This is a genomic window from Mycobacterium xenopi (genome assembly GCF_009936235.1).
Lineage (GTDB): Bacteria > Actinomycetota > Actinomycetes > Mycobacteriales > Mycobacteriaceae > Mycobacterium > Mycobacterium xenopi.
On sequence record NZ_AP022314.1, the window covers coordinates 1,259,959 to 1,375,301 of the forward strand.

Below are 115,343 nucleotides of genomic sequence, written 5' to 3' on the forward strand. Positions count from 1 at the left end.
CTGGATGCGTTGTTTCCGGTGTGGCGCTATCACCCGTTTGTCACCAACTCCGCGCTGCCGGTCGACCAGGCCGATATCACCCACCGACGCCACGCCATCATCGAAACCACCTTCGCCGATTTAATCGACGGCCCACTGGCACACATCCCGTCGGGGCTGTTCGCGGCCAACTGCGCCTGGCTGGCCTGCGCGGTGATCGCCCATAACCTGCTGCGCGCCGTCGGCACCCTCGCCGGTGGCCACCATGCCGTGGCCCGCGGGGCTACCCTGCGCCGCGACCTGATCAACATCCCGGCCCGCTTCGCCGCCCCGGCCCGCAAACCAATGCTGCACCTACCCGCCCACTGGCATTGGCGAGCCAGATGGAAGGCCCTGTGGCACAACGTCATCGGTTACCCGATCGCGCAACCCCGCGCCGCCTGACCCCACCTTCCAAGCCCTGTCCGCCCCGCCATCCCAGGCCCGACCCAAGGAACCCAAAGGAAAGCTGGTACAGGCCAGCGGATCACCCACGCCCCACCGCGCCACACTCGGCCGCATCCCAAAACAACCGCGTCGACGGCAACACGAAATCACCCATCCACGGATTCAGGCTTAGCCTGGCGGCGATGCGAAGTCGAGAACGCCTACGTTAGCGGGGAGTTTCCGGTGTCGCCGTCGACAACGTGAGGGCAGTGGCTAACGCGTGCCACGAGTCCGTGATCGCGACTGCGCCGGCATCAATCAGTTCTGCACTGCGACAAGGCCGTTCGTCGTCAGGAACGAACATCAGGTTACCGACGGTGACGTAGCCGGCCGCGACCGCGGAGGTGACGCCGGACACCGAGTCTTCAATGGCCAGGCCATGGTGGGCGGCGATGTCCAGTACTTCGCCGGTATGCAGGTAGACGGCGGGGTCTGGCTTGCTGGTCGGCACCGGAAGGGAGTCTTCCGCGCTGAAGCGCGATGGCGCTGGAATGAGTGCGTCGAGGCCGGTGGCGGTGAAACACGCGTCGAGGCGCGGGGAGGCGCTGGAGCTGACCGCCGCCAATGCATACCGCGAGGCGAGGGCCTGCAGCGGAGCGAGCACCTGCGGGTCTGGCCGTAGCGTGGCGGCCAGATGAGCGGTGACGTGGTCGCGTTCCCGGCGGACCCATTCCTCGAGTTCCTCGGCGCCCAGTGCGCGCCCGGCTGCCACGTCGAAGGAGGAAGCTACGACGGCACCGGGACGACCATCCGCCAGTGTCGGTTCCATCGGCACCCCGGACTGCGTGGCCAACTCGATCGCGGTGCTGCGGAAGTTCTTTCCGACGGCCTGTCGGCGCAGTTCCTCGGCGGTGAACGGGGCCGTCACACCGAACCTGGCCAGAAAGTGATTGATTACCTCGACGGAGGCGGCAAATGCCGGCTTTTCGGAAGGAAAGAGGTTGTCGTCAGCGTCACAGAGCAAAGTCGTGATAGGTGTGGGGTCGAATTCGCGCACCACCCGCAGCCCGCGTTGGTTCATCGCAGCACCAGCTCCCGGGCATGGTCGCGCAGCGCTCGACGCAATGTAGGTATCACACCGTGCTCGTCGATGTCCGAGATCATCTCGCCGAGGCGCTCAGCGAAGCCGGGGATGAAACGCAGTTCGGTGAAGATCTCGTGGCGCAGCAGCGCCACTGGGTTGTTGCCCGGCATGGCCGCCAACCTGGTCAGCAACCCTGACTGCGGATCGTCGATAGGGATCTTGCGGCCCTTGAGGTCGTGGCCGCGCAGATACCGGGCCCACCCGGCGACGGCCAACGTCAGCAGGGTGTGCGGTCTGTGCTGTGCGATCGCCTCCTGCAGGGACGGCAGCAGGAACGACGACATCTTCATCGACCCCCGGCGCGCCAATCGCGACAACTGGTCGCTCATCTGCGGATTGCTGAGCCGGGTGAGCAACGTGGTCCGATATTCCGCGGTGTTCATCCCGGCTATCGCCGGCAGCAGTGGCTGGATTTCGTCGCGCATGAGTTGCTCGACATAGCCGGAGATGACCGGGTTTCTCATTGCCTCGGCGGTGCGCTGGTAGCCGGCCAGCGTGGCCAGCGGGGCCATCGCAATATGGGTTCCGTTGAGCAACCGGGTCTTGACGAGCTTGTGGCCGCTGACGTCGGTGACGAACTGGGCGCCGACCTCGTCGAGCGGCGGACGGTCGTCGCTGAACGTGTCTTCGATGATCCATTGCGAATACGGTTCGGTCAGCACCGGCCACTTGTCGGCGATGCCGAACGTGTGCTCAACGAATTCGCGCTCCGTGTCCGAGGTTTGCGGAGTGATTCGGTCGACCATGGTCGACGGAAATGCGACATGGTGATCGATCCAGCGAGCGAGCTCCGGATCCTTCAATTCGGCGAACGACACCAGCGCGGTCCGCGCCACCTGGGTGTCGCCGGGAATGTTGTCGCAGCACAGCACGGTAAACGGGGCGATACCGGCGCGGCGGCGCCGGTCAAGCGCCTCGGCCAGGTACCCCCACGCGGTGACAAAGCAATCCGACGCGACTAGATCGGCACGCACGTCGGGGTGGGCAGCGTCGAACTCGCCGGTGGCCGGGTCGAGGAAGTAGCCGTTGTTGGTGATCGTCAAGCTGACGACGCGGGTCCGGGGATCGACTAGGGCGCGGCGGACCGCGGCGCTGTCGACCGGTGCGTAGTGGTAGGAGCCGATCGAGCCGACCACCCGGGCGGTTTGGCGGTCGTGGCCGCGTTGCACCACCGTGTACAGGCCATCTTGAGCCGAGAGCAGGTCTTTGACGTCGCGGGAGTGAAGACTGACAGCACTAACTCCCCACTGGTCCGAAATGCCCTGGGAGGCAAGCTCATCGAGGTAAACAGCCTGATGGGCACGGTGAAAGTTGCCTGCGCCGATATGAACGACACCCCGCTGAAGTGTCGCTCTGTCATAGGTTGGCACGTCGATCCGCTGCGAATGCAAGGGCAACGTGGCGTCGCTTAGCGGAAGGCCGGTGGGACGGTGCTCGGTGACAAGGCACGGAAGGCTGTCAACGTAGCGCATCGGTCGCCGAAGATACCTCGCGTCAAATCGGGTCGGTCAAGGCTGCAGGTCCCGGCCACGCGAGATATCCCTCGCATTAGCAGGCCTTTAACCCCGATGGTGAAATGCGCCACACCGGTCTGCGGAGCGTAGCTTTAGCAGCATGGATTCGCCGCGTGCTTGGCCTTCTGAGCCGACCGCGCAGCCGCGGGTGAAGCTGACCAACGCCGACAAGGTGCTCTACCCGCCCGCGGGCCGCAGGCGAAAAGCCGTCACGAAGGCCGAGGTGTTCGACTACTACACCAGCATCGCCGAGGTGATGGTGCCACACGTCGCCGGACGCCCCGCCACCCGCAAGCGTTGGCCCAACGGCGTGCAGGCGGCGTCGTTCTTCGAAAAACAACTGGCCTCGTCGGCGCCCGACTGGTTGCCCCGCGCCTCGGTCGTGCACTCGTCCGGAACCACCACCTACCCGATCATCGACACCAGCACCGCGCTGGCCTGGATCGCCCAGCAGGCCGCGCTGGAGGTGCACGTGCCGCAGTGGCGCTTCGTCGCCGAGTGGACGCGCAACGGCGAAGAGCTAAAGCCCGGCCCGGCAACGCGATTGGTGTTCGACCTTGACCCAGGTGAAGGTGTGACGATGCGGCAGCTGACCGACGTAGCACGCATGATCAGGGATTTAATCGCCGACATCGGGCTCACCACCTTCCCCGTCACCAGCGGCAGCAAGGGCATACACATCTATGCTCCGCTGGACAAGCCGGTGAGCAGCAGGGGCGCAGTGGTGTTGGCCAAACGTGTGGCCCAGCAACTAGAGAAGGCGATGCCGAAGCTGGTCACTGCGACGATGACCAAGAGCTTGCGGGCGGGCAAGGTGTTCGTCGACTGGAGCCAGAACAACGGGTCGAAGACGACGATCGCACCGTATTCTCTGCGTGGCCGGGCACAGCCGACCGTGGCCGCGCCGCGCGCCTGGGAAGAACTCGACGACCCCAAGCTTCGGCAACTGCGCTACGACGAGGTGCTGCAGCGGGTGTCCCGAGACGGTGACCTGCTGGCGCCCCTTGATGCCGACATCAATGTGGATCGACTCGCCAAATACCGCAGTATGCGGAACCCGTCGAAAACCCCAGAACCGGTGCCCAACGCTAAACCAGCTGGGGGACAAAACAATACGTTCGTCATTCAAGAGCATCACGCCCGTCGGCTGCACTACGACTTCCGGCTCGAGCGCGACGGTGTGCTGGTGTCGTGGGCGGTTCCGAAAAACCTGCCCGAGACCACGGCGGTCAACCATCTTGCGGTGCACACCGAGGACCATCCCTTGGAGTACGCCATGTTCGAAGGCACCATCCCCAAAGGGGAGTATGGGGCCGGCAAGGTGATCATCTGGGATACCGGCACCTACGACACCGAGAAGTTCCGCGACGACGAGGTCATCGTTAACCTGCACGGCAGCCGGATTTCCGGCCGCTACGCGCTGATCCAGACTTCCGGCGACCAATGGCTGGCACACCGCATGAAAGAGCAGAAAGCCTTCGAGTTCGGCGAGCTCACCCCCATGCTGGCGACCGAGGGCTCGGTGGCCAAGTTGACGGCCGGCCAGTGGGCGTTCGAGGGCAAGTGGGACGGGTACCGGCTGCTCGTCGAGGCCGACCACGGCGGGCTGCGGGTGCGGTCGCGCCGCGGCCGAGACGTCACCGCCGAGTATCCGCAATTGCGCGCGCTGGCCCGCGATCTCGCCGACCACCACGTGGTGCTCGACGGCGAGATCGTGGCCCTCGACGAATCTGGGGTCCCGAGATTTTCCGAGATGCAAAACCGGGTGCGCGCCACCCGCGTCGAATACTGGGCTTTTGATTTGCTCTATCTGGACGGGCGCCCGCTGCTGCGGGCCAAATACCGCGACCGGCGCCGGCTGCTGGAAACCTTGGCCGGCGGGCGGAGTCTCGTTGTCCCCGAATTGATACCGGGCGACGGTGCTGCGGCCCTGAAATACTCGAGCACTCACGGCTGGGAGGGAGTCGTCGCCAAGAAACTCGACTCCACATATCAGCCGGGCCGCCGTTCGATGTCATGGATCAAGGACAAGCATTGGCGCACACAAGAAGTGGTGATCGGCGGCTGGCGTGCCGGCGAGGGTGGCCGCACCAGTGGCATCGGGTCGCTGCTGATGGGCATCCCCGCCGACGGTGGCCTGCACTTCGCCGGCCGGGTAGGCACTGGGTTCACCGAACGCGAGCTCACCCGTCTCAAGAAGACCCTGGCGCCCCTGCAAACCGGCGAATCCCCGTTCAACGCATCCCTTCCCGCTCGTGACGCCAAGGGTGTGACGTTCGTGAAGCCAACGTTGGTCGGCGAAGTGCGCTACAGCGAATGGACGTCGGATGGCCGGCTGCGCCAACCTAGCTGGCGGGGACTGCGGCCGGATAAAGAGCCACACCAGGTAGTGCGAGAGGAGTAGAACCGCATGCGGTGGGTGACCTATCGAGACGACGGTGGCGAGCGCACGGGCGTGCTCTCCGGCGAGGAGGTCCACGCGATGCCGCCGGGCGTAACACTGCTCGACCTGATCGAGCGCGGCGCCGACGGGCTGCGTGTGGCCGGCGAGGAGGCGCTGCGCAGGCCGGCCACGGTGCGTCTCGACGAGGTGTCGCTCGCCGCGCCGATTCCCCGCCCGCCGTCGATTCGCGACTGTTTGTGCTTTTTGGACCACATGCGCAATTGCCAGCAGGCAGCCGGCGGCGGCCGGGTGCTCAAAGACGTCTGGTACCGGATCCCGGCGTTCTACTTCGCTTGTCCCGCAACTGTTCTCGGTCCATACGACGACGCACCGATTGCCCCGGGAAGCGCTTGGCAGGACTTCGAATTGGAGATCGGCGCAGTCATCGGAACAACTGGCAAGGATCTGTCTGTCGAGCAAGCCGAAGACGCGATCATCGGCTACCTGATCTTCAACGACTGGTCCGCGCGGGACCTGCAGCGACTGGAAGGCCAGCTGGGAATCGGCCAGGCCAAGGGCAAAGACGCCGGGGTGACGCTCGGGCCGTATCTGGTCACACCCGACGAACTCGAACCGTACCGCCGCAACGGCAAACTGAGCCTCGAGGTGACCGCGTTGGTCAACGACACCGTGATCGGCTCCGGGTCGACCGGCACGATGGACTGGACTTTCGGTGAAGTCATCTCCTATGCGTCGCGCGGGGTGACGCTGGTTCCAGGCGACGTGTTCGGTTCCGGCACCGTGCCCACCTGCACGCTCGTCGAGCACCTCACCGACCGGGAGACCTTCCCGGGCTGGCTGCACGACGGCGACGTGGTCAGCCTGCGGGTCCAAGGGCTCGGGGAGACACGCCAAACGGTGCGCGCCACAGCCTCGCCGCAACGGTTGGCGGCGCGACCCAACCCGGATGTCAAGCCGGACAAGCCGCGCGTGAACCGGGCACCGGCAAAGGTTCCGTACACCCGTGGGCTGCACGAGGTTGCCGACCGGGTGTGGGCGTGGACCCTGCCGGACGGGGGATACGGCTGGAGCAACGCCGGCCTGGTCGCCGGCGACGGCGCGTCGCTGCTCGTCGACACGCTGTTCGACCTGCCGCTGACCCGCGAAATGCTCTCCGCGATGCGGCTCGTCACCGACCACGCGCCCATCACCGACGCCCTGATCACTCATTCCAACGGTGACCACACCCACGGCAACCAGCTGCTGGACGCATCGGTGCGCATCATTGCGGCCAAAGGCACCGCCGAGGAGATTGCCCACGGCGTGGCGCCGGAGATGCTGGCCATGATCCAGACCGCGGATCTCGGCCCGGTCGCGACCCGCTATGTGCGAGATCGGTTCGGGCCCTTCGATTTTAGTGGGATCACGGTGCGCAACGCCGACCAGACCTTCGACGACGAGCTCACCATCGAGGTCGGCGGCCGGCCCGTGCGGCTGCTGAATCTCGGACCCGCCCACACCGCCGCCGACAGCGTCGTGCACGTGCCCGACGCCGGCGTGTTGTTTGCCGGTGATCTGTTGTTCATCGGGTGCACGCCGATCGTGTGGGCTGGGCCGATCGCCAACTGGATCGCGGCCTGTGACGCGATGCTCGCGCTGGATGCACCCACCGTGGTACCCGGACACGGACCGGTGACCGATCCGGATGGGGTCCGTGCGGTCCGCGGGTATTTCGTGCACGTCGCCGACGCCGCAGAGGCCGCCTACCGCAAGGGTCTGTCGTTCGTCGAGGCCGCCGAGACCATCGACCTCGGCGAGTACGCGACGTGGCTGGACGCCGAACGTGTCGTCGCCAACGTCTATCGGCGCTACCGCGAGCTCGACCCCGACACCCCCCACCTAGAGCCGACGGCGTTGCTGGTCTTGCAGGCCGAGTGGTTGGCCAAGCACGGCTAGACCTTCGTGATCACCTTCTCGGCGAACGTCTCCAGGTTGCGAATCTTGGCGTCGAGCGGCTCGGTGTCGGGTCCCTTGGCGTAGGGTGCGCGAAAACCCACGATCACGTCGGTGACACCCTTGTCCTCCAGTCGTTTAACGCCGTCAACGGTAAAGCCTTCGGGGGAAATCACATGGATTTCGAACGGGCCGGTCTTCCCCTCCTCGTCGCGGAACCGCTTGAGCCGCGCGAGCAGCCGGTCAAGGTCGTCCGGCCCGCCGCCCCCGTGCATCCATCCATCGGCGCGGGCCGCGCGGCGCAGCGCGGCATCGGCATGGCCCCCGACCAAGATCGGGATCGGCTTAGTTGGTGCCGGGGTCATCTTTGCCTTGGGAATGTCGTAGAACTCGCCGTGGAACTCGAAGTAGTCGCCGGTGGTAAGCCCTCGAACGATTTCGATGCATTCGTCAATTCGCCTGCCGCGCTTAGCGAATGGCACGCCCATCAGCTCGTAATCCTCAGGCCAGGGGCTGGTGCCGACGCCCAGGCCAACCCGGTCGCCGATCAAGGCCGCCAGTGAACCGGCCTGCTTGGCCACCAGTGCCGGCGGTCGGACGGGCAGTTTGAGGACGAAGAAGTTGAACCTCAGCGTAATCGTCACCGCGCCCAACGCGGCCGCCAAGACGAACGCCTCGATGAACGGTTTGCCGTCGAGAAATTCCCGGCTGCCGTCGGGAGTGTATGGATACTTCGCGTCGGACTCTAAGGGGTAGGCGAGGCTGTCGGGAATGGTCATGGCGGTATATCCGGCCGCTTCGGCCGCCTTGGCCAACGGGATGTAGAACGCCGGGTCGGTCATGGCCTCCGCGTAGCTGAACCGCACACCGCCTCCTGGACTCGGATGGAAAAACCCGGGCGCCCAAATACTAAGCGCGACGTCAAGGCGCTTCGCGCAGGTTTCAACGCTGGTCCATGCGATAGCGCACGCCTCGCATCAGCGCGGTGCGCTTGCGAACGGCGGCATGCCCACGCCGACGATGGTGTGGGTGTGCTGCGGTGTTTCTTCAACGATGCGCGCGGGCGCGCTGCGCTCGCCGACAGCCAGTGTGACCGTCCGTGTCCGCTGGAGAAGATCCGTCGGCAAGTTATCGAAAAGAGTGCCTTGCCAATGGAATTGGCCGTCGATCGGGTCGACATAGCCGGTCAGTCGGACCCGCACCGGCCGGTCGGTGTCGGCAATCCTGAGGGTGGCCGGGCCGTCGTAGGCATGGTCGTTCAGGTCGATACTCGACGACAGGTCAAATGCCGACGCCACCGGCGGCCACCCCGGACACCGCAGATATACCCGCTCGTTGAACACCTGCTGGCTGCTGCGGCGCACCTCGATGCGGGCGCTGTCCCGCCGAGCCATCAATCGCAGGCAGTCGATGATGTGGCGCTCCTGCGCTTGGTAATCGGGCCCGGTGATTAGGAAATAGTTGGGGAAGCCGTGCACGGCCACACCAAGGTAAGGCTCCATGCCGTCGTGCCAAGCCTGCCGAAGGGTGATTCCGCGAGTGCCGACCAACGAGTCGTCGCGAACGTGATCGGCGATGCGAAAACCGGTGCCGTAGATGATCGCGTCGACGTCATGGTGCTCCCCGTCGCACGTGCGGATGCCGTTGGGGGTCACGGCGTCGATGGGGGCACCCACCAGTTCGGGCCGCCGCTTCGGCGCGGCTTGCTGCACTGGCCATGCGTGGCGGCGCACCCAGCGTTTGGTGCGCGTAGCCGGTCCGGGCAGCATGGGGACGAACCGGCGGGGCGAATACGCGAACACCGCGACTGATGCCGCCGATGCAACCAGCCGCTCGATTTCCCGGCCGCCGGTGCTGTCTGCGCCTATCACCGCGACGCGTTTGCCGGCTGGATCGAAATCACGGCTCGGCGTCGCCGAGTGAAACCACATACCCCGAAAGTCGTGCTGTCCCTGAAGCTTTGGGATCCACGGGACGAACAGCCGACTGTCGGTGGCAATTGCCACGCGGCCACGGCAGGTCTGGCCGCCGCTGGTGGTCAGCGTCCAGGTGTCGGTGTCGTCGTCGAAAACGGCGGTAAGGACACGATCTTGCAGAACAAAACAGGTGAGGCCTGCCTCCGTGAGTGCTGTTCGCGCGCACGCCGCTTCCGCACCGCCCCCGGCGACGACGACGTCGTGACGCGGCTCAGCGGTAGCGGCCGTTTTCGTCACAGAAATCCGCTGCGGGCCCACTGCCGGCGCGCGATCGGGCCCATCAACCCGACTTCGGTCAAAAACGCTGCCAGCGGGGCAAAGCCGGCTCGCTGAGTCTCGTGGCGGTGCGCGCTGTGGAGCGCGGTCAGACGCGCCTGGCGCACGTTTAAGCCGGCGCGAGCGTAAGGGATCGGATTGGTGAACAGGTAGCGGAAAAACAGGCCACCAAGCCCGTTGATGTTGGCCATGAACCACTTGTTGAGCCTGGGCATTTCGGCCACCCGCTTGCGCAGGCCGTCGCGCGCGAACTGGATGTGACGAGCCTCTTCGGTCACGTGAATCCGCATCAGCCGCTGGACCATTGGCTGTAGCTCGGGATCGTCCATCATCTGCCGCTGCAGGGCGTCGAAGATTTCCTCGCCGATCAGTGCGGCCACCCACAGCATCGCGCCGCGGAACACTAACGGCAGCGCGTTGATGATGATCCGGTGATACAGCCGCGGACGTACCGGCTTGGCGCCGACCCGCTCGATGGCCTTGCCGAACATCACCATGTGCCGGGTTTCGTCACCCAGTTCGGTCAGCGCATAGTGCGACTCGGACGCCGTCGGATCCTCATGCATGAGCCTGCGCAACAGGGCCTGGTTGAGGATGTTCTCGAACCAGATTCCCGCCGAGAGCGTGTTGACGAATTCCTGGCGGGACAGTTCGATCCGTTGCGCGCGGGTCATCTGATCCCACATCGGGGTGCCGTACAACGATACGGTCTTGGGCGGCAGGTAGAACTTGTCCGGGTCGAGCGGGGCGTCCCAGTCGATGTCGACGATCGGTGCGTAGGACTTCTTCACCGACCCCTTCAGCAAGCGCTCCGAAAACTCTTCGCGACTGGGGCCGGTGGACTTCACCGGAGTGGTCATGGTGCCGCTCCTTCGTCGGTGTCGTGCCCTCGACGGTAAAAAGCACCCATGAAGATGTCAATACCTATGGTATCGGGTACTTCAGGTCTCGGCTACCGATGACGGCTGGCGGCGCGTAGAAGTTGTGTCGTGGCGGTGGGCAGGTGGTGGCAGCTGGCGCTGCGGCGAACCGGTCACGGACGACGACCCGTGGGGCTACGGCAACTCGCTGGAGTGGGCTGTCACTGGATACATCTGACTACATCTGACCAATTAGCTTGTGGTCGCTGGTGGTGACCAGGTTCTACACCATTTCACCGCGGGAGCGTCGGCGTGGCGGAAACGGCCTGCGCGGGTCAGGGTTTGGGTTGGCTCCGTTTCGATGGCCATGCGGCCGGATTACCCGCGACGGGCGCGCACCAACCCGCACTAAGCTGTGCTGGCAAATGACCAGTCGGCATATCCACGTCATCGGCATCGGGGCCGGCGACCCCGGATACGTGACTGTCCAAGCCATCGAGGCGCTCAACGACACCCAGGTCTTCTTCGCAATGGACAAGGGTGAGGCAAAGCGCGATCTCGTGGCATTGCGTCGTGAGATCTGCGCGCGGTTCATCCGGGAGCCGGGTTACCGATTCGTCGAACTGCCGGACGCGCCGCGCGCGAAGGATGTCCGCTACCTCGAGTCGGTGTGCGACTGGCATGCGGCCCGGGCGCGGGTGTGGGCCAGCGCGATCGCCACCGAACTGGCCCCGGGAAACGTAGGGGCATTTTTGGCGTGGGGCGACCCGTCGCTGTATGACAGCACGCTGCGCATCCTCGCGGCGGTGGCCGCCGAAACCGACATCAGCTATGACGTGATCCCCGGCATCACCGCCGTGCAGGCGCTGACCGCCCGGCATCGCATCCCCCTCAACGACGTCGGTGAGCCCGTCCTGATCACCACCGGCCGACAGCTGCGTGCCCACGGGTTGTCCGGCTCGGCGGTGGTAATGCTCGACGCCGACTGCTCGTTTCGCGTCTGCCCGCCCGATACCCGGATTTGGTGGGGCGCCTATTTGGGCACCGACCACGAGCTGCTGGTGTCCGGCACGGTCGCCGAGGTGGGGGAGCAGATCGCGGCGCTACGCGCCGACGCCCGAGAGCGGCACGGCTGGATCATGGACACCTATCTAGTCCGCGCCTAGTGCGCGTCGCCGCCGAGTGATTCAAGCGCGCGGTAGGCCCGCCACGCCTTGGCGATACCGATTCGGCGACCAGCAAAAGCACCGCGCGGACCTGGGCCATGCCGGCGCCGTGACCCAGTGCCAGATCGACGTGCAGGGCAAACGACTCGTCCAGTGTCCCGTTGAGAACGTCAGTGGCGATGGTGCACAAAGCCCGCTCGCGGACCGTCAGATCCGGTCGCCCCCACCTGTCGGCGTACTGCCGCTGGACGAAGCCGGCGAATTGGGCGTCGAGGCCGTCGATTCGGTGCAGTGTCGTCGCGTCCACCTCAAGACGATCAGCGCGCTGCGGATCAGGCGCGTCGGCGCCATCGATCTCAGCGAGCGCAATCAGTGCCTCAGCCGCGGTCGGGTATCCGACATACGGCGCGAGGTGGTGTACCGCTTCGCGGATCGAAGCGACGGAAACACCTTGGGACCGAGCCATTTCGACGTGGGTTTTGAGCGCAAAGCCGAGGCTGCGGGCGCACAGGTCGGCGGCCACGAAGACAAACACCTTCTCCCGCATCGTCAGATTGGCGATGCCCCAGGCGTGCTGGCCCACCTCGATCGCCATCTGCGCAAAGTCTGCGTATAACGCGGCCACCGTGTCCTGGTTGGTCAATTTCGTCGCAGTACTCGCCGGTTGCGGGGCCGCCGAGCCGTAAGCGCTCGCAGCACGGTGCGCGCGACCACATCGGGATGGCTGCCGTTGCGTTCCCGGGCAAGTGCGTTGCGCGTCATCGACCGATACGTGGTGGCGTAGAGCTGGCGATCGGTGTCGGTCATCTGTTGCAGCACCCGCTCGGCGTCGGCTTCGACCTTGCCGACCGCGTCGGTACGGATGGACGCCGGTTCGATCAGGATGACGTGAATACCCCCGGGCCACAGCTCGCCCGCGAAACTTTCCTCAACTCCTCGTTCGACCTGTTCCGGAAATCCTTGCAGCACACCATGACCAGAGGCGTCGACTTGGACACCTATCTTGAGATCAATCTCGTCGGATCGCCCGATCAGGTGTGCGACAAAGTCGCGGCATACCAGCGGGCCGGCGTTGACCATCTCGCCGCGCTGTTGTTCGTCGGCAATACCGTCAGCGAAATGCGCGAGCAGATGCGGTTGTTCGCGCGCCATGTGGTGCCCAATTTTCCCGCCCACCCGAGGCGCTAGCGGCCGCCTTCATCTGCCCGGCTCGTTGCTCGACCCGTATCATCCCCGGACGTTTGCGTGGCAGGATCTGAACCCATGGGGCTCTTTGTTCTGCGCGCGGCACTGACCGGTTTCGCGCTGTGGGTGGTCACTTTGATCGTGCCCGGGATGAGCTTTGTCGGCGGAGATACCCGGCTGCAGCGGGTCGGCATCATCTTCGTCGTCGCGGTGATCTTCGGGCTGGTCAACGCGTTCGTCAAACCGATCGTGCAGATCCTGTCGATCCCGCTTTACATCCTCACCCTGGGCCTGTTTCACATCGTCGTCAACGCGTTGATGCTCTGGATCACGGCGTGGATCACCCGCCACACCACGCACTGGGGGCTGCACATCGACCACTTCTGGTGGACAGCGATCTGGGCGGCCATCGTGTTGTCGATCGTGAGCTGGGTGCTGTCGCTGGCGGTTCGCGACGTTAGCCGCGCCACCCGCGGGTGACCGGCACACTGAACAGATGCCCGAACTTCCTGAGATCGAGGCGCTAGCCGAGCATCTGCGCCGGCACGCGGTCGGTGAGACAATCGGCCGCGTCGACGTCGCGGCGTTTTCGGTGCTCAAGACCTTTGACCCGCCCATCACAGCGCTGCATGGCCAGACCGTCGCCGCAGCCGAGCGGTGGGGCAAATATCTGGGTCTGCGGGTCGGCGACCTGTTCTTCATAGCCCACCTGTCACGGGCGGGCTGGCTGCGCTGGTCCGACAACCTGCCCGCCACGCCGCTGCGCCCAGGTAAGGGACCGATCGCGCTGCGTGTGCACCTGGGCGCGCCCGGTCAGGGGCCCGGCTTCGACCTCACCGAGGCCGGCACCCAAAAGCGGCTGGCGGTGTGGTTGGTCGACGACCCCGCCCGGGTGCCCGGCATCGCGGCATTGGGCCCCGATGCGCTAGCGATCAGCCCCGACGACCTGGCCGGTCTGCTGGCCGGGCAGAGCGGCCGGGTCAAGACGGTGTTGACCGATCAGAAGGTCATCGCCGGGATCGGCAACGCCTACAGCGACGAGATCTTGCACACCGCACGGATTTCGCCATTCGCCACGGCCGCGAAACTCTCGCGTGAGCAGGTCGCCACGCTGCACGACGCGATGGTGTCGGTGCTCAGCGACGCGGTCACCCGCTCGGTCGGCCAACAGGCCGCGATGCTCAAGGGCGAAAAGCGCTCTGGATTGCGGGTGCACGCCCGTACCGGTTTGCCCTGTCCGGTGTGCGGGGACACCGTGCGTGAGGTGTCGTTCGCCGACAAGTCGTTTCAGTATTGCCCGACCTGCCAGACCGGCGGCAAGGTGTTGGCCGACCGGCGGATGTCGCGGCTGCTGAAGTAGCTGGGCTGATGGCGGCGACCCGCTGCGCCCGGCTTCGCCGCGCTGGCGATCGCCGCTGGGCTGATGGCGGCGACCCGCTGCGCCCGGCTTCGCCGCGCTGGCGATCGCCGCTGGGCTGATGGCGGCGACCCGCTGCGCCCGGCTTCGCCGCGCTGGCGATCGCCGCTGGGCTGATGGCGGCGACCCGCTGCGCCCGGCTTCGCCGCGCTGGCGATCGCCGCTGGGCTGATGGCGGCGACCCGCTGCGCCCGGCTTCGCCGCGCTGGCGATCGCCGCTGGGCTGATGGCGGCGACCCGCTGCGCCCGGCTTCGCCGCGCTGGCGATCGCCGCTATCCTGCCAGGGTGATTCGCCAGAAGATCCTCATCACCGGTGCGAGCTCCGGCCTGGGCGCAGAGATGGCGCGACAGTTCGCCGCCAAAGGCCGCGACCTGGCGCTGTGCGCCCGTCGCACCGACCGGCTCGACGAGCTGAAAACCGAGTTGACGCAGCAACATCCGAATAGCACGGTGGCCGTTGCCGCGCTCGACGTCAACGACCACGAGCAGGTGCCAAAAGTGTTCGCCGAGCTGTCCGACACGCTCGGCGGCATCGACCGGATCATCGTCAACGCCGGCATCGGCAAGGGGGCGCCGCTGGGCTCGGGCAAGCTGTGGGCCAACAAGGCGACCATCGAGACCAACCTGGTGGCCGCCTTGGTTCAGATCGAAACCGCGCTGGAGATGTTCAAACAGGCCGGTTCGGGACACTTGGTGCTCATCTCGTCGGTGCTCGGCGCCAAAGGAGTGCCCGGCGTCAAGGCCGCCTACGCCGCCAGCAAAGCCGGCATCCGCTCGCTGGGGGAATCGCTGCGCGCCGAATACGCGGGTGGTCCGATCAAGGTGTCGGTGATCGAGCCCGGCTACATCGAGTCGGAGATGACCGCCAAATCGGAGTCGACGTTGTTCATGGTGGACAACGAAACCGGTGTGCGGGCCCTGGTCAATGCCATCGAGCGCGAGCCGGGCCGGGCCGCGGTGCCGTGGTGGCCGTGGGCGCCGCTGGTGCAGCTGATGCGGGTGCTGCCGCCGCGGATGACCAAGTACCTCGCGTAGCGCGGCGCGGCACGAGCATGCAATTGCGCCCGCTCGCGGCAACCGGGCTCAGGCCGGACGGCCGCGCTCCACGCGGTATCGGCGCACCAGCGCGTCAGTTGAGCTGTCCGACTGCTGGTCCGGCGGCCCGTCACCGCTGATCACCGGCAGCAGCGCCTTGGCCTGCGTCTTGCCCAGTTCCACACCCCACTGGTCGAACGAGTCGATGCCCCACACCACGCCCTCGGTGAACACCTGGTGCTCGTAGAGCGCGATCAGCTGTCCCAGCACCGATGGCGTCAACCGGGTCGCCAGGATCGACGTGGTGGGCCGGTTGCCGGGCATCACCTTGTGCGGCACCACATCTGGTGGTGTGCCTTCGGCGGCGATCTCCTCGGCGGTCTTGCCGAAGGCCAGCACCTGGGTCTGGGCGAAGAAGTTGCTCATCAGCAGGTCGTGCATGCTGCCCGTGCCGTCGGCGTCCGGCAGGTCGTTGAGCGGTTGGGAAAAACCGATGAAATCGGCCGGTATCAGCCGTGTGCCCTGGTGCAGCAGCTGGTAGAAGGCGTGCTGGCCGTTGGTTCCCGGCTCACCCCAATAGATCTCACCGGTATCAGTGGTGACGGGTGTGCCGTCGGCGCGCACCGACTTGCCGTTGGATTCCATGGTCAATTGCTGCAGATAGGCGGCGAAGCGTGCCATGTCGTTGGAATACGGCAGCACGGCCCGCGATTGCGCGCCAAAGAAATTGGAGTACCACACTCCGATCAGCCCCAGCAGAGCCGGCGCGTTGGACTGCAGCGGTGCGCTCTTGAAGTGCTCGTCGACGATGTGGAAACCGGACAGGAACTCGGCGAACCGTTGTCGGCCGACGGCGGCCATCACCGAAAGCCCAATCGCCGAGTCGACCGAATACCGTCCGCCGACCCAGTCCCAGAATCCGAACATGTTGGCGGTGTCGATGCCGAACTCCTCGACCAGCTTCTTGTTTGTCGAGACCGCGACGAAATGCTTGGCCACCGCGGCGTCGCCGAGTGCCGCGGTCAGCCACCGCCGCGCGGCGGTGGCATTGGTCAGCGTCTCCAGCGTGGAAAACGTCTTCGACGAAACGATGAAAAGTGTTGTGGCAGGGTCTAAGTCAGCCAGCTTCGCGGTCAAATCCGCGGGATCGACGTTAGACACGAAACGCGCCGAGATGCCGGCGTCGGCATAGTGGCGCAGGGCCTGATACACCATCACCGGACCGAGGTCCGAGCCGCCGATGCCGATGTTGACCACGCATGCGATGCGTTTGCCGGTAGCGCCGGTCCACTCGCCGCTGCGCACCCGGTCGGTGAAATCCCCCATCGCGTCGAGCACCGCGTGCACGTCCTCGACGACGTTTTGGCCGTCGACGACCAGCTCGGCGTCGCGCGGCAGGCGCAGCGCGGTATGCAGCACCGCCCGGTTTTCCGAGGTGTTGATGTGCTTGCCGGCGAACATGTCGTCGCGGCGCTGCTCAAGGCCCGCCGCATGCGCCAGGTCGATCAGCAGCCTGAGCGTTTCGCGCGTTACCCGGTGTTTGCTGTAGTCGATGTAGAGGTCGCCGACCGTCACCGTGAAATCGCGACCGCGGTCAGGGTCGTCGGCGAACAGCTGGCGCAGGTGGGTGTCTTTGATCTCGTCGTGATGCCTGCGCAGGGCGTGCCACGCGCTGGTGGCGGAGATGTCAGGAATCTGTTGGACAGAGGCCATGGGTTCGACCCTAGTGCGCTCAGCGTGACCGGAAGCGTCGCGGCAGCCGCAGATAGGAGCGAATCGCGTCGCTGTAGGGCCACGTGCCCGCGGCCAGTTGCTCGTCGAGGTACCGCTCGAACGGTATGGTGCCCACCGCATGCTCGGGTGTTAGGTTGCCGCCGGTGCGGTAGCCGCGAGAGACGCGACCGGGCAGGGGTAGCGACACCACCGGTCGTCGTTTGCCCACCGCCGCCAGATACCGCCGGGCCAGCTCGGCGATCGGTAGCACTTCCGGGCCACCCATCTCGGCGACCCGCCCGGCGGGACCGTCTAACGCGAGTTCGGCCAGGCGTGCGCCCACCTCGCGAACATCGATGGGCTGCGCTCGCCACCCCGCCGGGACCACCAGGATCGGCGGTTTGGCCAGCATCCGCAGCGCCGCGGCGATCAGATCGTGAAATTGCGTGGTGCGCAGCACTGTCCACGGCAACCCGGAGCCCATGATCAGCTGCTCGTCGGCGAGCTTGCGCTGGTAATAGCCGAGCGGTACCCGGTCGACACCGACGATCGAAATGAAAACCAGATGCGGTTTTGCGGCCGCAAGCGCAGCATCGACGACGTGGTGAGCCGGGTCGACGCAGTGCACGATCGTGTCGACGTCCCGCATCGCTTCGGTGAGTCCTTCGCCGGTACGGACATCGCCCACCACATGGGGTGCGCGGCCGATCGAACGCAGACCGCGGCTGAGAACGCGCACCTGCGCTCCGGCATCGAGAAGGCGTTCGCTGACGACGCACCCGACCGTTCCGGTGCCACCGGTGACCAGGATCAGCTCGGCCATGATGCGGTCACCGAGGCGGTTCGACAAGTGCCCAGCACCCGCTGCAGGTCAGGTGTCATGGCCGGCAGTTGCGCACCCCGGTACTCCCAGCCGTGGGTCGACCGACACCATCGGGCAACACCAGGTGTTCGCATGCGTCATCCCCGCCTGGGGCCTAGTGACCGAGCCGACCTCGGCCCATCCGAAGCAAAAGCATGGCCAGATCTTTGCCGTCGGGACCAAGCTCGCTGTAGCGCTCGATGACCTTCATCTCACGGCTGTGCACCAGACGGGTGCCGCCGGAGGCCATCCGCAGCTTGCCGATTTCCCGGGATATCTCGGTGCGGCGTTTGACTGCGGCGAGGATCTCGGCATCGAGGCGGTCGATTTCCTGCCGCAGCTCGTCGATGTCAGGAAGCTGTTCGGTTTCCATGGGTTTGGTCTCCGCGTTCTCGTTGTGTGGGGGTCTTGGTCTCATCCGGTCCGGGGCCTCACACAACAGACGAGCCCCGGATGTGAACCGCGGGGCTCTGGAAAGCAGCTAAGCCACAGGCACCGCTGGCCGGTACCCGTAGAAAAATCGGCGACGCGACTCTTGGGTCGAGCCACGTCTACGAAGCTGCGGTTTGAGCACGGATCGAGTGTGCCACTAACGGTCGCGCCAGCGCAAAAACTGTCGGCGAACGGCGGTAAGTTTGGATCGACATGACCGCCGGTGACGATGCACGGCGAAGCGATGAGGAGGAGCAGCGCATATTGAGCGTGCATGTGACCGATGCCAAGCCCGCCCGTGAAGCAGAGCAACTCCTCGACGGGCTCAACCCCCAGCAGCGACAGGCCGTTTTGCACGAGGGTTCGCCGCTGCTGATCGTCGCCGGCGCAGGCTCGGGCAAGACGGCGGTGCTGACCCGCCGCATCGCCTACCTGATGGCGGCGCGCGACGTCGGCGCGGGGCAGATATTGGCGATCACCTTCACCAACAAGGCGGCCGCCGAGATGCGCGACCGTGTGGTGCAGCTCGTCGGAGCGCGCGCGCGCTCGATGTGGGTATCGACGTTTCACTCGATGTGCGTGCGGATCTTGCGCAATCACGCCTCGCTCATCGCGGGCCTGAATTCCAACTTTTCGATCTATGACGCCGACGATTCCCGACGCCTGCTGCAGATGGTCGGCAGGGATATGGGTCTTGACATCAAGCGGTACTCGCCTCGTCTGCTGGCCAACCGCATTTCCAACCTGAAGAACGAGCTGATCGACCCCGAAAAAGCGGCGGCCAGCGTGTCCGATGGTACCGACGAGCTCGCCCGCACGGTCGCCGCGGTCTACGCCGAATATCAGCGGCGGCTGCGCGCGGCCAATGCGCTGGACTTCGATGACCTGATTTCAGAGACCGTTTGGGTATTGCAGACGTTCCCGCAGATCGCCCAGCATTACCGGCGCCGGTTCCGGCACATTCTGGTCGACGAGTACCAGGACACCAACCACGCCCAGTATGTGCTGGTGCGGGAATTGGTCGGTCGTGATGTGGAAGACGAAGTCCCTCCCGGCGAGTTATGCGTGGTCGGCGACGCCGACCAGTCGATCTATGCGTTTCGTGGCGCCACCATCCGCAACATCGAAGACTTCGAACGCGACTACCCGGACGCCACAACGATTCTGCTGGAACAGAATTACCGCTCCACCCAAAACATTCTGTCTGCGGCCAACTCGGTGATCGCACGCAACTCCGGGCGGCGCGACAAGCGCCTGTGGACCGATGCCGGTGCGGGCGAGCTGATCGTCGGTTATGTCGCCGACAACGAACACGATGAAGCGAGGTTTGTCGCCGAGGAGATCGACGCACTCGTCGAGCGCGGCGAAATCACCTACCAGGATGTGGCCGTCTTCTACCGCACCAACAACTCGTCGCGGTCGTTGGAAGAAGTATTCGTCCGCGCTGGCATCCCCTACAAAGTCGTTGGGGGAGTGCGGTTTTACGAGCGCAAGGAGATCCGCGACGTCGTCGCCTACCTGCGGGTTCTGGACAACCCAGGCGACGCGGTCAGTCTTCGGCGCATCCTCAACACACCGCGGCGCGGCATCGGTGACCGGGCCGAGGCGTGTGTAGCGGTGTACGCCGAGAACATCGGTGCCAGCTTTGCCGACGCGCTGGTCGCCGCGGCCGAAGGCAAGGTTCCGATGTTGAACTCCCGTTCGGCGAAAGCGATCTCGGGCTTCGTCGAACTGCTCGACGATCTGCGGGGCCGTCTCGGCGACGACCTCGGCGAGCTGGTGGAGGCCGTGTTAGACCGGACCGGATACCGCGCCGAACTCGAGCCCTCCAGTGATCCACAGGATTTGGCCCGGCTTGACAATCTCAACGAACTTGTAAGCGTCGCACACGAATTCAGTATTGACCGGGCGAACGCCACCGCCTTCGACGAGTCTTTACACACTCCCGAAGACGAAGACGTGCCCGACACCAGCGTGCTGGCGGAGTTCCTTGAGCGGGTGTCGCTGGTCGCCGAGGCCGACGAGATCCCCGAGCAGAATTCAGGCGTTGTCACCCTGATGACCCTGCACACGGCGAAGGGCTTGGAGTTCCCGGTGGTGTTCGTGACCGGTTGGGAGGACGGGATGTTCCCGCACATGCGGGCGCTGGATGATCCGAGCGAGCTCTCCGAGGAACGCCGGCTGGCCTACGTCGGCATTACCCGGGCCCGCCAACGGCTCTACGTGAGCCGCGCCAAGGTCCGCTCGTCGTGGGGCCAGCCGATGCTGAATCCGGAATCGCGGTTCTTGCGGGAGATCCCGCAAGAGCTCATCGACTGGCGACGCAGCGATCCGGCACCGTCGGTCAGCGCACCGGTGACCGGCGCCGGCCGATTCGGCGCCCCCCGCCCCTCGCCGGCTCGCTCGACGGCGGCCGGCGTCCACTGCTGGTGCTTCAACCCGGCGACAGGGTCTCGCACGACAAGTACGGGCTGGGCCGGGTGGAGGAAGTTTCCGGGGTCGGCGACTCGGCGATGTCACTGATCGATTTCGGCAGCTCCGGCCGGGTCAAGCTGATGCACAACCACGCCCCGCTGACCAAGCTGTAGCCGGTGTTCTAATCGATGAGCCAGCGCTTGGTTCGGGGGTGCAGTGCGAGCACAACGCTGGCCACCGGCAACAGCGGAAGCGTGTGCACGATCCAGGCGACCCGCGCACCGGCGATGAAGATGCCGCCATAGGTAAGCAACGCGACCACCGCCCCGGCCGCGATGAGATAGCGGCCCAGGCTGCGACGCTGCAACAGCAGAATCACGCCCGCCACCGTGGCCAGGGCGAACACCAACGCCAAAAATCCCACCGCGACGCAGAACAGCCGGTCGGATCGCCACCAGCCCGCGATCAGGTCGGTGGCAACCACCGCGGTGGCCCAGCCGCTGACGAAGCTGACGGCGGAGGTGGCGACGGCTGTCGCGGAACCGGTCTGCCCGCTGCCAGCGCCGACCGCGCCGTAGCCGCCGGCCTGGCTCGGCCGCGCCGCACCCTCCCAGGCGGCCGGTCGTCGAGGAATCTGGGTGGTCTGGAACTGCTGGGTGATCGGAGGCAGCGGCGTGGTCGGTGCCCGCCGGATGATGCGCGTCCGTGGTTCGTCTTGCTGCGATGACGCTCCTGCCCCGGCTGAGGCGTTGTCGTCGGCTGGTGCTGTCGTCTCAAAGCCTTTCTGCCGTCGGTCGGTGGGTCGCTATCCAGGTTATCCAGAACTGGTCTTGCCCAACCCAGCCAAGCGGCCCGAGCTAGGCCCCGCCCAGTGCCCGGGATCGGCTTGGCCGCTCGGTTCAGCCCGCGTAATTGCCGACGCTGAGACCCCGCTGGGCCAGCCAGGGCACCGGGTCGACACGCGTGGTGCCGCCGAGAAGCACCTCGAAATGCAGATGCGGGCCGGTGGAGTTACCGCGGTTGCCCATGGTGGCGATCTGATCGCCCGCCATCACCCGCTGGCCGACGCTGACCAGCGTGCTGTTGACGTGACCGTAGAGCGTGACGGTTCCGTCGGCGTGGCGCAGCTTGACCCACATCCCGTAACCGGCGGTCGGGCCGGCATCGATGACCACACCGTCGGACACCGCCAGGATCGGGGTTCCGATCGAATTCGCGATGTCGATGCCGGCGTGCAGCACCCCCCAGCGGTATCCGAAGTTCGACGTGAAAATGCCCTTGGTCGGCATGACGAACAGTGGCTGCTGAAGCCGGGCCTCGCGTTGGGCGCGCTCCTGGGCGAAGGCGACTCCTTTGGCGAGCTCCTCGTTGTGCACCGCGATATTGGCGGCCGGCTTGACGGTGATCATCTGCATGCCGCGTGCCGAGGTCGTCGTCGCCCCGCCGTTGAGGGGCGATGCGTCGGCGGCCAGCACCGTCTCGGTCTTGGCGGCATTGGACGGGTGGGTCGCCGAATGCGCAGCCGCCGCCGCGGCGCCTGCCGCCATCGCCGTGATCAGCACGCGTCCGCGCACCGCACTGCTAGCCGGCTTGCGATGCTGGCCACGTCGCCAGGGGATGGCGGTGGTGTCCACATCGTCATCCAGCTCGTCGAGCTCTTCGGCCACCAGGTACGGATAGGAGTCGTCGGCGCAGCGCTCGATGCCGGGATCGGGCTCGCTTGGAGCGGCCAGCCAGAGCGGGGTCAGATCGTCGGTGTCGTCCAGGTCGTCCAGTTCGGGTGCCCGCAGGACCTGCACCTCGTTGTCGAAAGCGCAGTTGTCGCTGAAGTCCAGATCGTCGAGGCTGCCGAACTCGTTGAACGGGATGATGTCGGTGACCTCGTTGCGGTCGAGGTCTGGCCAGCGGTCAGCGGATCCGCGAGGGGCTCCGGCTGCAGGAGACCGGGCAAAACGATGCTGGGTCAACCTGGAAAGTCCTCGGGTCGTAACCAAAGCGTTATCTGGACCCTGAGACGTTAACCACTTTCGGACATATGTGGCAACCGATGCCGAAAATCCAGCCGGGATTGTGATCTGAATCACTCGAGCTGCCCGGTGACCTGCACCACATCGACGGATGCGGCGTCAGGGCGCTTCAGCCGTGTCGATACAGTTCCCCGCAGGCGTGGTGCGCTACCACAGCCCGACGATGCACAGGCCGATACAGACAGTGAGCCAATGGATCTTTTCGAGTACCAGGCGAAGGAGTTATTCGCCAAACACAACGTGCCCACCACCCCGGGACGGGTGACCGACAGCGCCGATGACGCCAAGGCGATCGCCGAGGAGATCGGCCGCCCGGTGATGGTCAAAGCGCAGGTCAAAACGGGCGGCCGCGGCAAGGCCGGCGGCGTGAAGTACGCCGCCACACCCGAGGACGCCTATAGGCATGCCAACAACATCCTGGGTCTGGATATCAAGGGCCACATCGTGAAGAAATTGCTGGTATCCGAGGCCAGCGACATCGCCGAGGAGTACTACGTCTCCTTCCTGCTCGACCGCGCCAATCGGACTTACCTGGCGATGTGCTCGGTGGAAGGCGGCATGGAGATCGAAGAGGTCGCTGCCACCAAACCCGAGCGGCTGGCCAAGATTCCGGTTAGCGCAGTCAAGGGTGTCGACCTGGAGTTCGCCCGGTCCATCGCCGAGCAGGGTCATCTGCCCAGCGAGGTGCTCGACGCCGCGGCGGTCACGATTCACAAGCTCTGGGAGCTGTTCGTCGCCGAGGACGCCACCCTGGTCGAGGTCAACCCGTTGGTGCGCACTCCCGACGATCAGATCCTGGCGCTGGACGCCAAGATCACCCTCGACGCCAACGCCGCCTTCCGCCAGCCGGGTCACGCCGAGTTCGAGGACCGCGACGCCACCGATCCACTCGAGTTGAAAGCCAAGGAGAACGACCTCAACTACGTCAAGCTTGACGGGCAGGTCGGCATCATCGGCAACGGCGCCGGTTTGGTGATGTCGACCCTGGACGTCGTGGCCTATGCCGGGGAAAAACACGGCGGGGTCAAACCTGCGAACTTCCTCGACATCGGTGGGGGCGCGTCCGCCGAGGTGATGGCCGCCGGCCTCGACGTGGTCCTGGGCGACCAGCAGGTCAAGAGCGTGTTCGTCAACGTGTTCGGCGGCATCACCGCGTGTGACGCGGTCGCGACCGGCATCGTCACGGCGCTGCGGATGCTCGGCGACGCGGCCACCAAGCCGCTGGTGGTGCGCCTCGACGGCAACAACGTCGACGAGGGCCGGCGCATCCTGGCCGAAGCCAACCACCCTCTCGTCACGCTGGTACCCACCATGGACGAGGCCGCCGACAAGGCCGCCGAGTTGGCGAGCGCCTGACGTGGCGATCGCAAGCGCGGCGAAGCCGGGTGCAGCGGGTCGCCACTAAGAGGAAGGACGCGTAACTGATGGCAATCTTTTTGACCAAGGACAACAAGGTCATCGTCCAGGGCATCACCGGCAGCGAGGCCACCATCCACACCGCGCGGATGCTGAAGGCGGGCACGCAGATCGTCGGCGGCGTCAACGCGCGCAAGGCCGGGACCACCGTCACACACGAGGACAAGGGCGGCAGGATGATCAAGCTGCCGGTGTTCGGCAGCGTCGCGGAGGCGATGAAAGAGACCGGCGCCGACGTGTCGATCATCTTCGTGCCGCCGAGGTTCGCCAAAGACGCCATCATCGAAGCAATCGACGCCGAAATCCCGCTGCTGGTGGTGATCACCGAGGGAATCCCGGTGCAGGACACCGCCTATGCGTGGGCTTACAACGTCGAAAAAGGAGGAACGCAGGGCCCGCTGATCCGCATCATCGGGCCGAACTGCCCGGGCATCATCAGCCCCGGTCAGTCGCTGGTGGGCATCACCCCGGCCAACATCACCGGGCCCGGCCCGATCGGTCTGGTGTCCAAGTCGGGCACCTTGACCTATCAAATGATGTACGAGCTGCGGGATCTGGGTTTTTCCACGTCGATCGGCATCGGCGGCGACCCGGTGATCGGCACCACCCACATCGACGCGATCGAGGCGTTCGAGAAGGACCCGGAAACCAAGATCATCGTGATGATCGGTGAAATCGGCGGTGACGCCGAGGAGCGGGCAGCCGACTACATCAAGGCCAACGTGTCCAAACCGGTCATCGGCTACGTCGCCGGATTCACCGCGCCGGAAGGCAAGACCATGGGTCATGCCGGGGCGATCGTGTCGGGCTCGTCGGGCACCGCCGCTGCCAAGAAGGAGGCGCTCGAGGCAGCCGGCGTCAAAGTGGGCAAGACCCCATCGGAGACCGCGGCGCTGGCCCGGAAGGTCATGCAGAGCCTGTGACCCTCGATCCGCACACGCCCGTCGTCGTCGGCGTAGGGCAGGCCGCCGAGCGGATCGATGACCCCTACTACCGCGCGATGTCGGCGGTCGAGCTGGCGGCCGCTGCGGCGCGGGCCACGCTGGAGGACTGCGGCGCCGATGCCGCCAAGGTGGCCGCCGCGATCGACACCGTGGCCGGTGTGCGGCAATTCGAGATCTCCGGGCCGGCGCAGGCGGTTTTAGGCAAGTCCAACAACTATCCGCGGTCGGTGGCGCAGCGGATCGACGCCGATCCCGGCCGCGCCATCCTGGAGATCGTCGGTGGCCAGGGTCCGCAGCACCTGATCAACGAGCTTGCCGGCGAAATCGCCCGGGGGCGTTGCGAAGTCGCGCTGATCTTCGGCTCCGACGCCACCTCGACCACCCGTTATTTCGCCGGCTTGGACAACCGGCCGGACTTTTCCGAGACGGTCGAGGGCTCGCTCGAAGACCGCGGCCACGGGCTGGAAGGGCTCATCAGCCGCTACACGGTCATCCACGGCCTGGTCGACGCCCCAACGCAGTACGGGCTGCTGGAAAATGCCCGCCGGGCGTGGACGGGTCTGGGTCCGGCGGAGTATTTGCGCTCGATGGGCGAGCTGTTCGCGCCGTTTACCAAGGTGGCCGCGGCCAATCCGTTCGCGGCTGCGCCGGTGGAACGCAGCGTCGAGGAACTGATCACCGTCACCGAAAGCAACCGGATGATTGCCGAGCCCTACCCACGGTTGCTGGTTGCCCGGGATCAGGTGAACCAGGGGGCGGCTGCACTGCTGATGTCGGTGGGGGCCGCGCAGCGGCTGGGTGTGCCACCGGAGAACTGGGTGTATCTGCACGGCCACGCCGACCTGGCTGAGCAAAGTCTGCTGGACCGCCCCGACCTGGGGCATGCGCCGTCGGCGGTGATGGCGGTGCGAGAAGCGCTGCGGGTGGCCGGCATCGGCATCGACGACGTGGCCACCTTCGACCTCTACAGCTGTTTCCCGGTGGTGGTATTTAACATCTGCGACGGCATGGGCATCGCGCCGGACGACCCGCGGGGGCTGACCCTCACCGGCGGGCTGCCGTTCTTCGGCGGTGCCGGCAACAACTATTCGATGCATGGTGTGGCCGAGACGGTTGTGCGGATGAGAAGTGCGCCAGGGCAATTCGGACTTGTCGGCGCTAACGGCGGCATCATGAGCAAATACTCGGTCGGCGTGTACTCCACTACTCCCTTGGAGTGGAAGCCGGACCGCAGTGCGCAGCTGCAGGCGGAGATCGACGCGTGGCCTTCGGTGGCGGTGACCGAACATCCCGACGGTGGCGGCGTCGTGGAGACTTACACGGTCCGCCGGGACAACGGGCGGCTGACGGGGATCATCGTCGGCCGGCTCGACGCCGACAACAGCCGGTTTCTTGCCACCACCGAGGACAAGGAGCTGATCGCGCTGCTCACCGACGGCGATCCGCTCGGACAACCGGTTTCAGTGCGCTCCTTCGACTACGGCAACCGCTGTTTACCTCGTTGACCAGACGCAGACTCGCATTGTTCGGGCAACGATCGTGCGATTCTGCGTCTGCTCGCGCTAGGCGGCAGCGGCGAGCTTGCCGGCCAGGCGTTCGACGTAGGCGGCCACTTCCTGCTCGGATCGGTCAGGCAACCCGAAAAGCACTTCGGTGACGCCCAATTCGGCCCAGTGGGCAAGTTTTTCAGGCACCGGCTTGAAGTCCAGGGCCACAATTTGCGGCGCGCCTCTGCGCCCGGCGCTTGCCCAAACGTCCTGCAATAGCTTGACCGGCTCGTCGATGTCCACGTCGCGGGGAGTGGTGATCCAGCCGTCGGCGCTGCGGACAATCCACCTGAAGTTCTTCTCGGTGCCCGCGGCGCCGACCAACACCGGGATGTGTCGCTGCACCGGTTTGGGCCAAGCCCAGCTAGGTCCGAAGTGGACGAATTCTCCCTCATAGGCGGCTTCTTCTTGGGTCCACAAGGCTCTCATCGCCTCGATATATTCGCGCAGCATCGTGCGCCTGCGCCCGGGTGGGACGCCGTGGTCGGCGAGTTCGTCGGTGTTCCAACCGAATCCGACGCCGAGACTCACCCGGCCACCCGACAAATGGTCGAGGGTGGCGATGGATTTCGCCAAGGTAATCGGGTCGTGCTCGACGGGCAGCGCCACCGCGGTGGCCAGGCGCACCCGGGAGGTGACTGCGCACGCCGTGCCCAGGCTCACCCATGGATCCAGGGTGCGCATGTACCGGTCGTCGGGAAGCGACGCGTCACCCGTCGTGGGATGCGCGGCCTGCCGCTTGACCGGAATGTGAGTGTGCTCGGGCACATAGAAGGTGTGGAAGCCATGGTCTTCGGCGAGGCGCGCGGCCGCCGCTGGGGTGATGCCGCGGTCGCTGGTGAAAAGCACAAGCCCGTGATCCATGCCGAGAATTAGAACGTGTTCACCCACCGCGAGCAAGCGGCGCCGGTAGAAGCTGCGATGACACGCCAGTCGCCGCGACACCCCCGCCGCCAGGTGCGCTAGCGTGGATGGTCGAATCGCGTCGCAACGCCTGCCCTGACAAGTCACGGCGTTAATGGAGCGGTCCACGCAGCGTCGCGCGGAAGCGGCGCCCTGGGGATACAGCGTCGCAACACAGTGGCGCCCCAACGGCACTGATGCACAGGAGAAGCCATGACGTACTCGCCCGGTAGCCCCGGATATCCACCCGCGCAGTCCCCCGGTTCCTACGGCGGCTCCCCACAGTCGTTCGCCAAATCCGATGACGGCGCCAGCAAGCTGCAGCTGTATCTGACCGTCGCGGTGGTGGCGCTCGGCCTGGCGGCCTACCTGGCGAGTTTCGGTCCCATGTTCACCATCAGCGCCGACCTGGGGCCATCCGGAAGCGATCTGTCAGGCGGTGGCGGCGGCTTGGCGATCGTTGCGGCCCTGCTGGCGGCGCTGTTAGCGGCGGTGGGTCTGCTACCCAAGGCAAAGAACTACACCGCCGTCGTCGGCGCGGTGGCGGTGGTAGGCGCCTTGCTGGCGATCTCTCAGGCGCTCAGCAGGCCCAGCGGCTTCTCGATCGGCTGGGCGCTGTGGTTTGTGCTGGCTTGCACGGTGGCGCAGGCGATCGTCGCGGTTGGAGCACTTTTGCTGGACGCCGGCGTCGTCACCCCGCCCGCGCCGCGGCCCAGATACGACCAGTACGCGCAGTATGGGCAGTACGGCACCCAGCCCGGCGGATATTACGGCCAGGCCGGCGGGCAGCAACACGCCCCGTTTCAGCATCATGGGCAGCAGCCGTCCCCGCAGCCTTCCGGCTATGGGTCGCAGTACGGCGGTTATTCCGGCCCGTCCACTGGCGGATTCGGCGCGGTCGGTCACCAGCAGGGCGCGCAGACGGGCCCGCAGCAGCAGTCTTCGCAGCAAGGTCCGCCCACTCCGCCGACCGGATTCCCCAGCTATGGCCAGCCGCCGTCTGGGTCTGGCCAGGGTGCTCAAGGTCACGGCCAAGGCAACTCCGGAAACCAGGGGGGAACCGGCCAGGGCCAGCAGCAGAGCCAGGGCCAGCAGCAGGGCCAGGGCCAGCAGCCGCAGTCGCCGTCCTCGCCATCGGGCCCACCGCCGTCCTAGCCAGGCGATTCTGCGCCTAGCCAGCCACCTGCGCGAAGACTGACCACAGGTGCAAAACAGTCGAGCAGCGAGCGCACACCAGGCGCGCGAGCTTCTGCGGGTGGCGTTCGGGCCGGCTGTCGTGGCGCTGGTCGTCATCGCCGCGGTCACGCTGCTGCAGCTGCTGATCGCCAACAGCGACATGACCGGCGCGCTGGGCGCCATCGCCAGCATGTGGCTCGGGGTGCACGATGTGCCGATTTCCATCGGCGGCCGTCAACTAGGGGTGATGCCCCTGCTTCCGGTGCTGCTGATGGTGTGGGCGACAGCGCGAACCACCGCACTGGCCACACCACCGGCGGCGTCTTGGTTCGTCATCCGCTGGATCGTGGCCTCAGCACTGGGTGGGCCGTTGCTTTGTGCGGCGATCTCGCTGGCCGTCATTCACGATGCCGCCTCGGTGATCACCGAGCTTCAAACCCCCAATGCGTTGCGCGCATTTGCCAGCGTGCTGGTGGTGCACGCGATCGGTGCCGCCGTCGGGGTGGGATCGAAAGTCGGGCCCCGGCTGCTGGCGGCCTCGCCGTTGCCGGGGTGGCTGGGCGGTTCGCTGCGCGCGGCAGCGGCGGGAGTGTTGGCGCTGATCGGACTGTCGGGGCTGGTGACGGCGGTATCGCTGGTTGTGCACTGGGCGAGGATGCATGAGCTCTACGCGATCACCGACTCGGTATTCGGCCAATTCAGTCTCACGGTGTTGTCGGTGCTCTATGCGCCGAACGTCATCGTTGGCGCGACCGCGGTCGCGGTGGGGTCCAGCGCCCACGTGGGGTTCGCGACGTTTAGTTCGTTCACCGTTTTCGGCGGCGACATCCCGTCCCTGCCGGTCTTGGCCGCGACCCCGGCACCGCCGCTCGACCCGGTGTGGGTCGGATTGCTGATCATTGGCGCCTCGTCGGGTGTGGCGGTGGGACAGCAATGCGCGCGACACCCGTTGCCGCTGGCGCCCGCGATGGGCAAGCTGCTGTCGGCGGCGGTGCTCGCGGCGCTGACGATGGCGCTGCTCGGTTACGCCGCCGGCGGAGAGCTGGGCAACTTCGGCGGCGTCGGCGTGGACCAGGCAACCTTCGGGATCGCGGTATTCCTCTGGTTCTCGGTTGTCGGCGCGATCACCGTGGCAATGGCCAACGGGATCCAGCGCGAACCCGCCGGACCTAAGTTCCGGCCGCAACCCGCAGAGGAGGTCGCCGCCGAGACACCGACGCCCTCCCAACCGGACCGCGACGACGCCGGCCCTGACATTGCCGATGAAGACACGCTGCTCCCTGTCGACGACGCACAAGACGACACCGGCCCGACGAGCGCCGAACAGTCGCCGAACGATTCAGATTGAGCCGCGATTGTCCGGTTCCTCCTCGCGCCGCGGGCGGCGCGCATCGTCACCGGACTAGGCTCGCCGTGTGCAGCAGCAACCGCTCCGCGTGCCCCCGAGCGCACCGGCACGGCTGGTGGTGCTGGCCTCGGGTACCGGTACGCTGCTCGCTTCACTGCTGGAGGCGGCCGCCGGAGAATACCCGGCGCGGGTGGTCGCCGTCGGCGCCGACCGCGACTGCCGGGCCGTCGAAATCGCCACGGCCGCATCCCTGCCCACCTTCATCGTCCGGCTCGCCGACCACCCCGACCGTGATGCCTGGGACACGGCCCTCACCGCTGCCACCGCAGCGCATACCCCAGACCTGATCGTGTCCGCTGGATTCATGAAAATCCTTGGTCCACAGTTTCTTTCGCATTACTCGGGACGGATCGTCAACAGCCATCCGGCGTTACTGCCCGCGTTCCCGGGTTCGCATGCCGTGGCCGACGCGCTGGCCTACGGAGTGAAGGTCACCGGCTGCACGGTCCACCTGATCGATGCCGGTATCGACACCGGACCGATACTGGCGCAACAGGCCGTTCCCGTCCTCGACGGCGACGACGAAGAGACCCTGCATGAGCGCATCAAAGTAGTGGAACGGCGGTTGTTGGTGGAGGTGGTGGCTGCGGTGGCAACCAGCGGAGTGACGTGGATCGGACGAAAGGCAACCATAGGATGAGCATCGACGACGACGGGCAAGGCACAGCGAGACGGCCGATCCGCCGCGCGTTGATCAGTGTCTACGACAAGACCGGGCTAGTCGACCTTGCCCGTGGTCTGCATCAAGCCGGGGTCGATATTGTCTCCACCGGCTCGACGGCGAAAACCATTGCCGACCGGGGTATCCCAGTCACGCCGGTGGAAGAGCTGACCGGTTTTCCCGAGGTGCTCGACGGCCGGGTCAAGACGCTGCATCCCCGCGTGCATGCCGGACTACTCGCCGACCTGCGGAAACCCCAGCATGCGGCAGCACTGGAGCAACTGGGCATCGCGGCGTTCGAGCTAGTGGTAGTCAACCTGTATCCGTTCACCCAGACTGTGGACTCCGGCGCCGGGATCGACGACTGCGTCGAGCAGATCGACATCGGCGGACCGTCGATGATCCGTGCTGCCGCCAAGAACCATCCCAGTGTGGCGGTGGTAGTCGACCCGTCCGGGTATGACGGTGTGCTGGCTGCGGTCCGCAAGGGCGGGTTCACGCTTTCTGAACGAAAACATCTGGCGGCGATGGCATTTCGACACACCGCCGAGTATGACGTCGCCGTCGCGAGTTGGATGCAGACAGTGCTCGCACCGGAGCAGCCGCCGGTCGCCTTCCCGGTGTGGTTTGCTCGAACATGGCGACGCTCGGCGCTGCTGCGCTACGGCGAAAACCCGCACCAGGAGGCCGCGCTCTACCGCGACACCAGCGCGGGGCCCGGGCTGGCGCAAGCTGAGCAGCTGCACGGAAAAGAGATGTCCTACAACAACTTCACAGACGCCGACGCTGCCTGGCGGGCCGCGTTCGACCACGAGCAGATATGCGTGGCGATCATCAAGCACGCCAACCCGTGCGGAATTGCGATCTCGTCGGTCTCGGTCGCAGACGCCCACCGCAAGGCGCACGAATGCGACCCGCTCAGCGCGTTCGGCGGCGTGATCGCGGCCAACACCGAGGTCAGCGTCGAGATGGCCGAGTATGTGAACACTATCTTCACCGAGGTCATCGTGGCACCGGCCTATGCTCCCGGCGCGGTCGATGTGCTGGCACGCAAGAAAAACATCCGCATACTGGTGGCCCCCCAGCCGACACGCGGCGGGACCGAGCTACGTCAAGTCAGCGGCGGGTTGCTGATCCAGCAACGCGACCGCCTCGACGCGCCCGGCGATAACCCGGCCAACTGGACGCTAGCAGCCGGCTCAGCGGCCGACCCAAATACCATGGCGGACTTGCTTTTTGCGTGGCGGGCTTGCCGCGCGGTGAAATCCAACGCGATCGTGATCGCGGCCGACGGTGCCACGATCGGCGTGGGCATGGGCCAAGTAAACCGAGTCGACGCAGCGCGGTTGGCGGTCGAACGCGGGGGTGAGCGAGTGCGCGGAGCGGTCGCGGCCTCCGACGCGTTCTTCCCATTCCCAGACGGGCTCGAGACGTTGGCGGCGGCGGGGGTTACCGCGATCGTGCATCCCGGTGGCTCGGTACGCGACGACGAGGTGACCGCTGCCGCAGCCAAGGCCGGAGTGACGCTGTATCTCACCGGCGCACGGCATTTTTCGCACTAGGTACATCGTCGCGTGGCTACTTAATCGGCTGCTGAACCTTTAGCCCGCACAATACGATCCGGCGCAAACCCAGCGACACGACATGCCGATGCGCGTCCAGGCCGTCGGACGCGGCACCTCGATGCCCAAACAGGCTGCCCTGCCAGTAGCCGCCCGAAGGGGGCGCACGCCGGCCACGCCGGTCGGCACGGATGTACCGTACCGAGGGTATCGGGCACCGTCAGCGGCCGATGATGAGAGCCAGTCGCGCCATCGTGATGGCAGCCGGCCCACCCAGGCCGGTGACCCGCGTCGCCGTGAAGCGTGATCATCAGTAATCCAGGACACTGTGACGCCGAACGCGGGCCGTCGTAGCGTGGAGTGGTGACTTTACCCACCGATCTGCCCCGCACCGTCGGCCAGCTGCGCGCCGCCGGGCATCGCGAACGTGGTGTCAAACAGGAAATCCGGGAGAATCTGCTCGCGCGCCTCGCCGAGGGCGCGGATGGCGAGGCCATCTGGCCCGGCATCGTGGGCTTCGACGAGACCGTGTTGCCCCAGCTCGAACGGGCGCTGATCGCCGGCCACGACATCGTGCTGCTCGGAGAACGCGGACAAGGCAAGACCCGGCTGCTGCGGGCCCTGGTCGGCCTGCTCGACGAATGGACACCGGTGATCGCGGGGGCCGAGCTGGGCGAACATCCCTACTCGCCGATCACCCCCGAGTCGATCCGGCGGGCCGCCGAGCTCGGCGACGAGTTGCCGGTCGCGTGGAAGCACCGCAGCGAGCGCTACACCGAAAAGCTGGCCACACCCGACACCAGCGTCGCTGACCTGGTCGGTGACGTCGACCCGATCAAGGTTGCTGAGGGTCGCACCCTGGGCGATCCGGAAACCATCGCCTACGGCCTGATCCCGCGGGCGCACCGCGGGATCGTTGCGGTCAACGAGCTGCCCGACCTGGCCGAGCGCATCCAGGTGTCGATGCTCAACGTCATGGAGGAGCGCGACATCCAGGTCCGCGGATACACGCTGCGGTTGCCGTTGGACGTGTTGGTCGTGGCCAGCGCCAACCCCGAGGACTACACCAACCGCGGCCGGATCATCACTCCGCTCAAAGACCGCTTCGGCGCCGAGATCCGCACCCACTACCCGCTCGAGCTGGAAGCCGAGATGGGCGTCGTCGTCCAAGAAGCACACCTGAGCGCGCAGGTGCCCGACCATCTGATCCAGGTGATCGCGCGGTTCGCCCGCTACCTGCGGGAGTCCAAGTCGATCGACCAGCGTTCGGGAGTCTCGGCGCGGTTCGCGATCGCTGCCGCAGAGACTGTCGCGGCCGCTGCCCGGCATCGCGGCGCGGTGCTGGGGGAGACCGATCCGGTCGCCCGGGTCGTCGACCTGGGGACGATCATCGACGTGCTGCGCGGCAAGCTGGAATTCGAATCCGGCGAGGAGGGCCGTGAGCAGGCGGTGCTCGAACACCTGCTGCGCCGTGCCACCGCCGACACCGCGGCCAAAGTGCTGGGCGGCATCGACGTCGGACCGCTGGTCGCGGCGGTGGAGGCCGGTTCGGCGGTGACGACGGGCGAGCGGGTGTCGGCCAAGAATGTGCTGGCCGCGCTGCCGGACTTGCCCGTCATCGATGCGATCGCCAAGCGGCTGGGCGCCGAATCCGAGGGTGAACGCGCGGCCGCGCTGGAACTGGCTTTGGAGGCCCTGTATTTGGCCAAGCGCATCGACAAGGTGTCGACAGAAGGCGAAACCGTTTATGGCTAGACCTGCTAGGGGCCACTCGACGCGGTACTCGGCGTACACCGGCGGGCCCGACCCGCTGGCTCCGCCGGTGGACCTGCGTGAGGCGCTGGAGCAGATCGGCCAGGACGTCATGGCGGGCACCTCGCCGCGGCGGGCACTGTCCGAACTGCTCAGGCGGGGGACGAGGAACATGCCCGGGGCCGACCGGCTGGCAGCCGAGGCGAACCGACGTCGACGTGAGTTGTTGCGGCGCAACAACTTAGATGGGACACTGCAAGAGATCAAGAAGCTGCTCGACGAGGCAGTGCTAGCGGAGCGCAAGGCGTTGGCGCGCGCGCTCGACGACGACGCCCGGTTCGGTGAACTGCAGCTGGATGCGCTCTCGCCGTCGCCGGCGAAGGCCATACAGGAGCTGTCGGACTACAACTGGCGCAGCAGCGAGGCCCGCGAAAAATACGAGCAGATCAGGGATTTGCTGGGGCGCGAAATGCTCGACCAGCGCTTCGCGGGCATGAAGCAGGCGCTTGAAGGTGCCACCGACGAGGATCGTCGCCGTGTCACCGAAATGCTCGACGACCTGAACGAGCTGCTGGACAAGCATGCCAGAGGGCAAGACACCCAGCAAGATTTCGACGACTTCATGAACAAGCACGGCGAGTTCTTCCCGGAGAACCCCCGTAATGTCGAAGAACTGCTGGACTCGTTGGCCAAACGGGCAGCCGCTGCGCAGCGTTTCCGCAATAGTTTGACGCCGGAGCAACGCGCTGAGCTAGATGCCTTGGCGCAGCAGGCTTTTGGATCACCAGCACTGATGCAGGCGTTGGAGCGGCTGGATGCTCACCTGCAGGCCGCGCGTCCGGGCGAGGACTGGTACGGCAGCGCGGAATTCTCCGGCGACAACCCGCTTGGCATGGGCGAGGGAACCCAGGCCCTGTCGGATATCGCGGAGCTGGAGCAACTGGCTGAGCAGCTGTCGCAAAGCTATCCGGGCGCCACCATGGACGATGTCGACCTCGATGCGCTGGCCCGCCAGCTCGGCGACCAAGCCGCCGTCGACGCGCAAACGCTCGCCGAGCTGGAGCGCGCACTGCTCAACCAGGGATTTTTCGACCGCGGTTCCGACGGCCAGTGGCGGCTGTCTCCGAAGGCGATGCGCCGGCTCGGTGAGACGGCGTTACGTGATGTGGCCCAACAGCTTTCCGGACGACGCGGTGAGCGCGATCATCGACGTGCCGGCGCGGCCGGCGAACTGACCGGTGCTACCCGGCCGTGGCAGTTCGGCGACACCGAGCCGTGGAATGTCACCCGGACGCTGACCAACGCCGTGCTGCGGCAAGCCGGAACCGCGACAGCCGAATTGCCGATCCGGATCACCGTTGAAGACGTCGAGGTTTCGGAGACCGAAACACGCACGCAGGCAGCGGTTGCGTTGCTGGTGGATACCTCGTTCTCCATGGTCATGGAGAATCGCTGGATTCCGATGAAACGCACCGCGCTGGCGCTCAACCATTTGGTCAGCACCCGGTTTCGCTCGGATGCCCTGCAGATCATCGCTTTTGGGCGCTATGCGCGTACGGTCACGGCTGCCGAACTGATGGGCTTGGAAGGTGTATACGAGCAGGGCACTAACTTGCACCACGCGCTAGCGCTGGCCGGTCGGCATCTGCGACGACACCCCAATGCTCAGCCGGTTGTGTTGGTGGTCACCGACGGTGAGCCGACCGCGCATCTCGAAGACTTCGACGGCGAGGGCACGGCAGTGTTTTTCGATTACCCACCACACCCGCGGACCATTGCTCACACCGTGCGCGGGTTCGACGACATGGCGCGGCTGGGCGCTCAGGTGACCATCTTCCGACTGGGCAGCGACCCCGGGTTGGCGCGGTTCATCGATCAGGTGGCGCGACGGGTCGAGGGCCGCGTCGTCGTGCCGGATCTCGACGGGCTGGGCGCGGCGGTGGTGGGCGATTATCTGCGGTCTCGGCGGCGGCGTCGCTAGCCCTGCTCGCGACTACTGCTGCGGTTTCCGGTTTTTCCGCTTGATGCCGACCCCGCCCCACAGCGAGAAACCACGAATGGTCACCTTCGGTGCCCCGGGGGTGCCTTCGCCGTTGACGTGCTGGTCGAAGCCGCCCATCACGCCGTGGCCGTGGATCTCGACGTTGACCTCCGGGGGCAGCAAGATGGTCTGCCCACCCATGATCGAATACGCGTGGATGTCGACTTCGGTAGAGGTGAAGTCGGCGTAGCGCAAATCGATGACGCCGCCGCCCCACAACGCGAACGTCGTCAATTTCTTCGGGATCGGCCATCGGCCGCGCCGTTCGAACGCACCCATGATGGCCAACAGCAGGGTAGACGGCGCCGGTTTACAGGCCTCGCCGCGGCGCGGGCTCATCGAGGAACCCGGGAGATCGGCCCGAAGCCGATCCAGTTCTTGATACGTGGTCGCCGCATAGGCCTTGGTAAGCCGCTCCTCGTATTCGCTTAGTTGCAGGCGACCCTGCGCAGCGGCATCGGTGAGCAACTGCGCCACCTGTATGCGATCGGTGTCTGCGGCGCGCGACTCGCCCCGCACCTCGCGCTGCGCTTCTTTGCTCATCACTGCTGAGCCTACGACGAAGAAATTCGGCCGCAAGGCGACTTCGCTAAACTGCGTCGCCACCGTGCTGCGACACCCATCGCGGCGGTCGTTTCTGCAGGAAGGCGAGCATTCCTTCGCGGGCCTCGTCCGAGACGAACAGGCGTGCCGAGTCGACGCTGAGCCGCTCGGCGTCGCGGTCGAAGCCCTCGAGCACCGCGGCCGTGGTCAAGGCCTTCGACGCGGCCAACCCCTGCGGCGACCCCAGTTCCATCTCCGCGACCAACGTCGCCACCGCGGCGTCGACATCGTCTGCCGCCAGGGTTACCAACCCGATAGCCGCGGCTTGCTGCGCGTCAAATTTCTCACCGGTCAGGTAGTAGCGCGCCGCCGCGCGGGCTGACATCTTTGGCAGCAAGGTCAGTGAGATGATCGCCGGCGCCACCCCGATCCGCGCTTCGGTCAGCGCGAAGCTGCTGCGTGGACCGGCCACCGCGATATCACAGGCGCCGACCAGCCCCAGGCCGCCCGCACGGACGTGACCGTCGATGGCGGCAATCACCGGCAGCGGCGACTCGACGATCGCGCGCAGCAGCGAGGCCAACTCCCTGGCGCGTTCGGCCGCGGTGTCGAAGGGGTCGCCGCCCGATGCCTCCGAGAGGTCCGCACCCGCGCAGAACGTGCCGCCGGTGTGGCCGAGCACCACCATGCGCACCGCTGTGTCGGCAGCTGCGTCCCGCAGCCCCTGGTGCAGTTGGCTCACCAGTGCGCTCGACAGCGCGTTGCGGTTGTTCGGAGAATTCAGTGTCAGCCGAGCGACGTTTCCGTCGACCGCGTATTCGACCAGGGTATCCATCAGTAGGAGCGCGGCAGACCCAGCGACGTCTGGGCGATGAAATTGAGCACCATCTCCCGGCTCACCGGTGCGATCCGCGACAGCCGTGACGCCGTCAACGCCGCGGCGATCCCGTATTCCTTGGTCAGCCCGTTACCGCCCAGCGACTGCACGGCCTGGTCGACGGCCCGCGCAGATGCTTCGCCCGCAGCGTATTTCGCCATGTTGGCCGCTTCGGCGGCACCCATGTCGTCGCCGGTGTCGTACAGCGTGGCGGCTTTCTGCATCATCAATTTCGCAAGTTCGATCTCAACGTAGTTCTGCGCCAGCGGATGCGACAGCCCCTGGTGGGCACCGATCGGGGTGTCCCACACCTTGCGTGTCTTGACGTAGTCGGTGGCCTTACCGAGCGCGAAGCGTCCCATACCGACAGCGCTGGCCGCACCCATGATCCGCTCCGGGTTTAAACCGGCGAACAGTTGGGCGATCGCGGCGTCCTCCGAACCGACCAGCGCGTCGGCGGGCAGCCGCACGTCGTCGATGAAGACTGTGAATTGCCGCTCGGGACTTATCAATTCCATCTCGATTGGGGTGTAGGTAAAGCCGGGCGCGTCGGTGGGCACCACGAACAGCGCCGGCCGCAGTTTACCGGTCTTGCTCTCTTCGGTGCGGCCCACCACGAGTACCGCTTGGGCTTGGTCGACGCCGGAAATGAAAACCTTTTGGCCCGAAAGGATCCAGTCGCTGCCGTCACGGCGGGCAGTGGTGGTGATCCGGTGCGAGTTGGAGCCCGCGTCGGGTTCGGTGATGGCGAACGCCATCGTGATCGAGCCGTCGGCGATGCCGGGCAGCCAGCGTTGTTTCTGCTCGTCGGTGCCGAACTTGGAGATGATGGTGCCGTTGATGGCCGGTGACACCACCATCATCAGCAGTCCGCAGCCATGCGCCGACATTTCTTCCATCACCAGTGACAGTTCGTACATGCCAGCGCCACCGCCGCCGTATTTTTCGGGGAGGTTCACCCCGAGGAAGCCCAGTTTGCCTGCCTCGTTCCACAATTCGTCGGTATGCTGATGCGCTCGCGCTTTCTGCAGGTAGTAGTCCGGACCGTAGTTGGATACCAGGGCGGCGACCGCCTTGCGCAGGGCCTGGCGTTCCTCGTTTTCGATAAAGCTGGTGTCGGTCACGGTTGCGAGTCTCCTTCTGGTTGTTGGGGGGATGCATCGACGCGAGCCAACACCGCGCCCACTTCGACTTGTGCGCCGGGGCTGACGTCGAGTTGGGCCAGCACCCCGTCGGTCGGCGCGGTGATTGTGTGCTCCATCTTCATCGCTTCCAGCCACACCAGCGGCTGGCCGGCGGTCACCGTGTCGCCGACCTGAGCGCCGACCCGGATGACGTTGCCGGGCATCGGCGCCACCAGTGAACCCTGTTCGACGGCCGAACCCGGTTCCGGGAAGCGGGGCAGCGCCACCAGGTGAACCGGTCCGTGCGGTGAGTCGACGTAGATGTCGTCTCCGTAACGGGCGGTCTCGAACCGGCACGCCACGCCGTCGCCGTCAGCTAGCACCACCTCGTCGGCGGTGCAGGACATCAGGTGCACCGATTCATCATCGGGAAGCTCCAAACCCTTTCTAGTGAACCGATATTGGACACGATGGTCCTGGCCGCTGTCGTCGCGGAAGTTCTTGACCTGATACCCCGACGCCAGGTTGCGCCAGCCGCTGGGTATCGACCCGAACACGGCTGCCGTTGCACGGTTGTGTGCGGCGTCGGCGAGGGCGGCCGCGATCGCGGATAACCGGACCGCCGCCGCGTCGCACGGCGGTGCCGCCAGCTTCGACAGCCCGTGGGTGTCGAAGAACGCAGTGTCGGTGGCGCCGTCGAGAAAAGCGGGATGCCGCAGCACGTTGACCAGCAGATCGCGGTTGGTGCGAAGGCCATGCAGGCGGGCGCGGGCCAGGGCATCGGCGAGCACCCGCGCCGCCTGCAGGCGGGTGGGAGCATAAGAGATCACCTTGGCCAGCATCGGGTCGTAGTGGATCGACACCACCGAGCCGTCCGCAATGCCGGAGTCCAGCCTGATCCCGGTACGCCGGCCCAGGGTTTCGAACTTCGCGCGCACCCCGGGCACGTCGATGGTGTGCACCACACCGGCCTGCGGCTGCCAGCCGCGCGCCGGATCTTCGGCGTAGACCCGAGCTTCGATCGAATACCCTTGTGCCGCTGGAGATTCGGAATCCAATCGAGCGCCGTCGGCCACAGCCAGCTGCAGCTCGACCAGGTCCGTTCCGGTCGTCTCCTCGGTGACGGGATGCTCCACCTGCAGGCGGGTGTTCATCTCCAAGAAGTAGAAGTCGCCATCGTCGTCGGCCAGGAACTCCACGGTGCCCGCACCGGTGTAGCCGATCGCGCTGGCGGCCAGCCGGGCGGCGTCGAACAGCTTGGTTCGCATGCCCGGCGTGCGTTCCACGAGCGGGGAGGGTGCTTCTTCGATGATCTTCTGGTGCCGGCGCTGGATCGAGCATTCTCGTTCTCCGACAGCCCATATCGTGCCGTGGGTGTCGGCGATCATCTGGACTTCGACGTGATGGCCGGTGGCCAGGTAGCGCTCGCAGAACACCGTCGGGTCGCCGAACGCGGACTGCGCTTCGCGCCGGGCGGCGGCAACCTCGTGTGGCAGAGCCGATAACTCGTGCACCACCCGCATCCCGCGGCCACCGCCACCCGCTGAAGCCTTGACCAATACCGGCAGTTGCTCGGCGGTGACGGCGTCGGGGTCGAGTTCGGCAAGCACTGGCACTCCGGCCGCGGCCATCAGTTTCTTGGCTTCGATCTTCGAGCCCATCGCCCGCACCGCCGCCACCGGCGGGCCGATCCACGTCAACCCCGCGTCGAGTACTGCCGCTGCGAAATCAGCGTTCTCGGAAAGGAACCCGTAACCTGGATGCACGGCGTCCGCTTTGGCGGCGCGGGCTGCTGCGATCAGCGCCTCGGGATCGAGGTAGTCGTTGACCCGCCCTAGCCGCACCCGCAGGTCCGCCTCGGCGACGTGCGGCGCTTCCGCGTCTGGGTCGGTGTAGACCGCGACCGTGCTCAAGCCCAGCCGCCGGCAGGTCACGAAGACCCGGCGGGCGATCTCGCCGCGGTTGGCCACCAGAACCCGAGTGATTCCCATACCCATCACATCCGAAAGACGCCGAAGTTCGATGTGCCTTTAATCGGTGCATTAGCGACGGCGGACAAGCACATTCCCAGCACGGTCCGGGTGTCGCGCGGATCGATCACGCCGTCGTCGTAAAGCCTCCCGGAGAGGAACATCGGCAACGACTCCGCTTCGATCTGTGCCTCGATCGCCGCCCGCAGCGCAGCGTCGGCGTCTTCGTCGAATGCCTGACCCCGCGCTTGCGCGGCAGCGCGGTTGACGATGGAGATGACGCCCGCCAGCTGCGCGCCGCCCATGACCGCGGCCTTCGCGCTGGGCCAGGCGAACAAGAACCGCGGGTCGTAGGCCCGCCCACACATGCCGTAATGCCCGGCCCCGTAAGACGCTCCGATCAGCAGCGAGATGTGCGGCACGGTCGAATTGGAGACCGCGTTGATCATCATCGAGCCGTGCTTGATCATCCCGCGTTCCTCGTAGTCCTTGCCGACCATGTAGCCGGTGGTGTTGTGCAAGAACAACAGCGGGGTATCCGAGCGGTTCGCTAACTGGATGAACTGGGTAGCTTTCTGGGATTCCTCGCTGAACAGGATGCCGCGGGCGTTGGCCAAAATGCCCAGCGGATAGCCGTGCAGCCGGGCCCACCCGGTGACCAGCGACGAGCCGTACAACGGTTTGAACTCGTCGAATTCCGAGCCGTCGACAATGCGGGCGATGACCTCCCGCGGGTCGAACGGGATACGCAGATCAGACGGCACGATGCCCAACAGTTCCTCGGCGTCGTAGCGCGGTTCGACCACCGGCCCGGGCGCCGGCCCCAGTTTCTTCCAGTTCAGCCTGGCCACGATCTGGCGGCCGATGCGCAGCGCGTCGAGCTCGTCGAGGGCGAAGTAGTCGGCCAAACCCGAGATCCGGGCATGCATTTCGGCGCCGCCCAGGGATTCGTCGTCCGATTCTTCGCCGGTCGCCATTTTCACCAGCGGCGGGCCGGCCAAAAACACCTTGGAGCGTTCCTTGATCATCACCACGTGATCGGACATCCCGGGCACATAGGCGCCACCTGCCGTGGAGTTGCCGAACACCAGGGCAATGGTCGGAATCCCGGCCGCCGACAGCCTGGTCAGGTCGCGGAACATCTGGCCGCCGGGGATGAAAACCTCTTTTTGCGTGGGCAAGTCGGCGCCACCGGACTCCACCAGTGAGATCACCGGCAGCCGGTTCTGGAAGGCGATCTGGTTGGCCCGCAGTATCTTCCGCAGCGTCCACGGATTGCTGGTGCCGCCTTTGACTGTGGGGTCGTTGGCGACGATCATGCATTCCACGCCCGATACCGCGCCGATGCCCACGACGACACTGGCGCCCACCTGGAATTCGCTGCCCCACGCGGCGAGCGGGCACAATTCCAGGAACGGGGAATCGGGGTCGACCAACAGCTCGATGCGTTCTCGTGCGGTGAGCTTGCCGCGGGAATGATGGCGCTCGACGTACTTGGGGCCGCCACCCGCAAGCGCCTTGGCCAGCTCGCGGTCGATCTCGGCGAGCTTGGCGGTCAGTGCAGTAGCTGCCTCGGTGTAGGTGGGCGAGGCCGGATCGAGGGTCGATTGCAGGACTGTCATCGCTACCGCCGACGATGCAGAGCGAAGTGATGCGCAAGAGGCAAAGTGATCATGATCGATATCCGAGAGTCTTGGCGGCCAGCGCAGTCAGGATCTCCGTTGTTCCCCCACCGATGCCCAGGATTCGCATGTCGCGGTATTGGCGCTCGACTTCGGATTCGGCCATGTAGCCCATCCCGCCGAACAGCTGAACGGCGTGATGGGCCACCCATTCGCCGGCCTCTACTGCGGTGTTCTTGGCGAAGCACACCTGCGCGACCAGGTTGGTGTCGCCCGCGAGTTGGCGCTCCACCACATGGTGAGCGTAGACCCGGGCGACGTCGATGCGCCTGGCCATCTCGGCAAGGGTGTTTTGCACGGCCTGTCGGGAGATCAGCGGTCGGCCGAAGGTTTCCCGGTCGCGGCACCACTGCCCCGTGATGTCCAGGCAGCGTTGTGCACTCGAATACGCTTGCGCGGCAAGGCCGATACGTTCTGCCAGGAAAGCCTGTGCGATCTGGGCGAAGCCGCTGTTTTCGGCGCCGACAAGATTAGCCGCCGGCACCCGCGCGTCGGTGTAGGACAGCTCGGCGGTATCCGAGGAGCGCCAACCCATCTTGTCGAGCTTGCGGGTGACCTCGAACCCCGGTGTGCCCTTTTCCACCACCAGCAGCGACACGCCAGCGGCACCCGGGCCGCCGGTGCGGACCGCGGTGACCACGTAGTCGGCCCGGACCCCGGAGGTGATGTAGGTTTTGGCGCCGTTGACGATGTAGTGGTCGCCGTCGCGGACCGCGGTGGTGCGTAGATGACCGACGTCGGAGCCGCCACCGGGCTCGGTGATCGCCAGCGCACCGATCTTCTCCCCGGCCAAGGTGGGCCGCACAAACGTCTGGATGAGCCGCTCGTCGCCCGAAGCGATCATGTGCGGCACCGCAATACCGCAGGTGAACAGCGACGCATACACTCCGCCCGGCACGCCGGCTTCGTGCAGCTCTTCGCAGATGATCACCGAGTCGGCGCCGTCGCCGCCGCCACCACCGACTGCCTCCGGAAAGCCTGCGCCCAGCAGCCCCGCTGCGCCGGCGCGCCGATGCAACTCCCGCGGCAATTCCCCGATGCGTTCCCACTCGTCGACGTGCGGCAGGATCTCCCGTTCGGCGAAGGAGCGCACCGTCTTTCGCAGCTGGTCACGCTCCGGGGTGGTCCAAATGGTCACGGCAGCAGCCTTTCCGGGATGTCGACGTACCGGCTGCGCAGCCATTCTCCCAGCCCTTTGGCTTGCGGGTCGAAGCGCGCCTGGTAGGCCACGCCCTGGCCGAGGATGCCGTCGATGACGAAGTTCACCGCCCGAAGGTTGGGCAGCAGATGCCGGGTCACCGGCAGGTCGGCGGTCTCCGGCAGCAGTTGCCTCAGCAGGTCGACGGTTAGCGTGTGAGCCAGCCAGCGCCACTGCTCATCGGTGCGCACCCAGACCCCGACATTGGCCGAACCGCCCTTGTCACCGCTGCGCGCACCGGCCACAACGCCCAGCGGCGCCCGGCGGGTGGGGCCGGCCGGCAGCGGCTCGGGCGGCGGCGGCTCGTCGGCCGGGGCGAGAACCAGGGTTTCGCTGGCACAAGGGATATCGACCCGTGTGCCGTCGGCGTGCACGGCGACGTGCGGCACCTCGCCGGCGTCGACGTAGCCGGCGGTGAACACGCCGTAGACCTGGCCCTCGCCGGGCGGCGCGGTGACGGTAAAGCCCGGATAACTCGCTAGCGCCAGTTCTACTGCCGCAGAGGAGAATTGACGGCCCACGTTGGCGGGGTCAGGGTCACGGACCACGCAGTGCAACAGCGCGCTGGCCGCTTCTTCGGTATCGGCGTCGACGTGATCGGTGCGCGCCAGCGTCCACTGCAGCTCGGCCGGTTTGGCCGTCAAGCTGGATTCGAGCTGCCGGCGCACCAGCTGGGCCTTGGCTTCGATGTCCAGCCCGGTCAGCACGAACGTCATCGAGTTGCGAAACCCGCCGATGCTGTTCAGCGACACCTTGTACGTCGGCGGCGGCGGTTCGCCGAGCACCCCGCTGATGCGCACCCGGTCGGTGCCGTCGTCCGAGAGCGCGATGCTGTCCATCCGCGCGGTGACATCCGGGTTGGCGTAGCGCGCGCCGGTGATCTCGTAGAGCAGCTGCGCGGTCACCGTGTCGACGCTGACCTGCCCACCGGTGCCGGGGTGCTTGGTGATCACCGAGGAACCGTCGGCATAGATCTCGGCCAGCGGGAACCCGGCGTAGGTCAAATCGGGGATCTCGGTGAAAAACGCGTAGTTGCCGCCGGTGGCCTGGACTCCGCACTCGATGACGTGGCCGGCGACCACCGCGCCGGCGAGCCGGTCGTAATCGGTGCGGTCCCAGCCGAAGTGGGCGGCCGCCGGCCCGACGATCACCGAGGCGTCGGTCACCCGCCCGGTGACGACGACGTCGGCGCCGGACTTGAGGCAGTCGACGATGCCCCACGCACCCAGGTACGCGTTAGCGGTCAGCGGGTTGCCCAGCCCGAGCTCTTCGGCGCGCGGCAACAGATCGTCGCCTTCGACATGCGCCACCTGTACCGGTACGCCCAGACGCTGGGCCAATCCGCGCACCGCGTCGGCCAAGCCGCCGGGTTGAGCCCGCCGGCGTTGGCGACGATCCGCACCCCGCGGTCGTGGGCCAGCCCGAGGCATTCTTCTAGTTGGGTCAAAAACGTCTTGGCGTAACCGCGCTCCGGGTGCTTCATCTTGTCGCGGCCCAGGATCAACATGGTCAGCTCGGCCAGGTAGTCCCCGGTGACGTAGTCCAGCTCGCCGCCGGCGATCATCTCGCGCATCGCCGACAGCCGGTCGCCGTAGAAACCTGAACAGTTGCCGATGCGGACCGCCGAGCTCATTGGCGCCGCTCCCTCTCGTCGCCTCGCTTAACCATCGCCACCGGCGCGCCCCACGCGCATCCCTCCTCCAGCCGCACCAACCAACCGGTAGGTTAGCGGGTACCGCGGGTGCCACGTCAAGGATGCCTGTTTGTCGGTGGTTTTGGTCACGTGCCGGCCAACGACTATCCTGAACAGCAATCGCCGCCGCCAATGCGGCCCGAGCCTGTAGTTAACGAGCAAAAGTGCGAGTGGGGTACGCGCTAACAACAGGCTCGGCATTACCTACGAGGAGTAAGGCCCGATCATGGCTGTGCCCAAGCGCAGGACGTCGCGCGCGAACACCCGCAGCCGGCGCGCGCAGTGGAAAGCTGCCCGCCCCGAGCTTGTCAACGTCACCGTGGCCGGCCGGCAGCACAAGGTGCCCCGCCGCCTGCTCAAGGCCGCTCGCCTCGGGCTGCTCGATCTCGAGCGGCGCTAGGTGCACCGCCCGCGTCGAACGTGCCACCACGGCGATATTGCCGCCGAGTTTGCGACGTAGCTCCACGTTCGGCGCACGAGGCGCCGAACGCTTCTCAGGTCGCTCTCAGGCGATTGGATGACACTGGTGGCCGTGCGGATTCTTGTCGTTGATGACGATCGCGCCGTGCGCGAGTCGCTGCGCCGGTCGCTGTCGTTCAACGGCTACTCGGTGGCGTTGGCGGCGACGGTGTCGAGGCGCTCGACATGATCGCCAGCGATCGCCCCGACGCGGTGGTATTGGACGTCATGATGCCGCGGCTGGACGGCCTGGAAGTCTGCCGTCAGCTGCGCAGCACCGGCGACGACCTGCCGATCCTGGTGCTGACTGCACGTGATTCGATCTCGGAGCGGGTGGCCGGTCTCGACGCCGGCGCCGACGACTACCTACCCAAGCCGTTTGCACTGGAAGAACTGCTGGCCCGCATGCGCGCCCTGTTGCGCCGCACCAAGCCCGACGACTCCGCGGAGTCGGCCGCGATGACGTTCTCCGACCTGACGCTGGACCCGGTCACTCGCGAAGTCACCCGCGGGGAACGTCAGATCAGTTTGACGCGAACCGAATTCGCGTTGCTGGAGATGCTGATTGCCAATCCGCGACGGGTCTTGACCCGCAGCCGCATCCTCGAGGAGGTGTGGGGATTCGACTTCCCCACCTCGGGCAACGCGCTGGAGGTCTATGTCGGGTATCTGCGTCGCAAGACCGAAGCCGGAGGAGAGCCGCGGCTGATCCACACCGTGCGCGGCGTGGGTTACGTGCTGCGCGAAACGCCACCCTGATGTCACTGTTTCGCCGACGGCGCCGAGTTCCGCTGCGACCCACCACCTCGTTGTCGTTGCGGTGGCGGGTGATGCTGTTGGCGATGTCGATGGTGGCGATGGTGGTGGTGCTGATGGCAGCCGCCGTCTACGCGGTGATTTCGGCGGCGGCCTACAAGGAGATCGACAACCAGCTGCAGAGCCGGGCGCAGATGCTGATCGCGAGCGGGTCGCTGGCGGCGGACCCCGCGAAAGCCATTGAGGGTACCGCTTATTCAGACGTCAATGCGATGCTGGTGAACCCGGGCCGATCGGTATACACCGCACATCAGGAAGGCCAGACACTTCCGGTAGGTGGGCCAGAGAAGGCGGTCATCCGCGGCGACCTGTTCATGTCGCGGCGCACGGCCGGCGATCAGCGGGTGCTGGCGATCCATCTGCCGAACGGCAGTTCGCTGTTGATCTCCAAGAGCCTGGCGCCGACCGACGCGGTCATGACGAAACTGCGCTGGGTGCTGCTGATTGTGGGTGGTGTCGGCGTCGCGGTCGCCGCGGTGGCCGGGGCGATGGTCATCCGGGCCGGGCTGCGCCCGGTGGCGCGGCTGACCGAAGCCGCCGAACGGGTGGCCCGCACCGACGACCTGCGGCCGATACCGGTGTTCGGCAGTGACGAATTAGCAAGGCTTACAGAGGCATTCAATTTGATGCTGCGAGCGTTGGCCGAGTCTCGGGAACGGCAGGCGCGGCTGGTCACCGACGCCGGTCACGAGCTGCGGACCCCGCTGACGTCGCTGCGCACCAACGTCGAACTGTTGATGGCCTCCATGGAGCCCGGTGCACCACCGCTGCCCGAGCAAGAAATGGTCGGCCTGCGTGCCGACGTACTCGCCCAGATCGAGGAATTGTCAACTTTGGTCGGCGATTTGGTGGACCTCACCCGATACGACGCGGGCGAGGTGGTGCACGAACCGGTCGACATGTCCGACGTCATCGACCGCAGCCTTGAGCGAGTTCGCAGGCGCCGCAACGATATCCAATTCGATGTGCACGTCATCCCGTGGCAGGTCCACGGCGACTCCGGCGGTTTGACGCGCGCCGTGCTGAACCTTTTGGACAACGCCGCAAAGTGGAGCCCGCCCGGTGGGCGGGTCGGCGTGACATTAAGACAGCTCGATCCCGCATACGCCGAGCTGGTGGTGGCCGACAACGGTCCGGGGATCCCGCCGCATGAGCGCAGCCTGGTATTCGAGCGGTTCTTCCGCTCGGCGTCCGCGCGGGCGATGCCCGGATCAGGCCTGGGGCTCGCGATCGTCAAGCAGGTGGTGCTCAAACACGGTGGCGCGCTGCGGGTGGAAGATACCGTGCCGGGCGGTCAGCCCCCAGGCACGTCGATCTATGTGTTGCTTCCCGGGCGTCCGCTACCGGTTGCGCCCCACCCCGTTGACGGCGCCGGCCGCACCGCAGACTCGGGAAACTCTCTGAGTCCCGCGAACGTTGTCTCAGCGGATTCTCAGTCCACCCAGGCAGGGTAGTTGCGGTTACTGTTGAATCCGAAGCCCCATCCAAGAAAGAGCGACCCAGCGACATGACGAATCACCCGAGGTATTCGCCACCGCCGCAGCAGCCCGGATACCGTCCAGCGCCAAATCAGCCGACGGGCCCCGGCTATGTCGGCCCGGGCCCGCAGTACGACTGGCGCTTCGGCCAGCAGCCCCCTACCGCCAGCCATATGCTCCGTTCGGCGGAGCTGGGCAAGGCGCCCCGGTCGGGGCGCCTTCGCCGCTTTTCGGTGGTGTGGACCAAAAGCGTTCACGCACAGGGTTATTGGCGGTCGGTGCGTTGGCGATCGCGGTGGTATCGGCCAGCATCGGCGGGGGAGTGGCGTCGGTGGTCGAGCACGGGCAGCAGCCGGCGAGCAGTGCAGCCGGTGCGACGGTGGGCAGTGCGGCGCCTAGCGTGCCCGCGGCTAATGCGCCGGCGGGGTCGGTGGAGCAGGTCGCCGCCAAGGTGGTGCCCAGCGTGGTCATGCTGGAGACCGACCTGGGCCGGCAGTCCGAGGAGGGCTCGGGCATCATATTGTCGCCCGACGGGACAATCCTGACCAACAACCACGTCGTAGCCGCCGCCGCCAAAAACAGTCACGACATCGGCGCCAGCCCGCTGAAAACCACGGTGACTTTCTCCGACGGTCGCACCGCGCCGTTCACGGTGGTCGGCGCCGATCCGACTAGCGACATCGCGGTGGTGCGCGTTCAGGGCATGTCCGGGCTCAAACCGATCACGCTCGGTTCGTCGGCCAACCTGCGGGTGGGCCAACCCGTGGTGGCGGTCGGGTCGCCGCTGGGCTTGGAGGGCACCGTCACCACCGGCATCGTCAGCGCGCTCAACCGGCCGGTGTCCACGACGGGCGAGTCGGGTAACCAGAACACCGTGCTTGACGCCATCCAGACCGACGCCGCGATCAACCCCGGGAACTCTGGCGGCGCGCTGGTCAACATGAACGGCGATTTGATCGGCGTGAACTCGGCGATCGCGACCCTTGGCGCTGATTCTGCCGATGCGCAAAGCGGCTCGATCGGTCTGGGCTTCGCCATTCCGATCGACCAGGCCAAGCGCATCGCCGACGAACTGATCAGCACCGGCACGGCGTCACATGCCTCGCTGGGTGTGCAGGTGACCAGTGACAAGGACACGCCGGGCGCCAAGGTGGTCGACGTGGTGCCCGACGGTGCGGCGGCTCGCGCGGGGCTGCCCAAGGACGTGACCATCACCAAGGTCGACGACCGTCGGGTCAACGGCGCCGACGCCCTCGTCGCCGCGATCCGGTCGAAGGCTCCCGGCGACAAGGTCACGTTGACTTACCAGGATCCGGGCGGTGGCAGCCGGACCGTGCAGGTCACCCTCGGTAAGGCGGGCCAGTGATGAGAGTCGGCGCGCCGTGGTCAGACTCCAGATATACGGTGGCAGCTATGGAACAGCGTGCGGGCATCGTCGGCAGGGCACTGGTTGTCGTGGTCGACGACCGCACCGCGCACGGCGACGAGGACCACAGCGGTCCGCTGGTCACTGAACTGCTCACCGAAGCCGGTTACGTGGTCGACGGTGTGGTCGCGGTCGCCGCCGACGAAGTGGAGATCCGCAACGCGTTGAACACCGCGGTAATCGGCGGGGTGGACCTGGTGGTGTCGGTCGGCGGCACCGGTGTGACGCCCCGCGACGTCACCCCGGAAGCCACCCGCGACATTCTGGACCGGGAAATCCTCGGGATCTCCGAAGCCATCCGGGCATCGGCGCTGTCCGCCGGCATCGTCGACGCCGGGTTGTCACGCGGGCTTGCCGGGATATCAGGTAGCACGCTGGTTGTCAACCTCGCCGGCTCGCGCTATGCCGTGCGGGACGGAATGGCCACGCTGAATCCGCTGGCGGCGCAGATCATCGGCCAGCTGTCGAGTTTGGAGATTTAACTCCGGCTGTCGGGCCTTTTCAGCACCGGGTTGATACGCAATCGCGGTGAACACGCGCAACCGCGTGCCTGGGGGCATACCGTTCTTCGCGGCGGCATCATGTCGCCTCGCCATTCGCTGACGGGAGGTGGCTCGCGTGTTCAAGGGATTCAAAGATTTTCTGATGCGCGGTGACGTGATCACCGTGGCTGTCGGTCTGGTGGTGGCCCTGGCCTTTTCGAACCTGGTGAAAGCGTTCACCGACAGTGTGATCAATCCGCTTGTCGCGGCCGCGCAGCCTCATCACCCCCTCGGGTTGGGTTGGCAACTCGGCGACGCGGGCAACAAGACCACCTTCTTGGACATCGGGGCATTCATCTCGGCGATCATCTACTTCGTCGTCTTCACGGCGGTGGTGTACTTGGTGATCGTGGTGCCCTACCGGCATATCCAAAAACGCCGTGGAGTGACCGTATTCGGCGAGGAGCCTGCGACCAAGGCCTGCCCAGCATGTTTGTCCGACATTCCCGAGGCCGCCCAAAAGTGCAAGTACTGTGCCACCGAGCAACCCAAGACCAGCGAGGCGGTCAGTGCAGGGTAAGGGTCACCGTGTGAACCAGGGCGGCGCCGGCCACCGCGTGCGCGGTGCGCGCCGGCAACGCGACGAGCACGACTCGGTCATCGTCGGTGGTGCCCGCCTTCGGTTTGGCCGAGACCAAAACCACGACGGCGTCCGTTGCCACGACGCGGGGAGCCTCCTTCGAGTCCGTGTCGGACGCCGCCAAGATGTCGACGACATCACCGGGGCGAACCAGGTCGATCAGCGCGGGATCCGCCGGGTGCAGTGGCACGATCCGCGCACCGGGACCTGCCGTCGATTCGGCCAGCCGACTGCCTAGCAAGCGGACGTCGGTGAGCACCTCGCCCCGCCGGGTCGGTCCGGCCAGCGTCGAACCGACCACTCGCGCTACATCAGCGTGCGATCCGTCGGGAATTGTCGTCGTCAACCGTCTTTCGAGGCGCACATCCTCCGCTGACAAGGCAACGCCGGGGCTGAGGTCACGCGCTGCGACCACGACGTCTGCCCGGTCGCCCTCGGGGTTGGAGCGCATCGCCGCGACACCTGCCAAGACGACCAGGACGGCGGCCGCAACGCGGCGAGCCAGCACGGTCCTGGTCCAGTCGGGACGCAGTGCCTGTGTGAGCTGGCTCAGCAGCGACGGGTTCAGCGACTCGCGCACGCCGCAACGCTAGGCGCGACGCCATGGCCGTGGTGCCCGGTCGCGGCACCGGGCTGTGGATAACCTCCTACGCTGCCGCCGTGCTCGAGGACGCGCTCGACTTCTCGGTCGAGCTGTTCTTTTCGCTTGCGGTCGATTCACTCGAACTCTTCTCGCCCGAACCGTTGGTCGAGCTCTTCGCCGACTCGCGGCTGTCGGTGCGGTAAAAGCCGCTGCCCTTGAACACCACACCGACGGAGTTGAAAATCTTGCGCAGCCGGCCGGAGCAACGCTGGCAGGTAGTCAGCGCGTCATCAGTGAAGGCCTGCACGACGTCGAAGCGGTTGTCGCATTCGGTGCACGCGTAGCTGTAGGTCGGCACGGAAACCTCCGAGTGTCTGAGCCTGGTTAGCACTCTAGCGTCTTAAGTGCTAGAACCGCTACATTGGCCGCCTCATTCCTGCGGTGTGCAGGGCGACCATCCCGCGGCCGGGTGTCAGGGCATGGGTCATCGGCACGTCGTGCGCTTCGCTGGGCAGCTCGTCGACCAGCTCCGCGTCACGCACCACCGCAACCAGCTGCGCGCGCGGGTCACAACAGACCAGGGAGCGATCGTAAAAACCGAGGCCACGGCCCAGGCGCATCCCGCGGCGATCGACCGCCAGGGCAGGCACCAGCACCAGGCCGGCTTCGGTCAACGCCGACGCCGGCAGCCACGGCTCAGCGGGTTCGAGCAGGCCAAACCGCCCGGCCACCAGGCCGCCGGGACGGTATTCGCCCCACCGCAGCGGCAGCGGGGTGTCGTCGGCCCTCGTGCGCGCGACTGGCAGCAGCACCCGTCGCACCCGCCGCCGTAACACGTCGAGCATCTCCAGCGATCCCGGCTCGGCGCCCACCGGTACATAGGCGCAGACGGTGTCGCCGTTGGTCGCCAGCCGCGTCAGCTGCTCGGCCAGCGAATGAGCCTCGGCGGCGCGCACCTCGTCGGCGACCGACCGCCGCGCGGCGAGCAGCCGCTGCCGCAATGTGGCCTTGCCGGCGGTGCCCATGCCCCAACGATGACAGCAACGGCTTTGGCATGGCCACACCGGCGCCACCTGCTGCAGTTAGGGTGTGATTCATGGCACCCCCACATGTTCCCCGTACGGCGGTCGTGCCCGCGGCCGGCCTGGGTACCCGGTTTTTGCCCACGACCAAAACGGTGCCCAAAGAGCTGCTACCGGTCGTCGACACGCCCGGCATCGAGCTGGTGGCCGCCGAGGCGGCCGAGGCCGGCGCTGAACGCCTGGTGATCGTCACCTCGCAAGGCAAAGACAGCGTGGTCGCGCACTTCGTCGAAGACCTGGTGCTGGAAGGAACGCTCGAAGCTCGCGGCAAGAAGGACATGCTCGACAAGGTGCGTCGCGCCCCCCGGCTGATCAAGGTCGAGTCTGTGGTGCAGGACGAGCCGCTGGGGTTGGGCCACGCCATCAGTTGCGTGGAGCCGGTGCTGTCGGCCGACGACGACGCGATCGCCGTGCTGCTGCCCGACGACCTGGTGCTGCCGACCGGTGTGCTGGAGACCATGTCGAACGTGCGGGCCCAGCGGGGCGGCACGGTGCTGTGCGCGATCGAGGTCAGCTCCGCGGAGATCAGCGCCTACGGCGTCTTCGACGTCGAGCCGGTTGCCGACGCGGGTAAGGACGTCCTCAAGGTCAACGGGATGGTGGAAAAGCCCAAGCCGCAGGACGCGCCGTCGAATTATGCGGCCGCGGGCCGCTACGTGCTCGACCGCGCCATCTTCGACGCGCTACGCCAGACCGAACGCGGCGCGGGCGGGGAGGTGCAGCTCACCGACGCGATCGCGCTGCTGATCAAGGAAGGCCATCCGGTGCACGTGGTGGTGCATCGCGGGTCTCGACACGACTTGGGAAATCCCGGCGGCTACCTCAAGGCTGCGGTTGACTTTGCACTGGACCGTGACGACTACGGCCCGGATTTGCGGGAATGGTTGGTGGCGCGGTTAGGCCTGGCCGGGCGCTAGCGACGGGTCGGGCCTGAGCTTGTCCCGGCTTGACGGCAGGAGGGCGCGCTGTGCGTTCGGTGGAAGAACAGCAAGCCCGGGTGTCGGCCGCCGCGGTGGCGCCTAGGCCGGTGCGGGTCGCGATCGCCGAGGCGCAAGGCCTGATGTGCGCCGAAGAAGTGGTCACCGAACGCCCGCTGCCCGGCTTCGACCAAGCCGCCATCGACGGCTACGCGGTACGCAGCGTCGACGTGCTCGGTGTCGGTAACTCCGATCACGCCGAGGACGAGGCTGCTGCCGAGGTCAGCCTGCCGGTCATGGGCTCGATCGAAGCCGGTGCCCGCACCGCCGGAAGGTTGCAGCCACGGCAAGCCGTTCGGGTGCAGACCGGTGCGCCGTTGCCCACGTTGGCCGACGCGGTGTTGCCGGTGCCCTGGACCGACGGCGGGCAGTCGCGGGTGCGGGTGCTGCGGGCGGTGCGCTCGGGTGCTTATGTGCGACGCACCGGTGACGATGTGCAGCCAGGCGACGTGGCCGTGCGGGCCGGGACGATCATCGGGCCCGCCCAGGTGGGGCTGCTGGCGGCGGTGGGCCGCGAGCGGGTCCTGGTGCATCCCCGTCCGCGGCTGTCGGTGATGGCGGTCGGTGGCGAGCTGGTCGACGTCTCACGCACGCCAGGCCCCGGGCAGGTGTACGACGTCAACTCCTATGCCCTGGCGGCCGCGGGCCGCGACGCCGGCGCGGAGGTGAACCGCATCGGCATCGTCAGCGGCGATCCCAGGCAGCTGCGCGATGTCGTGGAGGGCCAGCTCAACCGGGCTGAGATCGTCGTCATCGCGGGCGCCGTGGGGGGAGCAGCGGCCGACGCGGTGTGCGCGGTGCTGTCCGAACTCGGCGAGATGGAGGTCACTCGCGTCGCCATGCACCCGGGGTCCGTCCAAGGCTTCGGGCAACTGGGAAGTGAGGGTGTGCCGACGTTTCTGTTGCCGGCCAACCCGGTAAGCGCACTGGTGGTCTTCGAGGTGATGGTGCGTCCGCTGATCCGTCTCTCGCTGGGCAAACGCCAACCGATGCGCCGGGTGGTTCAGGCCCGAACGCTGTCCCCGATCAGCTCGGTGCCCGGTCGCAAGGGCTATCTGCGTGGGCAGTTGATGCGCGACCAGGACAGCGGTGAATACCTGGTACAGGCTCTCGGCGGTGCCCCGGGCGCCTCATCGCATTTGCTGGCGACGCTCGCTGAGGCAAACTGTCTGGTGATGGTTCCCAGCGAGGCTGAACAGATCCGAACCGGCGAGATCGTCGACGTCGCCTTCCTGGCTCAGCGTGGCTGAGTGGCACGATCGCGCACTGCAGTGAACCTGTGGCGCTCCAGCTTCCGGCATCCAGGGTGGCCGATGGTGGTCGGGCCGCTACGGGTTCCTGCGGGCGTCATCCGGCTGCGCCCGGTGCGGATGCGCGACGGCGTCCAGTGGAGCCGGATCCGGTTGGCCGACCGGGCCCACCTCGAGCCGTGGGAGCCCAGCACGGGTGCGGATTGGACTGTGCGCCATACGGTTTCGTCCTGGCCAGCGGTGTGCTCGAGTCTGCGCGCGGAGGCCCGCAGGGGCCGGATGCTGCCATATGCGATCGAGCTGGACGGGGAATTCTGCGGTCAGCTGACCATCGGCAACGTCATCCACGGCGCGCTGCGGTCGGCATGGATCGGGTATTGGGTGTCGAGTGCGGCGACGGGTGGCGGAGTTGCGACCGGCGCCCTGGCGTTGGGTCTCGACCACTGTTTCGGCCCGGTGACGTTGCATCGCGTGGAAGCCACCGTGCGCCCAGAAAATGTGGCCAGCCGTGCGGTCCTGGCAAAAGTCGGATTCCGGGAGGAAGGCCTGCTGCGACGCTACCTCGAGGTCGACGGGGCCTGGCGCGACCACTTGTTGATGGGGCTCACCGTCGAAGAGGTGTACGGGTCGGTGACCTCGACGCTGGTGCGCGAAGGGCACGCCAGTTGGGTCTAAAGGCTCGGGGGCATGCGCTAATCACCCCGGCCCGGGCGCGCTCGACGTCGCGGTACCGCGTTGCGTCGGGCAAGTCGGCCGCGCGCGATGTTACAGAAGTGACATTTGTGGTTTGCGGTGCTTGTCATGGGCAAATTACAGGTGTGTAATTGTCCTCACCGGCTGGGTTTGATCGCCGGGAAAGGAGCAGGTCGCCATGCCAAGCATCCCGCAATCGCTGCTGTGGGTCTCCTTGGTGGTGCTATGGCTGTTCGTGCTGGTTCCGATGCTGGTCAGCAAGCGGGATGCGGTTCGGCGCACCAGTGATGTGGCACTGGCGACCCGGGTGCTCAATAGCGCCGCTGGCGCGCGGCTGCTGAGGCGCAGTGGACCCGCGGCGGGGCATCGCAGCGATCCCGATTGGCAGCCGCAGGACAGCGACGACGTCGATGATGAAGACGACGGTGACGAGTCGGCCTCGACTCGGCCGGATTCCGATGACGTTGACGCGGTGGCATGCGACGAGGCCGAATCGGTTGACGAGGAGCCGATAGCAGCCGCTGATCCGGGAAGCAACGAAGCCGAACTCGACGACGCCTACAGCGACGAGCCTGACGCCGACGGGCCTGAGGAGGACGCCGCTCCATACGAGTATGTCGAGGACACGTCCGGTATCGAGGTCGCGGCTGACCCGCCAACGGCGGCCACCCCAGTGGCGGCGCGTTACCGATACGACTCCAAGACGGCCGCGGCAGTCAGTGCCCGCAAATACCGGTTCCGCAAGCGGATGCTGATGACGATGGCGCTGAGCATGCTCGCTTCGGCAATGGTGGCATACCTGGCGACGCCAAGCGCATGGTGGGTCTGCGGCGGTGTCGGTGGCCTGACGCTGCTGTATCTGGCCTATCTGCGTCGGCAGACCCGAATCGAGCAGCGGCTGCGGCGGCGGCGGATGCAGCGGATGGCGCGGTCGCGGCTCGGCGTGGAAAACACCCACGACCGCGAGCTGGACCTGGTGCCGGCGCGGCTGCGACGCCCGGGTGCGGTGGTGCTGGAGATCGACGACGAAGATCCGATCTTCGAGCACCTGGAATACGCGCCGTTCGCCCCCCACTACGACCTGCCGCGAGCGGCCGGCCAGTAGCGCTGCGGGTTTCAGCTGCCGGCGCCGTGACTGGTAACCTGCTAGCGGCTAGGGGCTATGGCGCAGTTGGTAGCGCGACTCGTTCGCATCGAGTAGGTCAGGGGTTCGAATCCCCTTAGCTCCACAGGTGAAATCAGCACCGACGCGGCCAAACTAGTCGGGCTGGTTCAACTCGAGCAGGTTGCCGAACGGGTCGTGCAAAAAGGCCTGACGTCCCGCGCCGGGAACGAACGGGACCCGGTGCACCTCCACGCCTCGTTGCTGTAAGTCGGCGACTGCGGCGTCGAGGTCGTCGACCCTGATCGCGAAGTGGTTGGCACCGTGGGGCTGGTTATCGGACTCGAGCAGATGCACTTGCTGACCGCCGGCGTCGAGCCAGTACCCCGGGCCTAGGTCGGGACGCGGCAGCTGCATCATGCCGAGCACGTCGCGATAGAAGGCCAGACCCTGCTGCGCGTCCGCGACGCAGATAGCAACATGGTGGACACCGGATGGCTTCATCGCTCAATTCTGCCTCGTAGCGTGGAGGGAACATGACCGCTGCACAACGGGAACGTGCCGCACTGGTCGAGACCATGCGCAGTATCGGACCCGACGCGCCCACCCTGTGCGAGGGTTGGACCACTCGTGACCTCGCCGCGCATCTGGTGATCCGGGAACGTCGGCCGGACGCCGCTCCCGGTATCGTCATCCCGGCGCTTGCGTCCTATACGGCCAAGGTGCAAAAAGAGGTCGCGGAATCGAGCGACTGGGCGGAGCTGCTGGACAAGATCGCCTCTGGACCGCCGGCCTTCTCGCCGCTCAGGCTGATCGATCCGCTGGTGAACCTCAACGAGATGTTCATTCACCACGAAGACGTCCGGCGCGCCCAACCGGGTTGGGAACCGCGAACTCTCGATGCCAGGACCGTCAGGGCTCTGGCACGCCCCCTGCCATTGATGGCCCGGATGACGATGGCGAAAGTGCCGGCCCGGGTAGCGCTTCGCACACCGGAAGGCAAGACCGTGGTGACCGTCGGGCGGGGACCGGCGGTCACGGTCACCGGCGCACCGGAGGAATTGCTGCTTTTCGCTGTCGGCCGCGACGCCCGGGTCAGCTTCGACGGTGCCGACGACGCCATCCAAGCGGTCCGCAACGCACGACGAGGCCTGTAAGCCGACAAGTCCGCGCACACCGGGCCCGGCGAATCCTTGCCGCACGCACAGGCGACGCCATAGCCTAGGCCACATTGGACCGCGGCCGAGCGCCGATGGGAGTGCGGTCGTGGCGGGTCCCCAACGAGTGGTGGATGTCACGGTGAGCCAACCGACCGGGCTGCGCGCCGACGAGCTCGCCACCATGGACGTCTTCCAAGGATGTCCCGCCGAGGACTTGACATCGTTGGCCGCGAGCCTGCAGCCGCTGCAGGCGGCCGCCGGCCAAGTGCTCATGCGGCAAGGCGAGCAGGCCGTTTCTTTCCTTCTCATCAGGTCCGGCACTGCCGAAGTCAAACACGTCGGCGACGACGACAGCGTGATCGTCGAGCACGTCTCTGCCGGCATGATCGTCGGGGAGATCGCTCTGCTGCGCGACACCCCGCGCACCGCAACCGTCACCACGACCGAACCGCTGACCGGCTGGATCGGCGGCCGCGACGCCTTCGCGCAGATGGTCTACCTCCCCGGCGTCATGCAGCGGCTCGTTCGCACCGCCCGCCAGCGTCTGGCCGCATTTGTCCGGCCGATCCCGATCCGTGTCCGCGACGGAACCGAACTGCTGCTTCGCCCGGTGCTGCCGGGCGACGTCGAAAAAACCACACAGGGCCACGTCCAATTCTCGAACGAGACCCTGTACCGGCGATTCATGTCCCCGCGAGTCCCCAGCCCAGCGCTGATGGAGTATTTGTTCGAGGTCGACTATGTCGACCATTTCGTATGGGTGGTCACTGACGCCGACGGATATCCGGTTGCGGACGCCCGCTTCGTGCGCGACGAACACGACCCGACACTCGCCGAGATCGCGTTCATCGTCGCCGACCCGTATCAGCATCGTGGGATCGGCAGCTTCCTCATCGGTGCCCTAGCTGTGGCGGCCCGGGTGGCAGGAGTTGAAAAGTTCTGTGGGCGAATGCTTTCCGATAACCTACCGATGCGCACGATCATGGACCACTATGGCGCGGTGTGGGAGCGTGACGACGTGGGCGTCGTCACCACGGTCATCGAGGTACCCGATCTGCGGCACCTGCCGTTCGGGCGCGACATGGCTGACCAGATCAAACGTGTTGCGCGCCAAGTGATCCAGGCTGTCAGCTGACGGCGTGTCAGCAGACAGGCGTGGCCATCACGTGGTATCAACGGGCATGCGGCGCGCGATGGCTGCGATAACGGTCATGCTGGCAGCGGCATGCGCTCACCCGGATGGCTCTGCTCGCAGTAACTGGCCCACCCCGTCGGCCGCCAGCGACATGCGGATCACCCCCGCCAACATTAGAAGGGTTGCCCGCGACCTGCCCGGCGGTTACGAGGTGACTGGCCTGGCCGCGGCGACGACGCCCGCAGCGATCTGGGGTGTGGGGCCGAACTGGGCGGCACATCCGGCTCAATGCGCGACGCTGGCCGACCCGCTGCGCGGCCGTGGCGAATCCGCGCAGGGGGTGTCGGGGTCTGGTTCCGGTGGAATCGTCTACGCGGTGGTCACGACGCTGCCAGGAAAGTCTGCGCCGGCAGACCACGCAACAATGTCCGAATGCCGGCAGTGGAGCATGGCGACGCGCCAGGCGGCAACTAGGGTGCGACTCGTCGACCCACCACACATCGATGGCATCCAAACCGTGGGGATGGCAAGCGAGACCACCACCTCAGTCGAAAACGGCACCCAAATCGCTTCTCACGCTCAAACATTCGCTGCTTATCTGGGTGACTATTACGTGTTCACCATCCTTGTCACCGACCCTGGCTCGGCGCACTCGCCCCTGCCGCCGCAATTCGTCGCCGACTTGTTGGTCAAAACGGTGGCCGCGTTACGCGGCTGATCGCCGCTGGTTGGGTAGATTCACCATGGTGACCAGAGCGGTGCTCGCGCTCGGATGTGTGTGTTGGCTCGCCGCCTGCGCATCCGCCGAATCGGCCGATTCCGCATCGGCCGACATCGCCAAAGTCGCCCAGGTGAGATCGAGTTTCGGGCCAGAATTTCACGTCACCACCATCGCGCCGACCGGTATCGACCCGAAGTTGTTGGCGGCGCAGAAGCTACCGGACGGCCTGAAGTTCGAACCCGCGGAGTGCGCCAGGGTCGCGACAGCGCCACCGGTGCCGCCCGGCCTGCAAGGCAATATGGCCGCCGTCTCTGCCGAGGGCGACGGCAACCGATTCATCGCCATCGCGCTCGAAACTTCCCGGCCGGTGCCGGTCAACGATCCCGGAACCCGCTGTCAGAAGGTGGGTTTCGCTGGCGGCTCAGTCCGTGGCGTCATCGAGGTGGTCGACGCTCCGCATATTGCGGGCGCACAGACGCTTGGCGTGCACCGAATCCTGCAGACCGTCATCGGCGGACAAACCCGCACCGGCGAGGTCTACAACTACTCCGCCCATTTCGGCAACTATCAGGTGATTGTCACGGCCAACCCGCTGGTGCTTCCGGACAAGCCGGTGGTCGCCGTCGATACCCGACGCGCGTGCGAGTTGCTGACCACCGCGGTGGCCGCGGTCAAAAACTCGCATTAGCGCACATCGCGTGGACGGAACTGGATGCTGATGCGCGGACCCGTCGGCGCGGACGTCTTGGGAACCGAATGCTCCCAAGTACGTTGACATGATCCGCCCATCACCAGCAAATCACCATGCCCCTGCGGCAGCCGCACCGACGCGCCACCGCCGCGGGGCCGCAACGCGAACGTGCGGGTCGCGCCGAGGCTGACGATCGCCACCATGGTGTCCTCGCGGCTGCTGCGGCCGATGGTGTCGCCGTGCCAGGCGACACTGTCGGCGCCGTCGCGGTACAGACACAGCCCCGCCGTGGTGAACGGCTCACCCAGCTCGCCGGCGTAGATGTCGTTGAGCCGCCGGCGCAGCCGCACAAGCTCTGGGTGCGGCGGCTCGTCGACCGTCAGGTCGTAAAAGCTCACCAGTCGCGGCACGTCGACTATGTGGTCGTACATGTGGCGGCGCTCGGCGCGCCACGGCACGGTCGTCAGCAGCGCCTCGAACAGCTCGTCGGCGCCGGCCAGCCAGCCGGAGCGGATGTCGATCCACGCGCCGTCACCGAGGTAGCGGCGCTGTTGAAGGTCGAACAGCGAACCCTGCACCGCGAGCGACATGGCGCACAGTCTATCGCACGCCCGTTCGAACGCCGGCGAGGTGTCGCGGGCGTTACCGTGCTAGATGTGACTGTCACCGAACTGGGGACCAATTCCGAAGTGGGACGGCTGCGCGTGGCCATCCTGCACCGGCCCGGAGCGGAGTTGCGGCGACTCACGCCCCGCAACAACGACCAGCTGCTGTTCGACGGATTGCCATGGGTCGCTCGCGCGCAGGAGGAACACGATGCGTTCGCGGAGTTGCTTCGCTCCCGCGGTGTCGAAGTGTTGCTGCTATCCGATTTGCTGACCGAAGCGCTCAACAGCGGGGCAGCCCGGATGCAGGGTATCGCCGCCGCGGTGGATGATCGTCGGCTGGGATTGCCTTTGGCACAAGAACTTTCGGCTTACCTGCGGAGTCTGGATCCGGCCAGCCTGGCGCGTGTGCTGACGGCCGGTATGACGTTCACCGAGTTGCCGTCAAGCACGCAGGCCGACGTGTCGCTGGTCCGCCGCATGCACCACGCGGCCGATTTCGTCATCGAGCCGCTGCCCAACCTGGTGTTCACCCGAGATTCGTCGATATGGATCGGGCCCCGAGTGATCATCCCGTCGCTGGCGCTACCGGCGAGGGCGCGTGAGGCGTCGTTGACCGACCTGATCTATGCCCATCACCCGCGGTTCACCGGTGTGCGGCGCGCATACGAATCGCACACCGCGCCGGTGGAGGGAGGCGACGTGCTGCTGCTCGCGCCGGGCGTGGTCGCGGTGGGGGTCGGGGAACGCACCACACCGGCCGGCGCGGAAGCCTTGGCGCGCAGCCTATTCGACGACGATCTGGCCCACACGGTGCTAGCCGTGCCGATCGAGCAGAAACGCGCCCAGATGCACCTGGACACGGTATGCACGATGGTCGACACCGACGCGGTAGTGATGTACGCGAACGTGGTGGACACGCTGTCCGCGTTCACCCTTGAACGCACCCCTGACGGTGTCAAGATCAGCGACGAGGCGCCGTTCGTCGAGGCCGCGGCGAACGCGATGGGCATCGACAAGTTGCGGGTTATCGACACCGGGCTGGACCCGGTGATCGCCGAACGCGAACAATGGGACGACGGCAACAACACGCTGGCGTTGGCGCCCGGTGTCGTCGTCGCCTACGAGCGCAATGCGCGGACCAATGCGCGTTTGCAGGACGCTGGCATCGAGGTGCTCACCATCGCCGCCTCCGAGCTGGGCACGGGCCGCGGCGGTCCGCGGTGCATGTCGTGCCCGGTGGCCCGCGACCCGCTGTAGGTCCGATTGCCGCGAAACAGAAGCCACGGCTGTGGTTTCAGGCGGCCGCGCGACCCTGGCTTCTGTTTCGCGACGGCGGGCAGCCGCGGCGGGCCAACGCATTGCGCGCCCGCCACACCACGTCGCTGGCCGGATCCTCCTTGATCACCGTGATCACATGCCAACCAAGCCGTGCCACCATCTCCGCTCGCCGGATGTCTTTCACGTATTGTCGCCGATCGGTGCGATGGTGCTCGCCGTCGTACTCAACCGCCACCATCGGCTCTTTCCAACCCATGTCGAGGTATGCGACGAGGTGGCCATCGCTGACCCGAATCTGTGTGGTCGGTCTGGGAAGCCCGGCGTCGATCAGGACCAAGCGCAACCAGGTCTCCCTGGGTGACTCCGCACCAGCGTCCATTAGGTCGATGGCAGCCCGCGCGCGCTTGTTACCGCGGGCCCCGCGATAGCGGTCCACCAGGCACATGAGGTCTTCTTGCGTGATACCTGTAGCGCGGGCCAGCGCATCGAGGTGGGCGATCGCCATACTGCGCGGAAGGTGTCGAGCAAGATCGAATCCTGCTCTCGCAGGCGTGGCTACCGGTATGCCGTGAACCGTTGTGACCTCGCTGACGTCCCACTGTTCGTTTCGAACGATGGTGCCGGGAGGGTAGTGGTTGTTTTGCCAGAGCAGTTCGATAGGCGCGCATTCGTCGACCCATTTCGCGCCGTGCAAGGCGGCCGCCGCGCGTCCGGTGATCACTGCGCGACGGCGCGACCACAACCATGCCCCGACGGTCATCATCGCCAGCGACGGAGGCACCTCCTTGCGGATATAGACATCGCGGAAGATGCGCCGGTAGTTCCACCGCAGCTGGCTGCGTGTTAGTGAGCCCGCTGCTAGCGCCTCGCTGCCGACGATCACCTCGTTCATGCCGGTGATCATCGCCGTCGGCACTGACACCCCGCGAACTTCGCGAGACAGAAGCCATGGTCGTGATTCGTTGCGTAATCGCAGCCGTGGCTTCTGTTTCGCGGAAAGACTTACCGCCAGCTGGGTAACCAGATCTCCATGTTCCAGGTGGACGGCGAGATCGGCTGACCGGTAAGCACCGGGAACAACCACGCGAAGTTGGTCAACACCAGCGCGACGTAACAGGACACCACGATCAGCCCGAGGGTTCGTCGCTCCGGGTTCTGCCCGGGCTGATACAAGATGTCCCCGAGAATCAGCGCGATCGCCATCACCAGAAACGGCGCCATCGTGGCCGCATAGAAGAAATACATCTGCCGGTCGATGTCGGCAAACCACGGCAGCCACCCCGCGCAGTAGCCGACCAGGACCGCGGCGTAGCGCCAGTCGCGACGCACTAACGTCCGCCAACCGGCATACAACAGCACCGGCACCGACAGCCACCACATGGCCGGGGTGCCGACCAGCATCACCGCTTTGACGCACGATTGCGCGCCGCAACCGGGAATGTTCTGCTGGTCGATCGCGTAAAGCACCGGGCGCAGCGACATCGGCCAGGCCCACGGTTTGGATTCCCACGGATGGTGGTTGCCCGCCGAATTCGTCAGGCCCGCATGGAATTTGTAGGCGTTGTAGGTGTAATGCCACAGCGAGCGGATGGCATCGGGCAGCGGGAACGACGTTTGCGCGCCGATTGACTGGCCGACCTCGTGGCGGTTGATCGCCGTCTCGGAAGCAAACCACGGCGCGTAGGTGGCCAAATACACCGCCGATGGGATCAGCAGCAGCGCATAGGCGGTGGGCCCCAAGTCACGGCGAAGCACCCCCAGCCAGGGCCGGGGCACCCGGTAGGCGCGGCGCGCGGCCACGTCAAACCCCAGCGACATCACTGCGAAGAACAACACGAAGTACAGCCCTGACCACTTTGTGGCGCAAGCCAATCCGAGCAGCACGCCGGCGCCGAACCGCCACCAGCGCACTCCCAGCCGGGGACCCCACGCGGTCTCGGCGCTGCGGCCCTCCAGCAGCACGGTGTGCATGCGTTCGCGTACCTGGTCGCGGTCGACGACCAGCGCGCCGAACGCCGCCACCACAAAGAAGCTGAGGTAGCCGTCGAGCAACGCGGTGCGTGAGGTCACGAAGCTCACGCCGTCGCCGATGAGCAGCAGTCCCGCGATGCCGCCGACCAGCGTCGAGCGGCTGATTCGCCGCACGATCCGGGCCACCAGCCCCACCATGATGACGCCGAGCAGCGCACCGGTGAACCGCCAGCCCACACCGGTGTAGCCGAAGATCGCCTCGCCGATCGCGATCAGCTGCTTGCCCACCGGGGGGTGAACGACCAGGCCGAAGCCGGGGTTGTCCTCCACGCCATGGTTGTGCAGCATTTGCCAGGCTTGCGGCGCGTAATGCTTCTCGTCGAAGACCGGGGTGCCGGCGTCGGTCGGTGAGCCGAGGTTCGCGAACCGGGTCACCGCCGCCAGCGCGGTGATCACCGCGGTCATCGCCCAGCCCCGCAAGCGGTCGAGGGGCCCGAAGTCTGGGACGGGCACCAGCGGCCCGGGGCTGATGACGGGCGCTACCCGCTCGGCGACGGCGACGGGGCTTTCGCTGGTCGGGGCTGTCATCACCACGATCGTAGGCTTTGCCCCATGAGCGGTGGTCGACTGTTGCTGGGCGCAACCCCGTTGGGACAGCCTTGCGATGCATCACCGCGGCTGGTCGCCGCGCTGGCTTCCGCCGACGTGGTCGCCGCCGAAGACACCAGGCGGCTGCACAAGTTGGCCAACGCTCTCGACGTCGAGATCGCCGGCCGCGTGGTCAGCCTGTTCGACCATGTCGAGGCTGCCCGCGTGCCCGCGCTGGTGGCCGAGATCACCGCTGGCGCGACGGTGCTGGTGGTCAGCGACGCCGGGATGCCGCTCATCAGCGACCCGGGGTATCGGCTGGTCGTGGCCTGTATCGACGCCGGCGTGCCGGTGACATGCCTGCCCGGGCCTTCCGCGGTGATCACCGCCCTGGCGGTGTCCGGGTTGCCTTCGGAGAAGTTCTGTTTCGAGGGTTTCGCCCCGCGCAGGCAGGCGGCCCGCAGGGCGTGGCTGGCGTCGTTGGCCGACGAGCGACGCACCTGTGTGTTCTTCGAGTCGCCGCGCCGGCTGGCCGCGTGCCTGCGCGACGCGGTCGAGCAGCTCGGCGGCGCGCGTCGCGCGGCGGTATGCCGGGAACTGACCAAGGTGCACGAGGAAGTGGTGCGCGGATCGTTGAACGAGCTGGTGAAGTGGGCGGAGGGAGGTGTGCTCGGCGAGATCACGGTGGTGTTGGCCGGCGCGACCGCGCAAACTGACCTGTCGGCCCTGGTGACGGCGGTAAACGCGCTGACACGCAAAGGGATTGGGCTCAAGGAAGCCTGCGGCCAGGTGGCCGCCGCCCATCCGGAACTGCGATCGCGACGCGAGCTCTATGACGCGGTCGTGCGCTCGCGCGCCTAACCCGCGCGGGCCGCGGCGGCGACCTCAGATGTGAGACCGAGAATTGGCGCCGCCTTGTGCAGGCACTCGTCCCACTCGGCGTCGGGATTCGAGTCGGCTGTGATCCCTCCACCCGAGCCCAGCACGGCGTTTCCGGCGGCGTCGAACTCGACGGTCCGGATGGCCACGTTCAGCTCACAGCCAGCTGCCGGTGACGCTAAACCTACTGTGCCGCAATATATCCCGCGGCGAGCCTGCTCCCACCGCGAAATCAGTTGGCGTGCACGTAGTTTAGGTGTGCCGGTCACCGACGCGGGGGGAAAGACGGCGTCGAGCAGCGCCGAAGCCGGCAGGTCGACCGGCACCCGGGCCGACACCGTTGACACCAGATGCCACACGCCTGGAGCACGCTGCACCGCCAACAGCTCCGGCACGGTCACCGTGCCGGTAACCGCAACCCGGCCCAGGTCGTTGCGGACCAGGTCCACGATCATGATGTTCTCGGCGACATCCTTGACCGAGGTTCGCAGCGCCGAAGGAGATGCCTGCAGCGGCAACGTGCCCTTGATCGGGCTGGACGTCACGACATCACCGCAGCGCCGCAGGAAAAGCTCCGGTGACAGCGACGCCACCGCCCCCCACGGTCCTGCCACATAGGCCGCCCGAGCCGGAGCGGTGGCCGCGACCGCGTCGACAAAGAAGTCCAGCGGCGTCCCCGCGAGCTTCCCGCTGAACTGCGTGCACACGCACGCCTGATACACCTCCCCTGCAGCGATGGCCTCCAGGCAGGCCAGCACCCCGGCGCGGTGTTCCGCGCGGTCGGCGACGGCCCAGTCGATGCTCCAAGCATGCACCGGTGCCGGCGTCGCGAGCGCGCCCGCCAGCCAATCCGGCATGCGGGCACCGGACAGGCTCTCATACCACCACTGGCCGCGCCGGTCGCGGCGCAGCACGCGATCGGTCCAGCCCCCGGCGGCCCGGGCAAGCCGCCCGGGTGCGCCGTCTCGGCCGGGGTCGGGGTAGGAGAGGTAGCCGATCCAGCCGCCACCCACCGCGGTGGTGTCGCAGCCTGGCCGAACCGCGAATGCCTCGTCGGGATCCGCAGGTTGCGCCGACACACTCGGCGCGATGACGGCTTGCGCGCCGAACCAGTCACCGATCAGCGCGGCCGGCGGCGGCAGGCCGAGCCGGCTGGCGGCGTCGCCCACGGCGCGCAACACCTGCGGTGCCCCACCCAGGTCGCCAAGCCGCTCGATTCGCACTGCACCAGCTTGGTGTGTTGCGCCAGCAGACGCAAAAGCTCCCGTCACCGCGCGGCAGTCAGGGGCTCAGCCGCGGCTGACGTGGTGGGTGGTCGCCAAGGCGGCCAGCTTGTCGGGGTTGCGGATCGCGTAGAAGTTGGTGATCTTGCCGTCGACGATTTCGGCGGTGAACACTCCCTCGAGGCGGTCGCCGCGGTAGAACAGCACGGCTGGTGCGGAATTGCACAGCGCCATTTCCAGCCGAACGTCGGGCATCCGTTTGCCGACGCGCATAATCCCCATGACCGCGTTGGCGACCTTTCGCGCACCAACGATCGGTCGGCGGGCCGCGGTGGCCTTGCCGCCACCGTCGGCGGTCCACACCACATCCGGTGCCAGCATCGACATCACGGTCGCCACGTCGCCATTGGACGCGGCCGCCAAAAACTCGGCCGTGATACGTGCGTTCTGTTCCGGGTCGACGGGGCCGAAACGACGACGCCGCGCCTGCACGTGTTCCCGCGCCCGGTGCGCGATCTGGCGCACTGCTGGCACGGATTTGTCTACCGCAGAGGCGATTTCGTCGTAATCGAACCCGAACACCTCCCGCAGCACGAACACTGCGCGTTCGTCGGGACTGAGGGTCTCCAACAAAACCAGCATCGCCATCGAGACCGATTCGGCGAGAACGACATCCGCCGACGGGTCTTGGTCTTCCAGCAGCAGCGGCTCGGGCAGCCACGGCCCGACGTAGTCTTCGCGGCGGCGGGCGTCGGCGCGCAGCGTGTTGAGCGCTTGTCGGGTGACCAGCTGGGCCAGATACGACTTGGTGTCGCGCACTGTCGACAAGTCGACCTGCGACCAACGCAGATAGCTGTCCTGCAGCACGTCGTCGGATTCGGTGGCCGAACCCAGGATTTCGTAGGCGATGGTAAACAGCAGCGGCCGCAGCAGCGTGAACCGTTCGGCGTGCTCGGACCTGCCCGGTGAGGCGGTCACGGCACCGTGACCGCCTCACGCGCAAGCCGCTCGGACCGCTTGCCGCCCTTGAGCCAACGGTTCGAGCCGGGTTTGGCCGCCTCGCGGCGGATGCCCCACACTGTGCCCCTGCAGACCGTCTCCTTGATCGCAGCGGCGATCCGGCCACCGATGACGGCGTTGATGGGGGTGTCGTCGAGCCGGGCAAGCTGGAACGTGGCGTGCTTGCGGCCCAGGCTGACGCACTGGCCCACGAATGCCTGGTTCAGCACTTTCGGCTCGGTCCCCGCGATGCGGGCCAGCACGGTGTTGGCAGCCTGCACGCCCAGCGGTCCGGCCGCCTGGCAGCTCATCCGCAGCGGCTGGCCCGACGGGGCGGCGGCGTCGCCAGCCGCCACGATGCGGGGGTCGTCAATGCTGGTCAGGGTTTCGTCGGTGAGCAGCCGGCCGAGGGCGTCGGTGCTTAAACCACTGCGGGCAGCCAAGTCCGGCACACCAAAGCCTGCGGTCCACACGGTCACCGCGCTGTTAAGGACGGTGCCGTCGACGAGCCGCACCGCCCCGGGCGCTACTGCTTCGACGACCGCGGTTTCGCGCACATCGACACCCAGTTTGCGCAGCCACTTGGCCACCGAGCGTCGACCGGCTGCGCTCAACGACGGACCGAGCACCCCGCCGCAGACCAACGTCACGCGGCGACCCTGCTCGGCAAGCTCGGAGGCGGTTTCGATGCCGGTTAACCCGGCGCCGACCACCACGACGGGTGCGTCTGGATGCAGTTCGTCGAGTGCGTGCTGCAGCCGCTCGGCGTGTTCGAATTCGGCTATGGGGTAGGCGAATTCCACTGCGCCAGGCACCGCTGCTGGCGGTGTGCCGGTGCTGCCGACGGCGTAGATCAGGTAGTCGTAGCCCACCACCGCACCAGAGGCCAATACCACCTTGCAGTCGGACATGTCGATCCGTTCGGCGGTGTCAACGACCAGCTGGATGCCTTCGCCAAGAAGCGTGCCGTAGTCGACGGTGGCAGAACCGGTCCCGGCGACGAACTGGTGTAAGCGAATCCGCTCGACGAACATCGGACGTGGGTTCACCAACGTGATGTCGAGATCTGCGCGCAGCCGCAGATGGTTGGCGGCCACAGTGCCGGCGTATCCGCCGCCGACGACCACGACGCGCAGGCGTTGGTCAATCATGATGGCTCCTAGTTTCTCGCGGGCTGGTGCCATGGAGACACCGCGGCACCCGCCGATGTGACACCGTGTGACCGACGTCACTGACGGGCGTCGGCGGCACCTAACTCTCCCGCGTCCCAGCGGCCCCGTGGAATCCGGCCGTCGGGAAAGTTCCGCGACGGTTTGTAACTTCCTGGTCCACCAACTCGTCCTTAGCTGATGTGGCCTTCCCCGGCCGTTATATCGAGGAAGAGGAGTCAGTCATGACGATTGTCGTCACCGGAGCGACCGGCAATGTCGGCCGGCCGCTTGTTACCCAACTCGTCAACGCCGGCGCGAAGGTGCGCGCGGTGAGCCGCAACTTGCAGTCAGCTGGATTTGCCGCCGATGTCGATGTGGTGGAGTCGGCCGCCGCGGCCATTCCCGGAGCATCAGCGGTCTTCCTGAATTCGCGTGCGCTGGGCCAAGAGTTGACCGCGGTGGTCGACCAAGCCAGGCGCGAGGGGGTCCGCCGGCTGGTCGCGCTATCGGCCATCAACGCCGACGACGCCTTCTCGCGCCAACCATCGCGGTATCGCGGCGACCGCAATAAAGAAGTCGAACAACTCGCAGTCGACTCTGGACTGGAATGGGTCAGCTTGCGGCCCTCGGTGTTTGTCACCAACTTCGTCGGCATGTGGTCCGCCCAGATCCGGGCTGGCGACATCGTCCGCGGCCCCTACCCCGCCGCGTCCAGTGCCCCGATCGTCGAAAACGATATCGCTGCCGTCGCCGCCAAAGCTCTGCTTACCGATGACCTTGTGGGGCAAAAGATTCCGTTGACAGGCCCGCAGGCGCTGACCAACGCCGAGATGGTCGACATCATCGGCGCTGTCCTGTGCCGGCCGCTGCGGTATGAGCAAGTGCCCGACGAGCTGGTGCGTCAGCGGTTCGTTGGGCTTGGCTTTCCGCCCGAGTTCGGTGACGCCTACATCGCGATGCTGGCCACCACCCTCGAGGAGCCGGCCCTCGTGACCGACGAGGTGCCCAAGATTTTGGGAAGGCCAGCGCAATCGTTCGAGCAATGGGTCGCCGAACACCGCGACATCTTCACGAACTAAGGATGAGGGATACACCATGACCAATCCCACGCCACCGCGCTGGCTAAAACCGGTAAACAAGTTCATGATCGCGGTGCAAAAGCTCGGCATCCCAACCGGACCACCGATGGTGCTGACGGTCCCGGGTCGCAAGACCGGCCGACCGCGCAGTACACCGATGACCCCGTTCACCTTCGGCGGGCATCTCTATGTGGTGGCGGGATTTCCCGGTGCCGATTGGGCGCGCAACGCCCGCGCCGCCGGTGTTGGGACTCTTAGCAGGGGCCGCAAGAAACGGCAAGTGAAAATGGTGGAGCTGTCGGCCGCGGACGCCCGCCCGATCCTGCGAGCGTATCCGACTGAGGTGCCGGTCGGCGTCGGCTTCCTGAAGCGCTCCGGTCTGGTGTGCCAGGGAACCCCGGAGGAAGTCGAGGCCCTTGCCGGCCGAATAGCTGTGTTTCGATTCGATCCCCTTCCAGCGAGCTGAGGCCACCCATGCACACCGCCTACCTTGTTCTGACCCTGATCGCGATTGCGGTCAACGGATTTTCCGGCGTGAGCGCCCTGGTTCACTTCGCACCGATCATTCCCGGTATGCAAGCCGCAGGAGTTCCCCTGTCGTGGCTGACATTTCCGATCGGCACCCTCAAGACCCTGGGTGCGCTGGGACTCGTTGCGGGGCTTTGGATTCCGGCCGTTGGCCTCGCTGCAGCAGCCGGCCTGGTCATCTTTTTTGTCTGCGCGATGTACACCCACGTGCTCGCCAATGACATCTCCCCGCAATTCGGGCTGGCCTCGGTCCTGCTCGCCCTTAACAGCGCAACCTTCGCGCTCACGCTCATCACGTATCCGATCCCATAGATCCGCTGTGCGGCTAAGCCACAGCACCAGGGACATTCCGACTCGACGGGGTGAACCATCCCGGGTTTGATGCACACCTCGTTTCGTGTGACCGGTGTGCTTCCTGATCTGGTGGTGAGCGTAGTACGCGGCCGTAGACGCTAGGTTCGGTTCGACGAGTTGGTGTCGTACCAAGCAGTCCAGATCTCGGGGCGGAGCCGCCGCGGTCGGGTACCGGTAAGCCGGTGCCGCGAGCCCAGGCGCGGACTTCGGCGGTGGATGGCGTCGGCGCTGCGGGTGCCTGGTCGAGGTGGGCGATGTCGACTCTGATCGGTGAGATACGTTGCATGGCAGCGTGTTCGGTGGTCGCCCAGGCGTTGGCGGCGGCGAGGAACCGGTAGGTGTATTCCTCGGCGAGCTGGCGGGTCTCGCAGAACACGACGGGCACGTTCGGCCAGCGGATCTGCAACTCGGCGAGCCCGTCGGCGACCACCGCGGGCCGGATGCGGTCAAGCTTGAACAGCTGCGAGTAGCGATCCTCGATGACCACCGCCGCGCGCGGGAGCGCGGCTAGGTCGCCGACCTGGTAGCGCAGCTTGCCGCCGGTGAGGCTGGCTACCAGATCGACCAGTGACTTGCGTTCCACGCTGGCGACAAGCTGACCATCAACGACGATTCCGTAGTCCCCGCACGGCAGCGCCCGCTTGACCGTGGTGACCTGCTGGGTTGCGAACCGGTAGGCGTACTGCTCGTGGCTGTCGACCACGATCTGCAGCTCCTCGATGCCGTGCGCGCGGGCGGTCGGGGTGCGCACGTTCGGGCGTGCCTGTTTGCGGGTGCGCGGCGACTGCCAAAACACCACGTCGCGGCCCCGAGCCTGGGTGAACACGAGCTGGGAGCGGTTGTGCCGGGACCGGTCGGCGATCACGTCGATCGCTGCGCCGCGCCGACGACACGACCGCAACCGCACTCGTTCGACGATTACCGGATCGTCGGGCCACTCGTCCAGCGGTACCGGGTAGGCGAACAAAGCTTTTTCCCGCGGCCAGGTTCCCGACGTGCGGAACAGCAGGTCACCGCCACCGAGCGGGACCCTCAGCAACAACGGCAGCCTGGAGTCTTCATCCGGGTTGACCGCGATCAACAACTCCGCCACAAGTCCCGAGTCTGCCATCGGTGTTGGGTGACACCCCCGTCGCGACCCGAGCCTACGGACTGCTGATGGGGTCGCCGGCTTGCAGCCGGGCGTAGTACTCGGCCTCGGCTTCGGCTGGCGGGCGGCGGCCAAGGCGGTGCATGAGCCTGGCGGTGTTATACCAGTGCACCCACGCCGAGGTGATGTTCTCCAGGTCGGCGAGGGTGCGGATCGGTCCGGTGCGGAACGGGGAGCCCGCGCGCACGCACTCGGTTTTGTAGAGCCCGATCGTGGTTTCGGCCAACGCGTTATCGAGGGCGTCCCCGACAGTCCCGATCGACGGGACGAGTCCGGCCAGCATCAGTGTCTCAGTGAAATGTGTTGCGGTGTATTGTGATCCGGCATCGCTGTGATGAATCGTGTCACCGGTGAGCGGATGTCCCTGCCGCGCCCGGTATGCCGTGGCTTGGCGGATCGCCCGCTCGACGAAGGCGGTGTTCTTCGTCAACGAGCACTCCCAGCCCGCGATCAGCCCGGCATAGGCGTCGATTACGAATGCGGTGTAGCCGAACCCGCCGCCATCGAGCGGCACGTAGGTGAAGTCCGCCACGTCCAGCTCGTTGGGCCGCGATGCATGGAAGCGCCGCCGCACCAGGTCCGGCGCTCTCGCGGCGGCCGGATCGCGCTCGGTAGTGCGTATCGTCCGGGCGCGCGTGGCCCCGCGCCAGCCGTGCTTGCGCATGATCCGTTCGACCGTGCAGCGCGCCACCGGGATGCCCTGGCGCTGCAGGTGCGCCCACATCTTCAGGCTGCCGTACAGGCACTCCGGTGGGCGTTTGCCGTGCTCGTCAGGCTCATAGACGCCGGCGAGGATCTCGGTGATCGTGGTGTCCCACAGGGCCCGTTTTGACGGCGCCGACGACCGGTGTGCCCAGTAGGTGCGTGGGGCGATCGCCACGCCCTGGACACCCAGGGCGCGGCACATCGGTACGACCCCGAACCGGTCCTTGTGTTCGTCGATGAACTCGCAGATCAGCGGTGTAGCGGGTCGCACTCCCGCGCGAAGAAAGTTGTTGCGGCCTTTAGTATTTCGATCGTTTGCTCAAGTTCCTTGGTTTTGCGGCGCAGCTCCCGCAGCTCGCGTGCGGTCTCAGTCGGCACACCCGCAGCCTCACCGTCGTCCACCTCGGCCTGGCGCACCCATTTGCGCAGCGTCTCCGCGCTCATCCCCAACCGCGCCGAGATCGCGCGCATCGCCGCCCACTCGGTCTCGTAGTCATCGCGATGCTCTCGGACCAGCCGCACCGCCTTGGCCTTGGTGTTCTCATCGTACTTGCTCGGCATCGTGCCATCCTTCCCTCAAAAGAAGGTGTGCACGAAACCCGGGACGGTTCAGGGGAGGTTTGACGGCCCCGGCTGTGACCTGACTTCGTTACGTCACGCCCTGCGGTCCCAGCCGACGGCGGATTAGATCGATGGCGGCGCTGGCGGCGCCGAGATAGCGAGGGTCTTGGCGCAGGGCATTTTCGCGCATGGCGGCCTCGCAGAGCTTGATCGCATGCTCGTCGCCGAGTTCGAGCGCCTCGCCCGCGAGGTCAGAGAACGTGTGGTCGGTGTCCAGCTCGACAGGCTTGCGGGCCAAGCGCTGGCCGCCGAACGCCGAGAACACTTCACGGTTGACTTCCGTTATCGTGCGCAATGACGCCGCGTGCAGCTCGGCCGGTACGTCGGCCAACAGCAGACGCATCGCGGCCGGTGCGGTGATGGTGTGAATCAATGGGACTGGGAACGAGGGCATCGTCGCGGTGTAGTGGCCCGCGTATTCGGCTGTCAGCTCGCTGAGCGCCCGGTCCACGGCAGCGTCGTCGAGATCGCCGTCCCCGCCAGGCTCGTTTTGCAGCGGCTGAAATGATGTCGCCCAAAAGCCCAGAGCGCGGGCGAGTTCGTCGATCTGAAGCTTGCTCGGCCGCGCTGCTTCCCGCACGGACCGCACCGCATGGGCGGTGCGGATCAAGCCGTGCGTGAGCGAGCCCATGCAACCCGGCAGTAGCCTTGGCCACCAGTCCTGCAGCACTTCTCGCCACGGGGCTTCGGCGAGTTCGCGGCGGAACAGCTCCACCCAATCGCCGCCACGTTCGCGATCGCCCAGTGCCGCTTGCCAATTAGTGATCGGCTCCGTCGGCGTCGGCAGCGGGGGATAGTTGCGGTGCTGGATGTTGTTCTCGACCCAGCCGTCGACCTCCTCGCAGAACCCGAGCTTGGCCAGCGCCTCGGCGGCCATCGGCCCGTGGTTGGCGAAGAAGTGATCGAGGTAGAAGCCGGTGGCACGCAAGCGGTCCAGTGCGCTGTTTACGGCGTCGGTGTAGTCCCGCGATCCCATCGCTGCCTCCTGTTGCTCGCACCGTGCTCGCCACGGTAGTCACTCCGGTTGGTAGCGGGGGAACACCGCGGTCGGGGGCGGCAAGACCGTGCCTGGGGTGAGCCGAGTTCCCACCGCGGCGAACGTCCGCTGGTCCGCGGGCTGACCGAGCAGGTCCAGCAGCTTGCTCGCCGACTCGGGTAGCACGGGCTGGATCAGCAGCGCCGCGATACGCAGCACTTCGCAGGTCACGTAGAGCACGGTGCGGAACCGGGTCTGATCGGACTCCGATTCGCTTTTGCGCAACACCCAGGGCTGCTGCGCCGAGAAGTATTTGTTGGCCGCGCCCAGCATCAGCCAGATCGCCTCCAGGGCCAGATGCATGGCCTGGGCGTCGAAATGGGTCCGCACCTGCTCGAGCAGGCCGTCCGCGATCGCCAGCAACTCCGTGTCGTCGGCGCTGAATTCGCCTGGGGTGGGGACGATTCCGTTGAGGTTCTTCGCGACCATCGACAGCGACCGCTGCGCCAAGTTACCCAGCTCGTTGGCCAGGTCGGTGTTGATCCGGGTGATGATCGCCTCGTCGCTGTAGCTGCCGTCCTGGCCGAACGGCACCTCCCGCAACAGGAAGTAGCGGACCTGATCCACGCCGAAGGTATCCACCAGCGCCACCGGGTCGATGACGTTGCCCACCGACTTGCTCATCTTCTCGCCGCGGTTGAGCAGGAACCCGTGTGCGAAAACCCTTCGCGGCAACTCGATCCCAGCCGACATCAGAAACGCCGGGCCAGTACACGGCGTGAAACCGAATGATGTCCTTGCCGATCATGTGCAGATCGGCCGGGCCAATAGCGGCGGAACAACTCCGAGTCGGTGTCGGGATAGCCGACGCCGGTCAAATAGTTGGTCAGCGCGTCGACCCACACATACATGACATGGTCGGGATGATCGGGCACCGGTATCCCCCAGTCGAACGACGTCCGGGAGATCGACAGGTCGCGCAGGCCGCCCGAGACGAAACTGACCACCTCGTTGCGTCGCACCTCGGGGCCGATGAAATCGGGGTTGGCCTCGTAGTGCGCCAGCAGCTTGTCGGTGTAGGCAGACAGCCGGAAGAAATACGTCTGTTCCTCTGTCCAGGTCAGCGGCGCCCCGGTCTCGGTGGCGATCCGAGTGCCGTCGTCGAGCACCCGGGTCTCCGATTCGACGAAGAACCGCTCGTCGCGCACCGAATACCAGCCCGAGTAGGTGTCGAGGTAGATATCGCCGGCATCGGCCATCCGCTTCCAGATCGCCTTGGACGCCTCGTGGTGGTCGGGGTCGGTGGTGCGGATGAACCGGTCGAACGAGATGTTGAGCCGCTCTTGCAGCCGCTGAAACACATCGGAGTTGCGCCGGGCCAGCTCGGCGGTCGGCAGCCCCTCGGCCGCTGCCGCCTCGGCCATCTTCAGCCCGTGTTCATCGGTCCCGGTCAAGAACCGCACGTCGAAGCCGTCGAGCCGCTTGAACCGGGCAATCGCGTCGGTTGCGATGTACTCGTACACATGCCCCAAGTGCGGCGCAGCATTGGGATACGTGATCGCGGTGGTGACGTAGTAGGGCCTCATCGACAATCCACCCTATTGTGTGCGGGTGAGCACCAACCGGCCCGGTAAACGCGAGGCGCCGCCCGCCCCGGAGCCGTTGGCCCCGTTGGTCGACGCGCACACCCACCTCGACGCGTGCGGCGCCGCCGACGTCGAGGGAGTGCACGCGATCGTCGACCGCGCCGCCGCCGTCGGCGTCGAGGCGGTCGTGACCGTCGCCGACGACCTGGACTCGGCGCGCTGGGTGACCCGGGCCGCCGAATGGGATCCGCGGGTCTATGCCGCCGTGGCTTTGCACCCGACCCGCGCCGATGCGCTGACCGAGTCCGCTCGCGCCGAACTCGAGCGACTCGCCGCGCATCCACGAGTGGTGGCGATCGGCGAGACCGGGATGGACCTGTACTGGCCGGGCCGCCTCGACGGCTGCGCGCAGCCGCCGCCCAGCGCGAGGCGTTCGCCTGGCACATCGACCTCGCCAAGCGGACCGGCAAACCGCTGATGATTCACAACCGGCAGGCGGATACCGAGGTGCTCGACGTGCTGCGCGCTGAGGGCGCACCCGAGACCGTGATCTTGCACTGCTTCTCGTCCGGTCCGGCGATGGCCCGCAGTTGCGTCGACGTCGGCTGGTGGCTGAGCCTCGCCGGGACGGTCAGCTTCCGCAACGCCGGTGAGCTGCGGGACGCCGTCGTGCTGGTGCCGACCGACCAGTTGCTGGTGGAGACCGACGCGCCCTATCTGACCCCGCACCCCTACCGTGGCGCCGCCAACGAGCCGTACTGCCTGCCTTACACTGTGCGGGCGTTGGCCGAACTCCTGCAGCGACCCGCGCAGGACCTGGCGCAAGCCACCACGGCCAACGCTCACCGGGCCTACCGGCTCGTCGCCGGCTCTTAAGAATCCGTTAAGAGCATCGCGTCGGAGTTGCCCTATCTAGGCCGGTTCGTTACCGTCTTGTGATCGAACGGTGGGGCCTGTTGGGCCCCATTCGTTTGTGGCTGCTGCTGACGGTGTCGTTGAAGTGCTGCTGAGGTCGGGGAAAACGCGCGTTGAACGTACTCACGAGGCTTCACCAGACCCCATCACCGATCCTGCGGATCCTGGTCGCCGCGTTGTTGCTGGTGCTGACGTTCGCGGGCGGGTATGCGGTCGCCGCGCGCAAGACTGTGACGCTGAGCGTCGACGGCACCCGGTTGACGGTGACCACGATGAAGTCTCGGGTTATCGACGTGCTCAAGGAGAACGGGTTCGACGTCGGCGAACGCGACGACTTGTACCCGACCGGCAACGAGCGGGTTCACGACGACGACGAGATAATCCTTCGGCGCAGCCGGCCCCTGCAGATCTCCTTAGATGGTCACGGCACCAAGCAGGTGTGGACGACGGCATCCACCGTTGACGAGGCCCTGGCCCAACTGGCCATGACCGACACCGCGCCCGCCGCGGCCTCCCGCGGCAGCCGGGTGCCATTGGCCGGGATGGCCCTTCCGGTGGTCACCGCGAAGACCGTGCGGATCAACGACGGCGGGACCGTGCGCACCGTGCACCTGGCCGCGCCGAACGTCGGCGAGCTACTGGACGCCGCCGGCGCGCCGTTAGAGCAAAGCGACAAAGTGATGCCGGGCGCTTCGACGCCGGTCACCGACGGAATGCAGATTGAGGTCACCCGCATCCGCATGGAGAAGGTCACCGAGCGGGTGCCGCTACCGCCGACCCCGCATCGCATCGAAGACCCGGAGATGAACATCAGCCGCCAGGTCGTCGAAGACCCGGGCAGCCCGGGCACTCAGGACGTGACCTTCGCCGTGGCCAAGGTCAATGGAGTAGAGACCGGCCGCTTGCCCGTCGCCAACACGGTGATCACACCGGCTCGTGACGCCGTGCTGCGGGTCGGCACCAAGCCCGGCACCGAGGTGCCGCCGATACCCGATGCCACCGTGTGGGACGCGATTGCGCGCTGCGAAGCGGGTGGCAACTGGGCGATCAACACCGGGAACGGGTATTACGGCGGTGTGCAGTTCGACCAAAGCACCTGGGAACGCAGCGGCGGTTTGCGGTATGCCCCCCGCGCTGATCTGGCCACCCGTGAGGAGCAGATCGCCGTCGCCGAGACGGTGCTACAACGACAGGGCTGGGGCGCGTGGCCGGTGTGCAGCGGAAGAGCAGGTGCGCGCTGACCATACGGCTATTGGGCCGGACCGAAATACGGCGGCTGGCTAGAGAACTCGAATTCCGGCCACGGAAGGCGTTGGGGCAGAACTTCGTCCACGACGCCAACACGGTGCGCCGGGTGGTGTCCGCGTCCGGTGTGAGCCGGTCCGACCACGTGCTCGAGGTGGGGCCGGGTCTGGGGTCGCTGACGCTGGCATTGCTCGACCGTGGCGCCACGGTCACCGCCGTCGAGATCGACCCTGCGCTGGCCGGCCGGCTGCGCAAAACCGTTGCCGAGCACTCCCACAGCGAAATCCACCGACTGACAGTGCTCAACCGCGATGTCTTGTCGATCCGCCGCACCGACCTGGCTGCCGAACCGACAGCCGTCGTCGCCAACCTGCCCTACAACGTCGCCGTTCCTGCGCTGTTGCACCTGCTCGCCGAGTTCCCCTCGGTGCGCACGGTAATGGTGATGGTGCAGGCCGAGGTCGCCGAACGGCTCGCCGCTGAACCCGGAAGCAAGGACTACGGCGTGCCCAGTGTCAAGGTGCGCTTCTTCGGACGGGTCCGCCGCTTTGGCATGGTGTCGCCGACGGTGTTCTGGCCGATCCCGCGGGTCTACTCCGGGTTGGTGCGCATCGACCGCTACGAGGTGTCGCCGTGGCCCACCGACGAGCTGTTCCGCCAGCGTGTCTTTGAACTGGTCGACACCGCATTTGCACAGCGGCGCAAGACATCTCGCAACGCCTTCGCCGAATGGGCGGGCTCGGGCAATGAATCCGCGAAGCGCCTGCTCGCCGCCAGCATCGACCCTGCCCGCCGTGGCGAGACGCTGTCGATCGAGGACTTCGTGCGCTTGCTGCAGCGCTCCGGTGAGTGGAACGACGACAGCGCTGCCGGTCAGGAGGCGTCCTAACCGGCGGCTCAGCGCAGTACTCGGGTGAGGTGGTCGACGAATTCGGCGCAAGATTGGTAGCGCAGTTCGGGATCCCTGGCCATCGCCTTGGCGATGACGGCGTCGAACGCTCGCGGCAGCCACGCGGCTTTACGCGAAATCCGCGGGGGGATACCACGTAGATGAGCGTCGACCAGCTCGGCGGCGGTGTCGGCGGTGAACGGCGGTGCGCCGGTGATCAGTTCGACCGCTGAACAAGCCAGCGCGTATTGGTCGGTGGCCGCTGTGGGCGCGTGCCCGCGCAGCACCTCTGGGGCGGCGTACGACAGCGAGGCCTGCAGGTTCTTCGGTCGCCGAAATACGTCCTCGACGACCGCGTGCGCCACCCCGAAGTCGACCAGCACCGCGCCTGTTCCCGAAAAGTATTTTGCCACAAGAATATTAGCTGGTTTGACGTCGGCGTGCACCACACCACAACGGTGGATGTAATCCAGGGCGTCGGAAATCTGGGCAAGGGCGGCTAGGCGTTGTTCCAGCCGTTGCAGCCGCGTCGATTTGCCCCCGTCGATGAATTGCATTGCCAGCCAATGCGGCCCGTGTGCGTAGACCTCGACGATGTGAGGATGGCCGAGTCGATGCGCGAACTCGAATTCGCGGACTAGGCGAGCGCGCTCCGGCGCAGTCCGGTGCTCCTCGGTAAGGATTTTCAGGGCCACCACATGGTCGGGACGTTCGCGGTCATGCGCCCGGTAGACGATGGCCGAGCCGCCGCGGCCAACCTCTTCATCCACGACGTAGCCGTCGAAGGTCTCGCCGGCGTCGACCATGCCCTCAGGGTAGGTTGCGGCGGGGTTTGATGGCCCGGATCCTCGGTGAGCGGTGGCAGCATCGTCGCCGGAACCCCTGTGGTTTGCCCAGCACCGGCGATACTCTCGGGCGGTGCCAATGGACGGAAACACCGCTGCTCAGTGGGTGCCCACCGGATCGGTCACGGTCCGGGTGCCCGGAAAGGTCAACCTCTACCTTGCCGTTGGCGATCGCCGCGCCGATGGCTATCACGAGCTGACGACGGTGTTTCACGCGGTCTCGCTGGTCGACGAGGTCACTGTCCGCAACGCTGACGTGCTGTCACTCAAGGTCATTGGCGAAGGCGCCGACGAGGTGCCCACGGACGAACGCAACCTGGCTTGGCAGGCCGCCGAGCTGATGGCCGAGCATGTCGGTCGGGCACCGGACGTGTCGATCACGATCGACAAGTCCATTCCCGTTGCCGGTGGGATGGCGGGCGGAAGCGCCGACGCGGCCGCAGTCTTGGTCGGCATGAATGCGCTGTGGGAGCTCGGCGTGCCACGCCGCGACCTGCACGCCCTCGCAGCACGGCTGGGCAGCGATGTGCCGTTCGCGCTGCACGGCGGCACCGCGCTGGGAACCGGCCGCGGCGAGGAGCTGGCCACCGTGCTGTCGCGTAACACCTTCCACTGGGTGCTGGCGTTCGCCAATAGCGGCCTGTCCACCACGGCAGTGTTCGCCGAGCTCGACCGGCTGCGGAAGGCCGGGGCGCCGCCGCGACTCGGTGAGCCCGGCCCTGTGCTGGCGGCGCTCGCCGCCGGTAATCCGCAGCAGTTGGCGCCGCTGCTGGGCAACGAGCTGCAAGCCGCCGCGGTGAGTTTGGACCCCTCGCTGCGCCGCGCGCTGCGTGCCGGCGTGGAGGCGGGCGCCCTGGCCGGAATCGTGTCCGGATCCGGGCCGACGTGCGCGTTTTTGTGCTCGTCGGCGACGTCGGCGATCGACGTCGGCACTCAGCTGTCTGGTGCCGGCGTCTGCCGCACGGTCCGCGTCGCCAGCGGGCCGGTGCACGGTGCCCGAGTCGTGCCAGCGCCCGTGACCGAAGTGTGACCTGAGGCTCAAAGCAACCAAAAGCAACCAATTGTTTGGTGGTTACTTAAGAGGAGCTTAAGATGTTCGGCGGTGATGACTAGCGGTCGAACAATGCGCCCCCCCGCACCGCCCACCGGCACGTCCGGTGGGCGGTCGACCAGGCACCACAGCGGCCGTTCCTTCGCTGACCGTCGAACCTCTCGCGAGGTCGCTCACGCATCACCGATTCGAGACATAACCGCTCCTCAATCGTGTGCGCGCCGCTACTGCGCATCACGCACTAGCGCGGGGAGCATGAAATTTCGGGCCCGGGAAGCGCCGGTGCCGGAAGCCAGGAGGGTGTGGTGAGCAGGTTTACCGAGAAGATGTTCCGCAACGCCCACACCAGCCCGCGCGGCATGGTCACCGGCGAGCCGCACCACCCGGTCCGGCATACCTGGCGTGAGGTCCATGAGCGGGCCCGCCGGGTAGCCGGTGGACTGGCGGCTAACGGCGTGGGGCACGGCGACGCGGTCGGTGTACTTGTCGGCGCGCCGGTGGAGATCGCGCCGACCGCGCAGGGGCTATGGATGCGCGGCGCCAGCCTGACCATGCTGCATCAGCCCACTCCGCGCACCGATCTGGCGGTCTGGGCGCAGGACACGACGACGGTCGTCGACATGATCGAGGCCAAAGCGGTCGTCGTTTCCGACCCGTTCATGGCGGCGGCGCCGGTGCTCGAGCAGCGCGGTGTCAAGGTGCTGACCGTTGAGCAGTTGCTGGCCGCCGACCCGATCGACCCGATCGACACCGACGAGGACGATCTGGCGTTGATGCAGTTGACGTCCGGCTCGACCGGCTCGCCCAAGGCCGTGCAGATCACCCACCGCAACGTGTACTCCAACGTCGAGGCCATGTTCGTCGGCGTCAAGTACGACCTTGAGAAAGACGTGATGATCAGCTGGCTGCCGTGTTTCCACGACATGGGCATGATCGGCTTTTTGACCGTGCCGATGTACTTCGGCGCCGAGCTGGTCAAGGTCACCCCGATGGACTTTTTGCGCGACACGCTGCTGTGGGCCAAGCTGATCGACAAGTACAAGGGCACGTTCATCTGCGGGCCGAACTTCGCCTACTCGCTGTTCGCCAAGCGGTTGCGCAAGCAGGCCAAGCCCGGGCAGTTCGACCTGTCGACCCTGCGGATTGCGATGTCGGGCGCCGAACCGGTGGACCCCGCCGACGTCGAAGACCTGATCGACGCGGGCCGGCCGTTCGGCCTGCGACCCGAGGCCATCCTGCCCGCCTACGGCATGGCGGAAACCACGCTGGCGGTGTCGTTCTCCCCGGTGGAACAGGGCCTGATCGTCGACGAGGTGGACGCCGACCTGCTGGCTGCGCTGCGTCGCGCGGTGCCGGCCACCAAGGGCAACGTGCGCCGACTGGCGTCGCTCGGGCCGGTGCTCGACGGGATCGAGGCCCGCGTCGTCGACGAGGACGGCAACGTGTTGCCGCCCCGGGGCGTCGGGGTGATCGAGTTGCGCGGTGAACCAATCACGCCCGGCTATATCACGATGGGCGGATTCATCCCGGCGCAGGACGAGCACGGCTGGTACGACACCGGCGACCTCGGCTACATCACCGAAAACGGTCACATCGTGGTGTGCGGGCGGGTCAAGGACGTCATCATCATGGCCGGCCGCAACATCTATCCCACCGACATCGAACGCGCAGCCTGCCGGGTTCCCGGGGTGCGCCCGGGCTGTGCGGTGGCCGTGCGCCTCGACGCCGGGCACTCGCGGGAGACGTTCGCCGTCGCGGTCGAGTCCAACGCCTACGACGATCCGGCCGAAGTGCGTCGCATCGAGCATCAGGTGGCCCACGAAGTTGTCACCGAGGTCGACGTGCGGCCCCGCAACGTCGTGGTGCTGGGCCCCGGCACCATTCCCAAAACGCCGTCGGGCAAACTGCGCCGGGCCAATTCCGTCACGCTGGTCACCTAACTGCAGCCGAGCAGACGCAGAATCGCACCAATCAGCCCGCGCCAGCGCGATTCTGCGTCTGCTCGCGCCACCCTCGCTCCACCCTCGCGGCACCCTCGCGGTGGATTACCAGGCGTGCACGACGTTCTGTGCCGCCTCCAGCCCCAGCTCGATGAGCAGCTCCGTGGCGTCGGCGGCCTGCTCGCAGATTGTGGGCACCTCGGCGCGCTCAGCGGCGGTGAAGTTCTCCAACACGAACGCGGCCGGATCTTTGCGGCCCGGTGGACGCCCGATGCCGATGCGAACCCGCTGAAAGTCCTTGGTGCCCAACGCTGCAGCTACGGATCGCAGCCCGTTGTGGCCGCCTTCGCCGCCGCCGAGCTTGAGCCGGATGCGACCGAAATCGAGGTCGAGATCGTCGTGGATGACGATGATGTCCGCGGGCGGCACCGAGTAGAACTTGGCCAGCGGTGCGACTTGGCGACCGGATTCGTTCATGTAGCTGCGCGGTTTGGCCAGCACCACCGAACGCCCCCCGAGCTGACCGGTGACAATCTCGCAGCCAGACTTCTTGTGCGCCTTGAACGTTGACCCCAGTCGCGCGGCAAGCCGATCGGCGACCATGTATCCGAGGTTGTGCCGGGTCCGGGCATAGTTCGGTCCCGGGTTGCCAAGGCCGACCACCAACAGGGGTTCGGCCATGTGTTACTCGGACTCGGGTGGGGCGGCTTCGGCTTCTTCGGCGACCTCTTCCGCGGCTTCTTCGCGTTCCGCGACCTCGCCGGCACCTTCGGCCTCCAGCTCCTCGGCGGTCGGTGCGTTGACGACGTTGACGACCAGCAGGTCGGGATCCGACACCAGGGTGACGCCCCGCGGGAGCGCCACCTGTCCCGCGGTGAACTGCGTGCCCGGCTGGGCATCCTGGACGGAGACGGTCAACTGCTCGGGAATAGACAGCGCCTCGGCCTCGATCTCGATCGTGTTGGTTTCCTGAGTGACCAAAGTGCCCGGCGCGGGCTCACCCTCGACCTCGACCGTCACCTCGACGACAACCTTCTCGCCGCGGCGCACCAACAGCAGGTCAGCGTGCTGGATGGTGTGCCGGATCGGGTGCACGTCAATCGCCTTGGTCAACGCCAGCTGTTCCTTACCGTCAATGTTGAGGGTCAGCACCGCGTTGGTACCGGAATGGCGCAGCACCGCGGCGAATTCGTGTCCGGGCAGCTCCAGATGCTGTGGATCGCTGCCGTGACCGTAGAGCACCGCCGGGATCTTGCCGGCCCGTCGCGCCCGGCGAGATGCGCCTTTGCCGGTCTGGCTTCGCACCGAGGCGGTCAGCTGATTGGTTGTCGATCCCGCGGATTTAGCCATGGTGTCGCTCCTGTGATGGTCGGGCACGGCCAGCATCGCGACAACCAGAAGGTCCCCGTCGATAACGGCGGCCGGCCGAATTGGCGGCCACCCTCGCCGTGACGCCCGACAGGGTAGCGCATCGGCGGGTCAGAGCGGAAATTTCACGCCGGTGAGCTGCTCAGACAGCTCCCAGAGCGCGACGGCGGTGCTGTCTTGGCGCGCTCGCCGGCTGCGGCCGACAGGCTGGGTGCGGCCGACCATGCCGAACCGCGGCCCGACGAACGTATCGCCCGGCAAATCCTGCGACGCGGCATAGAGGATCTGGCGGGCACCGAATTCGGGGTCGGTCGCGAAGAATCGGTTGCCGATCGCCATCAACGCGTCTTCCACCCGCTGGCCTGAGTGTCCCTGCAGATTGGTGTGCGAATACCCGGGATGGGCAGCCAGCGCGCGCAGCGGTGAACCGACCGAATCCAGGCGCCGCTGCAGTTCCCGGGTGAACAGCAGGTTGGCGAGTTTCGACTGGCCGTAGGCCAGCCACCGCGAGTACTGCCGGGACTGCCAGTTGAGGTCGGTCAGGCTGATGCGGCCGATCCGGTGGAACACGGACGACACGGTCACCACCCGGTCGGTGAGCACGGGCAGCAGCAGATTCGTCAGCGCGAAGTGGCCGAGGTGATTGGTGCCGATCTGGCTTTCGAAGCCATCCACGGTCCTGGCCTCCGGGGTGGCCATGATGCCGGCGTTGTTGATCAGCACGTCGACGTTGTCGACGGTGTCGGCGAAGTTCCGCACCGAGGCCAAGTCCTGCAGGTCGAGCTGGCGCACCTCGACCTGGCCGGTCATCTGCCGCGCAGCGGCCTCGCCTTTGTCGGTGTTGCGCACGGCAAGGACGACGCGGGCGCCGACCCGGGCCAATTCGCGGGCCGTGATCGCACCCAGGCCACTGTTGGCGCCGGTGACGACGACTGTGCGTCCGGCGAATGACGGCAGGTCTGCGGCAGTCCACCTCACGGCAGATACGGTAACGCGACCAAGCAACGCGGTGCTGCCGGCTATTTGGCCGCGACGGTGAATCCCGCGATGATCGTCTCGATGTCCGAAGCCTGCGGGAAGGCCTGGTCGGCCAGGCTGGTGATCGTGAGCTGAACGAGATACGGCTGTTTGGCCGGGGCAGAGCCGGTGGCGATGACGACCCGGTTCCAGCCGTGCAACCGTTTGCCGTTGAGGTCGTAGCTGCCCTCGATCATCGACGACGGAAAGCCGTGGAAGTCTGCTGTGGACGCGTTTAGTTTCCTGAAATTCTCTGACCGCTCGGCATCGGCGTTGGCGTGCTTGATCACATCAGCGGCGTCGAAATCCCCGCGCAACTTGAACACCATCAGCATCGCGATCGGATAGCTGCCGTTTTTGGCGATGGCCTGTGTGGCTGGCGTGATGCTGGGATTGCTGAATTTCTCCCAGCCCGGCGGGGTGGGGATCGACACCGCCAAATCGGTTAGCGTGTCGGGGGCCACCTGCTGGCCGGTGACGCCGACGCTCTCCAGGTATTTCCCGAGCGGCTCCGGCGTTGCAGTCGTCGTCGGGGTCGTGGTGGTCGTCGTGGTTGTCGTCCAAATCGACTGGTAGTCAGGCTCTTTGGTACTACAGCCGACCGCGGCCAGCACGAAAATCAGGACGGCGGTCCCGCACCGGCTAGGGACCGTCACAGAATCTCGTGCACCGCGTCGATCGGACGAGCCAGCCGGGTGCCCTTAACCGTCACGACGAACGGCCGCTGGATCAGGATGGGATGCTCGACCATCGCGTCGAGCAGCTCGTCGTCGGTGGCCTCGGCAAGGTTGAGCTCGGTGTAGATCGGCTCACGCGTGCGCACCGCGGCGCGCACATCGATGCCGGCGTCACGGATCATTTTCACCAGCTGCTCCCGCGACGGAGGCGTCTTCAAATACTCGACGATGGTCGGCTCGATGCCGTTGTCGCGCAACAACTCCAGTGTCTTGCGCGACGTGCTGCACTTGGGGTTGTGGTAGATGACGGTATCGGTCGAAGCGCGGGACATTTACGCGTCTCCATCGAACAGCCCTGTCACTGAACCGTTTTCGAACACCGCACGGATGGTGCTGGCCAGCAGGGGAGCGATCGACAACACCGTCAGTTGCGGGAACCGCTTGGCCTCGTCGATCGGCAACGTGTTGGTGACGATTACCTCACGGGCTCCGCACTCCGCCAGCAGCTTCGGCGCAGGATCGGACAGCACGCCGTGGGTGGCGGCGACGATCACGTCTCCGGCGCCGTCCTCCTTCAGCAGCGGCACCGCCGCGGCGATCGTGCCGCCGGTGTCGATCATGTCGTCGATCAGGATGCAGGTCTTGCCGGCGACTTCGCCGACCACCCGGTTGGACTTCACCTGGTTGGGCACCCGCGGGTCGCGGGTCTTGTGGATGAAGGCCAATGGCACGCCGCCCAGCGAGTCGGCCCACTTCTCGGCGATGCGCACCCGGCCGGAGTCCGGGGAGACGACCACCATGTCGTGGCCGCTGTAGTTGTCCTTGATGTAGCCGGTCAGAAGATTCTGCGCGCGCATGTGATCCACCGGGCCGTCGAAGAAGCCCTGGATCTGGTCGGTGTGCAGGTCGACGGTCACGATCCGGTCGGCCCCGGCGGTCTTGAGCAGGTCGGCGACCAGCCGCGCCGAGATCGGTTCGCGGCCGCGGTGTTTTTTGTCCTGCCGGGCGTAGGGGTAGAACGGCACGACGGCCGTGATCCGCTTGGCGCTGCCGCGCTTGAGCGCATCGAGCATGATGAGCTGCTCCATCAGCCACTTGTTCAGCGGCGCCGGATGCGACTGCAGGACGAAGGCGTCGCAGCCGCGCACCGACTCGTGGTAGCGGACGAAGATCTCGCCGTTGGCGAAGTCCCGGGCAGTCTGCGCGGTCACGTGGACGTCGAGTTCCTTGGCCACCTGCTCGGCCAGTTCGGGGTGCGCACGACCCGCGAACAACATCAGATTTTTGCGGTTGTCGGTCCAGTCGTGGCTCACGTGCTGCCCCCGCTGTTGGGATCAAGTGGTGGCCTAATACTAAGGAGAGAACTGTCAAGATGTCTGATCGGGCTGACGTTGTGCCCTTTCTGCCGCCTCCGCGGCGGCGCTGCCCGGCCGTTTGCGTTGCACCCAGCCCTCGATGTTGCGTTGGGGTCCTGCCGACACGGCCAACGCCCCGGGTGGGACGTCGTGGCGCACCACCGTGCCGGCACCGGTGTAGGCGCCGTCACCGACGGTGACCGGTGCGACGAACATGGTGTCGGAGCCGGTGCGCACGTGGGAGCCGATCCTGGTGCGCTGCTTGGTCTCGCCGTCGTAGTTGACGAAGACGCTGGATGCGCCGATATTGCTGTGCTCGCCGATGTCGGCGTCACCGACGTAGGTCAGGTGGGGCACCTTGGTGCCGGTGCCGATCGTGCAGTTCTTGGCCTCGACGAACGCGCCCAGTTTGCCGTCGGCGCCTAACACGGTGCCGGGCCGCAGGTAGGCGAATGGTCCGACCACCGCGCCGTCGCCGATCGACGCCGAAGTGCCGTGCGTGCGGATTACCGACGCGGCGTCGCCGACGGTGACGTCGGCCAAGGTGGTGTCGGGGCCGACGGTGCAATGTCCGCCGATGCGGGTGCGGCCGAGCAGCTGGGTTCCGGGCAGGATCACGGTGTCGCGGCCAATGCTCACGTCGACGTCGATCCAGGTGGTCGCGGGGTCGACAACCGTGACGCCGGCCAGCTGGTGTGTGGCCACGATGCGGCGGTTGAGCTCCGCGGAAAGTTCGGCCAACTGAACCCGGTCGTTGACCCCGGCGACCAGCGCGCTGTCGTCGACGTGGCGGGCGTGCACGGCATGGCCGTCTCGGCGAACGATGGAGATCACGTCGGTCAGGTAGAGCTCGCGTTGGGCGTTGTCGGCGGACAGCCGGCCCAGCGCGGAGCGCAGCGCCGCAATATCGAAGGCGTAGACCCCGGCGTTGACTTCGCGGATCTGTTTTTGGGACGGTGTCGCATCGGCTTGCTCGACGATCGCAATCACTTCGTTGTCCTGGGTGCGCAGAATGCGGCCATAGCCGGTGGGATCGGCCAGCGTGGTGGTCAACACGGTGACCGCTGCCGGGTGGGCGCGATGGGCGGCGATCAGGTCAGCCAGCGTGTCGGCGTCCAGCAGGGGAATGTCGGCCGAGGTGACCACGACGACCCCGCTGTAGTCAGCAGGCAGCGCCGAGAGTCCACACAGCACGGCGTGTCCGGTTCCCAGCTGCCGGTCCTGCAGCGCCACGTCGATGCGGCGACCCAAGCTGTCGGCCAGTTCGGCGACGACGGGTGCAATCCGGTCGTGGTCGTGGCCCAACACGACGACCAGATGTTGCGGTGCGACCTTGGCGATCGAATACAGGCAATGCGCAAGCATGCTGCGCCCGGCGATCGTGTGCAGCACCTTGGGAGTGTCCGAGCGCATCCGGGTTCCGGCCCCCGCCGCCAAAACCAGGACCGCCGATTCGCCGTGTGTTGTCATGAACACCTCTTTTGCCGCGAGTGTGGATGTTCGTACGCCGACACGCCGTCCAGCCTGTCATTTCGCGCACGCTCGCGGCAAAAAACCGCGGCATCACGGCCGGCTCCGTCGCCAGGACTCGAACCTGAACTCTCAGAACCAAAATCTGATGTGCTGCCGATTACACCACGACGGAAGGTAGGGCGACGGGGACCTGTCACGGTGCAGGACCGCGTCCACTCTAATGCAAGCCGATACGCTGGGAGGCGTGGCTGCGCTGGATAGGGGGCCAGACAAGGACGTGCGGGAGCCGCGCGCCAGGATGACCGGCAGCGAGAGGCGGCATCAGCTCATCGATATCGCACGTTCGCTCTTTGCCGAACGTGGCTACGAGGGCACGTCGATCGAGGAGATCGCGCAGCGGGCCAACGTGTCCAAGCCGGTGGTATACGAACATTTCGGCGGCAAGGAAGGCCTGTACGCGGTGGTCGTCGACCGCGAGATGTCGGCGCTGCTCGATGGCATCACGTCGTCGCTGACCAGGTCGACCAACAACCGGTCGCGGCTGCGCATCGAACGGGTGGCGCTGGCGCTGCTCACCTACGTCGAGGAGCGCACCGACGGCTTCCGGATCCTGATCCGTGATTCGCCGGCATCGATCAGCTCGGGCACCTATTCCACCCTGCTCAACGACGCGGTCAGCCAGGTGTCGTCCATCCTTGCCGGTGACTTTGCCCGCCGCGGTCTTGACCCCGAAACGGCGCCGCTGTATGCCCAGGCACTGGTCGGTTCGGTGTCGATGACCGCCCAGTGGTGGCTCGACGCCCGCGAGCCCAAGAAGGAGGTGGTCGCCGCGCACCTGGTCAACCTGTGCTGGAACGGCCTGACCCACCTGGAAGCCGACCCCACCCTGCTCGACGAATAGCGGCGTGGCCGGGCGCACCGGCCCTGCGGGTCGCTGCAATCAACCCCGGTCGCGGGCCAGCAGGTCGGCGGTGGTTTCCCGGCGGATCAATTCGCGGGCCCGGCCGTCCTTGACCGCCACCAGCGGCGGCCGGCCGACGATGGTGTAGTTGCACGCCATGCTGTGGTGGTAGGCACCGGTGCACGCCACGGCCAGCAGGTCACCGGGATGCACGTCGACGGGTAGCTCGACGTCGCGGGCAATCTCGTTGGCGCCGTGTCGTCCCGTCACCGCGACTCGCTGTCTGCGTTCAAGCGAATGCCGGTTAGTCAGCGCCACGGTGTATTTCGCGCGACACGGCGCCATCCGCGGGCTGTCGCTTAGTCCGCCGTCCACGGCGACGAAAGTCCGCCCGCGCGGCTGTGTCGTCACCGAGCACACCCGATACAGCGTGATACCGGCGCGCCCGCTGATGCCCCGGCCCGGTTGCACCACCACGACCGGGCGGGGGAAACGCTCGGCGGCACAGGCAGCGTCCAGTGCCTCGTCGATGACGTGGGCCAGCTCGTGGATATCGAGCTCGCGATCACCGTGAACATATGGAATGCCTTGGCCCCCACCGAGATTGAGTTCGGTGAGGATTACGCCATGGTTGGCGCGGATGTTGGCCATGGCGGTGACCGTCCGGTGACTCGCTGCGCCGTAGCACCCCGGATCGGTGACCTGCGAGCCGGCGTGGCAGGACAGGCCGATCAGGTCGAGGTTGGGTTGGGCCAGCACACGCGCCACCGTCTCGGCGAGGCTGTGCCCGTAGAGCTCGCGTTCCGCGGCCACCCGGATGAGCACCCGTTGGCGTCGGGCTGCCAACCCCGCGAGGTAGGCGATCTCGATGCACGAGTCCACCACGATGCGGCCTACCCCGACACGCACGGCGGCGCGCAACTCCTCGACCGATTTCGCGTCGCCGTGCATGACGATGCGGGCCGGGTCAACGCCGCCGACGATCGCGGTGGTCAGCTACCCGGACGAATGGACCGCCAGACCTAACCGCTCCTCGCGAGTCCAGCGCGCCACGGCGATGCTCAGCAACGACTTGCCGGCACAGAGCACCTCGGCGCCGGGCAGGGCAACCCCCGGCGGAAGCGACGAGCGCGATGCCTGAAGTTCGCTTCGTCGATCACGTAAACCGGAGTGCGGAACTCGTCGGCGATGTCGGTCACCGGCACCTCGCCGACGCACAGCCGGCCGTCGTCGTCGGCGCGTGCCGTGACCGGTCAGATGGCGGGGTCGAACCACGGGGCAGCGCCATAAGCGATGGACGGCAAGACATCGGCCAACGTTGTGGTCATGCTTCCACGGTCGGTGGGGCTGTTGTCGGATTCCGCTGCCCTAACGGATCCTTGACGGCACCGAGCCCGAAATTGACAGGTTTTGCCTCCCGGCGCGCAGAGCCACGAGCTAGGCAGGTCCATGCGGTTTTGTACGCATCATGATGCGTTTTGGCTAGCATGGTGATTGTGCGGACAACCGTGGTGATCGATAGCGATGTGGCGGCCGCGATCGAGCGTCTTCGCCGGCAAGGAATGGGTGTGAGCGAGGCCCTGAACCTGCTCGCGCGCCGCGGCATGGCCAAGGAAGCGGCCGAGAAGGTCACGTATCGGCACCGCACCGCGAAGATCGGCCTCAAAGTCGATGTCACCAACGTCGGCGACGTGCTTGATCTGCTCGATGATCGTTGACGCCAACCTGCTGCTGTTCGCAGTTGACGAGAACAGCAGCCATAACGCCGCCGCTGCTGCCTGGCTGGAACAGACATTGAACGGCGATACTCGCGTCGGCCTGCCCTGGCAGACCATCGGGGCGTTTCTGCGGATCGTCACCCATCCGCGGGTCACAGAAAACCCACTGTCAGGCACTGACGCTTGGAGATATGTAGAGCAGTGGCTGGCGGTCCCGGTGGTGTGGGTGCCCCCCGCAACGGAGAACACCGCCCGCGTTTACGCAAGGCTGTGCGCGCAGGTGGCGATCACCGGAAATCTGGTACCCGACGCGCAACTGGCCGCGCTGGCGATCGAACATGGAGTCGAAGTCGCCTCTGCGGATACAGATTTCATGCGATTTCCAGGTCTGCGCTGGACCAATCCGTTGAGCACGAATCCCAACCGGTCCTGAAAGCTTCAGCCTCGAGCGCCCGATCGCCAGCGTGCTGGTGACGCGCCGATGATGTGGTGGCGATCACCCGAGTTGGCCGGGGCCGCAACGTGAATCAGTCGAAGCATAGAATGGCTGCATCATGACCGCACCGGGGTTTGCCCGACCAGATACCCCGATCGCGGGGCTCGTCGACCTGGCGCTGAGCGCGCCGACCTTTCAGCAACTCATCGACCGGGCAGCCGATCGACCCGACGAATTGAACCTGGTCGGTCCGGCCAGCGCACGTGTCTTCGTCACCAGCGCCCTGGCCCGGCACGGCCCGTTGCTGGTGGTCACCGCCACCAACCGGGCAGCCGACGATCTGACCGCCGAGCTGCGTGGTGTGCACGGCGACGCGGTCGCGTTGTTCCCGTCCTGGGAAACCCTGCCACACGAACGGCTCTCGCCAGGTGTCGACACCGTGGGCGCCCGCCTCATGGTGCTGCGTCGGCTGGCCCACCCCGACGACGCGTGGCTGGGACCGCCGCTGCGGGTGGTGGTGACGTCGGCGCGCTCGCTTTTGCAGCCGATGACACCGCGACTGGGCGACATCGAGCCGCTCACCCTGGCTGTCGGCGACGAGGTCGCGTTCGAAGAGGTGATCACCCGGCTGGTCGAATTGGCCTACACCCGGGCCGACATGGTCGGTCGGCGCGGGGAGTTCGCGGTGCGCGGGGGAATACTCGACGTGTTTCCGCCGACCGCCGAACACCCGGTGCGCATCGAGTTCTGGGGCGACGAGGTCACCGAGATGCGCATGTTCTCGGTCGCCGATCAGCGCTCCATCCCCGAGCTGACCGTGACCACCCTGGTCGCCGTGGCCTGCCGGGAGCTGTTGCTGAGCGACGACGTGCGGGAACGGGCCGCCAGGCTGGCTGGTAAACATCCCGCCGCCGAGCATGCGATCGTCGGCAGCTTCACCGACATGCTGGCCAAGCTGGCCGAGGGCATCCCCGTCGACGGCATGGAGGCGCTGCTGCCCGTCTTGCGTCCCGACGAGCTGACGCTGCTGACCGACCAACTGGCCGAGGGCACCCCGGTGCTGGTCTGCGATCCGGAAAAGGTCCGCGCCCGCGCCGCCGATCTGATCAAGAGCGGCCGGGAGTTCCTCGAGGCGTCGTGGTCGGTAGCTGGCTTCGGCGGTAGCCAGGAAAACCGAGCCCCGGTCGACGTCGAACAGCTCGGCGGGTCCGGCTTCGTCGAATTCGACGAGGTCCGCGCCGCCGCTCGCAAGACCGGTCACCCGTGGTGGACGCTGAGCCAGCTCTCCGACGAGTCGGCGATCGAACTCGAGCTGCGGGCCGCGCCGTCAGCGCGCGGCCATCAGCGCGACATCGACGAGATCTTCGCGATGCTGCGCGCGCACGTGTCCACCGGCGGGTGCGCCGCGGTCGTCGCACCCGGCACCGGCACCGCGCAGCGCGTGGTCGAGCGGTTGACCGAATCCGACACTCCCGCAACGTTATTGGAGTCCGGAGCGACGCCCAAACCTGGCGTGGTCGGGGTGCTCAAAGGTCCGCTGCACGACGGCGTGGTGGTTCCGGGCGCCAATCTCGTGGTGATCACCGAGACCGACCTAACCGGCAACCGGGTGAACGCCACCGACGGCAAGCGGTTGGCGGCCAAACGCCGCAACGTCGTCGACCCGCTGGCGCTCACGCCCGGCGACCTGGTGGTGCACGACCAGCACGGCATCGGCCGGTTCGTGGAGATGACCGAACGCACCGTGGGCGGGGCACGACGCGAATATCTGGTGCTGGAGTACGCGTCGAGTCGGCGGGGCCAAAACGACACCGACAAGCTCTACGTGCCGATGGACTCGCTGGATCAGCTGTCGCGCTACGTCGGTGGGCAAGCTCCGGCTTTAAGCAGGCTCGGCGGCAGCGACTGGGCCAACACCAAGACCAAGGCGCGCCGCGCGGTGCGTGAGATCGCCGGTGAGCTCGTGGCGCTCTACGCCAAGCGGCAGGCCACCCGCGGGCACGCGTTCGGGCCGGATACGCCGTGGCAAGCCGAAATGGAGGACGCGTTCGGGTTCACCGAGACCGTCGATCAGCTCACCGCGATCACCGAAGTCAAAGCCGACATGGAAAAGCCCGTCCCGATGGACCGGGTGATCTGCGGCGACGTCGGCTACGGCAAGACCGAGATCGCGGTGCGGGCAGCGTTCAAGGCGGTGCAGGACGGCAAGCAGGTCGCGGTGCTGGTGCCCACCACGCTGCTGGCCGACCAGCATCTGCAGACCTTCACCGAACGAATGTCGGAGTTCCCGGTCACCATCAAGGGGCTCTCACGGTTCACCGGGCCGGCCGAGTCGCGCGCCGTGCTCGACGGCATGGCCGACGGCAGTGTCGACATCGTGATCGGCACGCACCGGCTGCTGCAGACCGGGGTGCGGTGGAAGGACCTCGGGCTGGTCGTCGTTGACGAGGAGCACCGCTTCGGCGTCGAACACAAGGAGCACATCAAGAGCCTGCGCACCCATGTCGACGTGCTGACCATGAGCGCCACCCCCATCCCGCGGACACTGGAGATGAGCCTGGCGGGGATCAGGGAGATGTCGACGATCCTCACCCCGCCCGAAGACCGTCTTCCGGTGCTGACCTACGTCGGGCCGCATGACGACAAGCAGATCGCGGCCGCGTTACGGCGCGAGTTGCTGCGCGACGGTCAGGCCTTCTACGTGCACAACCGGGTCAGCTCGATCGAACAGGCGGCCGCGCGGGTGCGTGAGCTGGTGCCCGAGGCGCGGGTCGTCGTCGCGCACGGCCAGATGAACGAGGACGTGCTGGAACGCACCGTCCAGGGATTCTGGAACCGGGAATACGACATCCTGGTGTGCACCACGGTCGTCGAGGCGGGCCTGGACATCTCCAACGCCAACACCTTGATCGTCGAGCGCGCCGACACGTTCGGGTTGTCCCAGCTGCATCAGCTGCGCGGCCGGGTCGGGCGAAGCCGGGAACGCGGGTACGCCTATTTCCTGTATCCGCCGCACGCTCCGCTTACCGAGACCGCCTACGACCGGCTTGCCACGATCGCGCAAAACAACGAGTTGGGCGCGGGCATGGCGGTGGCCATGAAAGACCTGGAGATCCGCGGTGCCGGCAACGTGTTGGGGGTGGAACAGTCCGGCCACGTCGCCGGCGTGGGATTCGACCTGTACGTGCGGCTGGTGGGCGAGGCGGTCGAGGCCTATCGGGCGGCCGCCGACGGCAAAACCGTCACGACCGCCGAGGAGCCCAAGGACGTGCGCATCGACCTGCCGGTGGACGCGCACCTGCCAGCGGACTACATCGCCAGCGACCGGCTACGCCTGGAGGCCTATCGGCGGCTTGCCGCCGCGTCGTCCGACGACGAGGTCGCCGCCGTTGTCGAGGAACTCACCGACCGCTACGGCGCCCTCCCGGAACCGGCTCAGCGGCTGGTGGCCGTCGCCCGGCTGCGTTTGCTGTGCCGTCGATACGGCGTCACCGAAGTGTCCGCGCCGTCGGAGGCGACGGTGCGGCTATCGCCCATGACCCTGCCGGACTCCGCGCAGGTGCGCCTGGTGCGGCTGCATCCGGGCGCGCGCTACCGCGCCACCACCTCGACCGTGCAGGTGCCGATTCCACGCGCCGGCGGTGTGGGCGCGCCGCGAATTCGTGACCTCGAATTGGTGCAGATGGTGGCCGATCTGCTATCCGCGCTCGATGGAAAGCCGCAGGCAGAAATTGGTATAACGAAACCCGGGCCCACGAACGGAGCCGCGGCGGTGAGTGAGGAGCGACAAGCGCGATGACCCGCGCCAACGACGATAACGCCGGCGTAGCCGCGATCGCAGGGCGGCGCCCATGACAGTCGTTTTGGTCGACCCCCGCCGCCCGTCGCTGGTTCCCGTCGAAGCGATCGAATTGCTCACCGGCGAAGTCCAATACACCGAGGAGATGCCGGTGGCGGTGCCGTGGTCGCTGCCGTCGGCGCGTCCGGCGCACACCGGAGAAGACGCCCCGGTGCTGCTGTCGTCCGACCCCGAGCATCCGGCGGTGACAGCGCGACTGGCGGCGGGGGACCGGTTGATTTCGGCGCCCGAGCAGCAACGCGGCGAAAGACTTGTCGATGCGGTGGCGATGATGGACAAACTGCGCACCGCCGGCCCGTGGGAAAGCGAACAGACGCACGACTCGTTGCGCCGCTACTTGCTGGAGGAGACCTACGAGCTGTTCGACGCGGTGCGCAGCGGTAATGCCGACGAGTTGCGCGAGGAACTCGGCGATGTGCTGCTGCAGGTCTTGTTTCATGCGCGCATCGCCGAGGACGCGCCACAACACCCCTTCACCATCGACGATGTCGCCGACACGCTGATGCGGAAGCTGGGCAACCGGGTGCCGGGAGTGCTTGCCGGCGAGGAGATCTCACTCGACGATCAGCTGGCTCAGTGGGAAGAGCGCAAAGCGGCGGAGAAGCCACGGGACTCGGTGCTCGACGACGTTCCTACCGCCCAGCCGGCATTGTCTTTGGCGCAGAAGGTAATCCAACGAGTGCACAAAGCCGGACTCCCGGAGGACCTGATTCCACAATCCATCACCTCGGTCGCTGTGACAGCCGACGGCGATGCCGAAAACACCTTACGCACAGCTGTTTTAGAGTTTATGGATACCGTCCGCGAAACCGAGAAGGCGATTGCGGCCGGACGCCGCGGCGATGACGTTCCCGAGGAGCTCGATGCCACGCCGCTGGGTGTCGTGACCGAAGAAGAGTGGCGGGCCTATTGGCCGCAGGACATTGCCCAGCCGGCCGCGGAGAAGGTGGCGGCTTGGCCGACGACCCGGGGCGGGTTGAGACAAATGGCGATCAGTCCGACACCGCGCCACAGTAGGCGTTTGTGCACGGCAGGTTGGGGAAAGGCAGCGACTGTCGCAATGGTTGCTAGCGCGCCGGCTACCGGGATCCACGACCAGCGAAGCGACTGTGCCCGCTTGCTATGAATTGCCGTGGTTAACCGATAGGCAGCTGTAAACCGGCGATGTTTGCACGAATTGGCGTGAGGTAACGCTCTGGGACGCCACGTCTCATGGGACGATGGTGGGGACCGAGAGTGGTTGAGGGAGTTCTGTGTCGCCGGTGCGTTGGCTGCGGGCGGCCGCCGTGGTGGGGGCGGCGGCATTGCTCTTGGCGTCGAGTTGTACGTGGCAGCTCGGCAGCTACATCCCCAAGGGGGTGCCGCCGCCGGCGGGGGATCCGGTTCCGCCGGTGGACACCCATGCCAAGGGCCGGCCCGCCGATCAGTTGCACAGCTGGGCGGTCGAGCGCAGTGCGGCACTGCAAATTCCGGTTATTGCGCTGGAAGCCTATGCCTACGCGGCCCGGGTCGCTGAGGTCGAAAACCCGAACTGCCGTATATCGTGGACGACTTTGGCCGGTATCGGTGAAGTGGAAAGTCACCACGGCACCTACCATCATGCGTCGATTGCCCCCAATGGCGATGTGCACCCGCCGATTCGGGGCGTGCGCCTGGACGGAAGTGGCGGCACGTTGCACATAGTCGACACCGATGCCGGCGGCCTTGCCGACGATGACGGCACGGTTCGGGCAATGGGGCCAATGCAGTTCATCCCGGAGACGTGGCGGCTGTACGGAGTCGACGCCAATAATGACGGCGTCGTCAGCGTCGACAACATCGACGACGCCGCGCTCTCGGCTGCTGGCTATTTATGTTGGCGTGGAAAGAATCTCGCGACACCACGAGGGTGGATCACTGCGCTGCGGGCCTACAACGACTCCGACGTGTATGCGCGCGCGGTACGGGATTGGGCTACCGCCTACGCGGCGGGCCACCCGCTGTGAGCCTTCCCGCCCAAGCAGGCTCTAGGCTACAGCGGGTAGTCACAAACCACGTGCTCACCTGACGACGCAAGGAGAAGTCAGTGCCGATTATCGAGCAGGTCGGGGCCCGCGAGATCCTCGATTCTCGCGGCAACCCGACGGTCGAGGTCGAGGTCGCTCTCATCGACGGGACATTCGCGCGGGCAGCGGTGCCCTCCGGTGCGTCGACCGGCGAGCACGAAGCCGTCGAGCTGCGCGACGGTGGCGATCGCTACGGCGGCAAAGGTGTCAAGAAGGCTGTGCAGGCGGTGCTCGACGAGATCGCACCCGCTGTGATCGGGCTCAACGCCGACGAGCAGCGGCTGGTCGATCAGGCGCTGGTGGATCTCGACGGCACCCCTGACAAGTCCCGGCTGGGCGCCAACGCGATGCTCGGCGTCTCGCTGGCCGTCGCCAAGGCCGCGGCGGATGCCGCTGAGCTGCCGCTGTTTCGCTACATCGGCGGCCCGAACGCGCACATCCTGCCGGTACCGCTGATGAACATCCTCAACGGCGGCGCCCACGCCGACACCGCCGTCGACGTCCAGGAGTTCATGGTGGCCCCGATCGGGGCGCCCAGCTTCGCCGAGGCTCTGCGCTGGGGTGCCGAGGTATACCACGCGCTCAAGTCGGTGCTCAAAAAGCAGGGGCTCAGCACAGGATTGGGCGACGAGGGCGGCTTCGCGCCGGACGTGCCAGGTACCAAGGCCGCGCTTGATTTGATCAGCCTGGCCATCGAGTCGACAGGTCTGAAATACGGTGCCGACGTGGCGTTGGCGCTCGATGCCGCAGCCACCGAGTTCTTCGCCGAGAAGACGGGCTACAACTTCGAAAAGCAGACACGCACCGCGGCGCAGATGACCGAGTTTTACACCGAGCTGCTCGACACATACCCGCTGGTATCCATCGAAGACCCACTCGCCGAAGATGATTGGGACGGATGGGCAGCTCTCACGGCATCCATCGGCGATCGGGTGCAAATCGTGGGCGACGACATCTTCGTCACCAACCCCGAACGGATTGAAGAAGGCATCGAGAAGAACGTCGCAAATGCTCTGCTGGTCAAGGTAAATCAGATCGGTACGTTAACCGAAACACTGGACGCTGTGGCGTTGGCGCACCACAGCGGATACCGCACGATGATGAGCCACCGCAGCGGGGAAACCGAGGACACCACCATCGCCGACCTGGCGGTGGCGGTCGGTTGCGGGCAGATCAAAACTGGCGCACCGGCGCGCAGCGAGCGTGTCGCCAAATACAACCAGCTGCTACGGATCGAGGAGACGCTCGGCGATGCCGCCCGCTACGCCGGCGATCTGGCGTTCCCCCGGTACGTGCCAGAAATCAAGTAGCGGGCTTCAACCCCGATGTCCGAAGGAAAGCGGCACGATTCCAAGCGGCGGTCACCGGCCTCGCGGCCGGGCCGACCCCGCGACACGGCTGCCGACCGTCGGCGCAAAGCGCCGGGCTCTCCTCGAGGCCGCGCTGAGTCCCGGACGCAGCCCGAGGCCGTGCCACAACCCGTCAAACATTCGATCACCGCGTCGGCCGAGCAGCGCTCCGAGCAGCGGCTGGGCTTTACCGCGCGGCGGGCGGCGGTGCTGGCTGCTGTGGTCTGCGTGTTGACGCTGACGATCGCCGGTCCGGTACGCACCTACTTTGCACAGCGCACGGAGATGAACCAGCTGGCCGCTACCGAAGCCGCGTTGCGCCGACAGATCGCCGACCTCGAGCAGCAAAAAGTCAAACTGGCAGACCCGGCCTACATCGCGGCACAAGCTCGTGAGCGGCTTGGCTTCGTGAAGCCCGGCGACATTCCCTATCAGGTCCAGCTTCCGCCGACGGCGGCATCACCCAACGAGCCGGGCTCGCAGGCGGTACCCACCGCCGCCAACGGGCCCTGGTACACGTCGCTGTGGCACACGATCGCCGACACGCCGCACGGTCCGCCGGCACCACCCCCGCCGCCGGGCCCGGCCCCACCCCCGGCCCCCGCGCCGACGAATCCGGTACCGCCCGGTGGTTGATCGTGCCGACCTGGAAACGATTGCGCGGCAGCTTGGCCGTGAGCCTCGCGGAGTGCTCGCGATCGCCTATCGCTGCCCCAACGGTGAGCCGGGCGTGGTGAAGACGGCGCCGAAACTTCCTGACGGCACACCATTCCCGACGCTGTACTACTTGACGCACCCCGTGCTGACGGCCGCCACCAGTCGGCTGGAGTCAGCGGGGCTGATGCGGCAGATGACCGACCGGCTGCGGCAAGACCCCGACCTGGCCGCCGCCTATCGGCAAGCTCACGAGTCGTACCTGGCCGAGCGTGATGCGATCGAACCGCTGGGCACGACGGTTTCGGCTGGCGGTATGCCCGACCGGGTGAAGTGCCTACACGTGCTCGTGGCGCATTCGTTGGCCAAGGGCCGCGGGGTGAATCCGATCGGGGACGAGGTCCTGGCGATCCTGTCCACCGACCCGCACCTTGAGTTGACGAAGGTCGGCATCTTGGCACCGGGACAATGGGAATGAAACGCGTTGCGGCAATTGACTGCGGCACCAACTCGATTCGGTTGTTGATTGCCGACGTGGTCAACGGGCATCTGCGCGACGTGCACCGCGAGATGCGTATCGTACGGCTCGGTCAAGGCGTCGACGCGACCGGTGAATTCCTGCCCGAGGCGCTGGAGCGCACCCGGGCCGCGCTCGTCGACTACACCGCGCTGCTACGGGTCCACGACGTCGAGCGGGTGCGCATGGTTGCCACGTCGGCCGCCCGTGACGCCGCCAATCGTGAGGTGTTCTTTGCGATGACCGCCGAGGTGTTGGGTGCTGCGGTGCCGGGGGCGGTCGCTGAAGTGATCACCGGTGCCGAAGAGGCAGAACTGTCTTTTCACGGAGCGGTCAACGAATTCGATTACACTGCGGGGCCTTTCGTGGTCGTGGACTTGGGTGGCGGGTCCACAGAGATCGTGGTGGGCCACGATAGGGTTTCCGCGAGTTTCTCGGCCGACATCGGGTGTGTCCGGCTGACCGAGCGATGTTTGCATTCCGATCCGCCGACCCGCGCCGAGGTCGCAGACGCCCGCGGCGTGGTCCGCGAGCGGCTTGGGGTGGCGCTGCGGGCGGTGTCGGTGCAAGATGCCCAGACCTGGGTCGGTGTGGCCGGGACGATGACGACGCTGGCGGCGCTGGCCCAGGACATGGCGACGTATGATGCTGCCGCCATTCATCTTTCACGTGTCGGCCGCGACAAGCTAATGGCGGTATGCGACCGGTTGATCGGTATGACGCGTGCGCAGCGTGCCGCGCTGGGCCCGATGCACGCCGGTCGGGCCGACGTGATCGTCGCGGGCGCGATCATTGTCGAAGAGCTGGCCGACGCGCTGCGCGAACGCGCTGGCATCGAGGAACTCGTGGTCAGCGAGCACGACATTCTCGACGGGATTGCGCTCTCGATCGCCGGCTGATTTGCACTTCGACGCCGAATAACTCAGCGCCCGAGCAGCCGCTTTTTCTGCTCGCTGAACTCTTCGTCGGTCAAGCGTCCCTCGTCGCGCAGCTTGGCGATCTCGCGTATCCTCGCCGCGACTCCCGTCACCACGGGCCGCGGATTACTTTGCGATGCTTGACCTTTGCTATCTGTCGATGCATTGTCGCCGGGCGTCGCCGCCCGTCCGGCACGAGCAGCCACCCGGTGCCCCGGTGTCGCTTTGCCGTCTTCTCGGCCGCTGCCGGCGCCCAGGGTTGCACCCATGGCGCTTCCGGCCATACCCGCCAGAGCCATATCGCTCAATGGGTTTACCGAGTTACCTGCCAGGCCCGCCGCGGGTGCGCCCACGCCGGTCCTGGGCAATGCCAGCGCCACCGGTCGTACGGCCGGCGTCGCGACCGTCCAGGTCGGCGGCACCGACAACGCCCCGATTTTGTTTGCCTCACCCAGTCCCGCCGACACCGACGACGCCGACGACCCCGCCAGCGGGCCCGGGTGTGTGATGATCGCCGGGAATTCCGTCGGCGGCACCGATCCCGTGCCCGGCCAGGGCTCGACGCCTGCCCAGCCGCTGATGATCTGATCTTCGTGAAGCCCCGACAAAGCACCTTCGACAACGTAGGGAAACCCCGCCAACCCCAGCGGGGCGACGGGTGTGAGGGCACCGAGCGCCGCGATGCCACTTGGTCCGTTGATAAAGATCGAAATCAGGCTGGCCAAAGTGCTCAGCGGGTCCGGGGGATCGGCCGCGGCCGCCGGAGCCGCTGCGAAGCTCGACAACGCGCTGGGCACCGCGGAAAAGGCGTGCTGTGCCGACGAGACGGTGCGCTGCGCGTTCCCGGCGGCGGTGCCGGTGGCATGATCGACCGCCGTTGCTTGGATCGCCGCACCGTCCGGGTTGACGCTCGCAAGTGGTGACGTGAAGGGCCTGAGCGCTGTGGCAGATGCCGACGAACTCGCATAGCCGTACATCGCGGCGGCGTCCTGGGCCCACATCTCCGCGTACTGGGCCTCGATGGCAGCGATCGCGGGCGTGTTCTGCCCCAGGAGGTTCGTGGCCACTAGCGCCGTCAACTGAGCGCGATTGGCCGCGATCAGCGGCGGCGGCACTGTCGACGCCAACGCCTCCTCATATGCTGCCGCTCCCGCTTTGGCTTGGCTGGCCGCCTCCTCGGCTTGCCCGGCGGTGACGCTCAGCCACGCGACATAAGATGCGGCCGCGGTCGCCATCGACGCCGACGACGGGCCCAACCACAGCCCGGCGGTCAGTCCCGAGATCACCGACTGGTACGCGTTCGCCGCCGAATGTAGCTCGGCCGCCAGCCCGTCCCAGGCTTCGGCAGCCGCCACCAGTGGCCCCGACCCAGGACCGGCATAGATCCGACCGGAGTTGATCTCCGGCGGCAGCATCGCGAAATCCATTGAAGCCCATCCTCATCGGTGCTCGTGTCAACGGGCGTGTGTTTCAGCGCCCGAGTAGGCGGTTCTTCTGTTCGGCGAACTCCTCTTCGGTCAAAATGCCCTCGTCGCGTAGCCTGGCGAACTCACGCAGCTCAGCCGCGACACCCGTCACCACGGTTCGCGGCTTGCTCTCCGACGCGTCATCTTCGCGGTCATCTGCCGCACGGTCACCGGCGGTCGCCGCGCGTTCACCGGTGGGCTTCTGGCGTTCAGCGGGACTCGCCCGTCCGCGATCCCGGCCGCCGGTGCCGAGGGTTCCGGCCATGGCGCGCCCGGCCATACCCGCCAGAGCCATGTCGCTGAACGTGCTCCCCGCGGCACCTGTCGCTCCCTGTGCGGCGGCTTCTGCCGCTGCACCAACACCGGTTCCCGGTAGTGCCGGTAGCGTCACCGCGACGGGACGCACCGCCGGTGTCGAGATGGTCCACGTCGGCGGCACGGACAACCCCCCGACCGTATGCGCTTGGCCCGCGCTGGCTGAGACGGCCGGCGCGGACGGCACTATCGGGCCGGTGATGATCGCGGGGAACTCGGTCGGAGGCACTGTGCCGGTGCCCGGCCAGGGCTCTACGCCTGCCCAGCCGCTGACGATCTCATCGGTGTGGAAACCCGTCAGCGCACCGACAACGTCGAAGGGAAGCGAAACTGCGGTCAAGGGGGCCAGCGGAGTATCGACGCCAAGGGTCGCGAGGCCGCTTGGCGCGTCGATGAACACGGTGACCAGGTTTGCCAGCGTGGCCAGCGGATCCGGGGGGTCGGCCGCGGCGGCGGGTGTCACCGCGGCGAGGTTTTGCAGCGCGTTGGGCACCGCCGAAAAGGCTTGCTGGGTCGATGCGACCGTGCTTTTCGAGTTGCCGGCGGCGGTGCCCGCGGCTTTGCCGACGGCGCTGGCTTGAATCGCCGCGGCGTCCGCACTGGTGCTCGGTTGCGGTGGCGTGAACGGCGTCAGGGCGGTTGCCGATGCCGAGGATCCCGCGTAGCCGTACATCGCTGCCACGTCTTGGGCCCACATCTGGGCGTACTGTGCTTCGGTCGCCGCAATCGCCGAGGCGTTCTGCCCGAGCAGATTTGTCGCCACCAGCTCCATCAACAGAGTGCGATTGGCCGCGATCACCGACGGCGGCACCGTAGCGGCAAAGGCCACCTCGTAGGCCGCGGCCGCCGCCCTGGCATGCGCGGCGGTCTGCTCGGCCTGTGCGGAGGCGCTGCTCAACCACGTCACGTAGGGGACTGCCGCGGCCGCCATCGACGCCGATGCGGGACCCAGCCACGGGCCACTGGCTAACGCCGCAACCACCGACTGATAAGAGTTCGCCGCCGAAGACAGTTCGGCGGCGAGTCCATCCCAGGCCGCTGCGGCGGCCACCAGCGACCCTGAACCCGGACCTGTGTACATTCGACCGGAATTGATCTCCGGCGGTAACATCGCGAAATCCATTGCGGCCTAACTCCTTAGCGGCTTACAGAGCTTGGGCTCGGTGGCCGCATAAGCTTTGCTACCTCACCAGCGGTCACAAAGGGGCTGCCCATTGTCACGGCAACCATGTCCGGCGCGACTACTGGGAAATACATGGGCTTCCTCTGCTCGGTGACTTCTGGGCAACGTGGAATTCGCAGATTACGTTATGGCTAGGTTGCCCACCAAAGACCGCTTTGACCGCCAGGCAAACCCATTATGGATTGTTGATGTAATCCGCGCGAATTCATTAACGACTTCTTAACGACGGTGTCGTGTCGGCGCGCAACTAAATCACAGGTCAAAAGCCTGTGGAAAATGGCGTGGAGACATCGGCAATGCTTGACGCGAATCTTCGGTGAACGACCAATTTCTTTACTCGGTCTGATGAGCCTGACGTTCCGCATCAGGCCTGACTTGGTTCGCGGTTCGCCGTTTGCGGTGGACGCGGGTTGACCTGGTGTTTGTCGGTTTAGCTTGCCTACCGATGTGGGCAGCCGAGTTTTGTCAGACCCGGCTGTGATGATGACGGTATGTCGTCGACCGCTGCGCCTGCTGCCACCGGGTTGAGTCCTGCCGAGCGTCTTGAGGTGTTGTTCGAGGAGTTGGCGGAGTTGGCCGGTCAGCGCAACGCGATTGATGGGCGCATTGTGCAGATCGTCGCCGAGCTGGATCGCGACGGGCTGTGGGGTGGCACGGGGGCGCGTTCGGTGGCGGCGCTGGTGGCCTGGAAGTTGGGCGCCTCGTCGGCCACTGCCCACACCATCGCCGCGGTGGCGCGCCGGCTAGAAGAGTTTCCCCGCTGCGCGGCGGGCCTGGTCGAGGTCGGCTGTCGCTGGATCAGGTCGGGGTGATCGCCGCGGGGGCCGCTGCGGGCTCTGACGAGCACTATGCGCAGTTGGCGGCGGTGGCCACGGTCAACCAGTTGCGCACCGCGGTGCGGCTCGAACCGCGACCCGACCCCGAGCCGCAGCGGCCAGCGCCGCGTTCGATCACCAAGACCAGCGATGAGCGGTCCAGTTGTTGGCGGATCAGACTGCCTCATGATGAGGCGGCGACGTTCGACGCGGCGCTGGCCTCGCATCTGGAGGCGCTGGTCACCGAGTGGAAACACGAACGGGGCGGATCGGAGAACGCGCCGCCGATGCCGAGCACCGCTGATGCGTTCATGCGGCTGGTCGAGTCCGGCTGGGACGCCGAAGCGACACGGCGCCCGCACGGGGCGCGCACCACGGTGGTGGTGCATCTCGACATCGCCCAGCGCGCCGCGGCGCTGCATCTGGGTCCACTGCTATCTGAGGCCGACCGGAAATATTTGACCTGTGATGCCACCTGCGAAGTGTGGTTTCAACGCCACGGGCAGCCCCTCGGCGCCGGGCGCGCCACCCGGGTCGTCGGCGGCGGCTGCGCCGTGCCCTCGAGCACCGCCACCCCACGTGCGCGGTTCCCGGCTGCGGGGCCACCCGCGGGCTGCACGCCCACCACATCGTCCACTGGGAAGACGGCGGCGCCACCGAATTGGCCAACCTGGTGCTGGTCTGCCCGTACCACCATCGGCTACACCACCGCGGGGTGATCACCATCACCGGATCCGCCGACAAGCTCATCGTCACCGACAGCACCGGCCGACGGCTTCGCGCCGGATCGCTGGCCCGACCACCCAACCGTCCCCCGCCCGCCGTCCCACCCTGCCCAGGGCCCACCGGCGAACGCGCCAACTGGTGGTGGTACCAACCCTTCCAACCACAACCCCCACCCACCAACAACTAAGCCGCCACCCCAGCCGGTCACTGCAGGCACCGTAGCCAGATTCCTGCATGCGAGAGCGGCGCCAGCGCCGAACAGTTCAGGCAGGCTGTCCCTTGCGCAGCGTGTCCAGCAGTTCGCGGTAAGGACCGATGAGGTATACGGTGTCGCCGCCTCGCAGCAGGGCATCGCGGCGTGGGTGCAGCTTGACCGGCTCGTCTGGCCTGGTGATCGCGATGACCCGGGTTCGGGTGGACAGGTCGAGCATCTGCAGCCCGTCGAGTTCACTGCCGGGCTCGACGTGCATTCCGCCGACCACGAACGAGCTCTGTCCCACCGAAAACGTTCCCAGCACCTGCAGCCCCATCGCGGCCCCAATGAACCAAGGCGCGGCCAACTCGACGGTCGACCGAACATTCTGGAAATCGAATCGCTCCGCCACCGCGAAGCCGAGTGCGCGGTCGTAGACGCGCAGCACGATGGGAACGTCAAGCCACCGATTGACCTCGGGCCACACCCGGGGCCCCAACAACTCGCGTAACACGATGCCGGTCTCGATATTGACCATGTCATCGCGGGTCAACACCGCCACCGCCCGGGCGCGGTCGACGCGGGCCGATTCCAGCGTCTGGGGCAACGTGGCGTCTCCGAAGATCACTGGCACGTCGAGTTCGGCCGCCGACAACAGGAAGCGGTTGTTCTCGTCGCGCTCAATCACCGCGACGTCGTGGCCGGCGCTAACCAGATCGCGCACGACGCGGATCCCGAGCACGCTCAGCCCCACGACGATGATGTGGTCACGCAAATGGCGCACCCGCGGGCGCCCAGCCGTGTAGATAAAGCGGCGCGACAACAGCACATCAGCAATAAACGAGACCAGTAGAGCCACGGTGGTCACGCCGCCGAACATCAGCATCGCGGCGAAAAGTCGCAACCAGGTGGGCTGGTGGCTGAAGCTGAAGTCGCCGTAGCCCGTCGTCGTGATTGTCTCGGTGGTGAAGTAGAACGCGTCGATCCACGTCATCCCGGGGCGGCTGGTGTAGGTGAAACGCAACACGGCAGTCGCCCCGATCAGCAGGATCAGCACTGCGGCTATCACGGGATAAAACGCCGGGTTGACGTCGTCGCGCAGGGTGCGTGCAGCGTCGAGCATTCGGCGCAGCCGGGACTGTCGTGAGCGTGTTGCGCTGGGGCGCGGGACCTTGATGCCCCGGCCGGTCAGCTCGTCGGCGGTACCAATCATCGTCGTCCAGTCACCGGTGTGCACCTGCAGATCGCGGCCTGGGCACACCACCATCTCGCCGGGGGTGGAGGAGTTTTCGCCGTGAATCACTGCCACCGGGGCCAGGTCGCCGTAGATCTCACGCAGCGTCGCATCACGCGGTGCCGCGGTGCCCCAGACGACGAAATTGATGCCAGCCGCCTCGAACGGGTGCGTGGTGTAAGCCAGGCATGCCTCGACAATCGCCGGCGCAGCAAGATCGGCGACGTTGAGGATCGCGCCGGGACCGTTATCTGCGGCCACTGCTTCTCGCAGCACGTCATTAGCGAGTCGCGCGACCACCCGCACGTCCGGATTGGCTTTCCTTGCCAGCAGGGCGATTTCGAGGTTCCCGGCGTCGTCATCGCCGGCGCATACGACGGCCACAGCTTGGGCGATTCCGGCCGAGGCGAGCTCCGCCTTGACATTGGTATCGAAATGCTCACCGGTGGTGAGCTTTGCAACACTCACCCCGGCGGTTTTCAGCTCCTCGACGATCGTCGTCGCCAGCGCGTCCTCACCGCTGACAATGACGTGGCGGTGCATGGTCTGGTCCTGTCACCGGGGCGGGCAGTCGATGTGCCCGATGTCGTTGTCGTGGCGGTTACGCCACGGCTTGAGGTTTTCCGGCATAGCGGCCCGCTTTGCTGACACTGCGCTTTATCGGGCCACTATAAGGCGACCAGTGCGGCCTGCGGGGGTAAAAGTACCGGAATTACCCTCAGCTCTCGAAGCGATAACCCATCCCCGCCTCGGTCAGCAGGTGCTTGGGGTGCGACGGGTCGTCTTCGAGTTTGCGTCGCAGTTGCGCCAAATACACACGCAGGTAATGGGTTTCGGTGGCGTAGGCCGGCCCCCACACCTCTTTGAGGAGTTCCTCGCGGCCCACCAGCTTGCCGCGGTTGCGGGCAAGCATCTCCAGCATTCCCCATTCGGTCGGTGTCAGATGCACTTCGGCGCCATTCTTGATGACCTTCTTAGCAGCGAGATCGATTGTAAACGACGAGGTTTCGATGACAGGCTGGTCGACTTCTGTCGCTGCGGCGTTGCGGCGCACGGCGGCGCGCAACCGGGCCAAAAACTCGTCCATCCCGAACGGTTTCGTGACGTAGTCGTCGGCACCGGCGTCGAGGGCTTCGACTTTGTCCGACGAGTCGGTTCGCGCCGACAACACGATGACCGGCGCGTTGAGCCAGCCGCGCAGCCCCGCCAGCACCTCGATTCCAGAGATGTCGGGCAGCCCCAGATCGAGGATCACCACATCCGGGCGGTGTTCGGCGGCGGCGCGCAGCGCAGCGGCGCCGGTTGCGGCGGTTGTGACTTCATAGCCCCGCACCGACAGGTTGATCCGTAGCGCCCGCAGAATGTGCGGTTCGTCGTCGATCACCAAAACTCGTGTCAAATTGCGCCGCTCCTCCTCATCGCTGCGCTCTGCATCGTCGCTGGCGCGTCAAATTGCGCCGCTCCTCCTCATCGCTGCGCTCTGCATCGTCGCTGGCGCGTCAAATTGCGCCGCTCCTCCTCATCGCTGCGCTCTGCATCGTCGCTGGCGCGTCAAATTGTGCCGTTCCTCCTCATCGCTGCCCCGCTGGGGCCGCCAGATCCACCACGACGGTCAGTCCCCCGCCGGGCGTGTCGGTCGCCTGGATCGTGCCGCCCATCGCTTCGACGAAGCCACGGGCCACCGACAATCCCAAGCCCGCCCCGGTGGTGTTGTCGTGATCTCCCAGCTGCTGAAAGGCCTCGAAGATCTGTTCCTCGCTTCCGCGCGGGATGCCGCGGCCCTCGTCGATGACGTTGATCAGCACACGGTCGCCGACCCGGCCGGCGTTGACGCGCACCAGGCAGTTGGGCGCGTATCGCAGCGCGTTGTCGATGAGATTGGCCAAAACCCGTTCCAGCAGTCCGGCATCGGCCATCGCGACCGCGCCGTCGACGTCGACCTTGACCCGGTCGATGCCGGGCCGGAAGAAACCGGTGGCACCCTTGCCGATGCTGACCAGGGCGCGCTGCACGGCTTCTTCGAGGTACACCTCCCGCAGTTCAGGGCGAATCGCGCCCGCCGCCAACCGCGACGAGTCGAGCAAATTGCCCACCAGCGCGGTGAGTTGGTCGATCGATTCCTCGATGGTGGCGAGCAATTCGGCCGTGTCTTCGGCAGAAAAGTCGACGTCTTGGGCGCGCAAGCTCGACACCGCGACCTTGGCCGCCGCCAGCGGTGTGCGCAGATCGTGGCTGACCGCCGACAGCAAGGAGCGGCGCAGCGCGTCGGCCTGCCCGATGGCCTCGGCCCGGCTGGCTTCCTCGGCGAGTTCGCGTTGTTTGACCAGACTCGCGGCTTGCTTGGCCACCGCGCTCAGCACACGGCGATCACGCGCGGCGAGTTTCTTGCCCGCCAAGAGCATCCAAAACTCGTCGTCACCGACTTCTATCGCGGTATCGGCGGAATCGACTGTGGCGCAGGGCTCTTTGCCTACCGATGCCACCACGTATCGGCGACCATCGCCGCAGTCCCGAAGCATGCTGACCGCACGCTGCGAATAGGTCTCGCGGACCCGCTCGAGCAGGGTCTCCAGATCCGCGCCGCGCAGCACCGAGCCGGCGAACATTGTCAGCAGCTCGGCCTCCTGGGATGCGCGTCCGGCTTCGCGGGTGCGTTTGGCCGCGCCGTCGACGAGAACCGCCACCGCCACCGCCACCATCAACAGCACCAGTTCGGTGACCGCAGCGTCGGGCTCGGCGATGGTGAAGCTGTGCAGGGGAGGGGTCAGGTAATAGTTGAGCAGCAGACCGGACAGCACCGCCGAAAGCGCCGCTGGGGCAACGCCTCCCAGTAAGCCAACCACGAGGACTCCGATGAAGAACAGCGCGCTGGCTCCGCTGGTGGTCAAAAACCGGTGCAGCCAAGACACCGTCACCGCGCAGATGACGGAGGGGACGATCAGCGCCGCCAGCCACGACGCGGCGCGCCGTTCACGCGGCGAGATCGACGCCGCCCGAAAGCCCCGCTTGGATTCCTCGTGGGTGACGATGTGAACGTCGATCTTGCCGGACCGCTGCACCACCGTCGCGCCGATGCCTTCGTCGAAGATGCGTGCCCACCGCGAGCGCCGCGACGTGCCGATCACCAGCTGGGTGGCGTTCATCTCGCGGGCGAAATCCAGCAGCGCGGTCGGCACGTCGTCACCGACCACGGTATGCAGCGACGCGTCGAGGCTGGCGGCTAGTTCGCGGATCTTGCCCATCCGCGACGCCGATACACCCGTGAGGCCGTCGCCGCGTAAGACATGCACGACCATGAGCTCGGCGCTGGCTTTGGAGGCGATTCGGGATGCGCGGCGCACCAAGGTTTCCGATTCGGGTCCACCGGTGACGGCGACGACCACGCGTTCGCGGGCTTCCCAGGTGTCGGTGATCTTCTTGTCGGCGCGATACTTGGCCAGCGCGGCATCGACCTGGTCGGCCAGCCACAGCAGCGCCAATTCCCGCAACGCGGTGAGGTTTCCGCTGCGGAAATAATTGGACAGCGCCGCGTCGATCTTATCCGGTGCATACACGTTGCCGTGGGATAGCCTGCGCCGCAAGGCTTCCGGCGTGATATCGATGAGTTCGATCTGGGATGCCTGGCGCACCACCGAATCCGGTATGGTTTCCTGCTGCTCGATGCCGGTTATCTGGGCGACCACGTCGTTAAGGCTCTCCAGATGCTGGATGTTGACCGTGGAGATCACCGTGATACCGGCGTCCAGCAGCTCCTCGACGTCCTGCCATCGCTTGGGGTTCTTGCTGCCGGGGACGTTGGTGTGGGCGAGCTCGTCGACCAGAACCACTTGCGGATTGCGGGCCAGCACGGCCGGCACGTCCAGTTCGGTGAAGTGGCTACCGCGATACTCGATGCGGCGGCGCGGAACGACCTCGATGCCCTTGAGCAGCTCTTCGACTTTGCGGCGGCCGTGGGTCTCCACCACGCCAGCCACCAAGTCCGTGCCGCGTTCCAGCCGTCGATGCGCCTCGGACAACATCGCGTACGTCTTGCCGACACCGGGCGCCGCACCCAAGTAGATGCGCAGCTCCCCGCGTTTGCGGCGATGGTCGACGACGCTCACGTGACCATCATCCACCTGTGACATCAGCCTGGGAGCGGATACTTATGGTCCAACGCCAGGTTGAGCTGTACGACGTTGACCCGCGGCTCGCCGAAGAACCCCAGATCACGGCCATGCTGGTTCTCCCGTACCAGCTCGCGTATTTGATCCGTGCTGACATGGCGCGTCCGGGCCACCCGGGCCGCCTGAATGTCGGCGTAGGCCGGTGAAATGTCTGGGTCCAGGCCGCTGCCGCTGGCCGTCACCGCGTCGGCCGGGACTGGTGGATTGCCGGGCGCGCTGCCGCGGACCGGAACGATACGCCCGGTCGAGTAGTTTTCGCCGGGCTTCGCGCACTCGACCCGAACGCCGGCAAAGCTGTCCACGAACGGCCGAGCCGTGGTCGTGCACGGTTCGTTCACGCTGACCACCCGGGTCGGGTGGATAACATTGCCGCGCGCGTCGCGCGCGCCGAGGACCGACAACACGGCTCCCACACCGCCGCCAGTGCAGAACGGCCGTGATCCATCGACGTGTTCGAGCTCGCCCACGGCTTTGCTGCGCTCACACACCAGCGTCAACAGGCTCTTGCGGGCCGGCGTGTCGACGATGTCCTCGGGCCCCAGATTGCTCGCGCCGCTGGCGGTGGGGTCATAGCCGTTGCCGGCCGCTGACGGGCGGCTCTGGAAATACTGCGGCAACGCGTGGCCGGCGGCGTCGGTGAACGACTGGCCGATCAGCCGGCTGCCGGCGGCCTTGCCGTTGACCTCGATGATCGAGCCCTCTGCCTGATCGTGCAGCCCGGGAAGCTGTGCGACCAACCAGACCGCCACCGGGTAGCCCAGACCCAGCACCACGGTCAACACAAGCAGTGCACGCAGCGCCGCCCAATGCAGGCGAACCAGGATGGTGAATTTCATCTCAGCTCATCCCCGGCATGAGTTGAACCGCAAGGTCGATCAGCTTGATCCCGATGAATGGTGTGACGATCCCGCCTAACCCATACAGGTAAAGGTTGCGACTGAGCAGTCCAGACGCGCTGCTCGGCGTATAGCGAACACCGCGCAGCGACAACGGAATCAGGGCGGCAATGATGATCGCGTTGAAGATCACCGCCGACAAGATCGCGGACTGCGGACTGTGCAGGCGCATCACGTTGAGCAGATCCATGCCAGGAAACAGCGCGACGAACATCGCTGGAATGATCGCGAAATACTTGGCGATGTCGTTGGCGATCGAAAATGTGGTCAGCGCGCCGCGAGTGATCAACAGCTGCTTGCCGATCTCGACGATCTCGATCAGCTTGGTCGGGTCGGAGTCCAAATCCACCATGTTGCCGGCTTCTTTGGCCGCGGTGGTGCCGGTGTTCATCGCGACGCCGACATCGGCCTGGGCCAGCGCCGGGGCGTCGTTGGTGCCGTCTCCGGTCATGGCGACCAGCCGCCCGCCCTCCTGTTCGCGCTTGATCAGCATCAACTTGTCTTCGGGGGTGGCTTCGGCCAAGAAGTCGTCGACACCGGCTTCATCGGCAATTGCCTTGGCGGTCAATGGGTTATCACCGGTGATCATCACGGTGCGGATGCCCATGCGGCGCATCGCCTCGAACCGGTGTCGCATGCCTTGCTTCACCACATCCCTGAGGTGGATCACGCCGAGAACCTTTGCCTGCTTGCCGGACTCGCCGCTGGTCACCTCGCCCACCACCAGCGGGGTCCCGCCCGCGGCGGAAATTCCGTCGACGATCCGGCCGAGTTCGCGCGCGACCGCGCCGCCGTGACCGCGCACCCAATCGGTGATGGCGCTGGCCGCGCCCTTACGCAACTGGCGTCCGTCGACGTCGACTCCCGACATCCTGGTGGCCGCGCTGAACGGCACCCACCGCGCGCCGGCCAATTCACCGGGTGTGCGTGCGCGCAGCCCGTGGGCCTCTTTGACGTAGACCACCACTGACCGGCCCTCGGGCGTCTCGTCGGCGATACTGGCTAGCTGCGCCGCGTCGGCGAGCGCGTGGGCGCTGACCCCGCCGACCGGAATCAATTCGGCCGCTTGACGGTTGCCCAGCGTGACCGTTCCGGTCTTGTCCAGCAGCAACGTGTTGACGTCACCGGCCGCCTCCACCGCACGTCCGGACATGGCCAGCACGTTGCGCTGCACCAACCGGTCCATGCCCGCGATACCGATCGCCGAAAGCAGCGCGCCAATTGTGGTGGGAATCAAGCACACCAGCAACGCCACCAACACGATGCCGGTGACGCCGTCGCCGTTGAGCGCGGCGGTGTCGGGTACCCCGGGGTTGTTGGCCTTGGAATAGATCGCCAGCGGCTGCAGCGTCGCCACCGCGAACACGAAGATGATGGTCAACGCCGCCAACAGGATGTTCAGTGCGATCTCGTTGGGCGTCTTCTGCCTGTTGGCGCCCTCGACCAGTGCGATCATCCGGTCCACGAAGCTTTCCCCGGGTTTTTGGGTGATCCGCACCACGATGCGGTCGGAGAGCACCTTCGTGCCACCGGTCACCGCCGAACGGTCGCCGCCGGACTCACGGATGACCGGCGCGGACTCGCCCGTGATCGCCGATTCGTCCACCGACGCAATGCCTTCCACGACGTCGCCGTCGCCGGGGATGAGCTGGCCGGCTTCGACGACGACGATATCGCCTTGCTGCAACAGCGGCGCGGGGACGAGCTCCTCGACGCCGGTAACGCCGGGCGCCCAGCCTCGCAGGCGGCGAGCGATGGTGTCGGCCTTGGATTTGCGCAGAGTGTCGGCCTGCGCTTTGCCGCGTCCCTCGGCGACCGCCTCGGCCAGGTTGGCGAACAGCACTGTCAGCCAAAGCCAGAACACGATGAGCCCACCGAACCAACTCGGTTGGGACAGTGTCAGCACCGTTGACCACACCGCACCGATTTCGACGACGAACATCACCGGATTGCGCCACAGGGTGCCGGGATTGAGCTTGCCAAACGCGTCGGGCAGCGATCTCAGCAGCAGGGCCGGGTCTAGCCGACCACCCCGGACTCGCTGGCCAGATACCAGCGGTGCCGCGCCACGATCGCTTGTCTGCGAGGGCATTTCAGTGGATTCCTTCGGCGATGGGCCCGAGGGCCAATGCTGGCAGAAAGGTCAGGGCGACCAGAATGACCGTCACGCCCACCACCAGGCCGACGAACTGGGGCTTGTGCGTGGGCAAGGTCCCAGCGGACTCCGGAATGCGGCGCTGACGGGCCAGAGAACCGGCCAGCGCCAGCAGGAGCACCATCGGGACGAACCGCCCGAGCAGCATCGCAACACCGAGCGCGGTGTTGTACCACGCGGTGTTGGCGGCCAGGCCGGCGAATGCCGAGCCGTTGTTGTTGGCTGCGGAGGTGAACGCGTAGAGCACCTCGGACAGGCCGTGCGGGCCGGTGTTGGCCATTCCGGCGCGCGGCCCCGGCAGCGCCATCGCCACCGCGGTGCCGAGCAGCACGATCAGCGGAGTGACCAGGAAATAGCTTGCTGCTAGCTTGATTTCACGTGCGCTGATCTTCTTGCCGAGGTATTCCGGGGTCCGGCCGACCATCAAGCCGGCCACGAAAACCGTGATGATCGCCAGGACCAGCATGCCGTAGAGGCCCGAGCCGACACCGCCGGGCGCGACCTCGCCGAGCTGCATGTTGAACAGCGCCATCATGCCGCCCAGGCTGGTGTAGGAGTCATGCGCCGAGTCGACCGCGCCGGTGGAGGTAAGCGTGGTCGCATCGGCCCATATTGCGGAGTCGGGCACCCCGAAACGCTGTTCGACGCCTTCCATGGCGGCCCCGGCTGCGGTGGGAACGGTGCCGTGGTGCTGCACCTGAAACAGCATCATCGCGGTGACGCTCATAGTGGCGATGACAGCCATCACCGCGACAATGGCGTAGCCCTGTTTGGTGTTGCCCACCATGCGGCCGAAAGTGCGGGGCAGCGAAAAGGCGATGACCAACAGCAGGAAGATCTCGATCCAGTTGGTCCAGCTGGTCGGGTTCTCGAATGGATGCGCGGAGTTGGCGTTATAGAACCCGCCACCGTTGGTGCCGAGCTCCTTGATCGCCTCCTGGCTGGCGACCGGACCGCCGGTGATGGTCTGCGGCGAACCGGCCAGCGTGGTGACCACCTGGTCGTGCAGGTGAAAGTTCTGGATCACCCCTCCGGCGACCAATGCGACGGCACCGAAGACGGCGATCGGCAACAGGATTCGCAGGGTGCCGCGCACCAGATCGACCCAAAAATTGCCGAGTTCACCGGTGCGCCCGCGGACAAACCCGCGGACGAACGCGACGGCCACCGCCATGCCCACGGCAGCTGACACGAAGTTCTGCACCGCCAAGCCCGCCATCTGCAACAGATCACCTTGGGTCGATTCGCCGGAGTAGGCCTGCCAGTTGGTGTTGGTGACGAAGCTGACAGCGGTGTTCCACGCCAGCGCCGGGGTCATTTGTGTTGCCGGGTTCTTCAGGTGCAGCGGCAGTTTGTTCTGCGCCAGCTGGA

The 115,343-nt window shown here is 66.4% G+C and carries 95 protein-coding genes, 2 tRNA genes and 12 pseudogenes (2 of these 109 only partly in view); 55 read left to right on the forward strand and 54 right to left on the reverse strand.

Going from position 1 to position 115,343, the window contains the following annotated elements:
* Positions 1 to 423 carry the end of an IS1380 family transposase gene (locus MYXE_RS05885; RefSeq protein ID WP_085193969.1) on the forward strand. The gene continues 981 nt to the left of window position 1, outside the view, so 423 of the gene's 1,404 nt are visible here — the last part of the coding sequence; its start codon lies off the left edge, out of view; it ends in the stop codon at positions 421 to 423.
* Between the two features lie 208 nt (positions 424 to 631).
* On the opposite strand, the gene MYXE_RS05890 is transcribed toward MYXE_RS05885, so the two are convergent.
* The gene (locus MYXE_RS05890) at positions 632 to 1,486 is read right to left on the reverse strand and encodes an HAD hydrolase-like protein (protein WP_085193616.1); all 855 of its coding nucleotides are present in this window, start codon (positions 1,484 to 1,486) and stop codon (positions 632 to 634) included.
* The gene (locus MYXE_RS05895) at positions 1,483 to 3,021 is read right to left on the reverse strand and encodes a mannitol dehydrogenase family protein (protein ID WP_085193618.1); all 1,539 of its coding nucleotides are present in this window, start codon (positions 3,019 to 3,021) and stop codon (positions 1,483 to 1,485) included. The genes MYXE_RS05890 and MYXE_RS05895 overlap by 4 nt, the downstream gene beginning before the upstream one ends.
* Before the next feature lie 142 nt (positions 3,022 to 3,163).
* Here MYXE_RS05895 and MYXE_RS05900 point away from each other — a divergent pair, with 142 nt between their 5' ends.
* Positions 3,164 to 5,467: an ATP-dependent DNA ligase gene (locus MYXE_RS05900; protein WP_085193620.1), complete on the forward strand. Its 2,304-nt coding sequence runs from the start codon at positions 3,164 to 3,166 to the stop codon at positions 5,465 to 5,467.
* A 6-nt stretch (positions 5,468 to 5,473) separates the two neighbouring features.
* Positions 5,474 to 7,402 (forward strand): fumarylacetoacetate hydrolase family protein, encoded by a 1,929-nt coding sequence (locus MYXE_RS05905; protein WP_085193622.1) that lies wholly within the window; start codon positions 5,474 to 5,476, stop codon positions 7,400 to 7,402.
* On the opposite strand, the gene MYXE_RS05910 is transcribed toward MYXE_RS05905, so the two are convergent.
* From MYXE_RS05910 to MYXE_RS05920, 3 genes are all read right to left on the reverse strand, one after another.
* A complete protein-coding gene (locus MYXE_RS05910) occupies positions 7,399 to 8,265 on the reverse strand; it encodes an LLM class flavin-dependent oxidoreductase (RefSeq protein WP_085193624.1) in 867 nt (288 codons plus the stop codon). The two genes, MYXE_RS05905 and MYXE_RS05910, sit on opposite strands and share 4 nt — an antisense overlap.
* A 111-nt stretch (positions 8,266 to 8,376) precedes the next feature.
* Positions 8,377 to 9,612, reverse strand: coding sequence for a DUF4873 domain-containing protein (locus MYXE_RS05915; RefSeq protein ID WP_232061749.1), 1,236 nt, complete (start codon positions 9,610 to 9,612; stop codon positions 8,377 to 8,379).
* Positions 9,609 to 10,511: an AurF N-oxygenase family protein gene (locus MYXE_RS05920; protein WP_085193628.1), complete on the reverse strand. Its 903-nt coding sequence runs from the start codon at positions 10,509 to 10,511 to the stop codon at positions 9,609 to 9,611. The genes MYXE_RS05915 and MYXE_RS05920 overlap by 4 nt, the downstream gene beginning before the upstream one ends.
* Positions 10,512 to 10,656: 145 nt before the next feature.
* Between MYXE_RS05920 and MYXE_RS25225 the strand changes: the two are divergent.
* Both MYXE_RS25225 and cobF read left to right on the forward strand, forming a co-directional pair.
* Positions 10,657 to 10,737, forward strand: a pseudogene (locus MYXE_RS25225) (hypothetical protein); the annotation flags it as partial.
* A gap of 199 nt (positions 10,738 to 10,936) precedes the next feature.
* A complete protein-coding gene (gene cobF / locus MYXE_RS05925; RefSeq protein WP_085193630.1) occupies positions 10,937 to 11,677 on the forward strand; it encodes a precorrin-6A synthase (deacetylating) in 741 nt (246 codons plus the stop codon).
* On the opposite strand, the gene MYXE_RS05930 is transcribed toward cobF, so the two are convergent.
* Together MYXE_RS05930 and MYXE_RS05935 are read right to left on the reverse strand one after the other, a co-directional pair.
* A complete protein-coding gene (locus MYXE_RS05930; protein ID WP_232061750.1) occupies positions 11,649 to 12,320 on the reverse strand; it encodes a carboxymuconolactone decarboxylase family protein in 672 nt (223 codons plus the stop codon). The genes cobF and MYXE_RS05930 overlap by 29 nt on opposite strands.
* Positions 12,317 to 12,829 carry a Rossmann-fold NAD(P)-binding domain-containing protein gene (locus MYXE_RS05935; RefSeq protein WP_085193632.1) on the reverse strand — a complete coding sequence of 171 codons (513 nt, stop codon included), beginning with the start codon at positions 12,827 to 12,829 and terminating at the stop codon, positions 12,317 to 12,319. Before MYXE_RS05935 ends, MYXE_RS05930 begins: the two co-directional genes overlap by 4 nt.
* Before the next feature lie 111 nt (positions 12,830 to 12,940).
* Between MYXE_RS05935 and MYXE_RS05940 the strand changes: the two genes are divergently transcribed.
* The 4 genes and pseudogenes from MYXE_RS05940 to MYXE_RS05955 all read left to right on the forward strand — a co-directional run bounded on the left by MYXE_RS05940 (position 12,941) and on the right by MYXE_RS05955 (position 15,315).
* The gene (locus tag MYXE_RS05940; RefSeq protein ID WP_085193635.1) at positions 12,941 to 13,342 is read left to right on the forward strand and encodes a phage holin family protein; all 402 of its coding nucleotides are present in this window, start codon (positions 12,941 to 12,943) and stop codon (positions 13,340 to 13,342) included.
* A 16-nt stretch (positions 13,343 to 13,358) separates the two neighbouring features.
* Positions 13,359 to 13,547, forward strand: a pseudogene (locus tag MYXE_RS24265) (DNA-formamidopyrimidine glycosylase family protein); the annotation flags it as partial.
* A gap of 207 nt (positions 13,548 to 13,754) precedes the next feature.
* On the forward strand, positions 13,755 to 14,222 hold the full coding sequence (locus MYXE_RS24270; RefSeq protein ID WP_232061810.1) for a zinc finger domain-containing protein: 468 nt from the start codon (positions 13,755 to 13,757) through the stop codon (positions 14,220 to 14,222).
* 343 nt (positions 14,223 to 14,565) lie between these two features.
* Positions 14,566 to 15,315: an SDR family oxidoreductase gene (locus MYXE_RS05955; RefSeq protein ID WP_085193694.1), complete on the forward strand. Its 750-nt coding sequence runs from the start codon at positions 14,566 to 14,568 to the stop codon at positions 15,313 to 15,315.
* A 48-nt stretch (positions 15,316 to 15,363) separates the two neighbouring features.
* Here MYXE_RS05955 and pgi read toward each other — a convergent pair whose 3' ends face one another.
* From pgi to MYXE_RS05970, 3 genes are all read right to left on the reverse strand, one after another.
* Positions 15,364 to 17,028, reverse strand: coding sequence for a glucose-6-phosphate isomerase (pgi, locus tag MYXE_RS05960; protein ID WP_085193639.1), 1,665 nt, complete (start codon positions 17,026 to 17,028; stop codon positions 15,364 to 15,366).
* Positions 17,029 to 17,047: 19 nt separating this feature from the next.
* Positions 17,048 to 17,851: an SDR family oxidoreductase gene (locus tag MYXE_RS05965; protein WP_085193641.1), complete on the reverse strand. Its 804-nt coding sequence runs from the start codon at positions 17,849 to 17,851 to the stop codon at positions 17,048 to 17,050.
* A 154-nt stretch (positions 17,852 to 18,005) separates the two neighbouring features.
* Positions 18,006 to 18,308 (reverse strand): chorismate mutase, encoded by a 303-nt coding sequence (locus MYXE_RS05970; protein WP_050947790.1) that lies wholly within the window; start codon positions 18,306 to 18,308, stop codon positions 18,006 to 18,008.
* Positions 18,309 to 18,586: 278 nt separating this feature from the next.
* Here MYXE_RS05970 and pcrA point away from each other — a divergent pair.
* Positions 18,587 to 20,910: pseudogene (pcrA, locus tag MYXE_RS05975) on the forward strand (DNA helicase PcrA).
* A gap of 8 nt (positions 20,911 to 20,918) precedes the next feature.
* Here the strand turns inward: pcrA and MYXE_RS25065 are convergent.
* Positions 20,919 to 21,434, reverse strand: coding sequence for a hypothetical protein (locus MYXE_RS25065; protein WP_332102236.1), 516 nt, complete (start codon positions 21,432 to 21,434; stop codon positions 20,919 to 20,921).
* Between the two features lie 202 nt (positions 21,435 to 21,636).
* Positions 21,637 to 22,704: a M23 family metallopeptidase gene (locus MYXE_RS05985; protein WP_003922821.1), complete on the reverse strand. Its 1,068-nt coding sequence runs from the start codon at positions 22,702 to 22,704 to the stop codon at positions 21,637 to 21,639.
* A 252-nt stretch (positions 22,705 to 22,956) separates the two neighbouring features.
* Between MYXE_RS05985 and sucC the strand changes: the two genes are divergently transcribed.
* The 3 genes from sucC to MYXE_RS06000 all read left to right on the forward strand — a co-directional run bounded on the left by sucC (position 22,957) and on the right by MYXE_RS06000 (position 26,629).
* Positions 22,957 to 24,120, forward strand: a complete 1,164-nt coding sequence (gene sucC / locus MYXE_RS05990) for an ADP-forming succinate--CoA ligase subunit beta (protein ID WP_003922822.1) — start codon at positions 22,957 to 22,959, stop codon at positions 24,118 to 24,120.
* Positions 24,121 to 24,188: 68 nt separating this feature from the next.
* Positions 24,189 to 25,103: a succinate--CoA ligase subunit alpha gene (gene sucD, locus MYXE_RS05995; RefSeq protein ID WP_085193645.1), complete on the forward strand. Its 915-nt coding sequence runs from the start codon at positions 24,189 to 24,191 to the stop codon at positions 25,101 to 25,103.
* Positions 25,100 to 26,629 carry an acetyl-CoA acetyltransferase gene (locus MYXE_RS06000; protein ID WP_085193647.1) on the forward strand — a complete coding sequence of 510 codons (1,530 nt, stop codon included), beginning with the start codon at positions 25,100 to 25,102 and terminating at the stop codon, positions 26,627 to 26,629. The genes sucD and MYXE_RS06000 overlap by 4 nt, the downstream gene beginning before the upstream one ends.
* A 57-nt stretch (positions 26,630 to 26,686) precedes the next feature.
* On the opposite strand, the gene MYXE_RS06005 is transcribed toward MYXE_RS06000, so the two are convergent.
* A complete protein-coding gene (locus tag MYXE_RS06005) occupies positions 26,687 to 27,535 on the reverse strand; it encodes an LLM class F420-dependent oxidoreductase (protein WP_085193698.1) in 849 nt (282 codons plus the stop codon).
* A 252-nt stretch (positions 27,536 to 27,787) separates the two neighbouring features.
* On the opposite strand from MYXE_RS06005, the gene MYXE_RS06010 reads away from it, so the two are divergent.
* The 6 genes from MYXE_RS06010 to MYXE_RS06035 all read left to right on the forward strand — a co-directional run bounded on the left by MYXE_RS06010 (position 27,788) and on the right by MYXE_RS06035 (position 36,114).
* Positions 27,788 to 28,729, forward strand: coding sequence for a DUF5336 domain-containing protein (locus MYXE_RS06010; RefSeq protein WP_003922826.1), 942 nt, complete (start codon positions 27,788 to 27,790; stop codon positions 28,727 to 28,729).
* Positions 28,730 to 28,778: 49 nt separating this feature from the next.
* A complete protein-coding gene (locus MYXE_RS06015) occupies positions 28,779 to 30,098 on the forward strand; it encodes a cell division protein PerM (protein ID WP_003922827.1) in 1,320 nt (439 codons plus the stop codon).
* A gap of 67 nt (positions 30,099 to 30,165) precedes the next feature.
* The gene (gene purN, locus MYXE_RS06020; protein ID WP_085193650.1) at positions 30,166 to 30,798 is read left to right on the forward strand and encodes a phosphoribosylglycinamide formyltransferase; all 633 of its coding nucleotides are present in this window, start codon (positions 30,166 to 30,168) and stop codon (positions 30,796 to 30,798) included.
* Positions 30,795 to 32,381, forward strand: a complete 1,587-nt coding sequence (purH, locus tag MYXE_RS06025; protein WP_085193653.1) for a bifunctional phosphoribosylaminoimidazolecarboxamide formyltransferase/IMP cyclohydrolase — start codon at positions 30,795 to 30,797, stop codon at positions 32,379 to 32,381. Before purN ends, purH begins: the two co-directional genes overlap by 4 nt.
* A gap of 360 nt (positions 32,382 to 32,741) precedes the next feature.
* The gene (locus MYXE_RS06030; RefSeq protein WP_003922830.1) at positions 32,742 to 34,136 is read left to right on the forward strand and encodes a sigma 54-interacting transcriptional regulator; all 1,395 of its coding nucleotides are present in this window, start codon (positions 32,742 to 32,744) and stop codon (positions 34,134 to 34,136) included.
* Complete coding sequence (locus tag MYXE_RS06035) at positions 34,129 to 36,114, forward strand: vWA domain-containing protein (protein WP_085193655.1); 1,986 nt, start codon at positions 34,129 to 34,131, stop codon at positions 36,112 to 36,114. Before MYXE_RS06030 ends, MYXE_RS06035 begins: the two co-directional genes overlap by 8 nt.
* Positions 36,115 to 36,126: 12 nt before the next feature.
* Here MYXE_RS06035 and MYXE_RS06040 read toward each other — a convergent pair whose 3' ends face one another.
* From MYXE_RS06040 to MYXE_RS06070, 8 genes and pseudogenes are all read right to left on the reverse strand, one after another.
* On the reverse strand, positions 36,127 to 36,717 hold the full coding sequence (locus MYXE_RS06040) for a DUF1707 SHOCT-like domain-containing protein (protein WP_085193701.1): 591 nt from the start codon (positions 36,715 to 36,717) through the stop codon (positions 36,127 to 36,129).
* Positions 36,718 to 36,763: 46 nt separating this feature from the next.
* Positions 36,764 to 37,552, reverse strand: coding sequence for an enoyl-CoA hydratase family protein (locus MYXE_RS06045; protein WP_085193657.1), 789 nt, complete (start codon positions 37,550 to 37,552; stop codon positions 36,764 to 36,766).
* Complete coding sequence (locus MYXE_RS06050; RefSeq protein WP_003922834.1) at positions 37,552 to 38,718, reverse strand: acyl-CoA dehydrogenase family protein; 1,167 nt, start codon at positions 38,716 to 38,718, stop codon at positions 37,552 to 37,554. The genes MYXE_RS06045 and MYXE_RS06050 overlap by 1 nt, the downstream gene beginning before the upstream one ends.
* Complete coding sequence (locus tag MYXE_RS06055; protein ID WP_085193659.1) at positions 38,715 to 40,709, reverse strand: acetyl/propionyl/methylcrotonyl-CoA carboxylase subunit alpha; 1,995 nt, start codon at positions 40,707 to 40,709, stop codon at positions 38,715 to 38,717. The genes MYXE_RS06050 and MYXE_RS06055 overlap by 4 nt, the downstream gene beginning before the upstream one ends.
* Before the next feature lie 5 nt (positions 40,710 to 40,714).
* Positions 40,715 to 42,310 (reverse strand): acyl-CoA carboxylase subunit beta, encoded by a 1,596-nt coding sequence (locus MYXE_RS06060; protein WP_085193661.1) that lies wholly within the window; start codon positions 42,308 to 42,310, stop codon positions 40,715 to 40,717.
* A gap of 49 nt (positions 42,311 to 42,359) precedes the next feature.
* Positions 42,360 to 43,508, reverse strand: a complete 1,149-nt coding sequence (locus MYXE_RS06065) for an acyl-CoA dehydrogenase family protein (protein WP_085193663.1) — start codon at positions 43,506 to 43,508, stop codon at positions 42,360 to 42,362.
* Entirely contained in the window at positions 43,505 to 43,990 is a 486-nt protein-coding gene (locus tag MYXE_RS25430) for an AtuA-related protein (RefSeq protein WP_462931603.1), read from the reverse strand. Before MYXE_RS25430 ends, MYXE_RS06065 begins: the two co-directional genes overlap by 4 nt.
* Positions 43,991 to 44,002: 12 nt before the next feature.
* Positions 44,003 to 45,201 (reverse strand): annotated as a pseudogene (locus MYXE_RS06070) (acyclic terpene utilization AtuA family protein); the annotation flags it as partial.
* A 286-nt stretch (positions 45,202 to 45,487) separates the two neighbouring features.
* Here MYXE_RS06070 and rpmF point away from each other — a divergent pair.
* From rpmF to MYXE_RS06100, 6 genes and pseudogenes are all read left to right on the forward strand, one after another.
* Positions 45,488 to 45,661 (forward strand): 50S ribosomal protein L32, encoded by a 174-nt coding sequence (gene rpmF, locus MYXE_RS06075; RefSeq protein WP_003922839.1) that lies wholly within the window; start codon positions 45,488 to 45,490, stop codon positions 45,659 to 45,661.
* Positions 45,662 to 45,793: 132 nt separating this feature from the next.
* Positions 45,794 to 46,479, forward strand: a pseudogene (locus MYXE_RS06080) (response regulator transcription factor).
* Entirely contained in the window at positions 46,479 to 47,990 is a 1,512-nt protein-coding gene (locus MYXE_RS06085) for a HAMP domain-containing sensor histidine kinase (protein WP_085193666.1), read from the forward strand. Before MYXE_RS06080 ends, MYXE_RS06085 begins: the two are co-directional and overlap by 1 nt.
* Before the next feature lie 53 nt (positions 47,991 to 48,043).
* Positions 48,044 to 49,380: pseudogene (locus MYXE_RS06090) on the forward strand (S1C family serine protease).
* The gene (locus tag MYXE_RS06095) at positions 49,380 to 49,922 is read left to right on the forward strand and encodes a MogA/MoaB family molybdenum cofactor biosynthesis protein (protein ID WP_003922843.1); all 543 of its coding nucleotides are present in this window, start codon (positions 49,380 to 49,382) and stop codon (positions 49,920 to 49,922) included. Before MYXE_RS06090 ends, MYXE_RS06095 begins: the two are co-directional and overlap by 1 nt.
* 136 nt (positions 49,923 to 50,058) lie before the next feature.
* On the forward strand, positions 50,059 to 50,502 hold the full coding sequence (locus MYXE_RS06100; RefSeq protein WP_071700151.1) for a large conductance mechanosensitive channel protein MscL: 444 nt from the start codon (positions 50,059 to 50,061) through the stop codon (positions 50,500 to 50,502).
* On the opposite strand, the gene MYXE_RS06105 is transcribed toward MYXE_RS06100, so the two are convergent.
* From MYXE_RS06105 to MYXE_RS06115, 3 genes are all read right to left on the reverse strand, one after another.
* A complete protein-coding gene (locus MYXE_RS06105) occupies positions 50,489 to 51,142 on the reverse strand; it encodes an SAF domain-containing protein (RefSeq protein WP_071700152.1) in 654 nt (217 codons plus the stop codon). The genes MYXE_RS06100 and MYXE_RS06105 overlap by 14 nt on opposite strands.
* A gap of 67 nt (positions 51,143 to 51,209) precedes the next feature.
* Positions 51,210 to 51,503, reverse strand: coding sequence for an FmdB family zinc ribbon protein (locus MYXE_RS06110; protein ID WP_085193671.1), 294 nt, complete (start codon positions 51,501 to 51,503; stop codon positions 51,210 to 51,212).
* A 58-nt stretch (positions 51,504 to 51,561) separates the two neighbouring features.
* Entirely contained in the window at positions 51,562 to 52,170 is a 609-nt protein-coding gene (locus tag MYXE_RS06115; protein WP_085193673.1) for a 5-formyltetrahydrofolate cyclo-ligase, read from the reverse strand.
* A 71-nt stretch (positions 52,171 to 52,241) separates the two neighbouring features.
* Between MYXE_RS06115 and MYXE_RS06120 the strand changes: the two genes are divergently transcribed.
* From MYXE_RS06120 to MYXE_RS06140, 5 genes are all read left to right on the forward strand, one after another.
* Entirely contained in the window at positions 52,242 to 53,144 is a 903-nt protein-coding gene (locus tag MYXE_RS06120; protein ID WP_085193675.1) for a UTP--glucose-1-phosphate uridylyltransferase, read from the forward strand.
* A 50-nt stretch (positions 53,145 to 53,194) separates the two neighbouring features.
* A complete protein-coding gene (gene glp, locus MYXE_RS06125; RefSeq protein ID WP_071700155.1) occupies positions 53,195 to 54,454 on the forward strand; it encodes a molybdotransferase-like divisome protein Glp in 1,260 nt (419 codons plus the stop codon).
* A 21-nt stretch (positions 54,455 to 54,475) separates the two neighbouring features.
* On the forward strand, positions 54,476 to 55,129 hold the full coding sequence (locus MYXE_RS06130) for a GNAT family N-acetyltransferase (protein WP_039891253.1): 654 nt from the start codon (positions 54,476 to 54,478) through the stop codon (positions 55,127 to 55,129).
* A gap of 196 nt (positions 55,130 to 55,325) precedes the next feature.
* Positions 55,326 to 56,252, forward strand: coding sequence for a divisome protein SepX/GlpR (gene sepX / locus MYXE_RS06135; RefSeq protein WP_085193677.1), 927 nt, complete (start codon positions 55,326 to 55,328; stop codon positions 56,250 to 56,252).
* A 51-nt stretch (positions 56,253 to 56,303) separates the two neighbouring features.
* Positions 56,304 to 56,376 (forward strand) — tRNA-Ala (locus MYXE_RS06140).
* A gap of 29 nt (positions 56,377 to 56,405) precedes the next feature.
* Here the strand turns inward: MYXE_RS06140 and MYXE_RS06145 are convergent.
* Positions 56,406 to 56,753 (reverse strand): VOC family protein, encoded by a 348-nt coding sequence (locus MYXE_RS06145; RefSeq protein WP_003922852.1) that lies wholly within the window; start codon positions 56,751 to 56,753, stop codon positions 56,406 to 56,408.
* A 32-nt stretch (positions 56,754 to 56,785) separates the two neighbouring features.
* Here MYXE_RS06145 and MYXE_RS06150 point away from each other — a divergent pair, with 32 nt between their 5' ends.
* The 4 genes from MYXE_RS06150 (at position 56,786) to MYXE_RS06165 (ending at position 59,953) form a co-directional block, all read left to right on the forward strand.
* Entirely contained in the window at positions 56,786 to 57,406 is a 621-nt protein-coding gene (locus MYXE_RS06150; RefSeq protein ID WP_085193679.1) for a TIGR03085 family metal-binding protein, read from the forward strand.
* 184 nt (positions 57,407 to 57,590) lie between these two features.
* Positions 57,591 to 58,544, forward strand: a complete 954-nt coding sequence (locus tag MYXE_RS06155) for a GNAT family N-acetyltransferase (RefSeq protein ID WP_161552155.1) — start codon at positions 57,591 to 57,593, stop codon at positions 58,542 to 58,544.
* Between the two features lie 58 nt (positions 58,545 to 58,602).
* Positions 58,603 to 59,262: a DUF5642 family protein gene (locus tag MYXE_RS06160; RefSeq protein WP_086009250.1), complete on the forward strand. Its 660-nt coding sequence runs from the start codon at positions 58,603 to 58,605 to the stop codon at positions 59,260 to 59,262.
* A gap of 25 nt (positions 59,263 to 59,287) precedes the next feature.
* Positions 59,288 to 59,953: a DUF5642 family protein gene (locus MYXE_RS06165; protein WP_085193681.1), complete on the forward strand. Its 666-nt coding sequence runs from the start codon at positions 59,288 to 59,290 to the stop codon at positions 59,951 to 59,953.
* Here the strand turns inward: MYXE_RS06165 and MYXE_RS06170 are convergent.
* Positions 59,950 to 60,546 (reverse strand): alpha-ketoglutarate-dependent dioxygenase AlkB, encoded by a 597-nt coding sequence (locus MYXE_RS06170; protein ID WP_085193684.1) that lies wholly within the window; start codon positions 60,544 to 60,546, stop codon positions 59,950 to 59,952. The genes MYXE_RS06165 and MYXE_RS06170 overlap by 4 nt on opposite strands.
* A gap of 66 nt (positions 60,547 to 60,612) precedes the next feature.
* Here MYXE_RS06170 and arcA point away from each other — a divergent pair, with 66 nt between their 5' ends.
* Positions 60,613 to 61,821 (forward strand): arginine deiminase, encoded by a 1,209-nt coding sequence (gene arcA / locus MYXE_RS06175; protein ID WP_003922858.1) that lies wholly within the window; start codon positions 60,613 to 60,615, stop codon positions 61,819 to 61,821.
* A gap of 37 nt (positions 61,822 to 61,858) precedes the next feature.
* Here the strand turns inward: arcA and MYXE_RS06180 are convergent, their stop codons facing one another.
* Positions 61,859 to 62,764 (reverse strand): hypothetical protein, encoded by a 906-nt coding sequence (locus tag MYXE_RS06180; RefSeq protein ID WP_332102222.1) that lies wholly within the window; start codon positions 62,762 to 62,764, stop codon positions 61,859 to 61,861.
* An 80-nt stretch (positions 62,765 to 62,844) separates the two neighbouring features.
* A complete protein-coding gene (locus MYXE_RS06185; RefSeq protein ID WP_085193708.1) occupies positions 62,845 to 64,401 on the reverse strand; it encodes a dolichyl-phosphate-mannose--protein mannosyltransferase in 1,557 nt (518 codons plus the stop codon).
* 24 nt (positions 64,402 to 64,425) lie between these two features.
* Between MYXE_RS06185 and rsmI the strand changes: the two genes are divergently transcribed.
* Entirely contained in the window at positions 64,426 to 65,262 is an 837-nt protein-coding gene (gene rsmI, locus MYXE_RS06190; RefSeq protein WP_085193686.1) for a 16S rRNA (cytidine(1402)-2'-O)-methyltransferase, read from the forward strand.
* Here the strand turns inward: rsmI and MYXE_RS06195 are convergent.
* From MYXE_RS06195 to MYXE_RS06205, 3 genes are all read right to left on the reverse strand, one after another.
* Entirely contained in the window at positions 65,259 to 66,503 is a 1,245-nt protein-coding gene (locus MYXE_RS06195) for an aminodeoxychorismate synthase component I (protein WP_112649968.1), read from the reverse strand. The two genes, rsmI and MYXE_RS06195, sit on opposite strands and share 4 nt — an antisense overlap.
* Before the next feature lie 66 nt (positions 66,504 to 66,569).
* Entirely contained in the window at positions 66,570 to 67,481 is a 912-nt protein-coding gene (locus tag MYXE_RS06200) for an RNA polymerase sigma-70 factor (protein ID WP_003922863.1), read from the reverse strand.
* Complete coding sequence (locus tag MYXE_RS06205; protein ID WP_085193710.1) at positions 67,478 to 68,653, reverse strand: NAD(P)/FAD-dependent oxidoreductase; 1,176 nt, start codon at positions 68,651 to 68,653, stop codon at positions 67,478 to 67,480. Before MYXE_RS06205 ends, MYXE_RS06200 begins: the two co-directional genes overlap by 4 nt.
* A 242-nt stretch (positions 68,654 to 68,895) precedes the next feature.
* On the opposite strand from MYXE_RS06205, the gene MYXE_RS06210 reads away from it, so the two are divergent.
* From MYXE_RS06210 to MYXE_RS06220, 3 genes are read left to right on the forward strand one after another with little or no spacing between them, the layout of a single operon-like run.
* Positions 68,896 to 69,732: an NmrA family NAD(P)-binding protein gene (locus MYXE_RS06210; RefSeq protein WP_085193690.1), complete on the forward strand. Its 837-nt coding sequence runs from the start codon at positions 68,896 to 68,898 to the stop codon at positions 69,730 to 69,732.
* 16 nt (positions 69,733 to 69,748) lie between these two features.
* Positions 69,749 to 70,198: a nitroreductase family deazaflavin-dependent oxidoreductase gene (locus MYXE_RS06215; protein WP_085193692.1), complete on the forward strand. Its 450-nt coding sequence runs from the start codon at positions 69,749 to 69,751 to the stop codon at positions 70,196 to 70,198.
* 8 nt (positions 70,199 to 70,206) lie between these two features.
* Positions 70,207 to 70,572, forward strand: a complete 366-nt coding sequence (locus MYXE_RS06220; protein ID WP_003922868.1) for a DoxX family protein — start codon at positions 70,207 to 70,209, stop codon at positions 70,570 to 70,572.
* Positions 70,573 to 70,712: 140 nt separating this feature from the next.
* Here the strand turns inward: MYXE_RS06220 and MYXE_RS06225 are convergent.
* The 4 genes and pseudogenes from MYXE_RS06225 to metG all read right to left on the reverse strand — a co-directional run bounded on the left by MYXE_RS06225 (position 70,713) and on the right by metG (position 75,652).
* A pseudogene (locus MYXE_RS06225) lies at positions 70,713 to 71,707 on the reverse strand (ERCC4 domain-containing protein).
* Positions 71,708 to 71,759: 52 nt separating this feature from the next.
* Positions 71,760 to 73,030 (reverse strand): IS3 family transposase gene (locus MYXE_RS06230; RefSeq protein WP_415624423.1). Its coding sequence is split into 2 segments (ribosomal slippage): positions 71,760 to 72,757 and positions 72,757 to 73,030, totalling 1,272 coding nucleotides; the frame shifts between segments, so codons are not numbered across the junction.
* Between the two features lie 88 nt (positions 73,031 to 73,118).
* Entirely contained in the window at positions 73,119 to 74,066 is a 948-nt protein-coding gene (locus tag MYXE_RS06235; RefSeq protein WP_085196491.1) for a questin oxidase family protein, read from the reverse strand.
* Positions 74,067 to 74,105: 39 nt separating this feature from the next.
* A pseudogene (metG, locus tag MYXE_RS06240) lies at positions 74,106 to 75,652 on the reverse strand (methionine--tRNA ligase).
* A gap of 19 nt (positions 75,653 to 75,671) precedes the next feature.
* Here metG and MYXE_RS06245 point away from each other — a divergent pair.
* The 3 genes and pseudogenes from MYXE_RS06245 to rsmA all read left to right on the forward strand — a co-directional run bounded on the left by MYXE_RS06245 (position 75,672) and on the right by rsmA (position 78,701).
* Positions 75,672 to 76,528, forward strand: a pseudogene (locus MYXE_RS06245) (TatD family hydrolase).
* Positions 76,529 to 76,680: 152 nt separating this feature from the next.
* The gene (locus MYXE_RS06250; RefSeq protein WP_085196498.1) at positions 76,681 to 77,808 is read left to right on the forward strand and encodes a resuscitation-promoting factor; all 1,128 of its coding nucleotides are present in this window, start codon (positions 76,681 to 76,683) and stop codon (positions 77,806 to 77,808) included.
* Positions 77,772 to 78,701, forward strand: a complete 930-nt coding sequence (gene rsmA, locus MYXE_RS06255; protein WP_085196500.1) for a 16S rRNA (adenine(1518)-N(6)/adenine(1519)-N(6))-dimethyltransferase RsmA — start codon at positions 77,772 to 77,774, stop codon at positions 78,699 to 78,701. The genes MYXE_RS06250 and rsmA overlap by 37 nt, the downstream gene beginning before the upstream one ends.
* Positions 78,702 to 78,709: 8 nt before the next feature.
* On the opposite strand, the gene MYXE_RS06260 is transcribed toward rsmA, so the two are convergent.
* Positions 78,710 to 79,507, reverse strand: a complete 798-nt coding sequence (locus MYXE_RS06260) for a serine/threonine-protein kinase (protein ID WP_085196502.1) — start codon at positions 79,505 to 79,507, stop codon at positions 78,710 to 78,712.
* A 118-nt stretch (positions 79,508 to 79,625) separates the two neighbouring features.
* Between MYXE_RS06260 and MYXE_RS06265 the strand changes: the two genes are divergently transcribed.
* Both MYXE_RS06265 and MYXE_RS06270 read left to right on the forward strand, forming a co-directional pair.
* On the forward strand, positions 79,626 to 80,576 hold the full coding sequence (locus MYXE_RS06265; protein ID WP_085196504.1) for a 4-(cytidine 5'-diphospho)-2-C-methyl-D-erythritol kinase: 951 nt from the start codon (positions 79,626 to 79,628) through the stop codon (positions 80,574 to 80,576).
* A 326-nt stretch (positions 80,577 to 80,902) separates the two neighbouring features.
* Complete coding sequence (locus MYXE_RS06270) at positions 80,903 to 82,537, forward strand: fatty acyl-AMP ligase (RefSeq protein WP_085196524.1); 1,635 nt, start codon at positions 80,903 to 80,905, stop codon at positions 82,535 to 82,537.
* A 105-nt stretch (positions 82,538 to 82,642) separates the two neighbouring features.
* Here MYXE_RS06270 and pth read toward each other — a convergent pair whose 3' ends face one another.
* From pth to MYXE_RS06310, 8 genes are all read right to left on the reverse strand, one after another.
* Complete coding sequence (gene pth, locus MYXE_RS06275; protein ID WP_085196506.1) at positions 82,643 to 83,218, reverse strand: aminoacyl-tRNA hydrolase; 576 nt, start codon at positions 83,216 to 83,218, stop codon at positions 82,643 to 82,645.
* A 3-nt stretch (positions 83,219 to 83,221) separates the two neighbouring features.
* A complete protein-coding gene (locus tag MYXE_RS06280; RefSeq protein WP_085196526.1) occupies positions 83,222 to 83,887 on the reverse strand; it encodes a 50S ribosomal protein L25/general stress protein Ctc in 666 nt (221 codons plus the stop codon).
* Between the two features lie 129 nt (positions 83,888 to 84,016).
* Positions 84,017 to 84,883, reverse strand: a complete 867-nt coding sequence (locus MYXE_RS06285; RefSeq protein ID WP_085196508.1) for an oxidoreductase — start codon at positions 84,881 to 84,883, stop codon at positions 84,017 to 84,019.
* A 41-nt stretch (positions 84,884 to 84,924) separates the two neighbouring features.
* A complete protein-coding gene (locus tag MYXE_RS06290) occupies positions 84,925 to 85,578 on the reverse strand; it encodes an LpqN/LpqT family lipoprotein (protein WP_003922880.1) in 654 nt (217 codons plus the stop codon).
* A complete protein-coding gene (gene arsC / locus MYXE_RS06295) occupies positions 85,575 to 85,931 on the reverse strand; it encodes an arsenate reductase (glutaredoxin) (protein ID WP_003922881.1) in 357 nt (118 codons plus the stop codon). The genes MYXE_RS06290 and arsC overlap by 4 nt, the downstream gene beginning before the upstream one ends.
* Positions 85,932 to 86,912, reverse strand: a complete 981-nt coding sequence (locus tag MYXE_RS06300; RefSeq protein ID WP_003922882.1) for a ribose-phosphate diphosphokinase — start codon at positions 86,910 to 86,912, stop codon at positions 85,932 to 85,934.
* Between the two features lie 54 nt (positions 86,913 to 86,966).
* Positions 86,967 to 88,424: a bifunctional UDP-N-acetylglucosamine diphosphorylase/glucosamine-1-phosphate N-acetyltransferase GlmU gene (glmU, locus tag MYXE_RS06305; protein WP_039891258.1), complete on the reverse strand. Its 1,458-nt coding sequence runs from the start codon at positions 88,422 to 88,424 to the stop codon at positions 86,967 to 86,969.
* Positions 88,425 to 88,527: 103 nt separating this feature from the next.
* A tRNA-Gln gene (locus MYXE_RS06310) sits at positions 88,528 to 88,599 on the reverse strand.
* A gap of 126 nt (positions 88,600 to 88,725) precedes the next feature.
* Between MYXE_RS06310 and MYXE_RS06315 the strand changes: the two genes are divergently transcribed.
* On the forward strand, positions 88,726 to 89,328 hold the full coding sequence (locus MYXE_RS06315; RefSeq protein ID WP_003922884.1) for a TetR/AcrR family transcriptional regulator: 603 nt from the start codon (positions 88,726 to 88,728) through the stop codon (positions 89,326 to 89,328).
* A 39-nt stretch (positions 89,329 to 89,367) separates the two neighbouring features.
* On the opposite strand, the pseudogene MYXE_RS06320 reads toward MYXE_RS06315, so the two are convergent.
* Positions 89,368 to 90,656, reverse strand: a pseudogene (locus tag MYXE_RS06320) (diaminopimelate decarboxylase family protein).
* A gap of 168 nt (positions 90,657 to 90,824) precedes the next feature.
* Between MYXE_RS06320 and MYXE_RS06325 the strand changes: the two are divergent.
* The 9 genes from MYXE_RS06325 to MYXE_RS06365 all read left to right on the forward strand — a co-directional run bounded on the left by MYXE_RS06325 (position 90,825) and on the right by MYXE_RS06365 (position 100,805).
* A complete protein-coding gene (locus MYXE_RS06325) occupies positions 90,825 to 91,046 on the forward strand; it encodes a hypothetical protein (RefSeq protein ID WP_039891259.1) in 222 nt (73 codons plus the stop codon).
* The gene (locus MYXE_RS06330) at positions 91,036 to 91,479 is read left to right on the forward strand and encodes a TA system VapC family ribonuclease toxin (RefSeq protein ID WP_003922887.1); all 444 of its coding nucleotides are present in this window, start codon (positions 91,036 to 91,038) and stop codon (positions 91,477 to 91,479) included. The genes MYXE_RS06325 and MYXE_RS06330 overlap by 11 nt, the downstream gene beginning before the upstream one ends.
* 121 nt (positions 91,480 to 91,600) lie before the next feature.
* A complete protein-coding gene (gene mfd / locus MYXE_RS06335) occupies positions 91,601 to 95,281 on the forward strand; it encodes a transcription-repair coupling factor (RefSeq protein ID WP_085196510.1) in 3,681 nt (1,226 codons plus the stop codon).
* 52 nt (positions 95,282 to 95,333) lie between these two features.
* Complete coding sequence (locus MYXE_RS06340) at positions 95,334 to 96,467, forward strand: nucleoside triphosphate pyrophosphohydrolase (protein WP_161552053.1); 1,134 nt, start codon at positions 95,334 to 95,336, stop codon at positions 96,465 to 96,467.
* Between the two features lie 127 nt (positions 96,468 to 96,594).
* Positions 96,595 to 97,326 carry a lytic transglycosylase domain-containing protein gene (locus MYXE_RS06345; RefSeq protein ID WP_003922890.1) on the forward strand — a complete coding sequence of 244 codons (732 nt, stop codon included), beginning with the start codon at positions 96,595 to 96,597 and terminating at the stop codon, positions 97,324 to 97,326.
* 80 nt (positions 97,327 to 97,406) lie between these two features.
* A complete protein-coding gene (gene eno / locus MYXE_RS06350; RefSeq protein ID WP_085196515.1) occupies positions 97,407 to 98,696 on the forward strand; it encodes a phosphopyruvate hydratase in 1,290 nt (429 codons plus the stop codon).
* A gap of 15 nt (positions 98,697 to 98,711) precedes the next feature.
* Positions 98,712 to 99,371 (forward strand): FtsB family cell division protein, encoded by a 660-nt coding sequence (locus MYXE_RS06355; protein ID WP_003922892.1) that lies wholly within the window; start codon positions 98,712 to 98,714, stop codon positions 99,369 to 99,371.
* Positions 99,364 to 99,867: a DUF501 domain-containing protein gene (locus tag MYXE_RS06360; RefSeq protein ID WP_003922893.1), complete on the forward strand. Its 504-nt coding sequence runs from the start codon at positions 99,364 to 99,366 to the stop codon at positions 99,865 to 99,867. The genes MYXE_RS06355 and MYXE_RS06360 overlap by 8 nt, the downstream gene beginning before the upstream one ends.
* Positions 99,858 to 100,805 carry a Ppx/GppA phosphatase family protein gene (locus MYXE_RS06365; protein ID WP_085196518.1) on the forward strand — a complete coding sequence of 316 codons (948 nt, stop codon included), beginning with the start codon at positions 99,858 to 99,860 and terminating at the stop codon, positions 100,803 to 100,805. Before MYXE_RS06360 ends, MYXE_RS06365 begins: the two co-directional genes overlap by 10 nt.
* A 23-nt stretch (positions 100,806 to 100,828) precedes the next feature.
* Here the strand turns inward: MYXE_RS06365 and MYXE_RS06370 are convergent, their stop codons facing one another.
* Together MYXE_RS06370 and MYXE_RS06375 are read right to left on the reverse strand one after the other, a co-directional pair.
* Positions 100,829 to 102,250 carry a PPE family protein, SVP subgroup gene (locus MYXE_RS06370; protein WP_003922895.1) on the reverse strand — a complete coding sequence of 474 codons (1,422 nt, stop codon included), beginning with the start codon at positions 102,248 to 102,250 and terminating at the stop codon, positions 100,829 to 100,831.
* Between the two features lie 43 nt (positions 102,251 to 102,293).
* On the reverse strand, positions 102,294 to 103,727 hold the full coding sequence (locus MYXE_RS06375) for a PPE family protein, SVP subgroup (protein ID WP_085196520.1): 1,434 nt from the start codon (positions 103,725 to 103,727) through the stop codon (positions 102,294 to 102,296).
* Between the two features lie 551 nt (positions 103,728 to 104,278).
* Here MYXE_RS06375 and MYXE_RS06380 point away from each other — a divergent pair.
* A pseudogene (locus tag MYXE_RS06380) lies at positions 104,279 to 105,515 on the forward strand (HNH endonuclease signature motif containing protein).
* Between the two features lie 76 nt (positions 105,516 to 105,591).
* Here MYXE_RS06380 and MYXE_RS06385 read toward each other — a convergent pair.
* The 7 genes and pseudogenes from MYXE_RS06385 to kdpA form a co-directional block, all read right to left on the reverse strand.
* On the reverse strand, positions 105,592 to 107,298 hold the full coding sequence (locus MYXE_RS06385; RefSeq protein WP_003922032.1) for an NAD-binding protein: 1,707 nt from the start codon (positions 107,296 to 107,298) through the stop codon (positions 105,592 to 105,594).
* A 175-nt stretch (positions 107,299 to 107,473) separates the two neighbouring features.
* Positions 107,474 to 108,154 carry a response regulator gene (locus tag MYXE_RS06390; protein WP_003922033.1) on the reverse strand — a complete coding sequence of 227 codons (681 nt, stop codon included), beginning with the start codon at positions 108,152 to 108,154 and terminating at the stop codon, positions 107,474 to 107,476.
* Between the two features lie 66 nt (positions 108,155 to 108,220).
* Positions 108,221 to 108,293: pseudogene (locus MYXE_RS25230) on the reverse strand (hypothetical protein); the annotation flags it as partial.
* Between the two features lie 33 nt (positions 108,294 to 108,326).
* Entirely contained in the window at positions 108,327 to 110,882 is a 2,556-nt protein-coding gene (locus tag MYXE_RS06395) for a sensor histidine kinase (RefSeq protein WP_085194318.1), read from the reverse strand.
* Positions 110,882 to 111,757 (reverse strand): potassium-transporting ATPase subunit C, encoded by an 876-nt coding sequence (locus tag MYXE_RS06400; protein WP_085194319.1) that lies wholly within the window; start codon positions 111,755 to 111,757, stop codon positions 110,882 to 110,884. Before MYXE_RS06400 ends, MYXE_RS06395 begins: the two co-directional genes overlap by 1 nt.
* Position 111,758: 1 nt before the next feature.
* A complete protein-coding gene (gene kdpB / locus MYXE_RS06405) occupies positions 111,759 to 113,909 on the reverse strand; it encodes a potassium-transporting ATPase subunit KdpB (RefSeq protein WP_085194321.1) in 2,151 nt (716 codons plus the stop codon).
* Between the two features lies 1 nt (position 113,910).
* Positions 113,911 to 115,343, reverse strand: partial view of a potassium-transporting ATPase subunit KdpA gene (gene kdpA, locus MYXE_RS06410; RefSeq protein ID WP_085194323.1) — the 3' portion only. It continues 238 nt past the right edge of the window; only the last 1,433 of its 1,671 coding nucleotides appear in the window; the start codon falls outside the window, past its right edge; it ends in the stop codon at positions 113,911 to 113,913.

Excerpts from the sequence above, each read along its gene's own strand:
- rpmF (WP_003922839.1), top strand. The coding sequence starts at position 45,488 with ATGGCTGTGCCCAAGCGCAGGACGTCGCGCGCGAACACCCGCAGCCGG.
- pth (WP_085196506.1), bottom strand. The coding sequence starts at position 83,218 with ATGGCCGAACCCCTGTTGGTGGTCGGCCTTGGCAACCCGGGACCGAAC.
- MYXE_RS06010 (WP_003922826.1), top strand. The coding sequence starts at position 27,788 with ATGACGTACTCGCCCGGTAGCCCCGGATATCCACCCGCGCAGTCCCCC.
- MYXE_RS06035 (WP_085193655.1), top strand. The coding sequence starts at position 34,129 with ATGGCTAGACCTGCTAGGGGCCACTCGACGCGGTACTCGGCGTACACC.
- MYXE_RS06340 (WP_161552053.1), top strand. The coding sequence starts at position 95,334 with ATGACAGTCGTTTTGGTCGACCCCCGCCGCCCGTCGCTGGTTCCCGTC.
- MYXE_RS06045 (WP_085193657.1), bottom strand. The coding sequence starts at position 37,552 with ATGGATACCCTGGTCGAATACGCGGTCGACGGAAACGTCGCTCGGCTG.
- MYXE_RS05905 (WP_085193622.1), top strand. The coding sequence starts at position 5,474 with ATGCGGTGGGTGACCTATCGAGACGACGGTGGCGAGCGCACGGGCGTG.
- MYXE_RS06055 (WP_085193659.1), bottom strand. The coding sequence starts at position 40,709 with ATGGGAATCACTCGGGTTCTGGTGGCCAACCGCGGCGAGATCGCCCGC.
- MYXE_RS06370 (WP_003922895.1), bottom strand. The coding sequence starts at position 102,250 with ATGGATTTCGCGATGCTGCCGCCGGAGATCAACTCCGGTCGGATCTAT.
- MYXE_RS05935 (WP_085193632.1), bottom strand. The coding sequence starts at position 12,829 with ATGGCGCGCGAACAACCGCATCTGCTCGCGCATTTCGCTGACGGTATT.
- MYXE_RS05920 (WP_085193628.1), bottom strand. The coding sequence starts at position 10,511 with ATGACCACTCCGGTGAAGTCCACCGGCCCCAGTCGCGAAGAGTTTTCG.
- MYXE_RS06385 (WP_003922032.1), bottom strand. The coding sequence starts at position 107,298 with ATGCACCGCCACGTCATTGTCAGCGGTGAGGACGCGCTGGCGACGACG.
- MYXE_RS06365 (WP_085196518.1), top strand. The coding sequence starts at position 99,858 with ATGGGAATGAAACGCGTTGCGGCAATTGACTGCGGCACCAACTCGATT.
- sucC (WP_003922822.1), top strand. The coding sequence starts at position 22,957 with ATGGATCTTTTCGAGTACCAGGCGAAGGAGTTATTCGCCAAACACAAC.
- mfd (WP_085196510.1), top strand. The coding sequence starts at position 91,601 with ATGACCGCACCGGGGTTTGCCCGACCAGATACCCCGATCGCGGGGCTC.
- sucD (WP_085193645.1), top strand. The coding sequence starts at position 24,189 with ATGGCAATCTTTTTGACCAAGGACAACAAGGTCATCGTCCAGGGCATC.
- MYXE_RS06005 (WP_085193698.1), bottom strand. The coding sequence starts at position 27,535 with ATGGATCACGGGCTTGTGCTTTTCACCAGCGACCGCGGCATCACCCCA.
- MYXE_RS05895 (WP_085193618.1), bottom strand. The coding sequence starts at position 3,021 with ATGCGCTACGTTGACAGCCTTCCGTGCCTTGTCACCGAGCACCGTCCC.
- MYXE_RS05970 (WP_050947790.1), bottom strand. The coding sequence starts at position 18,308 with ATGAGACCAAGACCCCCACACAACGAGAACGCGGAGACCAAACCCATG.
- arsC (WP_003922881.1), bottom strand. The coding sequence starts at position 85,931 with ATGTCCCGCGCTTCGACCGATACCGTCATCTACCACAACCCCAAGTGC.
- MYXE_RS06210 (WP_085193690.1), top strand. The coding sequence starts at position 68,896 with ATGACGATTGTCGTCACCGGAGCGACCGGCAATGTCGGCCGGCCGCTT.
- MYXE_RS06095 (WP_003922843.1), top strand. The coding sequence starts at position 49,380 with ATGAGAGTCGGCGCGCCGTGGTCAGACTCCAGATATACGGTGGCAGCT.
- MYXE_RS06220 (WP_003922868.1), top strand. The coding sequence starts at position 70,207 with ATGCACACCGCCTACCTTGTTCTGACCCTGATCGCGATTGCGGTCAAC.
- MYXE_RS06155 (WP_161552155.1), top strand. The coding sequence starts at position 57,591 with ATGGACGTCTTCCAAGGATGTCCCGCCGAGGACTTGACATCGTTGGCC.
- glmU (WP_039891258.1), bottom strand. The coding sequence starts at position 88,424 with ATGACAACACACGGCGAATCGGCGGTCCTGGTTTTGGCGGCGGGGGCC.
- MYXE_RS06355 (WP_003922892.1), top strand. The coding sequence starts at position 98,712 with ATGTCCGAAGGAAAGCGGCACGATTCCAAGCGGCGGTCACCGGCCTCG.
- MYXE_RS05890 (WP_085193616.1), bottom strand. The coding sequence starts at position 1,486 with ATGAACCAACGCGGGCTGCGGGTGGTGCGCGAATTCGACCCCACACCT.
- MYXE_RS06315 (WP_003922884.1), top strand. The coding sequence starts at position 88,726 with ATGACCGGCAGCGAGAGGCGGCATCAGCTCATCGATATCGCACGTTCG.
- MYXE_RS05900 (WP_085193620.1), top strand. The coding sequence starts at position 3,164 with ATGGATTCGCCGCGTGCTTGGCCTTCTGAGCCGACCGCGCAGCCGCGG.
- MYXE_RS06150 (WP_085193679.1), top strand. The coding sequence starts at position 56,786 with ATGACCGCTGCACAACGGGAACGTGCCGCACTGGTCGAGACCATGCGC.
- MYXE_RS06395 (WP_085194318.1), bottom strand. The coding sequence starts at position 110,882 with ATGTCACAGGTGGATGATGGTCACGTGAGCGTCGTCGACCATCGCCGC.
- pgi (WP_085193639.1), bottom strand. The coding sequence starts at position 17,028 with ATGGCCTCTGTCCAACAGATTCCTGACATCTCCGCCACCAGCGCGTGG.
- MYXE_RS06145 (WP_003922852.1), bottom strand. The coding sequence starts at position 56,753 with ATGAAGCCATCCGGTGTCCACCATGTTGCTATCTGCGTCGCGGACGCG.
- MYXE_RS06330 (WP_003922887.1), top strand. The coding sequence starts at position 91,036 with ATGATCGTTGACGCCAACCTGCTGCTGTTCGCAGTTGACGAGAACAGC.
- MYXE_RS06160 (WP_086009250.1), top strand. The coding sequence starts at position 58,603 with ATGGCTGCGATAACGGTCATGCTGGCAGCGGCATGCGCTCACCCGGAT.
- MYXE_RS06235 (WP_085196491.1), bottom strand. The coding sequence starts at position 74,066 with ATGGGATCGCGGGACTACACCGACGCCGTAAACAGCGCACTGGACCGC.
- MYXE_RS06260 (WP_085196502.1), bottom strand. The coding sequence starts at position 79,507 with ATGGTCGACGCCGGCGAGACCTTCGACGGCTACGTCGTGGATGAAGAG.
- MYXE_RS06115 (WP_085193673.1), bottom strand. The coding sequence starts at position 52,170 with ATGGGCACCGCCGGCAAGGCCACATTGCGGCAGCGGCTGCTCGCCGCG.
- MYXE_RS06085 (WP_085193666.1), top strand. The coding sequence starts at position 46,479 with ATGTCACTGTTTCGCCGACGGCGCCGAGTTCCGCTGCGACCCACCACC.
- sepX (WP_085193677.1), top strand. The coding sequence starts at position 55,326 with ATGCCAAGCATCCCGCAATCGCTGCTGTGGGTCTCCTTGGTGGTGCTA.
- cobF (WP_085193630.1), top strand. The coding sequence starts at position 10,937 with ATGACCAGTCGGCATATCCACGTCATCGGCATCGGGGCCGGCGACCCC.
- MYXE_RS05940 (WP_085193635.1), top strand. The coding sequence starts at position 12,941 with ATGGGGCTCTTTGTTCTGCGCGCGGCACTGACCGGTTTCGCGCTGTGG.
- MYXE_RS05965 (WP_085193641.1), bottom strand. The coding sequence starts at position 17,851 with ATGGCCGAGCTGATCCTGGTCACCGGTGGCACCGGAACGGTCGGGTGC.
- MYXE_RS06375 (WP_085196520.1), bottom strand. The coding sequence starts at position 103,727 with ATGGATTTCGCGATGTTACCGCCGGAGATCAATTCCGGTCGAATGTAC.
- MYXE_RS06170 (WP_085193684.1), bottom strand. The coding sequence starts at position 60,546 with ATGTCGCTCGCGGTGCAGGGTTCGCTGTTCGACCTTCAACAGCGCCGC.
- MYXE_RS06205 (WP_085193710.1), bottom strand. The coding sequence starts at position 68,653 with ATGATTGACCAACGCCTGCGCGTCGTGGTCGTCGGCGGCGGATACGCC.
- MYXE_RS06400 (WP_085194319.1), bottom strand. The coding sequence starts at position 111,757 with ATGAAATTCACCATCCTGGTTCGCCTGCATTGGGCGGCGCTGCGTGCA.
- MYXE_RS06265 (WP_085196504.1), top strand. The coding sequence starts at position 79,626 with ATGGACGGAAACACCGCTGCTCAGTGGGTGCCCACCGGATCGGTCACG.
- MYXE_RS06215 (WP_085193692.1), top strand. The coding sequence starts at position 69,749 with ATGACCAATCCCACGCCACCGCGCTGGCTAAAACCGGTAAACAAGTTC.
- MYXE_RS06165 (WP_085193681.1), top strand. The coding sequence starts at position 59,288 with ATGGTGACCAGAGCGGTGCTCGCGCTCGGATGTGTGTGTTGGCTCGCC.
- MYXE_RS06120 (WP_085193675.1), top strand. The coding sequence starts at position 52,242 with ATGGCACCCCCACATGTTCCCCGTACGGCGGTCGTGCCCGCGGCCGGC.
- MYXE_RS06060 (WP_085193661.1), bottom strand. The coding sequence starts at position 42,310 with ATGACAGTCCTGCAATCGACCCTCGATCCGGCCTCGCCCACCTACACC.
- MYXE_RS06040 (WP_085193701.1), bottom strand. The coding sequence starts at position 36,717 with ATGAGCAAAGAAGCGCAGCGCGAGGTGCGGGGCGAGTCGCGCGCCGCA.
- MYXE_RS06280 (WP_085196526.1), bottom strand. The coding sequence starts at position 83,887 with ATGGCTAAATCCGCGGGATCGACAACCAATCAGCTGACCGCCTCGGTG.
- purH (WP_085193653.1), top strand. The coding sequence starts at position 30,795 with ATGAGCATCGACGACGACGGGCAAGGCACAGCGAGACGGCCGATCCGC.
- rsmI (WP_085193686.1), top strand. The coding sequence starts at position 64,426 with ATGAGCGGTGGTCGACTGTTGCTGGGCGCAACCCCGTTGGGACAGCCT.
- kdpB (WP_085194321.1), bottom strand. The coding sequence starts at position 113,909 with ATGCCCTCGCAGACAAGCGATCGTGGCGCGGCACCGCTGGTATCTGGC.
- MYXE_RS06185 (WP_085193708.1), bottom strand. The coding sequence starts at position 64,401 with ATGACAGCCCCGACCAGCGAAAGCCCCGTCGCCGTCGCCGAGCGGGTA.